Origin of the sequence: Flavobacterium seoulense (assembly GCF_000695795.1) — a bacterium.
Classification (GTDB): Bacteria; Bacteroidota; Bacteroidia; order Flavobacteriales; family Flavobacteriaceae; genus Flavobacterium; species Flavobacterium seoulense.
In genome coordinates this window covers 1-115343 of sequence record NZ_JNCA01000001.1, presented here as the reverse complement: position 1 = coordinate 115343, position 115343 = coordinate 1, and the positions used below count along the sequence as shown (strand labels likewise).

76 protein-coding genes (1 of these 76 running past the window's edge) are annotated in these 115343 nt (G+C 34.9%); 31 read left to right on the top strand and 45 right to left on the bottom strand.

The annotated features are described in order from the left end of the window. Positions 1-162 carry the 3' portion of a hypothetical protein gene (locus tag FEM21_RS16570; RefSeq protein WP_201448260.1) on the top strand. Its footprint begins 9 nt before the window's first position, so 162 of the gene's 171 nt are visible here — the last part of the coding sequence; its start codon lies off the left edge, out of view; its stop codon occupies positions 160-162. Between the two features lie 25 nt (positions 163-187). On the opposite strand, the gene FEM21_RS16640 is transcribed toward FEM21_RS16570, so the two are convergent. From FEM21_RS16640 to FEM21_RS00370, 3 genes are all read right to left on the bottom strand, one after another. Further along, entirely contained in the window at positions 188-268 is an 81-nt protein-coding gene (locus tag FEM21_RS16640; protein WP_236353491.1) for a hypothetical protein, read from the bottom strand. Between the two features lie 67 nt (positions 269-335). Continuing rightward, the gene (locus FEM21_RS16635) at positions 336-521 is read right to left on the bottom strand and encodes a HepT-like ribonuclease domain-containing protein (protein ID WP_236353471.1); all 186 of its coding nucleotides are present in this window, start codon (positions 519-521) and stop codon (positions 336-338) included. Beyond that, complete coding sequence (locus FEM21_RS00370) at positions 490-819, bottom strand: nucleotidyltransferase family protein (RefSeq protein WP_035657065.1); 330 nt, start codon at positions 817-819, stop codon at positions 490-492. The genes FEM21_RS16635 and FEM21_RS00370 overlap by 32 nt, the downstream gene beginning before the upstream one ends. 95 nt (positions 820-914) lie before the next feature. On the opposite strand from FEM21_RS00370, the gene FEM21_RS00365 reads away from it, so the two are divergent. The 8 genes from FEM21_RS00365 (at position 915) to proC (ending at position 9727) form a co-directional block, all read left to right on the top strand. Next, positions 915-1454: a DMP19 family protein gene (locus FEM21_RS00365; protein ID WP_035656632.1), complete on the top strand. Its 540-nt coding sequence runs from the start codon at positions 915-917 to the stop codon at positions 1452-1454. Positions 1455-1571: 117 nt separating this feature from the next. Then, entirely contained in the window at positions 1572-2963 is a 1392-nt protein-coding gene (locus FEM21_RS16070; protein ID WP_081824612.1) for a sensor histidine kinase, read from the top strand. Between the two features lie 123 nt (positions 2964-3086). Further along, positions 3087-4358 (top strand): serine--tRNA ligase, encoded by a 1272-nt coding sequence (gene serS / locus FEM21_RS00355; RefSeq protein WP_035656631.1) that lies wholly within the window; start codon positions 3087-3089, stop codon positions 4356-4358. 133 nt (positions 4359-4491) lie between these two features. Next, the gene (locus tag FEM21_RS00350) at positions 4492-6270 is read left to right on the top strand and encodes a tetratricopeptide repeat protein (RefSeq protein ID WP_035656628.1); all 1779 of its coding nucleotides are present in this window, start codon (positions 4492-4494) and stop codon (positions 6268-6270) included. A gap of 114 nt (positions 6271-6384) precedes the next feature. Next, entirely contained in the window at positions 6385-6708 is a 324-nt protein-coding gene (locus tag FEM21_RS00345) for a DUF4286 family protein (protein ID WP_035656626.1), read from the top strand. A gap of 86 nt (positions 6709-6794) precedes the next feature. Further along, a complete protein-coding gene (gene rsmA, locus FEM21_RS00340) occupies positions 6795-7574 on the top strand; it encodes a 16S rRNA (adenine(1518)-N(6)/adenine(1519)-N(6))-dimethyltransferase RsmA (RefSeq protein WP_035656625.1) in 780 nt (259 codons plus the stop codon). Further along, positions 7564-8919, top strand: a complete 1356-nt coding sequence (gene mgtE / locus FEM21_RS00335) for a magnesium transporter (protein ID WP_035656622.1) — start codon at positions 7564-7566, stop codon at positions 8917-8919. The genes rsmA and mgtE overlap by 11 nt, the downstream gene beginning before the upstream one ends. A 28-nt stretch (positions 8920-8947) precedes the next feature. Further along, complete coding sequence (gene proC / locus FEM21_RS00330) at positions 8948-9727, top strand: pyrroline-5-carboxylate reductase (RefSeq protein WP_035656621.1); 780 nt, start codon at positions 8948-8950, stop codon at positions 9725-9727. Between the two features lie 76 nt (positions 9728-9803). Here the strand turns inward: proC and FEM21_RS00325 are convergent, their stop codons facing one another. Next, the gene (locus FEM21_RS00325) at positions 9804-10844 is read right to left on the bottom strand and encodes a glycoside hydrolase family 43 protein (protein WP_035657063.1); all 1041 of its coding nucleotides are present in this window, start codon (positions 10842-10844) and stop codon (positions 9804-9806) included. Positions 10845-11393: 549 nt separating this feature from the next. On the opposite strand from FEM21_RS00325, the gene FEM21_RS00320 reads away from it, so the two are divergent. The 3 genes from FEM21_RS00320 (at position 11394) to FEM21_RS00310 (ending at position 13321) form a co-directional block, all read left to right on the top strand. Next, on the top strand, positions 11394-12338 hold the full coding sequence (locus FEM21_RS00320; RefSeq protein WP_035656620.1) for a 2-hydroxyacid dehydrogenase: 945 nt from the start codon (positions 11394-11396) through the stop codon (positions 12336-12338). Between the two features lie 89 nt (positions 12339-12427). Continuing rightward, positions 12428-12943 (top strand): DUF805 domain-containing protein, encoded by a 516-nt coding sequence (locus FEM21_RS16350; RefSeq protein ID WP_035656619.1) that lies wholly within the window; start codon positions 12428-12430, stop codon positions 12941-12943. Between the two features lie 96 nt (positions 12944-13039). Further along, a complete protein-coding gene (locus FEM21_RS00310; RefSeq protein WP_035656618.1) occupies positions 13040-13321 on the top strand; it encodes a TM2 domain-containing protein in 282 nt (93 codons plus the stop codon). A 64-nt stretch (positions 13322-13385) separates the two neighbouring features. On the opposite strand, the gene FEM21_RS00305 is transcribed toward FEM21_RS00310, so the two are convergent. Further along, positions 13386-15188 carry a GNAT family N-acyltransferase gene (locus FEM21_RS00305; protein WP_035656615.1) on the bottom strand — a complete coding sequence of 601 codons (1803 nt, stop codon included), beginning with the start codon at positions 15186-15188 and terminating at the stop codon, positions 13386-13388. A 141-nt stretch (positions 15189-15329) separates the two neighbouring features. Between FEM21_RS00305 and FEM21_RS00300 the strand changes: the two genes are divergently transcribed. From FEM21_RS00300 to FEM21_RS00290, 3 genes are all read left to right on the top strand, one after another. Further along, on the top strand, positions 15330-16094 hold the full coding sequence (locus tag FEM21_RS00300; RefSeq protein ID WP_035656614.1) for an exodeoxyribonuclease III: 765 nt from the start codon (positions 15330-15332) through the stop codon (positions 16092-16094). Positions 16095-16162: 68 nt separating this feature from the next. After that, complete coding sequence (locus FEM21_RS00295; RefSeq protein WP_035656613.1) at positions 16163-17104, top strand: OmpA/MotB family protein; 942 nt, start codon at positions 16163-16165, stop codon at positions 17102-17104. Positions 17105-17202: 98 nt separating this feature from the next. Then, entirely contained in the window at positions 17203-18237 is a 1035-nt protein-coding gene (locus tag FEM21_RS00290; RefSeq protein ID WP_035656612.1) for an NADP(H)-dependent aldo-keto reductase, read from the top strand. Between the two features lie 140 nt (positions 18238-18377). Here FEM21_RS00290 and FEM21_RS00285 read toward each other — a convergent pair whose 3' ends face one another. After that, positions 18378-20339: a transglycosylase domain-containing protein gene (locus FEM21_RS00285; protein WP_035656610.1), complete on the bottom strand. Its 1962-nt coding sequence runs from the start codon at positions 20337-20339 to the stop codon at positions 18378-18380. 248 nt (positions 20340-20587) lie between these two features. Here FEM21_RS00285 and FEM21_RS00280 point away from each other — a divergent pair, with 248 nt between their 5' ends. Further along, a complete protein-coding gene (locus FEM21_RS00280) occupies positions 20588-21163 on the top strand; it encodes a porin family protein (RefSeq protein ID WP_051627415.1) in 576 nt (191 codons plus the stop codon). Between the two features lie 78 nt (positions 21164-21241). On the opposite strand, the gene FEM21_RS00275 is transcribed toward FEM21_RS00280, so the two are convergent. Beyond that, complete coding sequence (locus FEM21_RS00275; protein ID WP_081824611.1) at positions 21242-22042, bottom strand: ThuA domain-containing protein; 801 nt, start codon at positions 22040-22042, stop codon at positions 21242-21244. A 250-nt stretch (positions 22043-22292) separates the two neighbouring features. On the opposite strand from FEM21_RS00275, the gene FEM21_RS00270 reads away from it, so the two are divergent. The 5 genes from FEM21_RS00270 (at position 22293) to feoB (ending at position 26821) form a co-directional block, all read left to right on the top strand. Beyond that, positions 22293-22661, top strand: a complete 369-nt coding sequence (locus FEM21_RS00270; RefSeq protein ID WP_051627414.1) for a hypothetical protein — start codon at positions 22293-22295, stop codon at positions 22659-22661. A gap of 133 nt (positions 22662-22794) precedes the next feature. Continuing rightward, complete coding sequence (locus FEM21_RS00265; protein WP_035656608.1) at positions 22795-23619, top strand: NAD-dependent epimerase/dehydratase family protein; 825 nt, start codon at positions 22795-22797, stop codon at positions 23617-23619. Between the two features lie 59 nt (positions 23620-23678). Further along, on the top strand, positions 23679-24356 hold the full coding sequence (locus tag FEM21_RS00260; protein ID WP_035656607.1) for an SCO family protein: 678 nt from the start codon (positions 23679-23681) through the stop codon (positions 24354-24356). Between the two features lie 126 nt (positions 24357-24482). Beyond that, positions 24483-24722 (top strand): FeoA family protein, encoded by a 240-nt coding sequence (locus tag FEM21_RS00255; RefSeq protein ID WP_035656606.1) that lies wholly within the window; start codon positions 24483-24485, stop codon positions 24720-24722. Then, entirely contained in the window at positions 24722-26821 is a 2100-nt protein-coding gene (gene feoB, locus FEM21_RS00250; RefSeq protein WP_035656605.1) for a ferrous iron transport protein B, read from the top strand. The genes FEM21_RS00255 and feoB overlap by 1 nt, the downstream gene beginning before the upstream one ends. A 231-nt stretch (positions 26822-27052) precedes the next feature. On the opposite strand, the gene FEM21_RS00245 is transcribed toward feoB, so the two are convergent. The 3 genes from FEM21_RS00245 to FEM21_RS00235 form a co-directional block, all read right to left on the bottom strand. Then, positions 27053-27706, bottom strand: coding sequence for a metal-dependent transcriptional regulator (locus tag FEM21_RS00245; protein WP_035656604.1), 654 nt, complete (start codon positions 27704-27706; stop codon positions 27053-27055). Between the two features lie 88 nt (positions 27707-27794). Continuing rightward, complete coding sequence (locus FEM21_RS00240) at positions 27795-29663, bottom strand: Nramp family divalent metal transporter (protein WP_035656603.1); 1869 nt, start codon at positions 29661-29663, stop codon at positions 27795-27797. Between the two features lie 77 nt (positions 29664-29740). After that, positions 29741-30121 carry a Fur family transcriptional regulator gene (locus FEM21_RS00235; protein ID WP_035656601.1) on the bottom strand — a complete coding sequence of 127 codons (381 nt, stop codon included), beginning with the start codon at positions 30119-30121 and terminating at the stop codon, positions 29741-29743. Positions 30122-30241: 120 nt separating this feature from the next. Here FEM21_RS00235 and FEM21_RS00230 point away from each other — a divergent pair, with 120 nt between their 5' ends. From FEM21_RS00230 to FEM21_RS00185, 9 genes are all read left to right on the top strand, one after another. Beyond that, positions 30242-30592 carry a hypothetical protein gene (locus tag FEM21_RS00230; RefSeq protein WP_035656599.1) on the top strand — a complete coding sequence of 117 codons (351 nt, stop codon included), beginning with the start codon at positions 30242-30244 and terminating at the stop codon, positions 30590-30592. Between the two features lie 420 nt (positions 30593-31012). Next, positions 31013-31486, top strand: a complete 474-nt coding sequence (locus FEM21_RS00225; protein ID WP_035656598.1) for a DUF4625 domain-containing protein — start codon at positions 31013-31015, stop codon at positions 31484-31486. Between the two features lie 27 nt (positions 31487-31513). Next, positions 31514-32512: a DUF4625 domain-containing protein gene (locus tag FEM21_RS16060; RefSeq protein WP_051627413.1), complete on the top strand. Its 999-nt coding sequence runs from the start codon at positions 31514-31516 to the stop codon at positions 32510-32512. Positions 32513-32626: 114 nt separating this feature from the next. Continuing rightward, positions 32627-35044, top strand: coding sequence for a TonB-dependent receptor (locus FEM21_RS00210; RefSeq protein ID WP_035656595.1), 2418 nt, complete (start codon positions 32627-32629; stop codon positions 35042-35044). Between the two features lie 15 nt (positions 35045-35059). Continuing rightward, positions 35060-36016, top strand: coding sequence for a DUF4625 domain-containing protein (locus FEM21_RS16055; RefSeq protein ID WP_051627412.1), 957 nt, complete (start codon positions 35060-35062; stop codon positions 36014-36016). 346 nt (positions 36017-36362) lie between these two features. Beyond that, positions 36363-38666 carry a TonB-dependent receptor gene (locus tag FEM21_RS00200; RefSeq protein WP_035656592.1) on the top strand — a complete coding sequence of 768 codons (2304 nt, stop codon included), beginning with the start codon at positions 36363-36365 and terminating at the stop codon, positions 38664-38666. Positions 38667-38720: 54 nt separating this feature from the next. Continuing rightward, on the top strand, positions 38721-39866 hold the full coding sequence (locus FEM21_RS00195) for a lycopene cyclase family protein (protein ID WP_035656590.1): 1146 nt from the start codon (positions 38721-38723) through the stop codon (positions 39864-39866). 112 nt (positions 39867-39978) lie between these two features. Then, positions 39979-40389, top strand: a complete 411-nt coding sequence (locus FEM21_RS00190) for a BrxA/BrxB family bacilliredoxin (protein ID WP_035656588.1) — start codon at positions 39979-39981, stop codon at positions 40387-40389. 238 nt (positions 40390-40627) lie between these two features. Continuing rightward, positions 40628-40960 (top strand): 2Fe-2S iron-sulfur cluster-binding family protein, encoded by a 333-nt coding sequence (locus FEM21_RS00185; RefSeq protein ID WP_035656587.1) that lies wholly within the window; start codon positions 40628-40630, stop codon positions 40958-40960. Positions 40961-41163: 203 nt separating this feature from the next. Here FEM21_RS00185 and FEM21_RS00180 read toward each other — a convergent pair whose 3' ends face one another. From FEM21_RS00180 to FEM21_RS00010, 35 genes are all read right to left on the bottom strand, one after another. After that, on the bottom strand, positions 41164-43053 hold the full coding sequence (locus tag FEM21_RS00180; RefSeq protein ID WP_035657052.1) for a peptidase U32 family protein: 1890 nt from the start codon (positions 43051-43053) through the stop codon (positions 41164-41166). Between the two features lie 125 nt (positions 43054-43178). Then, the gene (locus tag FEM21_RS00175; protein WP_035656583.1) at positions 43179-45530 is read right to left on the bottom strand and encodes a hypothetical protein; all 2352 of its coding nucleotides are present in this window, start codon (positions 45528-45530) and stop codon (positions 43179-43181) included. Between the two features lie 146 nt (positions 45531-45676). Next, entirely contained in the window at positions 45677-48112 is a 2436-nt protein-coding gene (locus FEM21_RS00170) for a sugar-binding domain-containing protein (RefSeq protein ID WP_035656582.1), read from the bottom strand. Positions 48113-48150: 38 nt separating this feature from the next. Further along, a complete protein-coding gene (locus FEM21_RS00165) occupies positions 48151-51669 on the bottom strand; it encodes a malectin domain-containing carbohydrate-binding protein (RefSeq protein WP_035656581.1) in 3519 nt (1172 codons plus the stop codon). A gap of 62 nt (positions 51670-51731) precedes the next feature. Then, on the bottom strand, positions 51732-54455 hold the full coding sequence (locus tag FEM21_RS00160) for an alpha-d-galacturonidase (RefSeq protein WP_035656579.1): 2724 nt from the start codon (positions 54453-54455) through the stop codon (positions 51732-51734). 43 nt (positions 54456-54498) lie between these two features. Next, complete coding sequence (locus FEM21_RS00155; RefSeq protein ID WP_035657051.1) at positions 54499-55392, bottom strand: sugar phosphate isomerase/epimerase family protein; 894 nt, start codon at positions 55390-55392, stop codon at positions 54499-54501. Between the two features lie 78 nt (positions 55393-55470). Then, positions 55471-56616, bottom strand: a complete 1146-nt coding sequence (locus FEM21_RS00150) for a sialidase family protein (RefSeq protein WP_035656577.1) — start codon at positions 56614-56616, stop codon at positions 55471-55473. 94 nt (positions 56617-56710) lie between these two features. After that, positions 56711-59461, bottom strand: coding sequence for a glycoside hydrolase family 78 protein (locus FEM21_RS00145; RefSeq protein WP_035657049.1), 2751 nt, complete (start codon positions 59459-59461; stop codon positions 56711-56713). A 225-nt stretch (positions 59462-59686) separates the two neighbouring features. Next, the gene (locus tag FEM21_RS00140; protein ID WP_035656575.1) at positions 59687-61255 is read right to left on the bottom strand and encodes an MGH1-like glycoside hydrolase domain-containing protein; all 1569 of its coding nucleotides are present in this window, start codon (positions 61253-61255) and stop codon (positions 59687-59689) included. Between the two features lie 187 nt (positions 61256-61442). Continuing rightward, a complete protein-coding gene (locus FEM21_RS00135) occupies positions 61443-63920 on the bottom strand; it encodes a glycoside hydrolase family 95 protein (RefSeq protein ID WP_035657048.1) in 2478 nt (825 codons plus the stop codon). Further along, the gene (locus FEM21_RS00130; RefSeq protein WP_035657046.1) at positions 63904-65331 is read right to left on the bottom strand and encodes a prolyl oligopeptidase family serine peptidase; all 1428 of its coding nucleotides are present in this window, start codon (positions 65329-65331) and stop codon (positions 63904-63906) included. Before FEM21_RS00130 ends, FEM21_RS00135 begins: the two co-directional genes overlap by 17 nt. A gap of 10 nt (positions 65332-65341) precedes the next feature. Then, entirely contained in the window at positions 65342-68113 is a 2772-nt protein-coding gene (locus FEM21_RS00125; RefSeq protein ID WP_035656572.1) for a glycoside hydrolase family 78 protein, read from the bottom strand. A gap of 76 nt (positions 68114-68189) precedes the next feature. After that, positions 68190-70055 carry an exo-alpha-sialidase gene (locus tag FEM21_RS00120; RefSeq protein WP_035656571.1) on the bottom strand — a complete coding sequence of 622 codons (1866 nt, stop codon included), beginning with the start codon at positions 70053-70055 and terminating at the stop codon, positions 68190-68192. Beyond that, positions 70055-70972 (bottom strand): glycoside hydrolase family 43 protein, encoded by a 918-nt coding sequence (locus tag FEM21_RS00115; protein ID WP_035656570.1) that lies wholly within the window; start codon positions 70970-70972, stop codon positions 70055-70057. The genes FEM21_RS00120 and FEM21_RS00115 overlap by 1 nt, the downstream gene beginning before the upstream one ends. Positions 70973-71071: 99 nt before the next feature. Next, positions 71072-72643, bottom strand: coding sequence for a glycoside hydrolase family 28 protein (locus FEM21_RS00110; RefSeq protein ID WP_035656569.1), 1572 nt, complete (start codon positions 72641-72643; stop codon positions 71072-71074). A 181-nt stretch (positions 72644-72824) separates the two neighbouring features. Next, positions 72825-74237, bottom strand: a complete 1413-nt coding sequence (locus FEM21_RS00105) for a glycoside hydrolase family 140 protein (protein ID WP_236353468.1) — start codon at positions 74235-74237, stop codon at positions 72825-72827. Positions 74238-74239: 2 nt separating this feature from the next. Then, the gene (locus FEM21_RS00100) at positions 74240-77374 is read right to left on the bottom strand and encodes a DUF6298 domain-containing protein (RefSeq protein ID WP_035656564.1); all 3135 of its coding nucleotides are present in this window, start codon (positions 77372-77374) and stop codon (positions 74240-74242) included. 93 nt (positions 77375-77467) lie between these two features. Next, a complete protein-coding gene (locus FEM21_RS00095; RefSeq protein ID WP_035656563.1) occupies positions 77468-78124 on the bottom strand; it encodes a DUF3826 domain-containing protein in 657 nt (218 codons plus the stop codon). Between the two features lie 11 nt (positions 78125-78135). Then, positions 78136-79830 (bottom strand): polysaccharide lyase, encoded by a 1695-nt coding sequence (locus FEM21_RS00090; protein WP_035656562.1) that lies wholly within the window; start codon positions 79828-79830, stop codon positions 78136-78138. Positions 79831-79870: 40 nt separating this feature from the next. Further along, a complete protein-coding gene (locus FEM21_RS00085) occupies positions 79871-80536 on the bottom strand; it encodes a DUF3826 domain-containing protein (RefSeq protein WP_051627410.1) in 666 nt (221 codons plus the stop codon). 88 nt (positions 80537-80624) lie between these two features. Then, complete coding sequence (locus FEM21_RS00080) at positions 80625-82343, bottom strand: polysaccharide lyase (protein WP_035656560.1); 1719 nt, start codon at positions 82341-82343, stop codon at positions 80625-80627. 124 nt (positions 82344-82467) lie between these two features. Then, positions 82468-84489 carry a RagB/SusD family nutrient uptake outer membrane protein gene (locus tag FEM21_RS00075; protein ID WP_035656559.1) on the bottom strand — a complete coding sequence of 674 codons (2022 nt, stop codon included), beginning with the start codon at positions 84487-84489 and terminating at the stop codon, positions 82468-82470. A 24-nt stretch (positions 84490-84513) separates the two neighbouring features. Then, on the bottom strand, positions 84514-87765 hold the full coding sequence (locus FEM21_RS00070) for a SusC/RagA family TonB-linked outer membrane protein (RefSeq protein WP_035656558.1): 3252 nt from the start codon (positions 87763-87765) through the stop codon (positions 84514-84516). A gap of 338 nt (positions 87766-88103) precedes the next feature. Beyond that, positions 88104-90119, bottom strand: a complete 2016-nt coding sequence (locus FEM21_RS00065) for an aceric acid hydrolase (protein ID WP_035656556.1) — start codon at positions 90117-90119, stop codon at positions 88104-88106. A 93-nt stretch (positions 90120-90212) separates the two neighbouring features. Then, on the bottom strand, positions 90213-92681 hold the full coding sequence (locus FEM21_RS00060) for a pectate lyase family protein (RefSeq protein ID WP_035656555.1): 2469 nt from the start codon (positions 92679-92681) through the stop codon (positions 90213-90215). Positions 92682-92811: 130 nt separating this feature from the next. Continuing rightward, complete coding sequence (locus tag FEM21_RS00055; RefSeq protein ID WP_035657041.1) at positions 92812-95130, bottom strand: DUF5703 domain-containing protein; 2319 nt, start codon at positions 95128-95130, stop codon at positions 92812-92814. A gap of 103 nt (positions 95131-95233) precedes the next feature. Further along, positions 95234-96661, bottom strand: coding sequence for a sialate O-acetylesterase (locus FEM21_RS00050; protein ID WP_236353466.1), 1428 nt, complete (start codon positions 96659-96661; stop codon positions 95234-95236). A gap of 92 nt (positions 96662-96753) precedes the next feature. Then, positions 96754-100164 carry a glycosyl hydrolase gene (locus tag FEM21_RS00045; protein ID WP_035656551.1) on the bottom strand — a complete coding sequence of 1137 codons (3411 nt, stop codon included), beginning with the start codon at positions 100162-100164 and terminating at the stop codon, positions 96754-96756. Between the two features lie 104 nt (positions 100165-100268). Next, positions 100269-103646 (bottom strand): glycoside hydrolase family 2 TIM barrel-domain containing protein, encoded by a 3378-nt coding sequence (locus FEM21_RS00040; protein ID WP_035656550.1) that lies wholly within the window; start codon positions 103644-103646, stop codon positions 100269-100271. Positions 103647-103684: 38 nt separating this feature from the next. Continuing rightward, complete coding sequence (locus FEM21_RS00035; protein WP_035656548.1) at positions 103685-104815, bottom strand: glycoside hydrolase family protein; 1131 nt, start codon at positions 104813-104815, stop codon at positions 103685-103687. A 78-nt stretch (positions 104816-104893) separates the two neighbouring features. Then, positions 104894-106555, bottom strand: coding sequence for a glycoside hydrolase family protein (locus FEM21_RS00030; RefSeq protein WP_236353464.1), 1662 nt, complete (start codon positions 106553-106555; stop codon positions 104894-104896). Between the two features lie 62 nt (positions 106556-106617). Beyond that, the gene (locus tag FEM21_RS00025) at positions 106618-108798 is read right to left on the bottom strand and encodes an alpha-L-rhamnosidase-related protein (protein ID WP_035656544.1); all 2181 of its coding nucleotides are present in this window, start codon (positions 108796-108798) and stop codon (positions 106618-106620) included. A gap of 1 nt (position 108799) precedes the next feature. Continuing rightward, complete coding sequence (locus FEM21_RS00020; RefSeq protein WP_035656542.1) at positions 108800-110383, bottom strand: sodium:solute symporter; 1584 nt, start codon at positions 110381-110383, stop codon at positions 108800-108802. Then, complete coding sequence (locus FEM21_RS00015) at positions 110380-111444, bottom strand: Gfo/Idh/MocA family protein (protein WP_035656541.1); 1065 nt, start codon at positions 111442-111444, stop codon at positions 110380-110382. The genes FEM21_RS00020 and FEM21_RS00015 overlap by 4 nt, the downstream gene beginning before the upstream one ends. Positions 111445-111500: 56 nt before the next feature. Beyond that, positions 111501-114014 (bottom strand): L-rhamnose mutarotase, encoded by a 2514-nt coding sequence (locus FEM21_RS00010; RefSeq protein WP_035656540.1) that lies wholly within the window; start codon positions 114012-114014, stop codon positions 111501-111503. 281 nt (positions 114015-114295) lie between these two features. Between FEM21_RS00010 and FEM21_RS00005 the strand changes: the two genes are divergently transcribed. After that, positions 114296-115246 (top strand): helix-turn-helix domain-containing protein, encoded by a 951-nt coding sequence (locus tag FEM21_RS00005; RefSeq protein WP_035656539.1) that lies wholly within the window; start codon positions 114296-114298, stop codon positions 115244-115246. Positions 115247-115343 lie beyond the last annotated feature (97 nt).

Below are 115343 nucleotides of genomic sequence, written 5' to 3'. Positions count from 1 at the left end.
GGTCCTGAAAAAAATACCAAAAACAAGGCTTTACATACCAAATTATTGAATCGAAAAAAGGCGAAACTGCAAGAAGAGAAAGCAGCAAAAGCCTTGCGTTTGAAAGCTTTGGTTGCCAAAATCAATCAGCAAAAAAACAGCAGTGAAACTAATGCTGAATAAATCTTCTTTTATTAAATCTAAAAATTTATTCTTGTAAATTTTCGATTTCTTCTTTCAACTTTTCTAGATGACGATGGATAATTGCCCAAACAATCGAATTATCTATACTATCATAAGCATGGACTAAACGATTACGAAAACCGATGATTTGTTTGTCGTTTTCAATTGTAAAATCAGATTGAGTTTTGTCTTAGTTTATTTAGAGCTTCCCCGATAATAACTAATTGTCTTTCGACAGCACTTTGAGTTTTTAGATCTTTTTCGTAGCTGTTAAAATCGGCAATATCAACAGTGAATTGACGTACTAAGTCTATTGCTATCAAAACATCAGAAAGATACTTTTTGCTCTTTTCCGTCATAAAGTAAAATTTTGGTAGTATCTATGCTTTTTCTAAGAATTGGATTTTTAATAGAGGAATGAGTTAGTAAGTCTACTTTTCGTTGAAAAAAATCTTCGAATTTATCCCAAATATCCATTAGGTTTTCACCACGTTCCACTGGATCTTCGCTATCAATTTCAATAAGCAAGTCAATATCACTAGATTCTTCGTTGAAATTTCCATTAACCGCAGAACCAAAAGCATAAATATTCTTAACCTTATGACTTTTACACAAGTTTAAAAATTCAGCTAATTTTAATTGTATGGTCTCTTTCATTCTCATACTGCTAAGATAATTTATTTTTTTGAAAAACTTGATTAGTTACAGGATTTTACCCGAAATTTGCCGTCCACACTTTAAAAAGTAATCCAATGGAATTCGGCAGAATCATAATCTCAGAAAACGCAGCCAATAGCGAAAATCCTCAAGACATTGTCAATTCGAATATTTCGGTAATTAACCTGATGCGTGAGGAAAAAATCGACGACGATTTGATTCACGAAGATGCTTTAACAAGTTATTATCTGGATTATTATTACTCTCAATACACTCAGGGAAATTTTGCCCAATTTGTTTACAATTCGGGTTGGAACAAAGAATTGAATGAATTAATTGAAGAAGGTTTACAGTTAATTGGCGCCAATAATCATTTGGAATTATTTCAGGAACAGGCTAAAAAAGTTCGTTTAATGAGTAGCGTAAAATTGGCTAAATTTTTAAAAGGAAAACTGGAAGGCGTAAATCCTGTTAGAGATGCATTAAATAACGATACATTTTTTGAACTGGAAGAAAATCTTGTTGCATTGAACGCTGCTTTTTTAAAATCACATCCTGATACTGAAGTTCTTTCTGTTGAAGAAATGTTTACAGTTTTAGAAGAATTCACAGGACACGAGATTAAAAGAGAATAATTATATCATTCAATAATCACAAATTGAAATAGTTTTAATTTTATTAGGATACAATCAAAATAAGTCTATTTTTGTTAGCACTTAATTTACGGGCAATCCTAAAGATTACAATTAGTTATGGAGACTCTAAATCAATTTTCAAAATTATTTTTGCTGGACATTCGCAATATAATGGGATTGTTGTTTTGGGGAAATTTTGCTTTAGCAGTACTCATTTTTACTTTTCGTTTTACTAATTTCAGTAAGGATAATAAAACACATTTATTAGTATTTGGCTGTTCTAAGATTTTTCAGTCTTTTGCCTGGCTCGCATTTTTTCTTAGAACCGATACAGTCAGTTTTAACCCCGTAAATATTATTATTCCAAACACTTTAATTTTTGGAAGCTATTACCTTGAATCTATCGCCATGTTGATGATGGTGAAAGATAGTTCTAAAAAAGCATATCAAACACAATCAGTCTTTTTTGCTGTTGTACTTTTAAGCTTTTATTATTCGGTATGGATTGAATCTCCGGCTTATGTTAGAGTAGCATTGGCATCGCTTTCTATTTTTTTATTGCTAATCTTACCTACACTTCGATTTTTAACAGCAACGCGAAGCAGTTTATTCAAGAAAATATTAGGTTTTAATTATATCATATTATTAGTCGCATTAATTTTTAGAATTATATATCCGCTTTTTAAAACTTCAACAACGCTATACTCTGTAGATCCTGCACAAAAAATCATCTTTTTGATTGTTTTTATTATGATGATTATCAGCGGTGTGGGCTATTTACTTTTGTTACAGGAAGAAAAAGAAATCCAAATAAAAAAATTATTAAACGACAAAAACACTTTTTTTTCGATTATTGCTCATGATTTAAAAGGACCGTTTAATGGTATTATCGGGCTTTCAGAACTGTTATTAGAAGACAACAATCATTTAGATAATAAGGAAACGAACGAGTTTATCCAACTCATTCATCAATCGTCAAAAGACACTTATTCATTACTTGAAAATCTTTTAACCTGGGCACAATCTCAAACAGGAAATATTGAATTCAGTCCCAAAGAATTAGAAATAACCGCAATTACTAATAAAACGATTAATTTGTTAGCCAATGTTGCTAAAAATAAAAACATAACTGTACAATCTGAAATTGAGAAAGAACATTCTGTTTATGCCGACAAGAATATGCTCGAAACCATTTTTAGAAATTTAGTTTCGAATGCGATAAAATTCACTCCAGTTAATGGCGAAGTGGTACTTTCGATGACAAAAGAAAGCAAACAAACGGTATTTTCGATTAAAGACAACGGCATTGGGATTTCAGCCGAAAAAGTAGCCGAATTATTTATAATTAATCACAGACATAGCACATTAGGTACTGATGACGAAACCGGAACAGGCTTAGGACTGATGTTATGCAAAGAATTTATCGAAAAACATGGCGGCGTACTTTCGGTAGAAAGTGAAATAGGCAAAGGAAGTACTTTTAAATTCACTATTCCTAATCGTTTTTAAATTCCACAGCGATTCTTAAATAAAACTTTGTGAATCTTAGTGAAAACTTTGTCTCATAAGTCGCAAACATTTCCTTAAATTTGCTACCATTATTAGAAATTTTATAGTTATAAAAATCCAACTATGTTACAAATTGCATTTATTAGAGAGAATCAGGAGAAAGTGATCCAGGCTTTAGCAAAAAGAAATTTGGATGCTAAAACCGTGGTAGAAGAAGTGGTAGAACTTGATGAGCGTCGTCGTGCTACGCAAGTAGAATTAGACAACATCTTAGCTGAATCTAATAAATTGTCCAAAGACATAGGTGAAATGATGAAAGCTGGTGAAAAAGCCAAAGCTGCCATTTTAAAAGAAAAAACCGTTAGTAACAAGGAAAAAAGTAAAGCTTTAGCAGAAACTGCCGAAGCAATTGCTGCCGAACTTACTGAAAAACTATACACTTTACCTAATCTTCCTGCTGATATTGTTCCGGAAGGAAAAACGCCTGAGGAAAACCTAAACGTTTTTGAAGCTGGCGAAATTCCGGTTTTACATGAAGGAGCACAACCGCACTGGGAATTGGTAAAAAAATATGACATCATCGATTTCGAATTAGGAAATAAAATAACAGGAGCTGGTTTCCCTGTTTACAAAGGAAAAGGAGCGCGTTTGCAACGTGCCTTAATCAATTATTTTTTAGATAAGAATACAGCTGCAGGTTATAATGAAGTACAGGTTCCGCATCTAGTAAACGAAGCTTCAGGGTATGGAACAGGACAATTGCCGGACAAAGAAGGACAAATGTACCACGCTACTGTTGACAATTTATACCTAATCCCAACGGCTGAAGTTCCTGTAACCAACTTATTCAGAGATGTGTTGTTGAGCGAAAATGAATTACCAATTCTAAAAACAGCTTACACGCCATGTTTCCGTCGTGAAGCAGGTTCTTATGGAGCGCACGTGCGTGGATTAAACCGTTTACACCAGTTTGACAAGGTGGAAATCGTACGTATCGAACATCCTGAAAAGTCTTATGAGGCTTTAGACGGAATGGTAGAACACGTAAAAGAAATTTTGGACGAATTGAAATTGCCATATAGAATTTTACGCCTTTGCGGTGGCGATATGGGTTTCACTTCGGCTTTGACTTATGATTTTGAGGTATTTTCTACAGCACAGGACCGTTGGTTAGAAATTTCTTCTGTGTCTAACTTTGAAACTTTTCAGGCTAACCGTTTAAAATTACGTTTTAAAGACAAAGATGGAAAAAACCAATTGGCACACACCCTAAACGGAAGTTCACTAGCTCTACCTAGAGTTTTAGCAGGAATTCTTGAAAATTACCAAACTCCGGAAGGAATTGTAATCCCAGAGGTGTTACGTTCTTATTGCGGATTTGATATTATCAATTAATTCTGTTTAAAACAGAATTAATTATTTTCACCATTAAGAGATTAAGAAACATTAAGCTTAATAACCTTAATTTCTTCATGGTTCAAAGAAAAAAGGAAATTTTTAAAATTTAATTTCAAACCCTTATCCGGTTATGAAAAAGCTCTTTTTTTATATCACTTTGTTATTCTCACTGTTTGCGATTGGTCAAAACGAACAATTAGCACAGTATTACTACGACAAAGGCGATTTTGAAAAAGCAAAAATCAGTTATGAGGAATTATTAGAAAACGTTCCTCAAAACATGCAATATTTTCTTCGAACTGTAGATTGCTACCAGCAATTAAAGCAATATGATGTTGCTGAAAAAGCCATTCAAAATAGATTAACCAAATACAATCAGGGGAATCTTTTAGTCGAATTGGGTTATAATTTCCAGTTGCAAAAAAACGATCCAAAAGCCAAAAACTATTACGATCAGGCTTTGGAACGCATTCGAAAAAATCCTAATGAAGTATACGGAATTGCTAATGCTTTCGACAAAAAAGTCCAATTAGAATATGCCTTAAAAGCTTATAAAATTGCCACCGAAATCCAGCCGAATTTTAATTTTAATTACCAGCAAGGATTATTGTACGGACAATTAGGTAATTATGAAATGATGATTACTACTTTTCTGGACGAAGCCTTTGCTAATCCTCAAAATTCTATTTTAATCCAAAATCAATTGTCGCGTTTTATGACTGATGAAGCTGATGCGAGTTTTAGTAATGCGCTACGAAAAGCTTTGGTTTTAAAGGTTCAAAAAAGTCAGGATATATTTTGGAGTCGTTATTTGAGTTGGTTCTATATTCAGCAAAAAGAATTTTCGAAAGCTTTTATTCAGGAAAAAGCCATTTATAAACGTAATCCTGAATCGCTTTCTACGATTTTAAATTTGGCCAACCTGGCTATTGAAGAAGACGAAAAAGAAACTGCCAAAGAAATTCTTGATTTCATCATCGAAAACACTAAGGATTTAGGCTTATTGGTTCAAACCCACTCGTATTTAATAGAACTAAAAATCAGTAAAGCCACCGAAAAAGATTTTGCTGCCATCAATTTAGAAATCGAGGCTTTATTGAAACAATTTGAAATAAGTCCTTTTAGTTTATCTTTGCAGCTTATTCAGGCGCATTTTGTGGCTTTCAATCTCAAAAAACCGGAACAGGGAAAAGCGATTATCAAAAAAGCACTGGAATTGCAATTAAATAATTACGAAATGGCTCAGGCCAAAATGGAACTGGCAGATATTTTACTTTTCGAAGAAAAATTCAATCAGGCATTATTGTATTATTCGCAAATTGAAATGGATTTGAAGAATGATGCTGTAGCTCATGAAGCCAGTTTAAAAGCAGCAAAAACGAGTTATTTTAAAGGTGATTTTCCCTGGGCTTTAAAACAGTTTAAAGAATTAAAATCGGCAAATACACAGTTGATTGCTAATGATGCTTTGGAATATTTTTTATTGATTAATGACAATACGGTTGCTGATTCGACACAAACCGCTTTGAAGGCTTTTGCCAAAGGAGATTATTTATTGTATCAAAATAGAGATCAGGAAGCAATTGCCCAATTTCAATCGATTTTAAAAACATTTAAAGGACAAGAAATTGAAGCGGTGACACAATTACGATTAGGAAAAACATTTGAAAAAATAGGTGAATATAATTTGGCTTTAAGCCAATACCAATCGATAATAGAACAACATAGCGATGGAATTTACATTGATGAAGCATTGTTTTTTTCGGCAGAAATTTATGCTAAGAAATTAAACGAACCCGAAAAAGCAAAACCGCTTTATGAGAAATTAATTTTCAATCATCAGGACAGCATCTATTTTGTAGAAGCCAGAAAAAAATTCCGGGAATTAAGAGGAGATAAAAACCTTTAGAAATAACAATATCAATTGCAAAAAGCAATATCAATTAGAAAATAAAATCAGAACAAACAAAGATAATTCGGTTAAGGTCTTACTACTTAATACTCCAATCTTAATACTTTTAAAATGATAATATACAACGTTACCACTAATATACACGAAAGTGTTCACGATCAATGGATGATTTGGATGCAACACAAACACATGCCGGAAATGATTGCTACAGGCAAATTTACTTCGGCTAGATTAGTTCGTGTTTTAGTGGAAGAAGAAATGGGCGGAGTTACTTATTCAAGTCAATATACCACTGACAGTAAAGCTACTTTAGAAAAGTATTATCAGGAAGACCAAGCACGTTTTCAGGCTGAAGCCATGAAATTATTTGCAGATAAAATGCTTTCTTTTAGAACCGAATTAGAATTAGTTTCAGAGTTTTTTCAGAATAATTAATTAGCTTCTGCTAGAATATCAGAGAATTTCATTGTCTTTGATACATAAAAAAAACAAAAAAATACCTGAATAAATTCAGCCCAAAAATGGATAAAGTAAAAGCTAAAAAACACCTCGGACAACATTTCTTAAAAGACGAAAGCATTGCTCAGGCCATTGCTGACACCTTGAGTTTACAAGGATATGAGGATGTATTAGAGATAGGACCAGGAATGGGAGTTTTAACTAAATATATGTTAGAAAAACCCATAAATACGTATGTAATTGAGATTGATACTGAATCAGTAACTTATTTAGATGCACATTATCCAAAATTACGCGGATGTATTATTTCTCAGGATTTTTTGAAATACAATATCAATGAAGTTTTCAAAGACAAGCAATTTGCTATCATTGGGAATTTTCCATATAACATTTCTTCGCAAATTGTTTTCAGGGTTTTAGAATTGAAACATCAAATTCCTGAATTTTCGGGTATGTTTCAAAAAGAAGTTGCCGAACGCATTTGCGAAAAAAAAGGAAGCAAAACTTACGGAATTTTATCAGTTCTGGCTCAGGCATTTTATGATACCGAATATTTATTTACGGTTGATGAAAATGTTTTTAATCCGCCGCCAAAGGTGAAATCAGGCGTGATGCGTATGCGTCGAAAAGAAGATTATAGTTTGCCATGTGGCGAAAAATTATTCTTTACAGTAGTAAAAACAGCTTTTCAACAACGCCGCAAAACCTTACGTAACAGTTTAAAAACACTCAATCTATCTGATAATTTAAGAGAAGATACTATCTTTGACCTCCGTCCGGAGCAATTGGACGTAGCACAATTTATCGAACTGACTCAAAAAATAGAAGCCGATGGAGTTTAAAATCAGCAAGGAATTAATAAGTGAAGTAAAAGAACTCATTCAGGAAAAAAACGACCACAAACTGGAACTTGTCCTGAATGATATTCACCATGCTGATATTGCCGAAATTCTGGACGAATTAGATTTTGATGATGCCACTTATATTTTTAAAGTTTTAGACAGTGATAAAACTGCCGAAATTCTTCTGGAATTAGAAGATGATTTACGCGAAAATATATTAAGCAGGCTTTCGCCAAAAGAAATTGCAGAAGAATTAGACGAACTTGAAACTAATGATGCTGCCGATATTATTGCTGAACTTTCGCAGGAAATTAAAGCCGAAGTAATATCAGAACTACAAGACGTTGAACACGCAAAGGACATTGTTGACCTGCTTCGCTATAAAGAAGACACGGCTGGTGGAATCATGCACAAAGAGTTAGTAAAAGTTAATGAAAACTGGAACGTACTTACTTGTGTTAAAGAAATGCGTATTCAGGCAGAAAATATTTCCAGAGTACATTCTATCTATGTAGTTGATGACGAAGACAGACTAAAAGGCCGTTTGTCATTAAAAGATTTATTAACAACTACTTCTACTAAAACGGCTATCAGCGATGTTTATATCAGGAAACTCAATTATGTAAACGTAGATGCCGAAGACGTTGAAGTGGCCCGTATCATGCAAAAATATGATCTTGAAGCCATACCTGTAGTAGATGAATTAGGGCGCTTAGTAGGACGAATTACCATTGACGACATTGTAGACGTTATCAAGGAAGAAGCTGATCAGGATTACCAGTTAGCAGCGGGTATCTCTCAGGACGTTGAAGCCGATGACAGCATCATGGAATTAACTAAAGCACGTTTGCCTTGGTTAGTTTTAGCCTTATTAGGCGGATTTATAACCGTAAGAGTCTTAGGATTATTTGAAGGCGCCATGCTGGAACACGGCAATCTTTTCTTTTTCACACCGTTAATTGCTGCGATGGCAGGAAATGTTGGTGTACAATCTTCGGCTATTATTGTACAAGGTTTAGCTAATGATACTTTGAGTGGTTCCTTATTCAACCGATTAATAAAAGAAGTTTCATTAAGTTTACTAAATGGAGTTATCCTGGCAAGTATTTTATTCATAGGAAGTCATTTTTTACTTAATGTCGAAATTATGATTGGTCTTATTGTTACCATTGCTCTTATTTCGGTAATTGTAATTGCCTCTTTAATTGGCACATTTATTCCGTTATTATTAGATAAATTTGGAATTGACCCCGCTTTGGCAACTGGGCCATTTATTACAACAAGCAACGATATTTGCGGAATCTTAATTTATTTTTCGATTGCCAAACTCATCTTAGGTTTTTAATAATTTAGAAGATATTAATATAAAAAATATGAAAGTACATATAATAGGAGGCGGTAACTTAGGCGCTGCTATTGCATTAGGAATGGCAAAATGTGCCACTAAAAATGAAATTACAGTAACCAGAAGAAATACTACAAGTATTCTATATTTAGAAAAATTAGGCGTAACCGTTTCTTCAGATAACAAACATAATATTCAGGAAGCTGACATTATTATTTTAACCATTAAACCGTATCAGGTAGATACTGTTTTGGCTGAAATTCTTCCTTTTATTTCGAATAAAATCATTGCTTCAGGAGTAAGCGGATTATCTATTGAAGCACTTCAAAGTAAAATTGGAGAAAATCATCAGGCTATTCGTATCATGCCTAATATTGCAGCTCAATATGCAGCGTCAGCAACTTGTATTTCTTTTAACGAAAAACATGCTGAACAAGGGCAAAAAGTAGTAACTATCTTTAAAGATTTAGGTACAGCTCCGGTTATTGACGAAAAATTAATGGATGCCGCAACGGTTTTAGCAGCGAGCGGAACTGCTTTTGCCTTACGTTACATCAGAGCTTCTATGCAGGCGGGAATCGAAATAGGATTTGACTGGAAAACAGCTTTGGCAATTTCAGCGCAAACGGTAAAAGGAGCTGCCGAAATGGTAATGGAAGAACAAATCCACCCGGAACAATTAATTGACAGAGTAACTACACCACAAGGCTGTACCATTACTGGTTTAAGCGAAATGGAATCTCATGGTTTCAGTTCGTCATTAATCCGCGGAATTAAAGCAGCTGTGAAGAAAATTAAAGGAGTTTAATTTCCCGTTTACAATACAAAAAGGGCTTCTCGATAAATTTGAGAAGCCCTTTTTCATATATATAAAAGGCAAAGTATTATTTCTTTTTAGTTTTCAAAGCCATATCGTTATCATCAATATCCTGTCCAAAATCAGGCATACCGTCTTTAGTCCATTTTAAAACTCTGGCGTGCGTGTGACGATTGGGATCAGACAAAGCATCTCCTTTAATTTTTTCGTAATCACGGGCGTGATAAATCATGATATCTGTTTTACCATCTTCCGAAACAGTGAAACTATTATGTCCCGGACCATAACGTTTGAATTTTTCGTTAGTGAAGAAAACCGGTTTGTCGAGTTTGTTCCATGACTTTGGATCCAATAAGTCAGCTCCTTCTTTTGCCCAAAGCAAACCCAAACAATAAGTAGCATCAGTAGCACTAGCCGAAAAAGTCAGGAATACTTTTCCGTTTTTAATTAATACTGCCGGTCCTTCGTTTACTTTATAAGTATGCATTTCCCAGTCGTAATCCGGCTGGCTAATTACCACTTGCTTTTCGTCAACTGTTGTTGGACTTGTCATCTTGGCTATATACAAACTTGTATTAACCACATTTCCCGGTCCTCTGTCAACCCAAATAAGATAACGTTGTCCTTTATGTTCGAAAGTTGTTGCATCCAGCGCAAAAACGTCTTTCTTAGTTACAATTTGTCCTTCTTCTTTCCACTCCCCTTTTGTTGGATCTTCGGATGGATTTGACAAAGCATACATACGTATTTTCCATTTTTCTTCAGCTGAACCTGCTGCAAAATAAATATACCATTTACCATCAATTCGATGCAATTCTGGAGCCCAGATATGATTTCCCATAATACCTTTAGTATGTTTACGCCATACCACTACTGGTTTTGCCTCTTTTATTCCGTTGATAGTTTTTGAACTGCGAATTTCGATTCGGTCATATTCCGGAGCCGTGGCAATAAAGTAATACGTTCCATCAGCTGTTTTTGTAACAAATGGATCAGCTCGCTGCAATGCCAACGGATTATGAAATTGATTCTTTTTTAATTTTTGCGAATAAACCATTGTTGTACTAACAATGAAACTTAATAAAATACTAAGACGTAAAAAATTCATGCTTATCTTCATTTTTTTGTTTGGAATAGAATTGGTTTTATTTAAATGTAAAATACACATTTGTAAACAGTTTGTAAATATAGTTTATTTTTTTAAATAGAATTACTTCCAAATTAGTTCAATTCAGATATAATTATTTGTAAATAAAATAATTCAAAATATTGATTATCATGTATTTAATCTTCAATATTTGCATTATATCGAATATTTAATAACTTATTTTATATAAATAAAAAATAGCTGTAATTTTATTAAAGAACAATCCCCGAGACTACACCTAGCTTTTCTTGTTAATGATTTAATTTATTTACTAACTTAAATACCATTATTATGAAAAAGTTATTCAACATGATTTACGACAAAATTTCGCGCTTTTTGTTCGGGAATGAAAAGGCGATACATTATTAACGGAAAATGAATCGGTAAAAGATTGCTTATGTAAAAAATTACTTTAGGTTTGATTAATTCAACAAGAAAAACCATTTCTAAGTTTATCTAAATTTAGAAATGGTTTTTTGTTATTTTTGATGCCTCAACATACAAATTATTATGCGCATCAAAATTCTTCACATCGACAGTAATAATCCCGTTTTAATGCAGCAACTGAAAGACTCAGGTTTTGAAAACCATGAAGATTTTACTTCTTCAAAAGAAGCAATTGAAGCAAAAATTGAGGATTATCACGGAATTGTAATTCGCAGCCGGTTCAAAATAGACAAAACGTTTTTAGATAAGGCAACTAATTTGCAATTCATAGCCCGTGTTGGTGCGGGATTAGAAAGTATCGATTGTGACTATGCTTCGTCTAAAAACATTCAATTAATTGCTGCTCCGGAAGGAAACAGAAATGCCGTTGCCGAACATACGCTGGGAATGATTTTATCTCTTTTTAATAATTTGAATCGCGCCGACAGGGAAATTCGTTCCGGACATTGGAACAGAGAGAGTAATCGCGGACATGAACTTGACGGAAAAACTGTTGGAATCATTGGTTATGGTAACATGGGAAAATGGTTTGCTAAAAAACTAAGAGGTTTTGATGTTGAGGTGCTTTGTTATGACATCAAAGAAAATGTGGGCGATGCCAATGCAAAACAAGTTTCTTTAGCCGAATTACAGGAAAAAACAGATGTATTAAGCTTACATCTTCCGTGGACTCCTGAAACGGATAAGATGGTCAATACAGATTATATTAATGCTTTTGCAAAACCATTCTGGATTTTTAATACTTCCAGAGGCAAAAACATTGTAACTGCCGATTTAGTTACAGCCTTACAATCAGGAAAAATTTTAGGTGCGGGACTAGATGTTTTAGAATATGAGAAATTATCTTTCGAAACTTTATTTCAGGATAAAACTACGCCAGAAGCTTTTCAGTATTTATTAGAAACCGATAATGTATTATTATCGCCCCATGTAGCTGGCTGGACATTTGAAAGTCACGAGCGATTAGCGCAAGTAATTGTAGATAAGATTAAGAAATTATATTCTTAAAAAAATACCAGTACTACTTTTCTGTAAAATTCATATATTAGTAACCGAAATCCTAAAGCAGGATTAACCAACTAAAAATATAATTAATTATGATTGAATGGTACAAAAAAGTAGTTTTTCAAAACTACGCAAATTTTAACGGTAGAGCCAGAAGAAGTGAATATTGGTATTTCACATTGGCTAATATAATTGTTAGTATTATATTAACTCTACTCGATAATGCCCTAGGAACTAAGTTTGGAAATTCGGGAATTCTGAATACTATTTATAGTTTAGGTATCTTTATTCCTAGTTTGGCTGTCTCGGTAAGAAGACTTCATGATATTGGTAAAAGCGGCAAACTATTATTACTTACTTATGGAATTATGATAGTCTTAGTTATTGTAATGGTAGTTTCCGGATTATCTTTATTTATGTCAGGAAGTGCTCCTTCTATGAGTTCATTGGGTGTAGCCTTTTTTGGTCCGCTTTTAGCATTATTAGCAATATCAATATGGATGTTAGTATTATTTTGCACTGAAGGAGAAAAAGGCTCAAATAAATATGGACCAGATCCTAAAAATGATATTTCCGAAATTAATGAAATAGGAACTTCTGAGCTATAGTCATTTTTTTATTTAAAAATATACCGACTCAATTTCATACTCATTACAATATAATTTCATAATTTTAAGTATTAATAATCAATTAAATAAGTGATTATGGAAACTTCAAAACATGAACATTGGAACAATCCGCAACCTTATCAAGAAGATAATAAAAAATTAGCCGCTGGTTTATTAGCTATACTTCTTGGTCCTTTTGGAATCCATAAATTCCTTTTAGGATACACCAAAACAGGTATTTTTTGGCTTTTTCTAAGTCTGATAAGTTTTGCAACAATAACAAGTTTACTAGGACTTATAGAAGGAATTATTTATCTGACTAAGTCTGATGAAGAATTCTATAGAACATATCAATTAGGCCGAAAACCTTGGTTTTAAATAAAAAGTCGCTTACTATATTAATTAATAAGCGACTTTTTTATTGGTCAAAAGTAAAGATTTATTACTCTCCCTTTTCATTAAATTTCTTTTCAAGTTCTGCCTGAAATTCTTCCATCACAGGTTTCATGGTACTTTCAGGAATATCTGCAATTCTAATGTACATTAAGCCGTCAATCGCATTATTGAATAAAGGATCGACATTAAAAGCAACCACTTTTGCATTTTGTTTAATGTATTTCTTAATCAATACTGGCAAACGTAAAATACCTGGCTCCAATTCGTCAATAATCTTGTCAAATTTATTCAAATCAGCTTCAGTTTCATTGAAAATAAAATCCTTGTCGGCATCTTTTAGTTTTACCTTATAAGCTTTCTTTGGATGAATGTATTGTGCCACATAAGGATCGTAATAGTTTGATTTCATAAACTCAATCATCAATGATTTTGAGAAATCAGAAAACTGATTACTAATACTCACACCACCAATAAGGTATTTGTGTTCAGGAAAACGCAAAGTAGTATGAATAATTCCTTTCCACAACAAGAATAACGGCATTGGTTTTTGCTGGTATTCTTTTGTAATGAAAGCACGTCCCATTTCTATCGATTGGTGCATCATTTCGTTTAATTCAGGCTCAAAACGAAACAGTTCGTTAAGATAAAAACCTTCCATTCCGTATTTTGGATATATTTCAGATCCCAATCCCATTCTATAGGCTCCAGCAATTTTTTTAGCATCCTCATCCCATAAAAAAAGATGGTGATAATATTGGTCAAATTTATCTAAATCGATAGATTCATTAGTTCCCTCTCCTACTTCTCTAAAAGTAATCTCGCGTAAACGCCCTATTTCGTGTAAAACACTCGGAATTTTATTTGCTTCGGCAAAAAAGACTTCGTAATTTTTACTTTGTAAAAGGCGACAATCAGTATCTCTTAAAGCATTTACTTCTGCAATGATTTTTTCTTCATTAGCAGGAGTCGCTATTTCTTTTGGATTTCTTGTAATCTTTAAATTCGAAGGCGTTAGCAATTTACTTTCTTTTTCGAAAGGATTGGCGAGCATATAGGTTTTTTTTCTCAAGAATTCTGAGTAAGCTTCGATACTTTCGTATTCATTTTGCTCCGCTACCGAAATAGGCTTACCAATTCGAACCTTAATTACACGATTTTTTTGACTAAAAAGTTCCGATGGCAACTTTGCTGTTCGTAAAGTACTACTGATTTTAGAAAGCAAGTAAAACAAACGACTGTTCTTAGCATGAAAATAAATAGGAACAACAGGAACCTGAGCTTTTCTAATTACTTTAATTGCGCCTTCTTCCCACTGTTTATCAACAATAAGCTGTCCGTCTTTATAACTTGAAACTTCTCCGGCAGGAAACATTCCCAGCGGTTTTCCGTCACTTAAATGGCGTAAAGTTTCTTTAATTCCTACCACGCTGGATTTTACATCCTTATGATTTTCAAAAGGATTCACAGGCATAATATATTGTTTCAGCGGCTCAATTCGGTGTAATAAAAAATTGGCAATAATCTTGAAATTAGGTTCTTTTTCTAACATTAATTTCAACAATAAAATACCATCAATTCCTCCTAACGGATGATTTGAAATAGTAATATAAGCACCATCTTTGGGTAATCTTTTAAAGTCTTCTTCGGGAATTTCAAATTTGATTTGTAAGTCGTCTACAATTCCATTTAAGAAATCAATTTCCTGCAAATGTTTGTTGCGATTGTAAACTTTATTTAGTGTAGAAATCTTTAAAACCTTCATTAATAACCATCCGGAAAAAGTCCCTAAGACCCCGTATTTATCAACATTGATTGTTTTTGCAACTTCTTTGGAGGTGACTAAACCCATTTATTTTTTATTTTTTTGAGCGAAAAACAAAGATAGAAAAAAACTCCATTATCCGACCATTTTGCTTCATTGGTTTTTAAAGTTTTTGTACACAAGCCGATTTATTTTTTAGTATTTTTGGAAATCAAAAAAACAAGTTAAATGAGAATCGTATCGTATAATGTTAATGGAATTCGCTCCGCAATTTCAAAAGGTTTTATTAATTGGTTAGAACAGGCAAAGCCTGATGTAGTTTGTCTTCAGGAGATTAAAGCTACACCTGAACAGCTTCCGTTAATCGATTTTGAATTAGCCGGATATCCTTATCATTATTGGTTTCCAGCAACTAAAAAGGGTTATAGTGGTGTTGCCATTTTATCAAAGATTAAACCTAACAATGTAGTTTATGGCACGGGAATTGAGCACATGGACTTCGAAGGACGAAATGTTCGCGTTGATTTTGACGAATTTTCGGTAATGAGTCTGTATTTGCCCTCGGGAACGAATATTGAAAGACTGAACCATAAATTCATGTTCATGGACGATTTCCAAAATTACATTACTGATTTGAAAAAGGAAATTCCGAATCTTATCATTTGTGGCGATTATAATATTTGCCATGAAGCGATTGATATTCACGATCCTATTAGGAATGCTAAAGTATCAGGATTTCTTCCGGCAGAACGTTCCTGGCTAGATATCTTTCTAAAAAACGGATTTATTGACAGTTTCCGTCATTTAAACAAAGAACCTGGTCATTATTCCTGGTGGACCGTACGTGTAAAAACAGCAAGAGCTGACAATAAAGGATGGCGAATTGACTATTGCCTGGTGAGTGAACCTTTAAAAGACCGAATCAAACGAGCGCTTATTTTGCCCGAAGCAAAACATTCTGATCATTGCCCCGTTCTTGTAGATATAGAATAGATTTACAACAATGACAATAGCAATAGCAATGGTAAAAACAATTAGATTCAAATAAAATTAAATAAAAAATGATAAAAAAAATTTCCTTAGGATTATTAGTTTTAGCACTTTCGACCTCATGTGTTTCTAAAAAAATATATACTGATTTAGAAAATAAACTTACTGATTTAAAGAAAGAGAACCGAAATTTATCTGATGAAAATGCCGATTTATTAAAAGCTAAAAATCAATTAGAATTAGATCGAGACGCTTTAAAAAATGAGCTAAGCAAAATAAAATCAGAACGAGATAAATTAACAGCTGATCAAAAAGCACTGAATGAGAAAATTGCTCGTTTGCAGGATTCTTATAATGCTTTAGAAAAAAACAGCAACGAAGCTTTGCAAACTAATTTAAAGAAAAACCGTGATTTATTAGCTGAATTAGAAGCAAAACAAAAAGCTTTATCTATTGAACAGGAGCGTTTAAGTAAAAACGCACAACGTTTACAGGAATTAGAAGACATGATTGCTGCTAAAGAAGCTACTATGCGAAAACTGAAAGAAACCTTATCGAAAGCCTTAAACGGATTTGAAGGAAAAGGTTTGACGGTCGAACAAAAAAACGGAAAAGTATATGTTTCTATGGAAAACAAATTGCTTTTTAGTTCAGGAAGCTGGGCAGTAAGTTCTGAAGGAAAAAAAGCAGTAGTCGAACTGGGAAAAGTTCTTGCGGATAATCCGGATATTTCAGTACTTATCGAAGGCCATACTGATAATGTTCCTTACGGTGGTTCAGGTCCAATTGCCGACAACTGGGACTTATCGACTAAAAGAGCAACAGCAATCGTGAACATTTTGAGCGAAAACCGAGCCATCAACAAAAAGAGTTTAACGGCTGCCGGAAGAGGAGAATTTTCACCTTTAGCAACTAATGATACTGCCGAAGGAAAAGCAAAAAATCGTAGAATTGAAATTATCTTAACACCAAGATTAGACGAAATTGCCGAAATGTTGAACGAAATCAACTAGCATGCATTAAATAAAAGTTAAAAAGGTTCGAAGTACTGTTTCGAACCTTTTTTGATTTACAAACCTTTGTAACTTTGCTTTTTTTTTAAAATTTGACAATGAAATACACTACTTTGCCCGATACGGATATAAAAGTGAGCAAAATATGTCTTGGCACCATGACTTTTGGGCAACAAAACACCGAAGCTGACGGACATGCCCAAATGGATTATGCTGTAGCCAACGGAATTAATTTTTTTGACACTGCCGAAATGTATTCGGTTCCGGCACGCGAAGCAACTTATGGAAGTACCGAAAAAATTATAGGAACCTGGTTTAAAAAATCAGGCAAAAGAGAAGAAATTGTTTTGGCTTCAAAAATTGCCGGACCCAATCCTAATTTTGGGTACATGCGTGACAAAGTCGATTTTTCGCCTGCCAGTTTACAATACGCCTTAGACAAAAGTTTACAACGCTTACAAACGGATTATATCGATTTGTACCAATTACACTGGCCAGAACGAAAAACAAATTTCTTTGGGCAACGCGGTTTTAAAGTTCAGGAAGACGCCTGGGAAGATAATATTCAACTAATATTAGAAACCTTAAACGGTTTTATAAAGGAAGGAAAAATCAAACACATCGGACTTTCGAATGAAACTCCTTGGGGAATTATGCGTTTTCTGGAAGAAAGCAAATACAATAATTTACCAAAAATTAAGACGGTTCAAAATCCATATTCTTTATTAAATCGTCAATTTGAAGTAGGTTCAGCCGAAATTTGTGCAAGAGAAAATGTTGGTTTGTTTGCTTATTCTCCAATGGCTTTTGGCGTTTTATCAGGTAAATTTTTAACTGGCGAAAATCCGAATGCGAGGATTAAATTGTTCCCTCAATTTTCAAGATACAATAGCGCTAAATGTACTGAAGCAACAAAACAATACGTTGAAATTGCCAAAAAGCACAATTTGTCACCAGCCCAAATGGCTTTGGCTTTTGTAACACAACAAGCTTTTGTCACCAGTAATATTATTGGAGCTACCACTTTGGAACAATTAAAAGAGAATATTTCATCTATTGATTTAATCCTTTCTGACGAAATTATTAACGAAATCAATGCCGTTCATGCTGTAATTCCTGATCCTGCAACGTAGTAAAATTTAGAAAACTATTTTTTGAACCATTAAGAAGTTAAGAACATTTAGAAAATTATCTTTAACTAAAACTTAATTTCTTAATGGTTTATTTTTTGAAAACTTCGTATGGCTTTGCGCCTTCTTTGTGAACTTCGTGGTTAAAACTCAAATTCATCACTTATTTTCAAAGAATCAACCACTGTGGTATCTTTTACTTTTATACGAAGTAAGGATCTTGCGGGTCCGGTTAAAATGGTAGGCTGACTTTTAAAAATGGTATCCTCTATCGTCAGCAAACCTCTTTTTATCATTAAATTAGTTAAAAACGAAACTTGTTGTTCTGCTGACGCTCTTAGATTTCCTTCATCATTAAACTGATACATAAATTTCTTCGGACTTGGAATAATTCGAGCCAAAAACAAGCATTCGTTAAATGTCAAATCGGCTGGTGATTTTTGAAAATAAAACTGACTTGCTTCGCCAATTCCGTATATATTTGGCCCCCATTCGATAATATTAAAATAGACTTCCAGCATCCGTTCTTTGCTTACAATTCGGTTGTTTTCTAAAATGTAAACCAAAAGAATTTCCTCAAGTTTTCTGGACAAAGTCTTCTCTCTTGTCAGGAAAACATTTTTAATCAATTGCATACTAATGGTACTGGCACCACGGGAAAACTTCTTCGTTTTTATATTCTTAACTATCGATTGTTTGAAAGCTTCATTGATAAAGCCTCGATGCGAAAAGAACGAAGGATCTTCGGTTGTTAAAACACACATTTTCAAGTAAGGCGAAATTTGGTCTAAAGGCGTATAATAAACATTAGAATTCCCCACCAAAACCGGACGCTGCAACACATTATTGATAATCGCACGATAAATGAATTCGCCATTGAGTTTATTTAAATTGGCTTCGCCGTATTTTGTAATTTTTAAGTTCTCTTTCTTTAGATTACTATCGAAAATTAAGTCTTTTGGCTTGTTTTTATTGTATTCAAAATTCAAATTATAATCAAAAGTGCCTTCAGCTTCCATACCTTCAAAATGAGTAAACAATCCATCCGGAAGCGAAGTGATAAAATCCTGCGCTTTCATTTTTGGAATATTCACTTTGAGCTTATAAATAGTATCTTCTTCCGTTTCGTAAGCTAAATACGGATGGAATTTCACTTTATTAAATTGCACCGTCGAACTGCTGTCAACCGAAACAAAATCAGAACCCAAAAGCAAGCGATAATCAAAACGGGCATTTTTAATGAGTACATCTTTTCGGGCAATTTTAGCATGATTAATTTTCAAATTGGCAATCGAAGTAAAACCATCAATATGTAATTCGCCACCGCTTTTATTAATGTTTTCAATATTCAATCGAATTGAATCAAAACTTGAAATGAGATTGTAACGTTCGTCAAAATAAGGTACTTTAATGGCACCAGTATCAATATTAAAAAACCGGATATCGGCTTTTTTATTTCTTGGATCAGCAAAACCTTTTATTTTCCATCGTTGGGCAAAAGTATTCGTTTTAACATTAATCGAAGTTTCGAGTTCTTTATTAGCCAATACTAATTTCTTAATATCAATCGTTGCTTTTTTCCCATTGTCGTCGAGTTTGAACTTCAAATTTTCGACATCCATATCAGTCGGAATTAAGTTGAGTACTTTGGATATAATCCGGTACGCAAAAGCAGCATAATCTCTTTTGTCACTGGTATTTTCTTCGCTTTTATTTCTTTTTAAAAAAGCGTCAAAGTTTTTTACTTTTCCTTTTTTAGTCAGTTGAACAAAACCATTTTTAATTTCTAATGTTCCTAATTGTACGTCACCAACTAACAAACGCCAGATATTGACACTGGTTCTTATTTTTTGGATTTTAAAAAGTGTGTCGGCATCTTTTGGAACCAAAACAACATCAGCAAGATGAACTCCCGAAAGTCCTTCGAAAGAAGCTTTTTTCACAACAAAATGACTGTTGTAATCTGACTCCATTTTGGTAGCTGTCTTTGCTATAATCTGCTGTAAAAGCTTTTCCCGAAAACTAAAAATTCCAATAACAGCAATTACGATAAAAGCAACTGCAATTTTTATAATTAAGAGTATTTTTTGTTTTCTGGTTTTCATGAATAGTTACAATATTATAGGTAGCGGGCTAAAATAATAACTTTTTTTTCTTCGACTACGCATCTTAACTTAAAGTTTAGTAAATAGTTGTTTTTTAGAATAGCTTTAAACATAAAAACAACAATTATTTATTACTTTTCTCATAAAACACTGTCCCATAGAAAACTAGACAAATAGTTAAACTACCTGAAAACACTGGGCTTTACGAATGATATACTTAAATTTGCCATTCAAAAAAAAATCAAGTTATGAAAAAATTAATTTTATCAGCAGTAGCTATTTTTGCATTTGGATTTGCAAATGCTCAGGAAACAAAACAAAGTATTCAGCTAGGAATTAAAGCAGGTGCTAATTATGATTGGTTAGCGACAGGTTCAAGTTCAGTACATGATTTACGTCCGGAAGTAGGATACCACGCTGGTTTAGTTGCGGAATTTAAAATGTGTAATGAATTTTCATTTCAAGCAGAAGCATTGTATTCATTCTCTAGCTTTAAATTTGACGGAAACGGAAACACAAGTGGCAGTAAATTAGAAATTAGCGAAATCGCTGTACCAGTTCTAGCTAAATTTTATCTTGTAAAAGGTTTATCAATTGAGGTTGGTCCTCAAGCAAGCGTCATTGTAGATTCTAAAGCAGCAGGTACATTTGCTAACACTAATTTGAGGAAATATAATGTTGCTTCAGTTTCAGGTTTAGCTTATAATTTCAGCTCTGGAGCTTTTATTCAGGCAAGATATACTTATAATTTCTTAGACTTAGCTTATGGTCCTGAAGGAAACAATCGTTTCGGAATTCAGGCTTCTGTAGGATATAAATTCTAATATTCTTCCAGAAATACTAATAGAAAACCACGCCAATTGCGTGGTTTTTTTTATACTTAAAATAATAGATTGTCTTTACTATTTTTTTGCTGCCCATAAAATACCTCTAACCAACAAATCAGTAAATACAACATCTCTAAACGTATCGTCCGAATGTCCGAAAGTTGTACCGAATACACGGGCTTTTCCATATTGATTCGTCCAGATTACAGGATATGTTTTTCCGTTTTTCTCACTAACCGAAGTAGCCAAAACTTTCGTATTAGGCCCTGTTTTTTCTATAACATATAATTCATCCTTAGGACTAGTCCAATTATCCGGAAATTTATTCATGATAGGATGTTTGCCCTCTACTTTTGTTACCGGATACAAACTTTGATGATCATGTTTATAACTAGTTACACCCAAAAAATCTCGCCAATCATCTGTTTTTGCTGAACGATAGGTGTGCATAGCGCAATGAATAACCACTGCCGGAGCTCCGGCAAAATGCGCTTGGGTAATCTTTTTTATATACTCTGAATCGTCAGTATCAGCAAAACATTCGTTATGTATTACCACATCATAGCCTTTTGCCCAATTTTTATCATTAAACAACGGAAGCATAGCTTTAGTGCCGTTTCCTCCTTCATTTATAACAGTCCAATCGGCTTTTTTATATTTTGCTAAAGCCTCTTTTAATACCTGAGTTTGAAATGCATAATTATGACAACAGCCACCAGTAATTAACAAGACACGGAAAGGTTTTTCCTTGGTTAATCCACTAGCAAAAAGGTTATTAAACACAAATAACAGTAGTAACAAACTATAAAAGAAGTGTCCTGATTTTAAATTATTTCTAATAAATGCAGTCTGATTAAAGCCATTGTGTACTTCCATAATCTTTTGGTTTTTTGGTTAATAAGGTTGATTAAAATTATTTAAACTTACACTTTTTTTTGTAAAAAATAATTGCTCCTAACTGCAAACTTCTTTCGGAAAGATTTATTTTAAAAGTAACAGAATTCATTGCTGTTGAACAAATTCTTTTCTAACACTCTATTTTTCAATACAAATAATTCATTTTTAATATTTTTCGTATACTTTTTTTTGTAACTTGTACATATATAACCTATTAATCTAAATAATTATGAAAACAGTTAAACTTTTTATTTTTGGGATTGTATTGTGCACAATAGTATTCGTTTCGTGTAGTCAAAAACGAAATGATTTGGTAAACTCCTGGAAAGTTACCGAAATAGAAGCAAAAACGCCTCATTTAGATTCTGTAAAAAATGACATTTTAGCTAATGGAAATCTAACTTTTACTAAAGACGGACACGTTTCCGGAACTTTAGAAATGGATATCAATGACGGTACTTATGCTTTAACAAAAAAAGGCAAAAATCTGGTAATTAAAGACGAAAACGGAACTCCATATCCTTTTGAAAGCACTATTACCGATGACAAAGTAATTCTAGACAGTAAGGAAATGAAACTTACACTTACAAAAAAATAAAACATACATTCAAATCTTGAAAACCACTCTTAATATTCTTAGAGTGGTTTTTTTTATGTCGAAAAAACCACAAATTATCGCCTGATAATCCGAATAATTATGGGAAATTTGCAATTCATATCAATGGAGCAAAATGACACAAATTAGCATTTTAGGTTGCGGATGGCTGGGATTTCCTTTGGCGAAAGCCTTATTGAAAGAAGGTTTCAAAATCAAAGGTTCTACAACATCTACAGGAAAATTAAAAACATTAGAGAACGCAGGAATTCAAAGCTTGCTATTAACTTTAGATTCCAATACAGTTCCTAATGAATTTGCTGATTTTTTGATCGAAAGCCGAACACTCATCATTGCCATTCCTCCTAAATTAAGAGGAAAAAACAAAGATTACTCTGATGCACAGCAAAATTCTTTTGTAAAAAAGATAGAAAATCTGATTCCTTTTATTGAAAAATCTACAATAGAAAATATACTATTCATTAGTTCGACCGCTGTTTATGGCGAAGCCAACGATATAATTGACGAAAACAGCATTCCCGCTCCTGTTACTGAAAGCGGTAAACAATTACTGGAAATTGAACAATTATTATTATCTAATGCCAATTTCAAAACAACAATCCTGCGATTTGGCGGATTAATTGGCGAAGACCGAAATCCGGCGCGATTCCTTGCCGGAAAAGAAAACGTTGCTAATCCTGATGCGCCGATCAACTTGATTCATTTACAAGATTGTATTGGAATTATTTTAAAGATCATTGAAACAAATACCTGGAACACTGCTTTTAATGCCGTAACTCCCGTTCATCCAACCAGAGAAGTATATTATACTGAAAAAGCATTAGCCGAAAAACTAATTCCACCTACGTTTAATCACGAGATTCTATCAGTTGGAAAAACGATTTTGTCTGACAAATTAGTACAGCAATTGAATTACACTTTTAGCCGGCTTGACTTATAATAATTACTTAAAGCGTTCTCATTTCCAATACAGTTTTTGTATTTTTGCAAAAAAAATTCATGAAATCTGTTCTCTATAAATACCGCATTTTCATTGGTATCTTTCTTGTTTTTTCGGTAATTACACTTAGTCTTTTTTACAATGCTTTAAAGCCTCAAAAAACACTTCCTATTTATAATCCTGCCGATGTAAATCCGGAATTAGTAGACAGCACCATTCAATACGTTAGTAAATACCATACCATTGCTGATTTTTCGTTTACCAATCAAAACGGAAAAACCATTACTCAAAAAGATTATGAAGGAAAGATTTATGTAGCTGATTTTTTCTTCACCACATGTGGTACTATTTGCCCAAAAATGACCACTAATTTAGTCGATGTACAAAAAGCTATTATTAATAATCCGAAAGTAATGTTGCTTTCTCACACTGTATTTCCGGAAGTTGACAGCGTTGCGACCTTAAAAGCATATGCTATAAAACATGGTGTTGACGATAGCAAATGGAACTTGGTAACAGGAGACAAAAAAGAAATTTATGCTATGGCAAGAAAATCTTATTTGGCAGTAAAAATGGGAAAACCAAGCGAATTATACGATATGGTTCACACCGAAAACTTTGTATTAGTTGACTCCAAAAGAAGAGTTCGCGGCTTTTATGACGGTACTAAAAAAGAAGATATTCAGAAATTAATTGAAGACATTAATTTCCTTAGCGAAGGAAAAGAAGCGAATTAAAAAACCTGAAAAACAGTTATTTTAAGCTTTAATTAACGCTATCTAAAGCATAAAACGCATGGATTAGCATTCGATTTTACAATTTAATATGTATTTTTGCAATCTAAATTCAATCTAAATAAGACCTTGCGCACCACTATTCATTCCTTAAAAAAAAGCGAAAAAGCAATTATCAAAGATTTTGATATCGACATCATTCCTTTAAAGTTACTTGAAATGGGTTGCTTGCCTGGAAATACTGTCGAATTACTTCAAATAGCCCCTTTTGGAGACCCTTTGTATTTAGACGTTAATGGTTCACATGTAGCCATTCGTGTAGAAACAGCCAAAGAAATTGAAGTAGAACTTATCAAAATTACGCTTTAATGATGCATCAAAATATTAATGTAGCTTTAATTGGAAATCCCAATGTAGGGAAAACATCGGTTTTTAACCAGTTGACAGGTTTGAATCAGCAGGTGGGAAACTATCCAGGAATTACCGTGGAGAAAAAAATAGGTTTTTGCAAATTACCTAATAATATCAAAGCCAATATTCTTGATTTACCAGGAACCTATAGCCTGAATGCAAGTTCGATGGATGAAAGCGTGGTAATCGAATTATTGCTTAATAAAAATGACAAATTATATCCCGATGTAGCCGTTGTAGTTACTGATGTGGAGAATTTGAAACGAAATTTATTACTTTATACTCAAATCAAAGACCTTGAAATTCCAACAATTTTAGTCATCAATATGGCTGATCGAATGGAAAGCAAAGGAATTACACTTGATATTCCGTATCTGGAAGAAAAATTAAAAACTAAAATTGCCTTAGTCAGTTCAAGAAAAGGACACGGAATTGAAGCTTTAAAAGATTTAATTGTTTCTTATAAAACCATCACACACGAACCATGTTTGAATTCTTCGGTAATTGATCCTGAATATTTTAAAAATTTACAGGAAGCATTTCCGCAGCAATTAGTATACAAATTATGGTTAGTAATTACACAGGATGTCAACTTTTCGAATTTAGATCGAAATGAAATCAGAAGTGCTTTTACCAAATCACATTCAGAACTAAAGCGTTTACAACAAAAAGAAACCATAAAAAGGTATCAATTTATCAATGATGTTTTAAAAGCAGGTTTAAAAATTGACGTTTCAACAGCAACCGATTTTAGAGCCAAACTAGATAATGTTTTGACGCACAAATTTTGGGGTTATTTCATTTTCCTGGCTATTTTATTTGTTATTTTCCAATCGATATTTAGTTGGTCCACCATTCCGATGGATTTCATTGATGGCACTTTTGCGGCTTTAAGCAGCTGGGCTGCCGAAGAATTACCAAGCGGAATTTTGACCGATTTACTTTCGCAAGGAATTATTCCGGGAATTGGCGGAGTTATTATTTTTATCCCGCAAATTGCCTTTTTATTTCTGTTTATTTCCATTCTGGAAGAAAGCGGTTATATGAGCCGTGTGGTTTTTTTGATGGATAAAATCATGCGCCGTTTTGGACTTTCAGGAAAAAGTGTAGTGCCTTTAATTTCAGGAACGGCTTGTGCTATTCCGGCAATTATGGCCACAAGAAACATCGAAAACTGGAAAGAACGTTTAATCACAATTTTAGTAACTCCTTTTACTACTTGTTCGGCAAGATTACCTGTTTATGCTATTATTATTGCTTTGGTAATTCCAAATGAACGCGTTTTTGGTGTTTTGAATATGCAGGGATTATCGTTAATGCTATTGTATCTTTTAGGATTTGGAACAGCGATTTTATCGGCTTATATTTTGAATAAAATATTAAAGCTAGAAAACAAAACGTATTTTGTGGTCGAAATGCCAAGCTATAAATTACCGCTTTTCAAAAACGTTGGAATCAATGTGGTCGAAAAAACAAAGGCATTCGTTGTGGGTGCCGGTAAAATTATCTTAGCTATTTCTATTATTTTATGGTTTTTAGCTTCTTACGGCCCTGGAAAAGATTTCAATGAAGCCGAAACTATTGTGAAAGAAAGATTTGCTAATACCACTTTAGACGAAACACAGTTTGAAAACGAAATTGCTTCTCAAAAACTAGAAAATTCATATATAGGATTGATGGGAAGAGCCATCGAGCCAGCCATAAAGCCTTTAGGTTACGACTGGAAAATTGGAATTGCTATTATCAGTTCCTTTGCGGCGAGAGAAGTTTTCGTAGGTACTTTAGCCACCATTTACAGTGTGGGAAACAGCGATAATGAAGACACCATAAAGAATAAAATGGCTGCCGAAGTGCATCCTGAAACAGGCGAAAAAGTATTTAATTTTGCTTCGGGAATATCCTTAATGCTTTTTTATGCTTTTGCTATGCAATGTGCCAGTACTTTAGCCATCACTAAAAAAGAAACCAACAGCTGGAAATGGCCTGTTATGCAACTCGTATTTATGAGTATTTTTGCTTATTTAACTGCGTTAATAGCTTATCAAATTTTAAAATAGTCAGAAATGTTTCAAGAAATAATCGCCTTTTTAATACTGGGTCTTGCCATTGTTTTTCTTTTTAAAAAGTTCATTTTAAAGAACAAAAAAAAGGATAAAAATTGCGGAGGCGGTGATTGTGGTTGTCATTAAATAAGTTAGAAACAAAAAAGATAAACCGCAAATTCGCAAATTATTTCATCTCTTAAGATGTTTTAATTTGCGAATTTGCGGTAATTTTTTGAAAATAACTTAGCCTAATTTCACGAAAAGATTTGTTGCTATTTTATTCGAAATATTCAATGGTTTTTCATCTACTTTTATTCGAAGCGAAAGATCAAAACTTTCTTTTCCTAAAATTTCAATTGGAGATCCTAAAGCAATACCTTGCTTGTCAAGGTATTTTAAAAACTCCGAAGAAGTATCTTTTACTCCTACACAAATTCCTTTTTGTCCTTCAATCAAATCTGAAAGCAATTGTTTCTCAATTTTAGGAAGATGTCCCTGCGCATTCGGGATAGGATCTCCGTGCGGATCTTCGGTAGGATTTCCAAGAAAATCATCTAATTTATTAATCAGTTTTTCTGATTTTATGTGTTCTAATTGTTCGGCAATATCGTGTACCTCATCCCAGGAAAAAGCTAATTTTTCAACTAAAAAAACTTCCCACAAACGGTGTTTTCTCACAATCATTTTAGCTGCCAGTTTTCCGTTTTCTGTCAGTGAAACACCTTGATACTTTTTATAGTTAACCAAATCTTTTTCTGCCAGTTTTTTTAGCATATCAGTAACTGAAGACGCCTTGGTTTCCATCACTTCAGCAATGGCATTAGTACTAACTCCAGCTTCTGAGGAAGCCGTTAAATGATATATTGCTTTAAGGTAATTCTCTTCTGAAAAAGTCATTTTTTTTGAAGTTTCTAAGATTCTGAGTTCCTAAGATTCTAAGTTAAAGTTCAAAGAAAGAACTCAGGAACTTAGTAACTCAGCGACTTTATTTAACAATCAACAAAGGTATCGAAATTTTATGACGTAATTTATCGACTGTTGTACCTAAAATTAAATCTTTAAATCCAGTGTGACCGTGAGTTCCCATCACCAAAATATCAAAATTACCTTTATTGACTATTGAAGGAATCACTTTATCAGGTTTACCAAAACCAAGTTCTGTTTCTATTTTGAATCCTTTTTCCCAAAGCATTTGTTTGTACTCTTTGAGTAATTTTGCATCAATTATAGTTTCATGATCATCTGTATGTTCTCCGTAAACCATTGCTCCTACAGTTTCTACCACATGAATCAGCGTATATTTTGCGTCCATTCCTCCCAGCTCAAAAGCATTATTCAGAGCTGCTTCGTCAGCTGAAGAAAAATCTACCGAAATGGCAATGTTCTTTTTATCATAACTTCCGGTTTTAGAAAACTGCAACTTCAAATTGTGCGGAGAATGATTTTGGATATCTTGTTTTGCCTTAGTAACAAATGGTTTAAACACAATATAAAGCAGCAATCCTAAGAAAAAGAAGGCCAACGGAACTACTGTAAACCACAATACGATTGGATTTTCTGAAATTTCGAGCCAGCCTACAATTTCGTTATAAACTAATTTTGCATTCAGCAAAACAATGATCGAAGCAATAATCCAGGCAGCAATTTGAGTCGTTCTTGAAACATGAAATCCTTTCATTTTTGATTTATCACTCACAAAATGAATCAAAGGAATAATAGCAAAACCAAGCTGTAAACTCAAAATCACCTGACTTAAAATCAGTAATTTTCCGGTAACACTTTCACCATAAATTAAAATAACCACAACTGCCGGCACAATGGCAATTAGTCGCGTGATGATTCTTCGTACCCAAGGCTGGATTCGTAAATTCAAATAACCTTCCATTACAATTTGTCCTGCCAAAGTTCCTGTTATGGTCGAACTTTGCCCTGCTGCAATCAATGCAACTGCAAATAAAATAGGCGCCCATTTTGTTCCTAAAAGCGGTTCTAAAAATCGGTGTGCATCCTGAATTTCGGCTACTTCGTGCATTCCGTTTTTATAAAATGTGGCTGCTGCCAATATTAAAATAGCTGCATTTACTAAAAAAGCTAAATTTAAAGCAATAGTCGAATCGATAAAATTGTATTTCAAAGCCTGCTTGATTCCTGCTGGCGAACGGTCGAATTTTCGGGTTTGTACCAAGGAAGAATGCAGGTATAAATTGTGCGGCATTACCGTTGCACCAATAATTCCGATGGCAATGTACAAACCAGCTTCTGTAGGAATTGAAGGAATCAGACCATAAATTACTTTATCCAGTTCAGGTTCAGCAAAAATCATTTCGAAAACAAAAGAAAATCCAATAATGGCGACCAAAACAATAATAAAAGCTTCCATTTTTCGGATGCCTTTATTGATTAAAAACAGCAATAAAAAAGTATCTAAAACGGTGATTAAAACACCCTCGATAAGCGGAATATCAAACAACAAATTAATACCAATTGCCATTCCCAGAACCTCAGCCAAATCACAGGCTGCAATAGCAATTTCGGCTAAAAAATAAAGAATATAATTAACTGGTTTCGAATAGGTTTCTCTTGAAGCCTGAGCCAAATCCCGCTGAGTAACAATTCCGAGTCTTGCGCTTAAACTTTGCAACAGCAACGCCATTAAATTACTCATCAATAAAACCCAAAGTAAGGAATATCCAAACTGGCTTCCTCCCGCAATATCAGTTGCCCAGTTTCCCGGATCCATGTAACCCACACTTACCAAATAAGCAGGACCAAAAAAAGCTAATATTTTTCTAAAAATGGAGGTTTTATTCTGTGTCGAAACCGACTGATGAACTTCTTCAAGTGATTTTCCCATTGTAAATGCTGAACTAATTGTCGCAAATATATACAAAAATTACATTAATCAAATATTATTTTTAGTCAAGACTAAATTTAGATACAATCCGGACATAAACCAGATAGCGTAAAATTGACTTGCTTAACCAAATAATTTTTGGGAACGTTAAAAGAAGGTTCGACCGAATCCAGACAAGTAACCGAATGACATTTTTCACAACTAAAATGTACATGATTGTGCGTGTGATGATGATTGTCATGATGATGACAGGCTGCATATTTAATTGTTCCATCGGGCGTAGCAATTTTATGAATCACATCTTCAGCAACCAGGCGATCTAAAACTCTGTAAATAGTGACTCTGTCACACAATTCCTGATTCATTTTTTGAATTTCGGCATGTGACAAGGCTACTTCCGAATTTTTTATCAATTCTAAAATAGCCGATTTAGCGATGGTATTTCGGGTGTTTTTCATTTTTTACAAAATAAAACGCAACTTTGTTGCATTTAAAAATAAGATCTTTATATTTGCAACACAATTGCACTAAGCAAAGATACAAGAAAAGACAACAATAGAAAGTTACCAACTTTAGGAATGAAAAAAAAATATACCATAATCAATGTGTTTCTGGCATTGGCAGTATTGTTTTCAATATTGTTCCAGTCGATACATGCTTATGAACATCATTCTGAACAAATAGCTGCAAAATATTCGCAGCAGCATTCTAAAAACAAAACTGACATAAATAACGACCATAGTGTTTCTGAAAAATGTTTCAGTTGTGATTTTAGTTTTAGCTCGTTTACTACCCATGATTTTTATGTATTTAGCTTCCATAAAAACAATGTAGTAAAAACTTCAGTTTCATTATTTTTCGAAAAATCTACTTCATTTTTTACAGGAAGTCTTTTTGCTCTTAGAGCTCCCCCTATTTTTTTATCATAAATCTGCAGTACTTATAAAACTACTTTGAGATAGGTGTTTATTTAACAAATTGTAAATAAATCATTTATCTGTAAAAGACTGTAGTTGCATTCAAAGGGCATTAATTTTAACTGGAGTTTCTCTCGTTTCACAGCTGTTATGATTTGCGATTATTCGTAAACCATAGCAGAACATTTATGGCAACTTGCTGTAAAACTTTTTACTGCTCTCCCACAAAGTTTTAATCAAAAGAGATTAAAACTCATACTGCAATTTGGGTACTGATTTGCTACTAGATCCGGATTAGAATTAAACCTTAAAAAAAGGTTTAGCCGATTCTTTTTTTACTAAAAAATTCTGCAGAAATCAAAATTTCAACTTACTGATCAATCCCATTTTAGCGGAAGATCAAATTTTATATTCACTAAAATCAAATAAATCATGAGAAAAAAATTGTTGCTTTCAACAGCTTTTGCCTTAACGCTTTTCACTTTTTCCTGCAGTAGCGACAATGAAAACATCGATACCGAATATCCTGTAATTGATATTTCCGGAGCTGATGCTTTTCCTATTCAGTGCAGTGAAATAACGCGCGGTCAGAAACTCATTTTCAAAGCCCGTTTCACAGACAATGCCGCATTAGGGTCTTATAGTCTTGACATCCATCACAATTTTGATCATCACACACACAGTACCGAAGTAAGCAACTGTTCTACTGATGCTAATAAACAAGCGGTAAAACCTCTTTTATATCTAAAATCGGTTAATATACCAGAGGGTCTAAAATCCTATGATGCGGTACAGGAAATTGATATCCCAGTTCATATTGATCCGGGAGATTATCACTTCTTGATCAAATTAACGGACAAAGAAGGATGGCAAAGTCTTAAAGGTTTAAGCATCAAAATCAAATAAAAATTAATAATTAAATACCAATAACCTATGAATGCAAATTTTTTCAAAAAAGCACTTTTTATTCTTGGAACTGCTTTATTTTTCACTGCCTGTTCAAATGATGATGATAATGCAATAAGCGGACCATCTATCCAACTTTTAGAAGTAGGCACAAACAATAGTTTACAAGCTTTTGCGGGTGCCGATTTACACTTAGAAGCTGAGATTGAAGCTGCCGCAAATATTGATAAAATAGAAGTAGAAATTCACTCAGAAACTACTGGTGGATGGGAATTAAATAAAATTTTTACCGAAGGATATTCGGGTGCAAAAAACGCAACTTTTCACGAACACATTGATATTCCTGCTGATGTAGCTCCAGGCGATTATCATTTGCATATTAAAGTAACCGATAAAAACGGAAACAGCAAAGAAGCCGAATCAAAATTAGCAATCGTATTAAAAAATCCAGCCGCTGCTTTAGTTTTCACACCCGTAACCGGAACAGGAGTTGAAGGTCATGGCGATCACTTTCATGGCTTAGCAGCAGAAGTTCTTGGAACACCAATAACAGTTACGTTTGATGAAAATGGTAATGCTATTTCTGGCGGACATTTACATTTGAATCCTACAGCGATTTACAAAATTGCTCTAAAAACCTATGACAATAAAGGAGCTGAAACTCAGAATAAATATATTGCTGATGCTGCAACTGCTACAAATTACAAAGCGTTTTTAGTAGGTGGAAGTTTTGTTTTAAATGCTGCTACAGCCAATGGAACCGGTGCTATTTTTCAACCTCGTGAAGCTACTTATGCTGACGGAACTACAGGATCTACAACCGCAACTACTTCAACAGGAGTTACAACTTACCTTACTATTGGTACAGATAACAAAGGTGAAAAAGATGTAACTTTTGTAATGCGTAAAGTAAATACAGGTGTTAAAACAACTATTACCAGAGCCGATTGGAACCGTGCTGATTATGCAACTGCTTTTGCGGGTTCAAATGAATTAGAATTAAAATTTGAAATTCACGCAGAGTAATTCACAACAACAATTCATACAAAAACAGATTCTTATACTGCAACTATAAGGATCTGTTTTTCCTATTTAAACTGATTTTTCAGTCTCAATTTTTGATTAAAACATAGTACAGGAATGCAACTTACTTATAAATTTCAACTTTTATTGTTCTTTTTATTTGGTTTTGTAACGTTAACAAATGCGCAAAACAACACCATTTCAGGAAAAGTAACTACTTATGATGGCACTCCTTTAGCAGCTGCGATAGTGACCATCACCAATTCAGGAAAAAGTGTACTCACCAACAGCAATGGTCTGTATTTTTTTGAAAATGTTACTGAAATTAAAAGTATCAAAGTGACTTTTAGTGGTTATGAATCAACAAAAATTACGGTTTCAAAAGCGCAAATTGGAACAGTTTTACCGGATATCAAATTGGTTCCTGAAATGAAAGAATTAGAAGAAGTTGTAATTTCTGGATCGTATGCTGATAAGCGAAAAAAAGAAGAATCATTAAATCTTGAAATTGTAAGCCAGAGTTATATTCAACGTAATTTGGGCGGTAGTTTGATGCAATCACTTCAAAGAATTCCTGGCGTAAAAACCATTTCTATAGGTTCTGGCAGTTCTAAACCTTTAATTCGCGGTTTGAGTTTTAATCAAGTAGTTGTAGTTGAAAATGGTCTGAAACACGAAGGGCAACAATGGGGTGCCGATCACGGACTCGAAATCGATCAATACAATGTGAGCCGGGTTGAAATTATAAAAGGACCTTCTTCCTTTATGTTTGGTTCGGATGCTATTGGCGGGGCTGTAAATATTCTGCCGGCACCGTTACCGAAACTGCATGCTTTTGGAGGAAATATCGATTTTACCGGAAAAAGCAATAATGCTCAAATTGGCGGTTCTTTTAATCTCTATGGTCGAAATCATAATTGGTTCTTTGATTCCCGCATTACTGCTATGGATTATGCCGATTATCGTGTACCAACCGATAAAGTTCAAGTGTACAATTTTACAGTTCCTTTATACAAAAATCATTTGCGTAACACCGCCGGACAGGAATTGGATTTTCATACCAGTACGGGCTATGTTTCTGATAAATTCAAATCTATTTTTCACATCAGTAATGTCAATTCAAAAAGTGGTTTTTTTGCCAATGCCCACGGTCTTGAACCCCGAAATGTAGATAACGAATTGCATGATAGTTCTAATCGGGATATTTTAATGCCGTATCAGCAAGTGAATCATTTTAAAATAAGTAATACAACCAGTTTTAAAATTCACAATCATAAATTGGAAACAAAATTGGGATTTCAAAATAATTTCCGTCGTGAATGGAGCCAATATGTCAACCACGGCTACATGCCACCCATTTATCCTGAAGACATGTACGCCCCTGAAAATTTAGAAAGACAATATGATAAAAATACTTTTTTATTTAGCGTTAAAGATGAATTTGAGTTAGGTCGACACCAAATTACAATAGGAGCTAACGCTGAAACCCAAGAAAATAAAATTGGAGGTTGGGGATTTTTAATTCCGGCTTTTAATCAATTCAATACCGGTTTATTCGTTCATGACAAAGTACAGTTAAAAGACGATTGGATGATAAATGGCGCTTTGCGTTTTGATTACGGAAAAATCAATGTAAAACAATATACCGATTGGTTTCCAAGTGAGGTAGAAATCGATGATCAGATTACAGAACAATATTTGGATAGAGCCGAAAATTTCAGTCGTGCATTTTCAAGTTTCAACTGGTCTATAGGAACTAATTATAATCCTGGAAAATTAGCCCTGAAGACGAATGTTGGAACAGGGTTCAGAATGCCAATTGCAAAAGAATTAGCATCAAATGGTGTAAACTATCATTATTACCGTTATGAAAGAGGAAATCCTGACTTAGATCCCGAACGTTCCTATCAATTTGATTTTGGAATAGAGTGGAAAGAGCAAAAGTGGTCGGTTGAATTGACTCCTTTTTACAATTATTTCCCAAATTACATTTACTTAAATCCAACAGCGGAGCATGATTTATATTACGGTGCCGGAAATCAGGTTTTTAAATACGAGCAAAGTGAAGTCAATCGTTATGGTACAGAATTACAGTTGCGATATCAGTTTGCGTATAATTTGACAGCCGAAGTTTTAGCTGAATATCTTTATACCGTACAACTATCCGGAGCCAAAGAAGGTTATACGTTGCCGTTTTCACCTCCTGCTTCCGTGCTTACGGGAATTACTTATAATCCAGAAATTAAAAACTTAAAAGATACTTATTTAACACTCGATTACCGTTACACAGCCGAGCAAAACCGTATTGTTCCTCCCGAAAAAATGACACCGGCTAGTCATGTTTTTAACCTGGTCGCAGGCACAAAGTTTAAAGTAGGGAAAGAAGACATTAACCTGAGTTTACAGGTGCAAAATCTTTTTAACACACGCTATTTAAACCACACGAGTTTTTATCGATTGATTGAATTACCAGAAACAGGGCGAAATTTTATAGTGTCTGTAAAAATTCCGTTTTCAATATCTAAATCTAATTAACAAATCCCATTCCTTATGAAAAACAATTTTTTCAAACTTATTTGCTTATTTACCTTATCATTATTTGTGCTCTCCTGCAGCAATGATGATGAGCAGCAAGCTCAAAAACCAACAATAGATAAAATAGAACTTGGACTAGGAAATAATGAGATAGGCATTATAGGTCAGGACTTTCATTTTAATGCAGAAATTAAAGCTGGAGATAAGATAAAAAATGTAGAGATTAAAATTAATCAGATCATTACAGAAACATATTCTAAAGCATGGTCACATCAAATCATCTGGGAGCAGTATGCCGGAGTAAAAAATGCTGTTGTACATAAGCATTTTGATATTCCAGCAGATGCCGCAGAAGGAAAATACAGCTTTTTAATTGTTGTAACTGACCAGAATGGGACTAAAATTGAAGAAAAGAGAACCTTGAATATATATGCTCCAGAAAATCTTCCGCTTGATCTTAAATTTGATTTTGGAATAGACGCTGTTGATTCAAATTTTAATAACATCAGAATAATGTATTCACTAGGTAATATTTACCATAATGGATTTTATAAATCAGACGAAGCTATTAACGAAAATGAATTTCTTGCACCTATAGTAAGCGTTGCCGCAATAAAGGGAGATGGTAGAATGTATTGTCTTATTATTAATAAAAAACATAATCACAAACCTGAAACAATAGCATCCATAGATTTCTCAAAAGCTATTGTAGCTGATTTTTGGGAGCATAAAAATCTGGCAGAGTCACGGGCTGGTTCAAACATGTATAATTTTGCTACAAATCCATTAACAATAATTTATCCTTCAATTAGAATTGGTGCTGCTTCTGACAAAAACTTTCCTTCGCCAAGTCCCATTATAAATTTAAAAAAATGGGAATCAGGTCAATACTATGTCGGCTTCATTTATCATAACACCACCTACAACATGACGGTATTCCATTACGGAGAAATTACAGTGAAGATGAACTAGACTATTATTTTATCATTTAATAAATCATGCTTTATCATAATTCATTCTCCAGTGATTAGAGTCGAAAATTCAAAAATTATTAACTCTGTTTCATTTTTAGCTATTAAAAAGATAAAAACGTCTGCAACACCTTACCGAATCTCCATTTTTGGTCATAAAAACAGTGCTGGACACTAACTTATAAATTCTAAACATTTAAAAGGCATACAGTAACTTTTGTATGCCTTTTTTTGATTACAAAATCTCTATTTCCAACTTAATTAATTAGTATTCTGAATTATTTCGATTTTTTATTTTGTTAATCAAATATTATTTTTAGTTTTGTCTAAAAATTAATTTATTCAAAATGAAAAATATAATTACACTAATCTTATTAATTAGTATATCAACTCTTCAGGCACAGGAAAATGGGAAAATTTCAGGAACAGTACGATCTAAAACTACTACAGTTCCTTATGTGAATATTGTGATTAGTTCTTTGAAAAAAGCGACGGTTACAAATACTGAAGGAAATTACAAGCTGGAAAAAATTCCGTTTGGCACTTATGAAATTCAGGTGAATGGTTTGGGTTTTCAAACCGTAAAAAAGACAATAACCATCAACAATAACGAAATTCAAGAAGTCAATTTTGATGTAACTGATTTTCAAAACGACCTCAACGAAGTAGTGGTAACAGGAACAAAAACTTTCAAACGAAAAACTGAAAGTCCTGTAATTGTAAATGTGCTTAACAGCAAAATGCTCGATAATTTACAGGTTTGTAATTTATCTGAAGGATTAAAATTCCAACCTGGTTTACGTGTAGAAACGGATTGTCAAACCTGTAATTATACGCAATTACGCATGAACGGATTGGCTGGTGGCTATTCTCAAATTCTAATCAACGGAAGACCTATTTTTAGTCCGTTAATGGGTTTGTACGGTATGGAACAATTGCCTGTAAACATGATTGAACGTATCGAAGTGGTTCGCGGCGGAGGTTCATCTTTATACGGTTCCAGCGCCATTGGCGGAACAGTAAACGTAATTACAAAAGTCCCTAAAAAAAACGCTTTCGAAATCAATTCGACCTATTACAACATTGGCGGAAAAAGCAATGATTACAATGTAAACGGAAACGCAACCATAGTCAATGAAAACAAAAACGCAGGAGTTTCTTTGTTTATGAGCCATCGCGAACGTGAACATTATGATGCCAATGGTGATAATTTTTCGGAAATTCCTTTAATCGAAAACAACTCTTTTGGAGCTAATTTCTTTTTACTTCCAACAGAAAATCAAAAGATAGAATTAAGTATCAGTAACCTCAACGAATATCGTTTTGGTGGTGAAATCACAGATAAAGCTGCTTATCTAACCCAACAATCGGAGGAACGAAATCATAAAATATGGTTAGGAAGTTTAGATTACCAAATCAATTTTAACAATGATAAAAGTTCTTTAATTACGTATGCTGCCTGGCAAAACACCGACAGAAAACATTACACAGGAATTTTTCCGGATGAACCAGCCGAAATTGAAAATCATTTAGCCAATCCGCCTTATGGAATTTCGACAACGCAAACTGTACAAGGTGGTTTTCAGTTCAACCATAAACTGGATAATTTTTTAAACGGAACCAATGTATTTACTATTGGATCAGAATACATTTCGGATAAAGTTTTTGATCAGATTACTTCTTATAATTACTTAATTGACCAACACACTAAGGATTTAGGAACATTTGTACAAAGTGACTGGGCAATTCTACCAAGTCTGGATTTACTTTCAGGGATTCGTTTTGACAAACACAATTTAGTTGATAAAATCATTGCTAGTCCACGTTTGGCATTACTTTACAAATACAAAACCAACACTCAATTTAGACTAAGCTACGGAACAGGTTTTAGAGCTCCTCAGGCTTTTGATACAGATTTGCATATTGCCTTTGCCGGCGGCGGTGTTTCCAGAGTAATTTATGATCCAAATTTGCAAAAAGAGCGTTCTCAAAGTTGGAGCGGTTCTATCAATTATGACAAAGCAACCGAAAATTTCATTACAGGATTTACACTTGAAGGTTTTTATACGCGCTTAAAAGATGCTTTTGTTTTGGAGAACATTGGCGAAGACGAATTTGGAGAAGTTTTCGAAAAACAAAATGGATCAGATGCTATTGTAAAAGGAATTACATTGGAATTACGTGCAAATTTTAATAAAAAATTACAATTGGAAGCAGGATATACTGTTCAAACCAGTAAATATAACGAAGCCGTAACTTATATTGACGGCGTTGCTCCTACCAAGGATTTTTTAAGAACACCCAACCAATACGGATTTGCCATGGCGACTTTTACACCAAACAAAAAATGGAATATCAACCTAAATTATGTCTATACAGGAAAAATGAAAATTGCTCATTTTGCTGGTGCTCCAAATCAAACGATAGACGAAATGATTACTACAAAATCTTTTTCGGAACTAAATTCAAAAATTGGTTATACCGTTGAAAGCAAAAAATTAGGTTTTGATTTCGAAATTTACAGCGGCTTAAAAAACATGTTCAACGCCTATCAATCGGACTTTGATTTAGGCAAAAATCGTGATAGCAACTTTGTATATGGTCCTGCGTTACCAAGAACAGCTTTTATAGGATTAAAAATCTGTAATTAATCTCAAAACGGCTTCATAATTCCTTATTTTTGAGAAGAATTCGCTTCTAATCTTATGAAACACTTCCATTATATTTTTACTGGTTCGGGTCTGGCTGCATTAATGACGGCGTATAAAATGGTTCAATCTGGAAAATATACCGATAAAAGCATTTTATTATTGGATGAAAATCCAAAAAAAACTAATGACAGAACCTGGTGTTTTTGGGAAAAAGAAAATTCGATTTGGGAATCCATCGTTTCAAAAAAATGGGATTCGGCTTTGTTTGCCAATACTGATTTTAAGCGAAATTTAGAAATCCAGCCTTACCAATACAAAATGATTCAGGGACTGGATTTTTATAATTTTGTCTTCGAATTACTTTCGAAAGAAAAAAACATCACTTTTCTAAACGAAAAAGTAACCGATATTAATGAACTTGAAAATCACGTCTATGTCGCTTCCGAAAACAATTCATTTACCTGCGACCGTGTTTTTAATAGTATTTACAACAAAGCTGTTGTTGGTAACCAAAATAAATATCCTGTTTTACAACAGCATTTTATTGGTTGGAAAATAAAAACTTTCGAAGCCGTTTTTAATCCGGAACAAGCTACTTTTATGGATTTTTCGGTTGCCCAAAAAGGCAATACAAGATTCATGTATGTCTTGCCCGTTTCGAAAAATGAAGCTTTGATAGAATACACACTTTTCTCGGCTGACCTTTTAGAGAAAGAAGAATATGAATCGGAAATTGAAAATTACATTCAGAAACTAGGCATTCAAAATTTTGAAATAACCGAAAAAGAACAAGGCAGCATCCCGATGACTTGCTATCCTTTTTGGAAAAAAAACACTAAAAGAGTTCTGAATATAGGAACTGCCGGCGGATGGACTAAAGCCAGTACAGGTTACACTTTTAAAAATGCTGATAAATATTCGACCCTATTAGTTCACTTTCTTCAACAGCAAACCGACTTTAGAAAATTTCATCGAAAAAGTAAATTCTGGTTTTATGACTTGTTACTATTAGACATTTTAGACCGAAAAAACGAGTTGGGTGCTTCTATTTTTTCTTCGATGTTCAAAAATGGAAATCCTGCTTTGATTTTTAAATTTCTGGATGAAGAAACTTCTTTGCCGGAAGATATTCAGGTAATTTTAAAATGTCCTAAAATGGTTTTCATCAAAGCCTTATTCAAATCAAGGCGCTATTTATAACCTCATAAATGGCTATCAAACTATAACAAAACTTTATAATCGAAGTCAAAAATTTCAGTAGATTCTTCGTAACTTTGCCTATTCAAAAATTACAAATTAAAACACAAACGATATGTATCCACAAGAAATGGTAACTCCAATGCAAGCAGAACTAACTGCTGCTGGATTTCAAGATTTACATAGTGCACAAGAAGTTGACAACGCTATTAAAGCCGAAGGAACAACATTAGTAGTTGTAAACTCTGTATGTGGTTGTGCTGCAAGAAATGCACGTCCGGGAGCAAAAATGAGTTTACAAGGTGCTAAAAAACCTGATCATTTAATCACTGTTTTTGCAGGAGTTGATAAAGATGCTGTTGATGCAGCAAGACAACATATGTTTCCTTTCCCTCCATCATCGCCATCTATGGCGTTGTTCAAAAACGGAGAATTGGTTCACATGTTAGAGCGTCACCACATTGAGGGTCGTCCGGCTGAAATGATTGCTGAGAACTTACAAGATGCTTACAATGAATTTTGCTAATACAATTTAACCGCAAAGAATACTAAGTTTTACGCTAAGTTCGCAAAGATTTCAACCGCAGATTCACAGATTTTTAATGTGAGTTTGCGGTTTTTATTTAACCACAAAGGACACCAAGTTTTTCGCAAAGATCACAAAGCATACTTCACTAAACTTAATTGCCTTAACGGTTTATTAAAAAACTTCCTGACTTTGCGTAAAACTTTGCGAACTTTGCGGTATAACATTCGCCTAAACCTTGGAAAAACAACTCAAAACCATCAGCTTCACTATTATCGAAAACGGAACTAGGATTCCCGTTGTAACACGTCATGGAAGATACCCTAACTTGATGTTCTTGCTTAAAGACGAATTACAACTGGAAAGTTTTGGTGAATGTGGCGGTGTAGGTCGTTGTGCTACCTGTGTGATAAAAACCAAAGGTATCACTGGAAATTCAGCTATAAAAGACCGTAATGAACCTAATACTTTGGCGCAATTAGGGTTTGATGAAGACAACATCCGCCTGAGTTGCCAAATCTACATTACAGCCGATTTAAATGCTGCTGAAATTAGTCTTATGGAAGTCTAATCCGTAATGTTTTTTAACCACAAAGAGCACTAAGTTTTTTACGCTAAGTTCACAAAGCATTCTTAACTAATCTTAATCTTTGCGGGCTTTGTGCATTCTTTGTGACCTTAGCGGTTAAGTATAAAAAAAGCCACAACATCAGTTGCAGCTTTCTTTAATATCTTTTAGGCTTCGACAAGCTCAGCCTGACAATTTGGATGTTTTTATCTTCTTTTTACATAATCCAATTGCTCGTCCTGATCGATGATTTCAAATTCGGCATCTTTTTCCCAAATTTCCATCTCACAAGGTTTACAGTTGAATTTCAGTTTGTATTCGGTTTCACCGTGTTTTAAAGTTAGCGGTTCTTTCACTTTCTCCCCCATGGTTTCACGCTGAAAACGGGCACATTTACCGAGCTCATATTTCACGCAATATTTGGTTGTCATCACACGTGCTTTTCCGGGATCCCATTGCAATTCGAATGCTTTTTCAATCTCGGTTACACCATGTCTTTTGTAAAAAGCTCTCGCTAATTTATTCGAAACATTAAAAGTAAAATCCAATTTCTCCGTTGGATAAGGAATATCCGATTTTGTAATTTGGAATTCTTCCCTGTGGTATTCGTTGATTCGAATATCAATCAATTGTTCCAAAGCAATTCTTCGCACTTCATTCACTTTCGAAATTGGCAAAAACCAGTTTTTAGTAAATTCCACTTCAATACCATCAACTATAAAAGGCGTATTCCCGGTTTTAGCCAAGTTTTTAGAAATATTCGGGATTACCGATTCTTCACTTTTTGCCAGTTCTTTTTCAGTAACTAAAGTCGATACACTTTGATGTCCGTCTTCGTCAGTAACCGTCAATTGGAAACCTCCAGCAATTTCAGAAAATCGCATTTCGATGCCAATTTTTCTAACCGCAGCATTTTCTTTCTCAACAATTCGGTTGAACTCGGCATCCGAATTACGGTAAATCATCGTGCCAACGGGAATATTCTTGAACGTATTTGGCACCACAATATCATTCACGATAATATTAATTTGCATCCCATCGGCAATACCTTCGGCATTAATAAAATACAAACCGTCACCGTTGTTCAGTTTTTCGAAATTTTCAATCACATAACCATTAGCTTTTACTTCGGTTACTTTACCAATGTGTTGTCCCTGCGATTTTGGACTTTCCCAGTTCCCGATTTTCTCCTTACGGTGATTTACAAAATAATCTGTGTAACCTCTATTGAAACTTCTGTCCATTTCCGGTTCGAAATTATAGAAAGTTCTCCCTGAAGAAGCTTTTTGGAAATTCTCATTATTTTCTAAAAAAGCATCTAATTTCTTTCTTAAAAACGAAGTATTATTTTTTACATAAACAATGTCTTTTAAACGACCTTCGATTTTGAATGAAGTAACTCCTGCCTCAATAAGATTTGGCAATTGATCACTTAAATCCAAATCTTTTATCGAAAGCAAATGACTTTCGGTCAACAATGTCGTTCCGTCACCATCAATCAGGTTATACGGCAAACGACAGTTTTGCGCACAGGAACCACGATTAGCGCTTCGTTCTCCGCCTGCAATACTCATATAGCAATTCCCACTAAAAGATACGCAAAGCGCCCCGGAAACGAAGAATTCTAATTCCACATCGGTAGCAGCGGCAATATCCCTAACCTGATCTAAATTCAACTCACGTGCTAAAACCACACGTTGCATTCCCACATCTTTCAGGAATTTTACGTGTTTTGGTTCACGGTTATTCGCTTGTGTACTGGCGTGAATGACAATTGGCGGCAAATCCATTTCCATAATGGCCATGTCCTGCACAATCAATGCGTCAACCCCAATATCGTATAATTGATAGATTAGTTTTTTACAGTCTTCTAATTCGTTATCGTACAAAATGGTATTAATCACCACAAAAACCTGTGCTTTAAACAGATGAGCATACTTTACCATTTCGGCAATATCCTCAACAGAATTGGTTGCATTAGTACGCGCTCCATAATGCGGTGCTCCAATATATACAGCATCTGCACCCGCATTAATAGCGGCAATTCCCTGAACCAGGTTCTTAGCCGGAGCAAGAATTTCTACTTTCTTTTTCATCATTTCCACAATAGGATTCCTTGTTTTTTGGAATCAGAGTGCAAAAGTATAAAATACTTCTCAAAAAAGCAGGGTTTTGGAAAGATTAAGATTTAAATCATCTGAAAAAGAACACCTTATATAATTTAACTGATTTTATCTATTACTGACTTTCCCTTTTTTAGAGGATAGTCTTTCCAATATTCTAAATACTCTGAAGGTTCGTTATATTTAAATCTTAAAACTTCTAATGAATTACCAATATGCACATTTGGCAATATTATTTGAGGATCACTAATTCCAATTAATTTACTTCCTAAGAATTCTGAAGTTGGTGTTAAATTTATTGCTCTTCCTTTATAATCTTCAAAAGCATAATTATATCGTCTATATTTATCCGAATTTAAAGTTTTAAACAAATAAACATTAGGCCACAAACTATTTATTTCAAGTTTATTTACAACTTCTTCAATTGTATAACAAGCTTTTAGTATTTCTGCAGTACTTGGAAAATCATCCCTTTTGTGCTGCAATTTATTTCTAATTGATAAAACAGAATTTTTATTAAATTCTGATGATATCTCAGAAATATTTTCTTTAATACTTTGATAATTACTACTTTTTAGATCGAGTAATAATATTTTATGCATAAATGGGAATGATGTATACTGAGCTTTATCATAAAAACTAGGAAGCTCTTCTTTCGAACGTAAATATTCATCTCTTGAAGATGACATAATTTCATCACAAATCTGAACTAATGCAGAAAAGCCCTCTGTCAAAGGGAAAAGTGTATTTTTTCCATTTTTATCAAAACGTAAAGGCTCATTAGACCCAATAACTTGTCCCTCTAATTTTTTACTCATAAAATGCCTAGCTGTTTCGTAATCATATTTGAATTTTGTTTCTAAAAAATGATCCGAAAGTAGAAACCAAGTTATAAATGAAAGTGATTGCTCAAGAATATCCTCTAAAGCAACAAACAAGTTAACAGATGAACTTCTAATTTTATCTTTTTCAAAAGTATTTAAACTTTTCACACTCCTGACAGTATCCTTAAAATCTTCAAGTTTATTCCAAAAATCATTTATTGTATTAGGATAAATATTTATATCAAATCCTAATTTCCATAATACTTTATTTATTAAATTATTTTCACTCTCTTCATTATTAGGCAATTCAAAATTTCCGTAAATTTTCTCAAACACTTTAGTAATTTGAAGTGGTCCTGAAAGAATAGTTTCTTTTACAACTTTAGCTGGATCTGTTACTCTAGTATATGCCTCAATTTTTTCTTTTAAAGTTTCAAATTCATAAAATCTAAGTTTCCATTCTAAAATTTGTTTTGTAGAATCATCACTATTAACATCTAATATTAATTTATTTAATCTGTTAATTGCTAAATTATTATTACTAACTGAACGAAATCCTAATTTATTACATTGATGCGATATATTGTAAAACCCTGAAGTATTTAAAAACTTAACTTCACGAATTTCAGTTGCAGGAATTACAACTTCGTTTAATGAAATCATTTTCTCTAAATATTCAACAATAACATCATCTTTTTCAAGTAGTAAAAGTTGATACAATTCAGCTTTATCAAGCTTTTCTACTATTGAATTTGCAGAACCAACAAAATTTTCATTCTTTGGTAATTTTTCTCTAAAAGATTTTGAAGAATTGATAATATTTGACATTAAAAGCATTAACTCTTTCTTACCAAAAGCATTAACAATCAACAAATTTATTTCATTTAACGAATCAAAATCATAATATTCATTTTTTATTTCTATAGTTTCACTGTATACCATATTCCATTCTGAAGATTCTTCTTTTGGAATTAATTTATCAACTTCATTTTGTATCAATTCAAAAAGATTCGCAGTTTTTAAAAGTGTTTTATGAAATGCTGTACATGAAGAATCAGAGCAATGGTAAAGTTTAACATTTCTTTGAGGTGAATTAAATCTTAAATTTTCTGATTTCAATAGCCCTATTGGTCCAACAATATACTTACCCACTTGAAATACACCTTGTGGTGTATCTTTAAGAAGTTTAGTTGTTTCATCTGCACTTAATATTTTAGATTGGTTTGAAAAAATTTTAAAATATTTATCATAAAGCGTTCTTCCATATATCCAGGGATATCTAATTTTTTTAGATTTAATTTCTTTGTCTAAAATGATTTCGATTGAATTTATATTTATCTTCTCTATGTCAATAAATAAATCATGATGATAAAACTCTAAGAAGATAACTAATTTTATATTTTGGGGTTTGTCAACAGAAATCTTTTTTTTAATGATTGTATCAAATATTTTTTGTCCTGATTTAGTTAAAATAATTAAGTCATTAAATTCTGGATTTAACTCATATTTTTCGTCGATTATACATCTTCCTAAAAGCAATTTAATTGAGAAAAGCGAACTAAATTTATTAATGAATTCAGTATTAGCTTTATACTTGTATAGGATTTCCTCTTTTGATAGTTTCATTAATTTTTTTATTTACTTTGACTTATTTATAAATATTTACACCCTCAAATATAAGCATTCTTTTTATTTGTCTAAGTTTTTTCTTATTTAAATAAAAAAGCACGAATAAAATCCGTGCTTTTTAAAATCTGTATGTCTGAGAAAAACTATTCTACTTTAATACTCACAGTAGCAGCATTTATATTCCCTACTGTAGTAGCTTCTAATGTTATGTCTTCTGCTTTTTTATTCGATTGTAGAATTACAATGCATTTTCCGTTGTACAATTTGCGGTAATCGGCCTTGAAAGGCTCTAAACTGGCTTGGTAACCATTGTCAACTCCAACAATTTTAGCACCACCTGAAACTTTAAAGTTAATTAGGTTATCGGCTTTTGGAAGTAGATTTCCGTCTTTGTCTTGTAGAGAAACCGTTACGTAAACCAAATCATAACTATCATTTTTAATGCTTGTTTTATCGGCTTGCAAATTGATTTTAGCAGCTTCACCGGCAGTACGAATTTCCGTTTCCTTAACTATCTTTCCATCTTTTCTAGAAACTGCTTTCAAAGTTCCTGCTTCAAAAGGCACTTTCCAGGCAATGTGCAATTCGTCTCCTTTTTTAGCTTTCGAACCTAGAGATTTTCCGTTCAGAAATAATTCTACGGCATCAGCATTATTGTAATATGCCCAAACATCAATCATTTGACCCTGTTTCCAGTTCCAATGCGGTAATAAATGTAAAACGTTTTTATCGCTCCATTCGCTTTGGTACATATAATACACATCTTTTGGTAATCCCGCTAAATCTACGATTCCAAAATACGAACTACGCGCCGGATAAGGATAAGGATCAGGTTCACCAAGATAATCAAAACCTGTCCAGACAAAAGTTCCTGCTATAAAATCATATTTTTTAGCTGCTTTCCAGTTTTCCTCGTGGGTAGTTCCCCAGTAAGAAGCGATATTATCGTAAGCAGTTACAGTCCAATCGGCATTTCCATCAAAAGGTTCTGCGTGTTTTTTAGGCCAGAATCGGATAGAATCTGTTGGCATATCATAGCGGCCACGGGTTTGCTGTGCCGAAACACTCTCAGAAGCTACAATTTTTTGCCCTTTAAAACGCTCCGGAAACGTTCCGTAATCTTCGTGCTTATAATTAAATCCTAAAAGATCTAAAACACCCGACTGATAAATAAAATTCTTCTCCGGAACATTCTCCGTCAAAGCCGAAGTTACCGGTCTTGTTTTGTCTAAAGATTTTACAATTTGAGTTAGCTCTTTTGTAATCGCAACCCCTGTACTGTCAAATTGCTCACGGATTTCGTTCCCAATACTCCACATCATAACTGATGGATGATTACGGTCTCTTTTGATAAAATCTATCAAATCCTGTTTGTGCCATTCGTCCCAATATTTATTGTAATCATTAGACACTTTTTTCTTTTTCCAAACATCAAAAACCTCATCCTGCACAATAAAACCCATTTCGTCACACAGCTGTAATAACTCAACAGAAGGCGGATTGTGAGCCGTTCTAATAGCATTCACACCCATTTCTTTCATAAGGGTTAATTTTCGTTTGATAGCATGAAAATTTGCCACAGCTCCCAAAGCTCCGTTATCGTGGTGCAAACAAACTCCATAAAGTTTTGTTGGAACACCATTTAAAGAAAAACCTTTTTCGGCATCAAAAGCAAAATATCTAAATCCAAGCGGAGTTTCATATTCATCTATCAAAGTGTTTTTATCATAGATTTTGGTCACTACTTTGTATAAATTCGGGTTTTTAGTATCCCATAATTTTGGATTTTTAACTTCCAATTTTTGTCCTTTTTCTAAAATAGCATTTGCAGCTATTTTCTCAGCAGATTCTAATCTTGCTACCGAACTGTTTTTGGCATCCAAAATAGTGGTTACTACTTTAAATTCTTTTGGTAAATCAGCATCATTTTGAATACTAACGTTGAAATCCACAGTAGCTTTTTCCTTTGAAACTTCAGGCGTAGTTACATAAGTTCCCCAATGTGCCACATGCAACTTATCAGTAGTTACTAAACGTACATTTCTATAAATTCCAGAACCTGTGTACCATCTTGAACTTGGCTGCGCATCATTATCCACTTTTACAGCGATGTCATTTTTTTGGTTTCCAAAGTTCAGATACTTCGTTAAATCATAAGAAAACGAGATGTATCCAAACGGACGTTTTCCTAAATAATGTCCGTTAATCCAAACCTCGCTATTACAAAAAACACCATCAAATTCAATAGCAATACTTTTGTTTTTAGCTGATTCCGGAAGTGTAAAAGTCTTGCGGTACCAACCTTTACCTGCCGGCAAAGCACCTTGTCTTGCTGTAGTAGAATGTTCTTTACTAAAAGTTCCTTCGATACTCCAATCGTGCGGCAGGTCTAAAGTGCGCCAATCATTAGCATTAAAATTAGCCTGAATAGCATTAGGATGATCACCTAATTTAAAACTCCAGTCCGGGTTAAAATCGGCTACTATTCTACTCTCTTTCTTTGTAGTTGCACAGGCAACTAACAACGACAACACAATTGCTGTTCCTGTCTTTTTAAAAACACTTTTATGTAAATTCATAAATCTATTTTCTTTATTCTTTTTTTCTATTCTCTATTTTATTGAAACTCCATAGATTCCAATCGCAATCCTTTCATATTATCCGATTCGATTCGGATTTTGTACTTTCCGGCATTAATATAACCGCCTGAGGTGGTATTTAAAACTTTCCATTTCTCTGTTGGCGCCGGAAATTCAATTTCATCATTTCGCATCAAAATTCCGTAAGCATCTTCGATAATCAGTTTTACTTTTATAGGCTCCTGATTCAAATTCATGTATCTAAAACGCATCAGGTATATATTAGCAACACCTGGATTCACTTCAAATTCGATACTATTTGGTGTGTTTTTTGCAAATTCAACATAATCGCTCGACTTGAAATTTCCTACTACAGTTCCGCCTCCTTTTATTTTAGCCGTTTCTGCTTCGAGTTTTAACGAAGGTCGGTCGTCTTTCACTTTCCCTAAATCGGAAGTTGGGACAACCACAATAGTAAACGCCAGAGTAGCATCACCTTTGTCACCAAAAAACACTGTTTCTCCTTTTTTTACTTCTTTTTCGAAAATAGTAAAAACAACTCCGTTACTGTTTTTTGCCGTTGCTTCCGATTTTTTATAATCAGCAAGCCAAGGTAAAATTGTTTCTTCTTTCGAATATATTAATACTGAAACTGTAGCTGCTTCTTTCGAAATAAAAGAACCAGTGGTATTTTTAGCATCCGAAAAACGGATATAATCGGCAGTGTACAAATTAGGCGGTAATTCCGTAAATACCGTTTCTCTATCCAAATATTGCCTTTGATTAGTGTTTAGCCACGAACCAATTTCAAATGCTGTATTTGCAGTAACATTTAAAATATTTTTTGGCGAAGGCGCAGCTGCTGTCACCGATTGCTCTTTGGAAGCAATTGCAATTGCCGAGATAATTCCTTCACCCGAAGTTACCTTAGGGAAAGAAATCACTAACTGACCGTTTTTACTTTTAGCCATCACGGTTTTTTTGATTGCTTTAGAAAAACCAACTTCTTTCCAAATATCGAAATCTTTGATAACCACACTGTTATTAATAGCTACATCAAAAACACGCCAATCTTTGCAATCGAGTCCGCCGCCACTTCCATACCAAGGCTCCGAAAAATACAAATCGACTAAATATTCGCCATCAGGCACAGGAAATTCATATTTTAATTTATCCATTCCGTAACGGAAAGTTTGAAATAAAGCATCATTTTGAGTCCCATCAACTAAATCAGAAGTAGATCGCTGACTGGCAAAATAAGCAGGCACATTTTTAAAATCATCTGCCCAGGAAACCGAACCCCAGGTATTCGGTTTGGTTTTATGCACATCTGCTAACCATTGATTTCCGTCAGCATCTATGAAATCCGGCCCACCACAATTGACACGGTAGATATAATTATAATCTTTTTTTGCAACTACAATTTCTTCTTTTGTACTTAAGGTTTTAAAAGATGGTGCTTCAGGCAAATTGTTTAAAACAATATAATCCTGAGCTACTTTTTTACCATTAACATAACCCACAGCATACAGCACATTGTATTTTATGTTAACCTTATTCCATTGAAAATGTTGTCCAACACCCGGATTTTTCAATTTCCCTAAAGACTCATTGTTGACATCATTGAATAATTCGACTTCATCACAATTTGAATACACATCGATTCCGTTTTTGATTCCGGGAGCTTCCCAGCGATTAGGCCAGGTATGCGAAACGATATACACCATAGGATTCGTTTTCTTAGATGCATAATTCGCTCGATATAAATAATAAGCATCCAGAGGCTCGCCCCAAATACTAAAAAGTCCTTTGTAATTAACAGGTCCTACCTGATCGATGGCTCTGAATCCTTCTCCGTTTTGCTCACGTCCCGGATTTTCATGAGAAGAAAACAGCCAGTTAAATTGCCCCGTCATCTTATCTTTTACAGATTCAGCCTGACTGATTTTAATTTCCATTAATTGCGAAAAACGGTTTTCGCTCAAAATACCTTTTTGGTCAAATTCTCCCTCAGTATGCAAATCGTGCGAACGCCAGGCGCCATATTCACCATTCAATAATTGCGTTGTCATTTCGACCGCATAATTAAACGGATCGCCACCATAAGTTCCTGACCAGTTTTGCACCACATTCCAGTCGGTTCCTTCACCACCGTTGCAAGTCGTCACTTTACGCTGGGCTGAAGCAGTTGGATCCATTTCGCGGATGATTTTTGTACATTCTTCAGCAAATTCTTTTGGAATGGTACTTTCGTTTTGCAATCCCCACAATACTACTGACGGATTGTTGCGGCGTTCTTTGATCCATTCGCGTAATAAGGTTTTGAAATTATCTTTAAACTCCGGAGTATCGTACCAAATATGAGCCGAAAACTGAGACCAAAACAAAATACCACTTTCGTCCAGCAATTCCTGATATTTCAAATTATGTGGTTGGTGTGCTTCTCTAAAAGAATTAAAACCTGCCGCTTTTATCTGTTCGATTCTGGCTTTTATTTGAGTATTCGAAAAAGCGTGACTTTGCCCTAATTGGTGTTCGTATTCGCAAGTTCCATTAATGAAAACGGGCTTGTCATTGATAAAAAACCGCTTATCATCGCCTTCTCTGCCCACAGGCCAGGAAACCCAACGAATTCCATAAGGGGTAATAATCTTATCTACCACCTTGTTCTTTTCTAAAATTGTGGTCGAAAGCGTGTACAAATACGGATTTTCCGGCGACCATAAATTAGGGTTTTTAATTGTTGGTAAGGTTTGGCCAATCTCTTTGGTTTCTTTCGAAAGCGCAACAGTATTCTTTACCGAAGCGACTTCTTTTCCGTTTTTATCCAAAAGAGAACTGATTACCGTAACATTTCTATCTGACAGACTGTAATTTTGAATCTCAGTAGTAGTATGCAAAATCGCCTGTTCCTTAGAAACTGTCTCATCATTCCAGATATGAATTCCAAAAGGAGCAATTCGGACATCATTAGTCGTAATTAAAGTCACTGGTCTAAAAATCCCCATAGGCTGTGAACCTTCTGAAAATCCCCATTCGCCAGAACAACCACCACAAACCCAAGGTAAGTCGGCAATAAAAGCAGGATGAGCCGCTTTAACTACAATTCGGTTATTAGCATCATATTTTACAGCATTACTAATATCTAAAGTAAAAGTCGTTCTACCTCCTTTGTGCTGACCCACTTCTTTTCCGTTAACCCAAACCGTAGCATAACTATTTACGCCTTCAAAAAACAAAAAGAGTTTTTTTCCTTTTTCTTGTTTTCCAATTTTCAGATTTCTCGAATACCAGGCCGTTCCGTGCAAATTACCATGTTTCATTTGGCGAAAGCCTTCGTACTGATCCCAATTATGAGGAATACTTACAGTTTTCCAATTGGCATCTGAACCCGAATTTGTCGCAAAATCCTCTTTTACTTCCGCATGCGAATCCACCATGGTGGTTTTCCAATTGGTATCCAGAACAACTTCTTCACGAAATGAAGTTTCCTTCTTTTGCGCCTGCAAAGACGAAAAAGTAGTTATAAAAGATAATATGTATATTATTTTCTTCATTTTTTATGTATTTAACCCTTTCAAAGTAACGACTTTAAAAGGGTTTAAAGTTTACATTTTTTTTAGTAAAATAACCAGTCTACGGCTTCTTTTTCACCAGCATCTATGAATCCTACATCACGAGGTTCAATTTTTTGGTTGGCATCAATAAAGCCTAAAATAAGTACTTTTCCTTTACCTAAATTCAATTGGTTTTCACCAGCTTTAAACGTGTAAGTGTGAATATTTACCCTTGGTAATTCTTTTAAATTTATCGCATTTGCCAGGATTACTTCGGCTTCACCCATTTCGTTTCCTGCTGCATTTGTCTCTAAACTTGGCGGAAATAAAAATCTTTTTTGATCAGAATTAAAATAACCTACTACCAATTTTACCGGAGCAGCATTCTTAAATTTAAGTGTCGTTCCTTCGGCATTTTGCTCATCTTCAACAAATGAAATTCCTTTTAAATTTTGAAGTTCCGGAGCTACTTTTACCAATTCAGAAATAGCAGTTCCATATACTTTAACTCCTGCTTTTACATTATAAGAACTTGATTTTGGACTTAACAAAGTAACGTTAGCTGTTTTCCAAGGCGCAACTGTTTTTTGTTTTACTTTTCCGTTTTTAGCATCTTTTAAAAGACTAATATTTCTTTTTAAATTAGCCAACTCACGCTCGTAATGAGGTAATAATTCCGCCCATGTTTTGTTATTCCCGTCATCGCCACCAATAGGAATTCTACGTTGTGCCGTTTGCATACTATTAGCATACAAATAAGTATCTTTTGTTAGTTTCACCAACTCTTCAAAGTATTCCAACGATTTTTCTAAATGCGGAACGGCTTTATCTAAATCGACAATATCATTAGAATAACTGTATCTTAAAACTAACAAAGCAGCTTCGACTTTTTCAGAAAAACAATTTGCAAATGCATTGTAGCAATACACATCATTTTTCAAACGATTAAATTCGTCTTTTTCTTTAGTAACTGAAGGAGCCGCTTTATCAATCGCTTCAACAGCTATTTTTCCGTGCTGTACAATTTCTTTAATAATCTGTGTTGGCGTTTCACCAATATGCGCCTCTTTATTCCATTCTTTTTTAGCATATTCCTGAAGCAATTCACCTACAGGTCCGCAAGATTCGTGGAATCCAGGATACACACGCCATTTAGCCGGATTGACTAATTGACTTTCAAACATTCCTAACAATAAAGTCTGACGATTTCCCTCGGTAATTCCGAAACGTCTTAATGTTTTAGGAGCTATTTCGCCTATTTGCTCATAAGCTTCCAGAATATTTTTTCCGGCTTCAGAGTCTGTACCATATTTCTTTTCGAATTGCTTATCCCAATAACCAATTTCAAGATTACGTTCTCTTTTACTGTCCCAGGCATATCGTGCCCATGCTTTGTACCAAATCCAGTCACGCTCCATTTCCAGCAAACGTTTGTCAGTTTTATCAGCCGTATAAGGCCAATCCCAATACGAAGCTTGTGGGTACAAATGCAACGCATTCGCTCCATGAATGTTGTGCATTGCCTGAACTGTTTTCTGGATAAAATCAGGTGAACCATAACGGAAAGGTTCCAAATTTGCCAAAATATGCACATTTTCGATATGAATTGAACCCAAAGAACTCAATTGCTTGTGTGTTTCACCCCAAGGTCCGCCAGGAGTATATGTTGTCAACGATTCTCCAGTATATTTACTCATTGTATATAGATTTTTATACAATGGCAAAGCTTGCGCCATTACCGCCGGAGCATCCGTATCGTGCGAACGCAAAATAATTGGTGGTTCCTGAGTTTTTCCTAAAGCTTTCATTCCATCTTTCACACCCGGAATAATGGTTTTAGTAAACCAGTTAATATCGTCTTCAACTGTATTCATCGCTTCGCCCAAACATACTAACAAACCAACATTAGGATATTTTTCGATAAAAGCCGTGATTGACTTTTGAGTATAATCGGAAATTAATGGCGTAATAATACGTTCTCTTTCCTGAGTTTTCAGGTTGTAATGATCTGCAAAAGGCTTAGGAAGAATGATGTTGTAAAACATTTGAATTACCCAGATTCCTCTTTTATTCGCTTCTTCTGTCAGGAATTTAAATACTTCTTCGTTTTTCTTAAAAGTTTCATCACTTACCTCAACAGCAAATGGATAATCTTTTAATCTTACTAAGGAAGCAAATGGATGTCCGTTCCATAAATACAAGGAATTCATGCGGTTTTCAACCATCATATCCAGGTATTTTGTCCAAAGTGCTTTATCATAAAACCATGGGAAAGATTCCGGAGTATATGGATATTCATAAACACCGCGACCTTCAAGATAGGTTGTTTTTTGCATCCCGATACAAGTTCCTCGCAACACCATTTCCGGACTGTCATCGACACTAATTTCTGATGGAATTCCGGAAGCTTTAATTCGGTCAGCCAATTCTAAAGCGCCGTATAAAGTTCCCGAAGCATCAAAACCTTCAATAAAAATAATGTTGTTTTGAGAACGAATTTGAAAACCTTCTTTCTTAGTTAATTTACTATCCTCAATTTTTGCATTCTTAGTATTTTGGTTCCAGAAATCAGTTCCTTTTTCACCAATTACGATTACTTTGCCTTTTGATTTTTTAGGTGCTTTGTCAGCAAAAACTACTTTAAGTCCTTTTGCTGTTACAACTTCTGATAATTTTTCGGCACCAAATTGTGCTCTTGGTGCATTGGCATCACGAACAATAGTAACATTTTGCGCAGATGCAAAACTGACATAAAGTACTAAAAAAAGTAAGCTTAAATATTTCATTTTTTATAAGTATTAAGTATCTAGAATTAAGTATTATGAAATACTAATTCTGAAAAATTTTCTTCAAATAAGCGACATTCGCTCCGTAATTGCGTTTTACGTTATATACATCTGTGGTATCACGGGAACGTTCCACAATCAGCCAGCCTTTCCAGTTCATCTTGTCTAAAGTGGCTTTGATTTTAGGCATGTTAATAGCCGGATCTTTTTCTAACCAAAAACCATCAGTATTTGATGCATGAATTTGAGCCAAGTGTTTTTTGCCTAAAATGGCAAGTTCTTCTGAAATATCTTTTTTATTCTCGATAGCATTCGAAAAATTAAACGAAATCTTGATTTGTTTGCAACCAATATCTTTCAGCAATTTTTTTTCGTCAGCGGCATCCAAGGTTGTTTCGATAGCGATAACTCCGCCTACTTTTTTCACTTGTTTAGCAGCCCATTGCAAACGTTCGATAATTACCGGACGTAATTCAGGATTTTTTCTCAAATCGCATTGATTTCCTAATGGTAAATAAGCCACTTTTACATTCATGGTTTTCATAGCATCTACACAATCCTGAATCATCAATTTTACGGTTTCACGTTTGGCAAATGACTGTCCGTAAAAACCGGACATTGCAATTGATGAAATGCCTACATTGAATTCTTTGGACTTATCCTTGAACTTTTTTACCTCAACAGGATCGGCTAATTTGCTGTCAAACGTTTCGCGGTTTCCTAAACCACCCATATCCAGCTCGATTCCGTCAGCTTTAATCTGGCTTGCTAATTCAAACGAACCCAGCTTTTGTCTTTTTAAAATCATCCAGTCACATACCGCAACTTTATAACGTTGATTTTTTACTGATTGTGCAACAGCTTCGTTGTTAAAAGTACTGCACAAAACAGCAAGAAATAAAACAATGATATTTCTTTTAAAATAGGTTAATTTCATATTAGTATTTTTTACCATTAAGAAAATTAAGTTCCTTTTTAATGAAACTTAACTTTCTTACTAGTTAAATTTAAAATCTTATTCTTCTTCGGCTTTTACTGCTTTCACTACTTTTCCTTCTTCACCTGGCCAAATACCGTTTTTAATTGGTAACGCTTTCAATTTTTTAGGATCTACCTTTACGTATTTCAATTTCTGACGTCTCCAGGTGTACACAATATGTACCATTCCGTCTTTACTTTGAATCATTGACGGATACGAATATTGACTGATATTAGAATCTTCCAAAACTAAAGCCGCATTCCAGTTAATTCCATCATCAGAAATAGAAACATTTAATGGTGTTCTTGGACCTTTAGCCTCATTTCCCGGAGGTAAAACGTGGTTGTACACTAATAAGTGTTTACCGTTTTTCAAAGTCACAGCATCAGTTCCTGAATTATTTTGTGGCAATCCTATTAATTCTAGTTCAGACCAGGTTTTTCCGTTATCTTTAGAAAATGTACTAAAAACAGCTCTGTTTCTGGTTCTACCAATAGCCTGAATGCTTCCGTCTTTATGGAAAAGGATACTTGGCTGAATAGCATTAATTTGTTTTTTACCTCTTGAAATGGTATCCCCCATTACCCAGGTTTTTCCAAAATCAGGAGTTGACTCCATACGTAAATGCCAACCATTACCTTCAGTACTTGATGGCAATAATAAATTTCCGTTACTCAATAAAACTGGTTTATTTTTGATTGGTCCTAAGAATCCGTCAGGCATTTTTTCAGCTTCTGACCAGGTTTTTCCTCCATCAGAAGATCTTTTTAACACACCCCACCATTCTGACGGTTTTGGTCCGATTTTGTAAAACAACATCAAATCGCCATTCGGAATTTGGTACAACACGGGATTCCAGGTTGGAAATCTTTTCCCATCGGGCATTACACCATCGGCAACTTTTGCAGCCTCATTCCACTTATCACTTCCTTTTGGTTTTATAGCTACATAAATACAAACATCAGGATGTCTTTCGTGTGTACCACCAAACCAAGACGAAACTAAATCCCCATTAGTTGCTTCTACAATTGTTACTGAATGACAAGAAGGATAAGGTGCTTTATCGAATATAAACTGATCTACTAAAATTCCCTCTTTCCATGTCTTTTTCTCCAAAGCCGGTTTACAACTTGCAAAAAGTATTAGAGTTAAAATGAGAAGGCTTGTCTTTAAGGTTTTCATATGTTACTATTTATTGTTTTTTAAGGTCAAATGTAATTTGCATATCATTATTGGCCTATACGACCAATTTTTGAATATGCTCATTTCATCATTATTATTTTATATTATTTACATTAATTTGGTAAGTTCCCGAAGGCAATTCAAGAACCGTTTTATTATTCTCTATTTTAGAATTTTTATCCACTTTTTGTTTATTCACTTTTACATCCGAAACATTCACGGTTGGCAAATACACTAATGCCGAAGAATTCGCCGGAATAGTAATTTTCCATTCTAAAGTGTTTTTATTTTTCTTCCAATCACTTTTGATTAAACCATAAATCGATTCATAAGAAGCATTTACAAAAGTCAGTCCTGCATTAAAATCTGGTTTCATAATGATTTGTTTGAAACCCGGAGTTTCAGGATTGCTCTTGATTCCTGCCATATTTTCGTAATACCAAATCAGTAAATCGCCTAAAAGCATCACGTGATTTTGAGAATTCATCGATGGATCAGCTGTATTTCCGTTCCATAATTCCCAAATAGTGGTGGCACCATTTTCGACCATAAAGCCCCAGCTTGGATAAGTTTTGTTAGATGCTAATTTGAAAGCCAAATCTCCTCTTCCAAAGTTCGTAAGTGTTCGCATCAAAAATTGTGTTCCAATAACTCCCGTGCTGATGTGTCCTTGCTTAGTCACCTCCACTTCGTGAGCCATATTTTGAAAAACCTTGTCTTTTACATTTTCCGGAACAATCCCGAAAGCCAAAGGCAACAGATTAGCCGTAACTGTATTATTAGCATAAGTGTTTTTGTCAACATTAAAAAACTTAGCGTTGAATGCTTTTTTAATTCTTGTTTCTAAATCACCATAATGGGCAATATCGGCATCAGCATTTGCTATTTTGGCAAACTTTTTCATTATGCCCAAAAGCTGATAATAAAACGCACTCGAAATCAATTCGCCATCAGTTAAACGGGCAGGATCTTTAGAACGAATTAATTCCAATGATTCCGGCGGAACGCACCAATCGCCATATTTATCCTTGTTCATTAAATCATTTTCCAGATAATTTTCTTCCATATACAACATCCATTTTTTCATATTTGGATATTGCTTCTTAATCAATTCCTGATCTCCAAATTGGTGATACAACATATCCGCAACTGTGATGTAAGTTCCCGGCCAGGTTACATTATCACCGTAATAACGCCAGAAAGCAGGCGCAACATCTGGCAATCCGCCATCCTGTGTTTGCGAATATTTGATATCGTCCAGCCACTTAGCATACAAAGTCTGATTGTTGAATAAAAAACTTTCACCATAAGCACCTGTGGTTCTGTCTCCCAACCAAGGCTGACGCTCATTTCGTTGCGGACAATCAATCGGCATTCCTTTGTAATTTCCGCTGATTCCCCACCAGGCATTTTTGAAAATCTGGTTCATCGTCGCATCCGAAGATTCGAATGTTCCGGTAGTTTTCATATCATCATACACCACTTTTCCAATGAAATTATCCAATGTTGGTTTAGTTGGAAAACCTGAAACTTCTACAAATCTAAATCCGTGAAATATAAAACGTGGTTCCCAAATTTCTTCTGCTCCACCTTTCAGTGTATAAACATCAGTAGTTTTGGCATCACGTAAATTGGCAATGTACAACGAACCGTCTGCTTGTAAAGACTCTGCAAATTTCATCGTGATTTTGTCGCCACTTTTTCCTTTAACTTTCAGTTGCAGCCAGCCCACCATATTCTGACCCATGTCCAGAATATAAGTTCCTTTGGCGGTAGCTTTAATCGAAATTGGCTTTACCTCACCCATGATTTTCATATTCGGCGTCATTTGCGCTTCATAAAAACCGCCCGGTTCCTGAACGTATCTGGCATTTACCCAGTTTTTATCGTCAAAATTAGTCGTCGCCCAGCCTTTCATTTCCTTGCGGGCATCATATTCTTCACCGTCGTATTCATTGTTGGATAAAATAGGTCCTTCAGTAGTTAATTTCCAAGTATCGTCGGTTCTGATTACTTCTTTACTTCCATCGATATATTCTACAAATAGCTGCAAAGCCATTTTTGGCAAACCAAAAGATTTGATTTTATAAGGTTTGTAATCCTGACGCATGGCAAAAAAACGTCCGTTTCCTAAAATCGTTCCCAGCATATTTTTGCCTTCTTTCAATTGCGAAGTCACATCAAAAACATTGTATTTTACGTTTTTGGTATAATCCGTTGGAACGGGAGCCAAAACCTGATCGCCTATTTTATTTCCGTTAATGTACAGCTCATACAAGCCCATTCCCATAATGTAAACTTTAGCGCTTTTGACTTGTTTTTTCAAATCAATTTCTTTTCGCAAATAACGCGCTGACAATTTAGAATACTGCGAAATACTATCATCTTTCGATAATTTTTCATAACCAATCCAACGCGTCGATTTCCAGTCGGCATAGGTTAAAACACCAATGCTGAAATGTGCTTTTTCTGTAGATTTTATTTCGCCTTTATTCGTAAAAACCGTTACTTTCCAAAAAGCATTTTGTCGGTCACTCAGCTTTTTTCCGTTATAAACAACATTAACCGATTCATTGCTGGTTACTTTTCCGCTATCCCATAAATCAGCTTTGTTTGCATTCAGGTTTTCTAAAGTCGAAGCCACAAGAATTTGATAGGCCGTTTGCTTTACATCGTTTACATCCGACTTTATTTTCCAGCTCAAACGAGGTTTTAAAACGTCAATTCCTTCCGGATTGTTCAGCATTTCGCATTGTAAATTCGTAACGCTGATTTTATTTTGGGCTTGCGCCGAAAATGTAAAAAGTGTAACGATTAATGTAAGATGTAAAAAAAACTTTTTCATTTTATTTTTATTTTTTTGCTCTCGCAGATTTTGCAGATTAAACAGATTTTTTAACACTATAATCAACGGATTAAAATCCGTTGCTACAAAATAAATCGTTCCTACGGAACTCTACTTTTATCTCAACGTTCTAGAGCCATCGGCTCGATTTATTTTGTAAGGCTGGACTTTAGTCCAGTTCATAAAGCAAAACAAAAGAATAAGAGCCATAGGCTCGCTGCATTTTTATTCCCCAACTAATTTCTCTAATCTTTCAGAAGCGGCAATTTCCTTTCCATTTTTATAAATTCTGAAACCTTTTCCTTTATGGTATTTCTCTCCTGTTTTGTCCCAAAGAATCGTAATGATATTTCCGTGATACAACACATTATCCAAACAAAACCAATCCCATTTTTCCTGTGGAATCAACGGATTTACCTCAATTTTCTCATCTGCCCTTGGGCGTAAACCAACTAATCCCGTAATCATCAAATCGTTAAAAGTCGAGTGATTATAATAACGGCTTCTTTCTTTGTCGCCCATTAACCAATAACCAGTCGTTTCGTCCAGATATTCACCTATGTATGGTCTTCCACGATAATATTGCGACTGTACATACAATTCCATTTGTTTGAAATAATCCGTTTTGGCAACGAAACTTTGATTGTAATTATTCAGAACATTGGCTAAAGCTGTCAAAGTCTGTGAACTCGCAAAAGGCCAAATCGCACCATCCCATTCACAGGTTCCGGTTCCGTGAGTTCTAAAACGCGGACTTCTTCTTTCTGCCGTTGTTAAACCAAATGGAGCAGAGAATCCTTTTTCGTCCTTAATTTGTTCCCATGCTTTTTCAAAACCTTTATTTTGCTCTGGCAAATTAAAATACCAAGGAATAAATCCAATAGCTTCTCTTACCTGCGCCAAAGTATCTTTTTCAGTAAAGGTTTCGAAAAATTCACTTTTCTTATTCCACAATTTGGTTTCTATCAATTGTTTCAAAACATCAGCTTTGGCTTTAAATGTAGCTTCTACTTCTTTGTCTCCTTTCATAGACGCCATTTTAGCAATCGCCATGGCATTTCCAAACATATAACTATTAATTGTTGGGCGTGCATTTTGTACTTTTCGGCCACCACTCAAAGATTCTTCCATGCCGTCTTTTACATCGTGTTGCCAAAACAAACCGTCTTTACGCTGACGATCCTTTTCCCAAACAGCATAATCGGTTACCATATCCGGGTACAAATCCAACAGGAATTTTTCGTCTTTGTTTACCAAATAACGATTGTACAGCGCATCGGCAGTCCAACTACTGAATTTATACAATTTGTTCATTGGTTTTCCTTCATTTCCTCGGTACCAAATCTTCACGTCCTGCTCAATGTATTTTGGATCGTGCACCCAGCGGAATTCGTTGATATGATGTCCTACTGCACAAGCAATCAGATTGTATTTATCAGCATACGAACGATCGACCAAAAATTCGGTAATTCCATATCCCAGTGGTGTTTTCTTGATGTGTTTTCGAGCCGTCCACCAACGGTAATAGTAGATTTCTTCAAAATTTTGCTGCGGACATTCAAACAACGGAATGTTCTTTTCCATCCACGTCCACGAACTGTCATTAGGAATAGCAAATTTCAAATTCTCATCTTCCATCGTATTGAAATAATCAACATAATGTTTGAAATTTTGACTTTGCAAAACCACTCCTTTCGTTTTTTTAGACGAAACGGAAGTCGATTTACAGGCACTGCTCAAAGCAGCGATTGCTAGTCCAAAAACAAGGAGTTTGTATTTAAATTTTTGTAACATGTTTTATTTTTTTAAGTTTTGTCATTCCCCTCTTTTTAAGAGGGGTGCCCGCCGTGGCGCGCTAGGTGTTTTTTCAAGACATTTGTTCCCACCCCGCCCTGCGGGCACCTCTCCAATGGAGGGGAAAAACAAAGATTATGTAAAATCTCTCGTTATACGATTGCTTCGTTCCTCCCAATGACCATCATTAATTCCCGTAAAAAGTATAGGTCTGTCCTGCTTTCATCGTAACATCATACACATTGTATTTTGGTAATTTTACCTTTGGCAGCTTCGCTTCTTTCGAAACAATCGGTTTTTTTACTTCTACCTCATAAAATAATGGGTTTGCATTTTTACCTTTTGCTTTTACCAAAGTTACACCTTTGTCTGCTTTCAATGAATTTTCCAATTTCAATCGGCAGTTTCCGTCTAATTTTGAATATATTTTTAAAGTCGAAACCTTATTGTTTTTCCACTCCATATCGATTACAAATCCGCCGCGAGCAACCAAACCTTTAATGCTTCCGTCTTTCCAAACTGTTGGTAAAGCTGGTAATAAATAAATAGCATCTTCCTGAGACTGCATCAACATTTCGGCAATTCCGGCAGTACATCCAAAGTTTCCGTCAATTTGAAATGGCTGATGTGCATCAAGCATATTCGGATAAGTTCCTCCTCCTTTTCTTTGATCGGCAGTAACCAAATGCAATTGATCCTGAATTAATTTATAAGCATGATTTCCATCTAATAAACGAGCCCATAAATTCACTTTCCAACCCATTGACCATCCTGTAGATTCATCGGTTCTGTAAATCAATGATTGTTTAGCAGCCTCGAATAATTCCGGTGTTTTGATTGGCGAAATCTGATTAGATGGAAACAAACCATACAAATGCGAAACGTGTCGGTGATTGTCTTTTGGATTATCCCAATCTTCCTGCCATTCCTGTAACTGATTGTGTTTACCCACTTTCATTGGAGGCATTTTTGCCAAAGCTTCCTTCAATTCTTTAGTAAAAGCTGCATCTGGCGAAACCAAAGCTGAAGCTTTCATCACATTGGTAAACAAATCAAAAACCAATTGGTTATCCATCGTTGTTCCCGAAGCAATAGTCGATTTTCCATCTTCTCCCGCATGAACATTTTCAGGCGAACTTGAAGGCACTACCACCAAATAACCTGTATTTGGGTCTTGAATCATAAAATCTAAAAAGAACTGAGCAGCTCCTTTCATCACTGGATAAATTTCGGCCAGATATTTTTTGTCACCTGAATACAAATAACGTTCCCATAAATCCTGACAAACCCAGGCACCACCTGTAGGCCACATTCCCGAAGCTGCCTGATCTACCGGTCCTGTTATACGCCAAATATCAGTATTGTGATGCAAAACCCATCCACGGGCATTGTACATTGTTTTAGCCGTTTCAGCACCTGTTACACTTAACTCTTTTGCCATTTGGATAAACGGCTCGTGTAATTCAGACAAATTAGTCAACTCAGCCGGCCAATAATTCATTTCAGCATTAATGTTCATCGTGTATTTACTGTCCCAAGGCGGTGACACCATATCGTTCCAAATTCCTTGTAAATTGGCTGGCTGACCTCCAGGTTGTGAAGACGAAATCAATAAATAACGTCCAAACTGAAAATACATCGCTGCCAGTTGCGGATCAAATTGATTCTTAAAATCACGGATACGTTCGTCAGTAGGTTTCTTTGCATTAGCATTTGAACCTAAATCTAAACTCACACGATCAAAATATTTTTGATAAAAAGCTATGTGATTCTTTTTAATGGTTTCAAAATCTTTAGGTAAAGCCGCTGCTAAATATTTTTTACATTTTGGAGTTTGATCTTCATCCAAAGTTTTATAATCAACAAAATTGGTTGCAATCGAAATATATAAAGTCGCTTCATCAGCTCCGTTGATGCTTAAAACGCCATTTTTAGAAGTTACTTTCCCGCCTTTATTTTGAACTGTCAAGCGACCTTCAAATTTCACTTTTCCTTTTACTCCTTCAAAATTAGTTCCCGTTCCGGTCATTACAATTTCGTTGTTATCAGAGAAAGAAACCGTTTTATCAATCGGACTGTTCATCATTACATTACAAGTAATTTTTCCGGCTTTACTTGCCGATAATTTCACTGCAATAACCTGATCAGAAAAAGCAGTCAGGACTTCTCTTTTGTAAGTCACACCATCTACCTCATATTGCACCGAAGCAGTTGCATTAGAAATATCTAAATCTCTGTAGTAATTTTTATAATCGTTGTGTCCGTTGAATGAAATATAAACGCTTCCAAAAGTCTGGTACGGCATTCCGTCATTGGTTTGCGACATAATATCGCGGGTTGCCATATCCTGAGCTTCTTTGAATTTGCCTTCGAAAACTAATTTTCGAACTATCGGCAAAGCTTCCAGTGATTTTGAATGCGCATTGGTATTTGGCGAACCAGCCCAAATAGTTTCTTCGTTCAACTGCAAACGTTCGATAGACGGATCTCCAAAAACCATCGCTCCTAAACGACCGTTACCCAAAGGCAGGGCTTCGTTCCAGATAGCTGCGGGTTTATTGTACCAAAGTTTTAAATCAGATTTTGATTGCGCTTGGAATGTAAACGTTACCACAAAAGCCGATAATACAAATATTATTCTCGCTATATTATTTCTTAACTTCATAAACTTTTTCATTTTTTTCGCCAAAAAGGGCATACAATTGATTAATATCTTTTAAAGCATTTTTAGGCAAATTTTCTGCTTTATTACCAAAAACATATAATTTTTCATAAGGTTCAATAACACAAGTCGATTCGTCAATTTCGCCTTTATCGTTTTGTACTTTTTTCAAATCCAAATTTAAATATTTTGCCATAAACGGATACATCGCCATTCTTTTTGACAAGCCATAATCGTGCCCTTCATTTGGAAAATGAGCATTTTCAATCAAATTCTTTTTACCAAAAAGCGAATAAGTTTTTTGAATAAAAGGCAATTCTAATTCAGGCACTGTTACTGTCCAGTCTTTCCCATCAGAAACAATCAACTGTGCTTTTGGAGCTGCCATAGCCGCAATTTCTGCATTATTAGTTCCGTTGCCACAAAGGTGCAATCCACGACCGCTTTCGCAAGGACAACCGCCCACAAAATGAGAAGAAGTCATTACCACCGGAACCGAAACTTTGATCCTGTCATCAATTGCCGCCAAAAACATGGTCATCGATCCACCTCCAGAACCTCCGGTAACTCCCACTCGATTCTTATCAATGTATTTTTGTGTTAACATGTAATCCAATAATCGCTCTGCACTTAAAACCTGAATGGTTTGAGCAATACTATTTCTATGTAAAGTAGCATCAAATTGTAAAGTCGATTCGCCCCAGGCAAACAAGTCAAAATTAACCACCACAGCACCCATTTGAGCTAAAACTGCACAACGATATTGCTCGTCTTTTCGATATCTTCCGTCACCGAAATGCCCATTAGGCGTAATAACCACCGGCACTTTTCCTTTTAACGGATAAGGTTTATAAATAGAACCTGTTGCATAAACGCCCGGAATGATTTCTAAACCAATATTCTCAACGGTATAATTTTTATATTTCCTTACAGGAGTCAATATTGGTTTTTTCTTAGGTATTGCCGGCGCTTTGTCTAAACCAATGGCCGTACGAATGCATTCCTTCAAATCGGTTTTTCTGGTTTCCCAGGTTTTTAAATTGGGATATAAATTAGCCAAATAAGTTAAACGTTCCTGACCAATATCAGCCGATCTACGGGCATATTCAAATTTTCTGATTCTATAAGTCGAATCGTTTTCTTTAAAATATGTAAGATCAAAAGGTGACAAAACAGCGGTTAATGAAACATCTAAATTTCCCTGACGAATTCTCCAATCGGCATAATCCAGTTCTTTCCCTTTAAGCAAGCCGTCTTTATCATTAATAGTCACCTTAAAAATAGTAGCAATTTTTTGAACCGTTTCGGTAATTAGTCCACGGTAATTATTATCCGAGTTTGATGTTTGCGCATTCGACAATGGCATCAGCAAAACTGAAAATAATAAGGCTACTATGTATTTCTTATTCATCATTTGCATTGATTTATTTACATTCAATTGTATATTTTCCTGAACCTAATTCTAAAGTTGGTTTCTTTCCGTCAAAACCTACTTTTACGTCCTTTTTATTTACTTTAACAACTGCAGTTTTAGCAACTGGTAATTTTACTGTTGCAGTTGTATTAACCGGAATTTCAACTTCTAAAATCAAAACATTGTCTTTCTTTTCCCAGTTAGAAACAATTTTTCCGTACACCGATTCATAACTTGATTTTACAAAAGTCATTTCGCCTACAACCTCTGGCTGAATAAAGAAATGTTTGAATCCCGGATTTTTCTCATCAGGAACAATTCCGCCTAAACTTTGATAAAACCATTCTTCAATTTGCCCCATCATAAAGTGATTCCATGAATTTCCTTTTCTTGGATCCCATTGCTCGGTTAAAGTGGTCAAGCCAAATTTGATTTGGAAACCATAACCCGGCGCATCATAATGATTGTTCATTTTGTACATCACCTCGTTTTGACCGTTTTGTGCCAATGCCTGAAATAAATAACGATTTCCTACATCACCCGTAGTCAATCGGTCTCCTTTTGCTTTGATATCAGCCAATAAATTTTGCATTACCGCATCTTTGTATTGCGGTTCAACGATATCCATAAAAACCGGAACGGCATTACTAAACTGACTGCTGGTTCCATATTGCTTGGTTTCAGGATTAAAGAATTCCTTGTTGAAAGCCGTTTTAATTTCTGAAGCCAAAGTTCCATACTTTGCCGCATCATCTGACTTGTTTAGCATTTTTGCTGCTTTAGCTGTCAAATAAGCACCATAGTAATAATGCGAAGTTGCCGAAAGTGCAATCGGACTATTTTTAGCATAACCAGCAGCGTGATCACCATAATCGTACCAATCTCCCAAACCGTGCGATACAATATGATTAGTTGATTTGCTGGTTAAATAATCCACGTACTTTTTCATTATCGGATAATACTTTTCTAATAAAGAGGCGTCTCCGTAGAATTCATACTGCATCCAAGGCAAAATAATTCCTGTAATTCCCCATTCTGGCGAATCGGTGAAGTCACCACCAAAAACCACATATTCCGGAACAATCGACGGAATTAAACCATTATCTCTTTGCGAATCAGATATATTATGCATCACCGCAGGAAAATAATTCTCCATATTGTAATTGAACATCAATCCTGGTCCATTCAAATGAATTTCTTCTAACCAGCCTAATTTTTCACGGTGCGGACAATCCGTCAATACCGATTGAAAATTACTTTTTATTGCATTGTTGATTAACCAATGTGCTTTATTGAAAAGATCATTTGACGATTCAAAAGTTCCGGATTCACCAGCTGAATTGTAAATGAAATTCGATTCTAAATCAACTATCGTTGGCAAATTAGCGTCTTTTTCATTTTTGTAATTAACATTTTCAACCTGAATGTATTGGTAACCATAAAAACTAAATTTAGGTCTCCAGGTTTCAACACCATCACCTTTTAAAGTATATTCAAAATAATATGGTTTTCCGGATCTTCCCTGACTTACAGTACCGTCATCATTTAAACCTTCACCTACCCAAAGCTGGATTTTTTGTCCTTTCTTCCCTTTCACTTTCACATTTGGGAACCCCGAAAGATTTTGTCCCATATTGAAAATAAAGAAATTCGGTTTTAACTCCTTGCTTTCTTTTACCGCATAGGTTTTATTTATAGTAATTGGTGTTGCTGTTTGTGCTGTTAAAATTCCTTTTGGCGCTTCCTGAACCACTACATCCTTCCAATTTTTATCATTAAAATTAGGTGTATCCCAGCCTTTTTGCTCTAAATTAGCGTTATAATCTTCACCTCCAAAAATGCTGTTATAAGTAATCGGGCTTTTACTGTATTTCCAGCTGGCATCGGATTTTATGACTTTTTCTGAACCATCTTCATACTTAATTTTCATTTGAAAAAACAACGTTGGCGGTCCAAAACTCACAAAAAACTTCGTATATCTAGCTTCAAGCGTATTGTACATTCCGTTACCCAAAAGTACACCGATGGCGTTTTCACCTTTTATCAAATCCGAATTCGATAAAAGATAAGTATTGAAATTAACCGTTTTGTCATAATCTGTCCACAATGGTGCAAACTCACTATTTCCAATTTTTTTCCCGTTAATTGTCAATTCATAATGACCTAGACCTGAAACATAAACTACCGCTTCTTTGATTTTTTTATCCAAAGAAAACGACTTGCGCAACATGATACTTCTTCTCGACAACGAATCGGAAGCATTGATGTACGAATCTTTTTTAGCTCGATTGAAAGTGGCAGTATGCATATTTCTGCCTTCCGGCAAATGACTATTCGCTTTAGTAATAGCCCCAATCCAGGTTGGGTTTAAATCAGCAAGTGTTGGAATAGTTCTAAAAAAAGCTGTCGGACTCCATTTAGATTCTTTGTTGTTTTTGTCCCAAACTTTTACTTTCCAAAAATACTGGCTTCCGTTTTTTAAAGCTTTCCCTTTATAAACAACAAGCTGACTCTGATTAGAATTTACTTTTCCGCTAGCCCAAATATCTCCCTGATTTTTATTCAGTTTTTCTGCCGAAGAAGCGACTAAAACTTCATAACTTTTTTGAGAATTATTTTCTTTTTGAGAAACTAATTTCCAACTGAACCGAACCTGATTTGGATTAATCGTCAATGAATTTTCAGCACGCTCACAAGTCAGCTTTTGAACAGCAATTTGTCCACTTGAAATGAAAGTCAAAAAAAGGAAAATGAAGGATAATATGGATTTTGTAATATTCACTTTGTAATTTTTTAATTACCATTAAGGTATTAAGCATATTGCTAAATTCTCTTAATCCCTTAATGGTAAAAATTATCTATAATTTCTTTGTAACCAATGATTTTATATTGAACACCGCTTCTGGAATTTCCATTCCGGTGTTTTTTAAATCGTCATAATCTTCGGTATCCGGAGCGGTATCCGGATTTGGCGTGTAACGTTGTTCACCTGTACGGAACATGATGCGCTCAAAACCATCAACCGGAGCATAAAAAATACGTGTTGATTCTTTGCCATCATTTACTTTTACAGTGTAAGAACGTGTTTTTACATCCAGTTTAACCGTAACGGTATATTCTTTTCCAGCTTCATATTTAGCAACTCCGCCAGAACGGGCACCATTTTTTGCTGTTATTTCACCATTAGCATCAAATACTAATCGTACTGCTGGAAGTCCTTGACGATTTTGAAATTCAACCTGTAATAGGCCATGATTATTTTGCTCAGGCTTAACAGTAAAAGTAGCTTCCATTTTTTGTGCAAAAGGAACCACACGCTCTACACGAGAATAATCAAACAAATCATGGTCACGTAAAGTCAGCCATTTTACGCCGTCTTCTTTCTTTTCGATTTTGGCTGAAGCCCAAGACAAACTGTACGTATTCCACATTTTCAATTCATCTCCGTTTGGAAGATTATTAAAAACGTCATTTACATTAGCTGCCACTGTACTTACTACCGGAACGGGAACCGAAGCCACCCAGATATCTTCCTTATTCACACTATAACTTACCCAAAGTTTTCCATCAGGAGGAGTTCCGTTATCTTCAGTAATTCCTCGAGGATATTGTGGTCCTGCTGATTTATAATTTCCTCCGTAACGCATAGGACTGATTTCTCCGTGAACCAATAATAAATCTTTATAATTCAAACCATCATCAGAAGTTGAAATAGCTAATGGCCAACGGTATTCTGAAGGATTATAGATTGTTGCATAACGATTATCTGAAGTTTTTTGTCCCCAAATTTTAGCATTACTATTAACAAAACCAGGCGCTCTTAACGGCATGTATTCCCATGATTTCCCACCATCTTTACTAACAGAAGTTAAAGCGTGTTTCCAAAGTCCAACTACGTTTCCGTTTGGCAAATGGTAATAACTAAAGGCTTTGTATGGTTTTTGTAACGGAATTAATTCGTCATCGCGATCAGCTTCTTCAACCCATTGTTGTAAAACCAAAGGCTTTGAAAGAATTTCAGCACAGGCTTTCTTCAAAAATTTGTCTTTTGATTGCGTATAAAACGGAAATGCCGATTTTGATTTATCCCAGGATTTATTGTATCGAATGAAATAAATTTCGCCAAAACTACCGTCTTTTTTAATCTCACGAATCACACGACCGATACCTTTTCCGTCGTTTGGATCGTCTTTTTCATCCATGGCAATTCCGTAATAACCTAACGCATACAATTTTTTATCCGAAGAGGTATAAAATCCCATACGCTGGTGCATGATGGCATCCAGATTTTTAGCAACTCCTTCAACACCTTCTTTTTTCCATCCGTCAGGAATACGGTAAATAGGAAAAATAACCTTAGGTTTTGTCCAGTTATTTCCGTCCTTAGAAGTCATAATCAAAGTCTGACTCGGCGGAATATGTTCTCCTGAAGGATCACTCAAATAATGTAAATAAAAAGTATTGTTCCAATAAGCCATCATCGGCTGGTGATTGTAAGTCCATCCAAAACCATCTGCTTTTTCAGGATGCTCACGGCTGGCACGCATAATTTGCGTAGCATGAACTCCCACAGCAGGACTCAATTGACCATGATGGTAATCAACATTAGAAAGTGTTTTACCTACATAACGTACGGTATCATTTTGTGCAACTACTGTAGTACAACTTGCGATTGTAACGGCTGCTATTAAAATGCTGTTCTTTATGTTTAGAATTGTATTCATTATTTTTTATTTTCAATTAAAGATTTCAACGTTTTCTTTGAAATAGTCGTAATCGTACCGTGTTTATGTCCCTCCGGAAGTTGAATTTTTGAACTTATGTTTTCAAATTTTTTAAAATCAGAAGTTCGAAGTGCCTGGTAATTTTTAGCTCCGTAATTATCGTAATAAATCAACCAATCATTATCTTTCTTTAAAACTGTAGGTCCTTCTGAAAGATAATCGGTATAAGGATCAGAAATATTTTCGAATGGTCCTATAGGTGTTTTTCCAAAAGCAACTTTTAAGTTTCTCATTGGTCTGGTATTGTCTTTTAAAACCAAAACATAATCGTTTTTAGCTCTTTTTACAATCACACAATCAATCACGCTAAAACCAGGTTCGAAAAACAATTTGGTATCCGAAAAAGTTTTGAAATCCTTAGTCGTTACATAATACATACGGTGATTGTTTCTTTCTTCTTCTACTCCTTTTTCAAATCTAAATGGAATAGTCGAAGCCCAAATGATAATGTATCGATCCTGTTCATCATCATAGAAAATTTCGGGAGCCCAAACATTAACTACCTCTGGTTCGTTTTTCATCACATGGATGTATTGCTGCTCTGACCAATGGATTAAATCCTTAGAACTGGCATAACCAAAACCGTCGCCACCTTTCCAATCAGTTGTCCAAACCATGTGATAAACATTGTCTTTTCCTTTAACAATTGAAGGATCACGCATGATTTTGCTTTTTCCTGCTTCAGGTTTTAAATAAGGCCCTCCTAAATCTTTCCAATGGTAGCCGTCTTCGCTCGAAGCCAGATACAATCCATCAGTTGCCGGCTCTCTAAAAGAGGTAAACAAATACGCTTGTTTTGAATTAGAACAACTCAAAACCGAAAAGCCAACTATTAGTATAATTATGATTTTTTTCATGTTTAACTTTTTTCTAACTGCAAGACCTTCTTTGAAATTACAGATAGGATTTTATCAAATATTTACAAGGCTTTAAAAACCTTGCAGGATTATATACCTCTATTCTACAATTGCTTTTTTATCTAAGTTTGCTCCAGCTTTAACAGCAGTTGAAACATTATTAAGCACATTATTTTTCAAGTAAATTCCTTTTGTTTTTGCACCATCAGCTTCTAAGAAAACATCGGTAGCAAACATTGGAAAATTATTAGTAATCATTGTATTTGAAACATCTGTTAACTTAATTAAAGGAACATTTTTCAATGGTTTCATAGTAGCTACATTATCTAAAATCAGGTTAGATGAGCTTTCGATTTTAAATGCTGCACCCATTGATGTTGTAATTTTTGCATCGTGGAATTCTACATTATCAGCTGTGTTCAATGTAAATCCGTCTTCAGACTGAATGTTTATATTTGAAAACGAAATATTTTGAATTGGCATTTCGGTAATTCCATTGATAGTTCCAGCTTTTTTAACTTTAGTTCCTGTTAAATTACTGATATGAATATTTCTAAAAACAGGTGTTCTTTCAGAAACCGGTTCTTCCTTACTTGATTTATCATAGAACAAGTCCATAATAATTGCGTTTTCTTTAATATTGTTCATTACAATATTATCTACACGAATGTCTTCTACAACACCACCACGACCGCGAGCTGATTTCAAACGGATTCCTCTGTCGGTTCCGTCAAAAACACAGTTTGAAATAGTAATTTTTTTAATTCCGCCCGACATTTCACTTCCAATAACTACACCACCATGACCACTTAGCATAGTACAATTGGTAATCGTTACGTTTTCAGTAGCTATACCGTACTTTCTACCATCGGCATCTCTACCTGATTTAATAGTAATACAATCGTCTCCCACGCTGATATGACAATTAGAAATATGTACGTTTTTACAAGAAGAAGGATTGATTCCGTCTGTATTAGGAGAATGCGGATTGAAAATTGTAATTCCGGTAATAGTTATATTATCACAAAACTCAGGATTTATGGTCCAGAAAGGAGAGTTTTGAAAAGTAACTCCTTCGATTAAAATATTCTTGCAGTTTAATACCTGGAAAAAAGAAGGTCTGAAAAAGTGCTTATCAATCGTTCTTTTGTAATAAGCTTCATACTCAATTCCTTTGTTTTGCTCAGTCCACATTTTTTGGTATTTGGTTTCTGGAATTGGACCTTTGGCAGTTTCAATTCTGTATACTTCATTCCACCATGCTTTACCCTGACCGTCAATAATACCTCTTCCTTTGATGCTGATATTTTCGGCATCTTTAGCGTAAAATAACGGTGAAAACGTTTTCATCATTATTCCCTCGTAACGCATTTCTACATAAGGCAGATAATGATCAAAATTATCTGAGAACTTCAATACAGCTCCTGCATCAACATAAATACAGATGTTGCTTCTTAATTTTAAAGGACCCGTTAAATAATTTCCTGCCGGAAAGAAAATTGTTCCTCCGCCATTTGCAGCAGCTTTATCAATTGCTTTTTGAATTGCCTCAGTACAAAGAATTCCTTTATTGTTTCCTCCTGCATTTACAATATTAATCCATCCTTCATTTTTAGCGAAAGCGGTTTGAAATCCTATAATGAAGCAGAGTATAAATAGTATTTTTTTCATAGTTTTTATTTATTTTTTGGCACGCAGTCCCGATAACTATCGGGAGGATATTTATTTCAATTAAACCATTAAGGAGCATTAAGTTAAATTAAGTATTGTATCTTAATCCTCTAAATAAATTTAAGTTTCATTAAGCATCCAGCTTAATTTTCTTAATCTCTTAATGGTAAATTATTTTTAGTTACTTTGATTTTAAAATCAAAACCCAGTCATTTCCATCTTCTTTTTTCCCGGAAGGCTGGAATTCTTTTTTCCCTTTGTTATCAAAAACTCCAATTTCTGTTTTTTCTCCGTTTCTTGGGTTGTACCAGCTTGCAGTCACTTTATTTCCTTCTATTTTACCAAGATTTACAGCTAATTTTCTTCCGTTATAAGTATAAATCAAAGCATATTTTTTACCTTTTATCGCTGGTAAATAATCGTATTTTTTACCCTGATTAGCAATTATCGAAGCATCGGCAACACCTTCAGTAAAAGGGAATTCCTCTATCAATTTCTTGATATAAATCATTTGTCCTGCTCCAGTATCATTTATTGCATCATTCCAAAGTACTTTATTCCCGTAAGCCGGATTATCTCCTTTTCTGAAAAACTGCATTACAGCACTGTGTCCGTATGTATATCCTGCCGCTCCAGAAAGTACCGACCAATATCCGTAACGACGTACATCATTAGCATTCCATTTTGGCTGTAAAGTGTCATGTAAACCATGAGGAATTCCTTCATAAGATGGTTCTCCGTCAAGCGTTGGTTTTTTAGGTTTTAATTCTAAATCTCTTAAAACAAATTTGTAATTGTCTTCTTTAAAAGCAGTAGGATCTGTTTCCTGAGCATAAGTTTTATGTCCTGATTGAAACATATTGAAATCTAACCAGCTTGCGTTATGGAAATTCTCAGATGAATCTGTTCTTCCAAATGGGTGAAAAGTTACTAATTGATTTGGATTAGATGTTTTTAAAGTAGTTCCAATGGCATTCCAAATGTCCTGAAATTCATTTCCTTTAGTATCACCACCGTTTAACCAAATTACGTTAGTACGTTTTTTATATCTGTCTGCTAAAAATTTAGCGTATTTTTCAGCCTGAGCTTTTGTTACCTTACTGTCTTTTTTACTCACATTTGTACCCCAAACAGGAACCATTGCAACATAAATTCCGTTTTCTTGCGCTACATCCAGAGTATAATCTACATGATCCCAATAATCGTATTCAGAAGCATTATTTGGATCGTTACCAGGCGAAGTAATCTGATGTGTTAAATTATCATTCATTAATGCCGGAGCACCATACACATTTACAGCATTCAAATTATGTAAAACCATAACCTGAACAACATTGAAACCTTTGGCTTTTCGATCTTCAAAATATTTTTTTACTCCTTCTCTATCCAGTTTACTAAAAGCAAGCCAGCCTGTATCTCCTAACCAGAAAAATGGTTTTCCATCCTCTGTTTGAAAATACTGCTTGTTGGCACTGATTTGAAGTTTTTGTAAAGGTTTTGCCGTGTTCTGTGCCTTAGCCGAAACAGTAACTAAACTCAATCCTACAAGAGTAATTATTCTTCCTATCTTCTTTTTAGAAATCATGATTTTCATTTTTATTTCTTTTTAATATATGCTACAATTTTAGTTTCTTTTCCTCCCGGAACTTTCAATATGTGATTTTGTTTTCCTGAAATAGTTTCTTTCGCAATTTGATTTCCGTTTTCAGGATTGATCCAATAAACTTCAAAAGTTCCTTTATAATTTGATAAATCAACACTAAGCTGATTTCCTTTTTGCAGATAAAAAAGATAGGCTTCACCATTATCTTTTAAAGACCAAACAGCACTGTTGTAATCCTCTTCCTGTGCAGTTTTCATGTTTGCCAATGACTCATAAAAACCTGCAATACTAATTTTAGGAAGTGCAGGCAATGAACCTCCGGCCATTAAAACCGGCCAACCAAATCTATTCGCTCCCGGAGTATTATAAATAACCGCTTTATCAGCATATTTATCTCTGTATTCACGAACCGCTCTATAGGTTTGTTCGTTGGTTTCTTTACCCACTTTCATTTGGCGGGCGTGTTGTCTTGGTGCTAAGTTTTTTCCACCTTCAGGAGCATACAAACTTCCGTCTTCTTTGTAATACCAATATCTAATATCAATTACATCTACAATTTTAGTTCTTGCAGCATCATTTAAAACAGCATCCTGAACATCTTTAGTAGCGCTCAAAGCAATTTTAGATTCGCTTTGATTTGATTTTTTATAACTAGCTGTAACGTCTAACCAAAATTGCATAAAACTTAAAGGTCCTGTATATTCGGCACTTGTAAACTGCAATACATTAGGATTATCTTTAAAATTATCTAAACTTTTTTCGATAAAACCCTGGTGTAATTTTTTGATATTTTCGTTTTTAACATCATAAAATTGCTCCGCAATAAAAATTCGTTTATCGCCCATATAAGGCGGCGGTTCAGGAAGTCCTGTGTTATTGATATTATTAGCCGGACGCCAAGGTGAACTGGACCAGTGCGCTCCTGCTTCTAAGATATTATGCTGAAAATATTGTTCGTTCATCAATATCTTATTTTCATTCAAAGCCAAATCAGCAAAAGTCTTTAATCGGTCCCAATACCAGGTATTAAATCTTGTCAAATCGTATTTACTCAAATGATCCCAAGCTGTTCCCTGACCAGTTCTATCGAAAGGCTGTTCGTAAAAAGGAGCCCAAACATCAGCATCCATTCTACGAATGCGCTCATGATCGGCCATACGTTGTTCGTACCATAAACCATAATTATGATCTAAAGCCACTTTGTTATTATCAACTAAAAACTGAACTGTTTCCGACAGATGATCCGTATAACCCACACCATAATGTCCTGGTGCAAAACGAGTGATATGTGGTCTTGATTTAGCAATTTCCGATTCGCGTAAACTACCTCTCCACCACGGAATATCAATAGTTTCACCGGCCAATAATCCTTTATCCGAAATTAAAAGTCCGTTTTTGATGGCTATTTTTTCGGAATTATTTTCAATTGCTTTGGTCTCAGATTTAACTTCAGCAATTCGTTTAGCTTTCGAAAAATCAACAGTAATTGGATTTCTTGTTGCTGCCTGTTCAATCCATTCTTTTAGCGTAGTTTGTTTTTTATACGACTCTGCAGTAAGAATTCTGGCTTGTTCAATGGTAGGACTTGAAGAAGGTTCTGTACCTAAATCTAAAATTTGAGCAGTCATAGGTAACTTGCCCAAACGTTGTTCTAACAAAGCATAGTACAAACTTCTAGGCGAAATATGATTATTGACATCAGCCCAATGTCCGTTTCCTGCCCATTGCGCCCAAACACCAAAAGCCCAGTTTTGAGCCGTAGGCGGACTATAGTTTTCAATTTTAGAAGCCGAAGATTCCCAGATTACACTATTAGCAACATTCCATCCTAATCCGCGTGCATCCTGTTCTTTATTTTTAAAACTAATGGCATTTCCGTCAATTAAAACTACGTCAAAAAGAATTCCTGTTGCCCAGCTTCCAATTGAACCACTAAAGCTATACGGCAAATACGATTGACATTGTAAAAAGACATTTGGTCCTGCTGTAGCATATCCGCCAACTGCGAAATCATTATATCCATATTCTGAATAACAACGCTGAAATAAAGTTTGCTGACCTTCGGTATAAAAAGTGTTTCTTCTAAAAGCAGCAATTTCTGAAATTGGATTTAACGAAATACAGTCTTCAACAGTAATTCTTTTAGAAGATTTTAATATCGAAACTGCACCACCGGCAAATTGTTCAAAATTAACTTGTCTTACCCAGGCATCTTCGGTATTTTGAATCGAAATTCCGTGCCAACGGTGTTGTTCGTCTTTAGGATTTGTAGTATCAAAATCTGATTTTAACTTTAGATTTTCAACACCAACATTATTAATTCGACCTGTCCAATTATAAACAACCACTTCTGATGGAGATAATTTTTCATCCAAAGCATTCGTCAATGGAGCATCAATAGTTATTTTGTTTCCCTGAATCTGAGTTACTTCTCTATCGGCACGAATAACAAAATCATCTTTTTTCCAGCCTATCCATCCGGTTTCGGCTCCAAAATCAACCATTCCTAATTTATCAATCCAAGGCTGATTAATCGGAGTATTAATTATAATATGATCACCGTTTTTAATTGTAGCTACGTTTTTTAAAGTCAATGTTGTAGCTCCAAGAGGAGTAAACTCATTTGCCAGTTGAAATTTATCTTTTAGAACACGATTGTTAATTCCTGAAATAGTAACAATTGCTTCTCTATTAGTTCCTGTTCCGAGGATAATAGTACCGTTATTTCCGGCTCCGCTTCCTCTTAAAACAACACCCGTTGTTTTAATATTAATAACTCCTGAAACCTTAAAAATTCCTTTGTCTAAAAGTACAGTCCCTCTAAAACCATTTGCATCTGCTTTAAGCGAAGAAACATAATCTATTGCTGACTGAATTGTAGCAGTAGCATCATTTGAAACTACTGGTACAAATGCTTTTACAGTAACAGCAGGAATTGCTTTTTCTCCAGCTCGATAACCCGCAAATGAAAAATCCGGAATTTGGTTTCCTAAATTATCCTCAGTTCTAATTACTTTTCCTGACTTGTCTTTAGTTATAGTAGGAAAGTTATTTTGAGCAAAACTATCTGCGAAACTAAATAACAAAACAAAACAGGAGATAAAAATTAAATCCTGTTTTGCTATCATTCTATTTTTAAGTTTTATAAAATTCACGTTAAAGTGGTTTTTAATATTGTTCTAAAAGAATCCTTTTTATGATATCCTAGATTATTCTGTCATCTAATTGTTCTTTTTTGCTAATTGCTTTTTTTCCCAGGCTTTGCTGGTATTGTGCAACTCAATTCCTTGTGAAGCCAGAATGTTATTTATTTTTCCTCGGTATTTTGCAAACCATTGAAATTGCCATTTATGAGTTCCTGCATTCATCGCATTTTCTCTTGCTTCGACCAAGTGATCATAAATCATCTTTTTTTGACTTTCGTTTAGGTTTTGAAACATGTCCAGAAAATTGTGGTATGTTTTAGGCATAACATCATAAGTCATCGCATCTTTAACCTTAACTATCTGATAATCATTTAATTTTTTAGACAATTTATTTAAATAAGAATCATGCAATTTACTAATAGCAACTTTATATTCCGTCCAGACTTCTTCTGATTTCAGCTTCTTTTCATCTTCGCTAAATGCTGATTTCTTGATTTTTTCCAATTGCAAATCTCTATTGGATTCAATCTTTTCAATAGCTGTATATTGCTTAATGATTATCTTTCCAAGCTCCTTTTTATCAGCATCTTTTACATCTAATTTAGCTACGATATTTAATGCTCTCGCATTAATATCAGCTATATAATCTGTAACTTCATGTTGTTGTGCATTTGCTACAAAACAAATGCACATTAAAAACAACAGACTTAATTTATTGATTACTTTAAACATCAAAAATGATTTTATTGTAATAATCCATTAGATAAACTCAACAAAGTATCCGTGTTATTATCTGAATTTGTCCAGTCTACTTTTTTAGTTGGATCAATTCCGTTAAAATATTTTTCAATATTAGTATAACCGTCTCCGTTTAAATCTTTATTAGCATCTGAAGCATCTTTAGGATTCAAACCGTATTTTTTCTCCCAGGCATCCGGAATTCCGTCATTATCAGAATCTTTGTATGCTTTTCCTTTGTATTCAGGATAACCACCTACCTGATCAGGATGCGTGATAATTCCTTTTTTATACGAATCAGGATCTAATCTTCTTTTTACAAATTCTTTTCCAATACTATTTTCCAAACCATCTTTATATTCGATAATTCCTGTTCTTACTTGTTTGATAACTCTTTCGTCAACTGCATCTCTTTTTGGTAAAGTCGCTCCTACATTTTTCAATACAAATGCATAAGCTTCCTCAGCACTCATAACAGTAATTTTTGGCATTGGAAAAGCCTTTTCCTGCTTGATATAGGCCAATTTCTCCTTAGCCTCTTCAAATTTAAGATTTTCTAATTGAATACCTCCATTCCAGTTATCTTTAGTAACTTCCGGAACACCGTCAATATAATTTCCATTAGCATAAACTCTACCAAAGGTTTTTGGAACCATATAACCAGATTCTGGTTTTAAGATTCGGTAACTAATAGGTTCTCCTTTAGGTGTAATAGGTCCTGGTTTATAATAATTATTGATGATGTTAAACATCGAACGATAATCTCCTCCATCAAGTGAACGATTCCACCAGTTAAAAATAACATTGTTAACAAAATTGAAATCACCGTACATTCCGATTGAGCAGTTTCTCGAAATATTATTAGCCCAAAGATTACGCATAAACGTACTGTTTAAACCTCCAATAGTACTACCAAAAGCGTGATTGTAAGTATCTAAACCTTCTGAAGAAATCGTGTTTTGAATTGTAATATTAGACGCAGGTAATTTTTCTAATTTCGAAGTTTCATTCGCCTGAAATTGGTGACGATACAACGAAATATTTTCGTCTAATCCCCAACTTACCGAACAGTGATCTATAATTACATTTCCAATTACGTTTCCACCTAATGAATCGTCTCTTCGGGCTACGTTTGTAGCTCCACGTCTAAAACGCATGTGCCTGATAATAATATCATGAGTATCTAATAAAATAGATTCTCCTGCTACGCAAATACCATCTCCCGGAGCAGTTTGACCTGCAATAGTGATATAAGGTGCACGCACACTAATTGGCTTCTGTAATTTAATAATTCCAGAAACGTTAAAAACAATAGTTCTTGCACCAACAGCTTCTAATGCTTCACGTAATGTTCCTTTTCCGCTGTCTTCTAAACTTGTTACTACAAATATTTTTCCGCCACGGCCACCTTGTGTGTAAGCACCACCACCTTCGGCTCCCGGAAATGCAGGAATGGCTGCCTGAACAAAATCTTTCGGATAATATGCCCAAGGTAAATAAGGGCGACCTTGCAGAGTCTCCTTTTTTATCACATCCTGATTATCAGCCCAAATTTTGGCTAATCTAATTTCTTCCTGTGCTAAAACCGCATCGGTTTTATCCTGAACTTCTTTTGGAATTGTTGGATACTGAGCATGCATTACTGAACAGCTAAATAAAATTGCAGTTAAGCCGTAAAGTGTCTTTAATCTTTGCTTCATTTTGAGGGATTTTAAGATAAATTATTAATTGATTTTAAAACTATTTCTTGTTTTTTTCACGTTCTTCAACACGCTTGTGCCAATCAGCACTTTCTTTGTTCAAGTCATAACCAGCTTTAGAAAGGTAATTATTGATTCTTCCTTTGTATTTACCAAACCAGCCGTGTTTTTCTTTAGAAGAACCACCATCCATAGCATGTTCTCTGGCTTCAACTAAGGCATCGTAAATGTATTTTTTTTGAGCATCAGTTAAATTAGGTAACATATCATTGTAAGCCACTACAGTAATAGGCAATACACCGTAAGTCATTCCGTCTTTTACCTGAACAATCTGACTATTATTAAGCTTTTTGCTTAATTTTTTTAAGTAAGATTTATGAAGTGATAAGATCTTTTTATCTGTATCCGTTTTTAGTTTTTCAACTGATTTTTCCTGCTTTTCTTTATCAGTAATATTCTTTTTTACTTCGGCAATTTTTGCGTCACGAGTCTCATGAAGTGTATTCAAAGATCTGTATTGTTCAGCAATAATATCTCTAACAGCAAGCTGGTCTTCTTTTGAAGTTAATTTTAAATCATTAACTATTTTCTGTGCTCTTTCATTGGTAACTTTTACATATTCAGGGTCAACTCCAGATTGTGCTACAACGTTTGAACATAACGATAGTAATAAAGCAACAGCAACTAATTTTTTATACATTTTCATCTTTTCTATTTTTTTGTATCAGTTATAAAGCAAAATTCTTGCTCGGTCGTTCACAGACTGAGCAAGAATTGTACCAAACACACTTAAATTACTTTTTAAATTCAGCTAAACCACCTTTTAATTTAGCTAAAGTATCTTCGTTGTTTTTTAAATCTTTCCAATCTGTTTTTTTCTTCGGATTGGTTCCATTGATATATTCCTCGATATTAGTATATCCATCACCATCTGAATCAATAGTAGCATCAGAAGGATCGTTAGGATTTAGTTTGTATTTTTTCTCCCAGGCATCTGGCAAACCATCTTTATCTGTATCGATATATGGAGTTCCTTTGTATTCAGGATATCCGCCTACCTGAGAAATATCAGTAATAATTCCTAATTTATAAGAATCCTGACCTAAACGTCTGTGTTCAAACTGATAGAAAGATTTTGGATCTAAACCTTCTGCATATTCAGGTTTTCCTGTTTTTACTACTCTTACAATTCGAGTATCAACAGGATCTCTTTGAGGTAAGGTAGCTCCTACATTTTCAAGTACGAAATCATAGGATTGTTCTGCCGTCATCAGTTTGTGTAACCAAGGCATTGGCATAGGTTCGTTAACTTTCATTTTAGGAAAATAAGCTGAAGCTTCTTCAAAAGTCATTGCTTCACCTTTTTTATTTTCCATTTGTACACCACCATTCCAGTTGTCTTTAGTCACTTTTTCGTTTCCTTCAACTACGTTACCGTTTACATAAGCTCTACCAAAAACCACATAAGGTAATTTACTTCGGCCTGATTCCGGTTTTAAAATTCTGTAACTAATAGGTTCGTTAAGATTAGTTACCGGACCCGGCTTAAAATAATTATTGATAATATTATACTGAGCAGTATAATCTCCTCCGTCTATAGAACGGTTATACCAATTAAAAATCACATTATTAGCAAAATTAAAAATTCCATTCCAGCCAATAGATGGATTTCTACCTGTGTTACTGGACCATAAATTTCTAACAAAAGAACAGTTTTCACCTCCTAAAGTACTACCAAAAGCATGATTGTAAGTATCTAATCCTTCAGCAAATAAACTGTTTTGAATAGTAACATTTACAGTAGGAAATTTTTTCTCAGGAATTCCCGTTCCGTCATCATACATGTGACGGTAAAAAGACATATTTTCGTCTAATCCCCAAGTAGCTGAAACGTGATCAATAATGATGTTTCCAACAGGATTTCCTCCAATTGCATCATCACGACGACCTACAAAAGTTTCTCCTCTACGGAAACGCATGTGACGGATAACTACATCATGAGTATCTACCCAGATTGTTTCTCCAGCTACGCAAATTCCGTCTCCGGGAGCAGTTTGACCTGCAATAGTAACATAAGGAGCTCTGACAATTAACGGACTTTCTAATTTAATAATTCCCGAAACATTAAAAACAATGATTCTGGCTCCTCCTTGTTCCAATGCCGCACGTAAAGTACCAGGACCTCTGTCTTCCAGACTTGTAACAGTAATAACTTTACCACCACGTCCACCAAAACTGTACATCCCTCCACCTTCAGCACCTGGAAAAGCAGGAATAGAAGCTTGTGGCAAATCAGTAGGTCTTGAAGCCCAAGGAACAAAAGGTTTTCCTTGTCTTTCTTCCTGCTCAACAATTACTTTTGCTTTTTCCCAAGCATCATTTGAACGTTTTTCTGCTTCAGCCTTAATTGCTTTTTCTTTCGCCTGAACCTCAGGAGATATTTTAGGATACTGCGCAAAACAATTAGCAATTCCTAAAACTAAAAAAGTCAATAAAAAATTTAATTTTTTCATTTTAAAATTCTTCTTAATTAATAAAAAACATTGGGTTAGAACTGCTATTTATTAGATTAAAATTTTGGTAGTTATAAAAGAAGAAATGCCTGAAATTAATCAGGCATTTCTTTTGTTTTATGATTTATTGTAATGGATCGAAAGTACTTGTTCCTCCAGACCATCCTGTAGTTTGCCCTAAATACATCGAAGTATTTAATGCACTAGCAGGAATACCAAAGAAATAATATTGATTATACCATTTAAATTTCCAATCTGCAGTAGTTGGATCTGCATTATCTTTTACAACCACTCTTAAAAAGTTTGCATAAAAATAATCTAAGTACTGATCATAAGTAGTTATTCCAGCTGGAAAAGTGGTAGGATTTCTATCCGCAACCGGAGCCACGCCATTAACTGGCACAAACGGATCAGGATTACCTACATAATCAGTACCATTTTGTCTTTTAGCTATAAAAAACAATCCCTGTCTTCTGATTCCTTCAATAGGGGTTTGATTTAAACGTGTACAAGTACCAAAATCATTATTAAACAACAACCAACGTCTTAAATCCCAGAAACGTTTACTTTCGTATGCGAATTCTACTTTTCTCTCATTAATAACAGCAGCAAAATGTTGATCTCTGCTATTTACATTGTCTAAACCAAATGTTCCTCCATTACTTTCAATACCAGCTCTCTCTCTAATTTTTGCAATTAAAGCTTTACCTTCTGCCAATTGATTAATTCCAATAGCAGATTCCGCTAAATTTAATAATACTTCAGCAAAACGCATTTCCATATAATCTGTACCACTAAACTGGAAATTGTTAGCTTTACTTGCACTTGGATTTGTTGCTTTTCCGATATATATATTTGTATTAACGGTACCTAATGTCTCAGTTACACCAGTTGGTAATACAGTTGAATTAGCAGGAGCCGTTCTAAACCAATGATAAGAAAACTGCTTGAAAGTTGGTTCTTCAGCATGTGGCCATGGAGCTCCACTATAAATAAAAGTTTTATAGAATCTTGGATCTCTATTTTTATAAAATGTTTGCAATGAATACGGATATGTGGTTGAAACACCTGGTGCTTTACCATCTTTCATAGGGAAAGCATTCATCATCTGTAAAGTAGCACCTACTGAACCATTAGCTCCCTGAGTTTTAGAACGAACTGCTCTTTCCCAACCATTATTTCTTTGAACATTTGATGCAGTTGTATTATTAAAACCATACACAATTACAGCCTCAGGATTATTAACTTCAGTAAACCACATATTTCCCCAAGCAGTACCATTAGCAAACCCACCTGTATTAAAAAGTCTTTTAGACCCTCCCTCTGCTGATTCTAATAAAGTAACTGCTGCTTTATTGGCATCATATGCACGTTGCCAACGACTCACATCATCAGTACGATTAAACAAAGGACTTGCCCAGGTTAACAACACACGGCCTTTGAAAGCAGCTACGGCTCCTTTTGTTATTCTTCCCCAGTTTACATTAGGATCATCCCACACACCAGGTAACAAACTTTGTGCCATATCAAGGTCAGCAATGATTTGTTCAATACAAGCAGACGTAGAACTTCTAAGCACTTTATTAGCTTCAGGATTATCAGTAATAGAACTTTGAGCTGTCAAAACTAAAGGAACTCCACCATACAAGCGCACCAAATCAAAATATTGCCAGGCTCTCCAAAAATACATTTGTCCTTTCAATGGGTTTTTATCAGCATCAGCCATCCCATATTTATCAATATTATCTAAGAATAAATTAATCTGTCTCAATCGAGTGTATGAATTATTACCGATACTAGCATTCATAGCCACACCAATATAATTCAAACAATTCGCATCTGTATTTCTTCCTGGTTCAGCCCAAACTTTATTCCAGTTTACCTCGCCTGTTAATTCCTCTGTAGTTTGAGAAAAATCATCGTTAGAACCAGATGCCAAATCCCAAGTGTAAGATTGTGCATTGTTTGCTGGCAAGAATAATCTATAGATATAATCTACATAAGCCTTTGCTTGAAGAGGTTCTTGATAAACTTGTTCATTAACTCCTGATAAATCTCTTTTTTCTTCAAGAAAATCATCACTACAGCTTCCTAAAAATAATGCCGTTGCAACACAAGCTACTATATTTATTTTTATATTTTTCATTTTCACTAATTTAAATATTCTTAATTAAAAAGACAAATTAACTCCTAAAGAATAGGTTTTTAATTCAGGATAAACATCATAGGCACCGTTTGGAGCTTTATGCTCAAATGGGTTGTACAAAATAAATGGATTAATTGCAGTTAAATTTAATCTACAAGAGCTAATCCCTAAAGCTTCCGTAATTTTTTTAGGCATAGTGTAACCTAAATTAATATTACGCATTTGAATACTGGTTGCTGAACGTTGCCAGAAAGAAGATGTTGGTGCTAGGTTCAAAGCTTCACTATAAGGGTTAGGCATAGTTCCATTAGGATTTAACACAGGATCATAGATATTATTCCAAATCGAAGGTCTGTTATCAATACCATCATTAATCGCAGCATTCATCGTTTTTCTAGTTTGACTATCAATCTCATTCCATCCTCCTCCAAAAGAAGCTGTAACTACTGCATTTAAAGTAAAGTTTTTATACCCAAACTTTAATGTAGTTCCCATTCCGTATCTAGTACTTTGTCTTTTTGCTAATCGAATTTGATCCCACTCGTCTATGATTCCATCTGCTGGAGCAAACTCACCTGTAGCAGGATTAAAAGGACCTCGAACATCAGCATAAGAAAGAGAACCTGGTCTAAGATTAGCTGCTAAAACACCAAAAACAGATTTAATATTGTATTTTTCTATATAAGCCTGAACATCCTCTGTTGTTTTTAACATACCTACATAATCATATCCCCACACACCGTTGTCTCTTCTTCCTCCTGGTTGTGGATTCCATGGATATTGACTTGTGATTGGATTAAAGTCACCACGAACCATTTTATCATCACCCCATCCGAAGTTGACATTTACACCATATTTAAAATCTCCACCGATTGTATCATCCCAACCTAAAGCAAATTCATAACCCCAATTATCTCTTCTACCATAATTTTCTGAAGCTACAGAACCACCTATAGTGAAAGGAACGTCAGCTGTTTTAGACAACAATATATCATCTTCAATATTATAATAAGCTTCAGCAGTTAATGACAATCTGTTGTCAAATAATTTGGCATCAATACCAAAATTGGTTTTCGTATGCTCTGTCCAAGTTGCATCTCTATTTGGAGTTACCTCCATCTTCATTCCTGTCGTAGCTAACTGATTGTTTCCTCCAACAAATCCTTGTCCATTTTGATAGGTAAAACGTTGTCTCCACCCCCAAGGTCTTGTATCATCTGTACCTAGTAAACCTACTGAAAATCTAACTTTTAAAAAATCAATAAACTTTGATTTAAAGAAATCTTCTTTAGAAATTACCCATCCTGTAGATACGCTATAAAATCTTCCCCAATAATTCTCTGGTGCAAATCGGGTAGAAGCATCACTTCTAAACAATACCTCAGCCAGATACTTGTCTGCATAAGCATAATTAGCTCGACCAATATAACCTAAAGTACCTGATTCATTTCCTGTAGCCGTACCATCAATAGTTCCGAAGGCAGAATTAGAAAAACCATCAGTTGTCTGTAATGGTTCATCTCTATAAAACTGATCACGGGTATCATTAGCTTCCCCTTTTTCTACTGAGAACAATGCAGAAACCGAATGTTTCCCAAAGTCACGACTATAAGACATATTAAAGTTATACTGCTCTGACAATGAATTTGTATTATCCCATCCTAATCTATTACCATTACTGTTATTTCTAGCAGTAACTGCTGTATATTGATCTAAAGGTCTATTCGGATCATAGATATGTCCATTAGCTCCCGCTCCATTAACCCCTGGTGTAGTTGTAAACTGATATAATGTAAATCTAGTTCCAATATAATTAGATCGATTAGTAACCATATTACGCGCATAAGACGCTCTGGCCTTTAAACCTTTAATAAAAGGCACTTGGTACTCCGCATAAAAATTAGAGGTTAAATTGAATCCTTTATTTATTGCTACGTTACCTAATCTGTTAATCTCACCATAATGATATTGCGCCTCATTACGAGTATTTAAACGCTGTACTGGCAAACCTTGTATGTACTGAGGTAAAATAGGAGAAGAATTCAATAATCTTCTGTAATCATTCTCATCGTTTGTACCACCAACCCTACTATTTACTTTAGAGTTATCATTATAAAATCCTGAAATCTGGATACCTGCTTTAAAATCATCAGAAACCTTAAAGTCAGTACCTGCTCTGTAAGTCCATCTTCTGTAATCTATATTATCTAGATTACCATTTTGAGTATAATAAGAAGTTCCTGCAAAATAAGTAGCTCTATCCGAGCCTCCTGTCACATTCATAGTATGTTTTTGATTATATGACGGTTTCCATACTTCATCTAGAGGATTATAGTTTAGAGTTTTATAATACTCTATTTCGTCTGGAGAAAAAACATATTGTGGATTAGTATCCCTTCCTGTAACTGTAGATGCATAACCATTAGGACCATTCATGATATTATAATAATTGGCATATTCTACTGCATTCATCATTTTAGTACGATATACCTCATCCTGAATCCCATACAAGCCTGTATAAGTGAATTTTGCAGGTCCACTTTTACCTCTTTTCGTAGTCACTAAAACTACTCCATTTGCACCTCTCGAACCATATACAGCAGCAGCAGCATCTTTAAGAAACGAAATGCTTTCAACTTCCGAAGCATCCAAATTATCAAATAATGTAGAATCTGGCGCTCCATTACCTGATATTTGCAATATCCCATCGATTACATATAATGGTTGATCTGTTCCTCCATCTTTAGAAAGACTTGCTGAATTCCTGAAATTTAATCCTGCTGCTTGTCCTGGTCTTCTATTCCCTCCTGAAACACCAACACCTAATACTCTACCAACTAAAGATGCAGCTAAATTATTCGTAGGTAAATCTTCCACCTCACTAGCTTTAATAGTCTGTGTAGCACCAGTTAAATGTATCTTTTTCTGAGTACCGTATCCAACCACAACAACTTCATCTAAACTCGATGCATCCTCTTGCATTGTGATGTTAATTGAAGTAGCAGTCCCTACTGTTCTTTCCTGAGTTTTCATTCCAATATAAGAAAACTGTAACACAGCTCCTTTAGGAACCTGAATTTTGTAATTACCATCGATATCGGTCAAAACCCCATGTTTTGTCCCTTTCTCAAGCACATTAAGGCCTATAACTCCCAGCCCATCTTTATCAACCACCTTTCCAGTAATAGCTGTTCTTTCTGCATTCTGAGCTAAACCGCTCCAACAGATCATGCTGAACAATACTACACTAAATACCATTTTAAATGTTTGTTTCATAAGTGTGTTTCTTTGGTTAAAAAAATTAATTGTTTAGTTTGGTTTATTTATTTCTGTAAATGTGAAATCAAAATATTTTTCATGCTCTCTTTTGTAAATCTTTCTTTTTACAATTAATACATGTATGTAAACGTTTACAATTTTCTAACAACAGACTACATTTGATTTTGCAACACGCTAAGTAAGTCAAATGTAAACGTTTACATTTTTCAAAAGTAATAAAATTTTATTATTCAATTACTTTTTATCGATTTTTTTTTAAGTTTTTTTTAAGTTTTCGCGTTTATTTAGTGTTAAAATTTTATTATCCACACATTAATTAGTTTTTAACAAGTTTATTAGTGTGAAAACCACACGCTCATTTCTTTACTCGTTCCATTACCCCATGCGAAATACGGTACTAATTGCAAAGAAACTTGCTCCTTTGTATCTTTCAATGGCTGATATAATTTTTTATCCCACGAATTGGTATTCAAAAATCCCTGAGCTGTAATCTCTACAAGATTTCTATTGTTTTTTTGGATCGTTTTGATTTGGAAATCAGAATTAGCATTTAAAATTACTTCATTAATGGAAGCTTTTTTTGAAATTCCTTCTGATTCTAAACAATAAACTATAGGTCCTCTCTTTACTGCAACCTGATTTTTAGTTTCCTCAACAAGCGGATTTGCCTGCATTACTTCAACAGGCATCGGAATATTTAAACTAATCACATCTCCTTTTTTCCATTTGCGGTCTAATTTTAAATAACTTCCTGAAACAATAGTTCCTTCAACCACTTTATCATTAATCTTAACAATAGTTCCATTACTCCATCCTGGAATTCTTAAAAACAAAGCATAATTTTCTTTAGGAACAGCTTCAAGTTCAATCGAAATAGCTCCGTCCCAAGGATAATTAGTTTCTTGATGTAAATGAATTTTCTTCCCTTCCTCTGTAGTAGTGTCTAAATGATTACTTCCATATAGGTTAACATACAATCCTTCTTTTGTCAAACTATAAGCATAATTACCAATTTCGGCAACAGTTCTGGTAACATTTGGCGCACAACAATTTGACAATGCGATATAACCTTCACGAACATTTCCCCAACGTTGTTGAAAAGGCAAATCAGCAGAGACATTCAACGGATTGTTATAGAAAAATTTATTTCCTTCTAAGTTCATTCCAGACAATACACTATTATACAAAGCCAATTCTACAATATCAGCATATTTAGCATCACCCGTAATTTGTAACATTCTCCAATTCCATAATACATTCCCAATGTTAGCACAGGTTTCAGTATGCGCCGTAGCATTTGGTAATTGGAATGGTCTTCCGTAAGCCTGGTGAATTTTTTGAACCACGGTTGGATCATAAGAAGTCCCATCAGGTGAAACTCCATCATACAAAGCACCACAAGCTCCTGTGATGTACATTTTTCTAAAAGTCACATCGTCCCAAATAGACTCTAAATTATCTAATAATTTTTTCTCACCTGTCTCTGCATACAAATCGGCAACACCGGCATATAAGTAATTTGCTCTTACGGCATGACCCATTGCAGTGGTTTGCTTTCTAAACGGAATTCGATCCTGATTATCATCGGTTCCATCATCGGTAGTTCCTCTAATATCTATTAGATTATTCGCTAATTCCAGATATTTTGGATTTTTAGTAGTACGGTACATTTCGACAATTCCCATATAATGTGACGGACAAATCGCATTTCGGGCTAATTCCGGCGAAGCTTTTTTGTAGAAATCATATAAAAAGTCGGCAACTCCTTTGGCAATATTTAAAAAACTGGTTTTTCCAGTCGCCCGGTAATGTACACAGGCAGCCGTCATTAAATGCCCCATATTGTATTTTTCGAAACCCAATTGTTTTTTTACTTCTTCAGGTCCTAAGGTTCCCCAACGCTCATCTATTAAAACCGGTGTATGTAAGTAACCATCTTTACGCTGCACTTTAGCAAATAAAGCAATGGCTTCGTCCATTTGTTTATCTAGCTTTTTATCTTTTGTAATGGCATAAGTAGCTGCCATTCCTTCAAAAATTTTATAAAAATCACCATCATGAAAAGAAGGTCCTTTGAAAGTTCCCTTAGTCAAACCAGCTGCAATTTCGAAATTCTTATAAGCATGCGAAACTTCATCATTATGATACAAATCCCACATATAAGGCAAAGTACTTTTGGTCTCTACATCAAATTGTTCTTTCCAGAAACCGTTTGTCCATTTTACATCCTGTAAACCGATACTTTGTAATTTAGAATAAGGGCTGTTCGAATTAGCTACTAAACCTTTGTTTTGAGCTACGGCAACAGTCGAAACAAGTACAGCTGATAATAGAATGATGTTCTTTTTCATTTTAATTTTGATTAAATTTTAGAATCTGCTCAATCTGCAAAATCTGCGTGAAAAATAATTAGCACGCAGATTTTGCAGATGTTTGATTCACTTTTACTTTACAAATACATTTATAATTCGGCTCATTGAATCTCCATCAGCATCTACAACTTTTACTTCAACCGAAGCAAAACCTTTAACTTTTGATGTAAATTGTATTTCATTTTTAATAATTGAAGCCGAACCATTTACAACCTGATTCACAGTATATTTTGGTTTATTAGTAAAACCTTTAAATAAATCTTCAACATTTACTTTTAAAGTTTTAGAAGTTTCAACAAAATAATGAGGCGTAGCCATCCAGTTTAAATAATCTTCTAACTGAGTAAATCCGTTTCCACTTGCAGCATTCGCATCAGAGAAATCTCCTTTAGCTGAATTTATGTTGAATCCCTTAGCCTCTTCCCACCAGTTTGGCAATCCGTCCTGATCAGTATCCCAATTAGCATCGCGGGTTTCATTAGGATAATTTTCCCACCCACCAGCATCTTCTTCATTATCAATCATTCCGCCTATACCACTTTTGCTTCCTTTATATGTATAGGTTCCTTTTAAAGTTTCTTTGATAATTCTTTGATCATGCGTATCAAATACTGGTAAGGTTGCACCAACATCAGACAATACATCTTTATAAGCAGCAGTTGCTGATTGTGTATTTACATGAGATTCGAAAAATGGTTTTGGCAAAAACACATCATAATCTACTATTGCGTTATTAGAAATGGTGTACTTTCTTCCTTTATCCTGATTGTTCTCATTAAAATAACCCGGCATTACATTTCCATCAAAATAATATTGTTGTTTTCCTTTACCAACACCTTCAATTTGTGCATTTAGAGCGACAAATATTTTAGTAGCAACTCCAGGTTTATAATAATTATTGACAAAATTCACCTGATTAGCTCCACCATCAGTAGCGCGGCCTCCCCAATTGTACACTACATTATTACGAATATCTATTTTTCCCCCATAAAAACCGTCACCATTTAATCCGCCACCAATACTCCAGTTACGACCGTAATTATGCGCTAACAAATTGTGATGAAAACTACCTACATCTCCACCAATTGTTGCTGCGTAACCATGCATTTTTCCTTCTGCATATTTACTATGGCCTGCTACATTTAAAGCCTCAGCAATTAAAGTGCGTTGTAAACTAATATTGTGTGCACCTCTTGAACTAAAAGATTCATCAATAGTCCAGCTAATGGAACAGTGATCAATAATACTATTATTTGCTCCTGTTAATCCCATTCCGTCATAAGTTCTTCCGCCACCAATTCTAACTCGTAAAAATCGTATAATTCCATCGTTTCCAGTTAAACCAATAGGAGCTCTGCTAATCATGATTCCTTTCCCTGGTGCCGTTTGTCCCGCAATAGTAACATAAGGCTGACTTACTACTAAACGAGATTCTAATTTGATATTTCCGGAAACATTAAAAACAATTGTTTTTGGTCCTACTTCCTGATCAACAGCATCACGCAAACTTCCTGGTCCGCTATCATTCAAATTGGTAACAGCAATTACTTTTCCGCCTCGTCCACCAATGGCAAAACGACCGTAACCTTCGGCTCCCGGGAAAGCAATTTGTGCTGGTTTAAAGTACCAAACCTTACCTTTTGTCACTTCGTTATCAGCATCAATTTCATCTACTCTCCAATAATATGTTTTTAAATTATCCAGCGTTTTAACATCAACAACGGCTTCTTTAACTTTTAAATTTCCTTTAAACTCTTGCGAACTTGGAGTTGCACGTGCCAATTCTTCCTGGCTTTCGCCAAAATAAAAATCATGAGAAACAGTTCCTTCCGGCGAGTTCCATTCTAATTTAAAATCATTTGCTAAAACCACATGTTCATCATTATTAGCCGGTTTTGGCGAATTAGCTTGTTTTTTTAAGTTCGGTAAATCCAATTCGAAACCATTCAATACTACTTTTTGAGTTTTCCCCGCAGCTTTTGCATCCGATTCAAATCGAACAACAACATCTTTTGCTCCATCAGCATCAAACTTAATATAAGAAATAGCCGATTCTATGGTAGAAGTTACTCTATTTGTTGGCTGAAGTGTTTGCGAAAAAACACCATTCACAAAAATCTTAACCGGAGCATAATTAGCTAATTCCGGACTATCAAAAGTATTACTGAAAACTAACAAACTATGTTTTCCTTTTGACAAACCACTAATGATTATTTCTACATTTTTATTAGCAATAAGACCATCACTTACTAAACGGGCATAAAATGGCGCCTGAATTCCTGTTTTGTGCCAACCGGAATTAATATCACCTTTTAAAGCTACTTTTATATCTCCAAAATTTTTCTCAAATTGTTTTCCTTCGCTTATGGGCCAGGAAATATAATTAGGATCATTTACTTCTAAGGTTCTGCGTGATGCAAAATCAAAATCAACTTTTAATGACTTTGTAGCCGGAATTACATTTTGGTTTTGTGCACTCAAATTCAATGTAAACGTTATCATTGTTCCGGCACAAAAAGCAAGTTGCTTTACTAAATTCATAATACTTATCTATTTTAGGGTTATATAAATCGCCACCTTAAAAAGCAACGAAAGCATATTCTATTTTAAATTTTCCCCACCCCAGCCCTCCCCAAAGGGAAGGGAGCCAAAACAGGATTAGTGATACTTTTTAATTCATTTTTAATTTTTCTACTTCAGATTTTCCAAGCAAATTAACAATATCTTTTTCTCTCTCTTTTGGAAAAACCTTTAACAAAGTTACTTTTCCTTTTTCCATTTTCACCTCTACAGTAGTGTTTTTTGGCACATGTAATTTAAAATGTACATCCCAGGCTGATGGCCAGGCAGGAAAAATATAAATAGTATCTCCGCTAGTTTGCAACAACATTTCCTGCATTCCTATCATTCCTGCTCCTCCCCAGTTGTGATCCGGAACCCAGTCATAACCTGGTCCCCAAAAAGCAGGGAATCTTCGGTCAGAATTTGCCATTTTTAGCAAATTGTATTTGGCTGCTTCCTCAGTCAAACCTAATCTTGCTGCAAAAATATTATCTTGTTTCCAGCCCACATGGCTTCTAAATTTCAACGCATCGGTATCGTATTTCCAGGTATTTACAGCTGTTTGTAAATCTGGTTTTCCAATACCGTAAATTCCCCAGGGATACACCGGATACAATTGTGGCACTTCGGTATTATTGATTCGTTCCCATGTTTTGGCTGGAGCCAAAGTTTTATGTCCGTCAAATTCTTTAAAATTCAAAGGCGGAATTCGGGTTTGAAGTCCTTGCAAATAGGTTACATCCTCTTTTGATAATTCATTTTCGGATAGTAACAATAATTGTTCCGTAATTACTTTTAATGCCGAAATAGTACTATTAGCATTATTAGTCATTTTATAAGTTTCAGTCGCCGAGCCCGGAAAAAGAACCAAATGACCATTTCCGTCCAATGCTTTTCGACCTCTTTGTTTTGCTAAATATTGATAATGTTCATCAAAAAAACGAAGACAACTAATGATAAACTGATTGTATTTTTGAATGTCTTTTCCGGCAAATTCTTTCTGCTGTAACATCATTTTGCAAAACTCAAAAACCGTATCCCATTCATATTCCAGCCAGGCATTGTATTCCATTCCGGGATCGTAATCTGCAGGGCGTTTCCAGTCATATTCTGCAGGATTTGGTAATGCAAAATTTTCTAATTGTTCTGTAAAAGAAGCGCCACCATGTTTCCAATAAACTTGTGAACGCAATTCGGCATTTTTTTGCAAATTCAAATAATAATCTAATTGCGATTGCATCATATCAAAATCGCCACTTTTTAACATCGGAAAATAAACCAATCGCTGGTTTTGTGCCGTCATGGTTCCTCCACCCCAATTTCTAAAATCAGGTGTGAAATTCAATTCCTTATTTGTATGTACCGGATCAACCGTGAACAATCCGCCATTAAATTTTGTTGGATATTTTCCGTAAGCATTCGCACCCAGCATATATCGGAACAATTGATAATTCTGTCCTATTTGGTAAACCGAATCGGTTACAGATTTATCTTTTTGGGTATAAATAAAAGAACGATTCCAGAAATTATTCCACCAAACAACCGTCTTTTTTTCATCTCTCTTATAAGTCGAAATTTGTTTTTGCAGCTCTTTTTCCCATAAACCAGCATCTGCTGATTGATTCGTATGCAACTGAATCTGGAACTGATGCTTTTTAGCTGTTTTTATACTCGAAAGTTGGAAACCTTTAAAATCAGTATCCTGATAAATTCCGTTATACGTTCCGCTTGCTTTCAAATTGTTTCCAAAAAGCTGTCCTCCAAAAGTAAGATTCGCAATAGGATTTAGCATTTGACCCTTAACCGATTCCATTTTTTGCTGTTTAACCGTCACATCAAAAACAGTATTGGCTCTGTTTCTATGATAAAATTTCACACCGTTATTTTCAAACGAAATTGAATCTTTATAAGTTATAATATCGCCTTGCGGAGCCCATTTATAAGAATTGGCATTATTAGCCTTGCCTTTAGAATCTCTGTTTTTATAACGCCAGCTTTCGTAAGCGACTTTCATTTCTGTTGGTACTTTACTAGTCACATCAACATGAATCACCGGATTAAAAACATCAACCCATAGTTTTACCGAAGTTCCGTTTTGTGAAACAGTTATGTATCCATCTTTTAGCTTCAGTTCCTGTTTAAAACCTTGATCATCTTTGAATGGATTAGGACTCAAATTTACTTTTACTCTTCCTAATTTCAATAAAGTATTGTGCTCATCAAAAGTTCCCGAACGGGAAAAATAGAAATACAAGTCGCCTTTTTCAACCCATACATTCGCACCAATATCCCCTCCGCCCAATGGCATCGATTCACCTGAATTAACACTTTGCGTAGTCCATATCTGATTGTAATTATCAAGTACAGGAATTTGAGCCTTGATACAAAGCGTCACTAAAAGAGAAAATAAAAATATTGTATTTTTCATTTTTATATTTTCCTGCAAGGTCTTTTTCTGACCTTGTAGGTATTAAAAGTTCATTTCAATTTTATACCTACAAGGTTTTGTAAACCTTGCAGGATAATATTAACTACCAACTATCCGTTCTAAAAGAAGAAAGCGGCAATCCTCCTGTACTGAAAATTTGAGCTTCCGCATAATCTTTAAATAAATAACGAACTGCAACAGGCTTTTCTACCTGCGGGGAAGAAAGTAAAACCGACTTTCTTCTTAACTCGGCTTTAGCGGGATAAAACACCTTATTCTCACCAGCAATTTCAAATCCTGTTACTTCTTTTCCGTAAGAGGTAACTCCGTTAGGAGCTTTATCAAAAGCTACTGTTACCACACTTCCTTTAATTTCCATAGCGCTAAACTCAGGACTTTCGAACTCAAAACCTGTCATTCCATACGTTTTGGTCAAAGCCAAATAACCTAATCTATTTCCTCCCGCTTTTTTATTATCAGGATGAATATTATTTTCTTCGCCAACATCCATTAAAACTGCCATGGCTGAATTTGAAATCTCTTTTGAAGCTTTCAATTGCGCTTCACGCAAATAAGCCGAATTGTATTCTTCTTTATAATCTTTTGGATGAAATTGAGCGTAATTAAAAGGAGCAATTTGACAATTATAAAACGGAAAATCTCCTTGTCCCCAAAGTGTTCTCCAACTGCTCACCATTTTTTTAGTTAATGCTGCATATTGAGCAGCACGTTCATAATTAGATTCTCCCTGGTACCAGATACAGCCTTTGATTCCGTAACCAATTACCGGTGAAAGCATTCCGTTAAATAAAGTCGTTGCAACACGATTTGGATCTTTAGCTAAATCTTCTTTCTTTGTTGGGATTTTAGCTGCTGCAAAATCCTTCAACATTTCCTGATTCATCCAAGCTTCCATACTCGAACCACCATAAGAAACCACAATCAATCCTACCGGAACATCTAAAACTTCTTGTAATAAAGAACCAAAATACCAGGCTGTAGCACTTAAATTAGCCGTATTTTGTGGAGCTGCCTCAAACCATTGTCCTTGAAAATCTTCGTTTGGAGTCAGTACCGTAGCTCTTGGAACGGTGATAAAACGAATGTTTTTATTTCTCGAATGCACCACCGCTTCATTACCATCTCTTACTAGCTGTCCCGGAAAACCTTTCAAAGGCATTTCCATATTGGACTGTCCTGAACACAACCAAACTTCTCCAATTAAGATATTTTTAATTGATTTTGTTTCCGCAGCATCCGAAACTGAAATCTCATAAGGACCTCCGGCAACTGGTGTTTGTAAAGCAAGTTTCCATTTTCCATTCTTATCTGCTTTTACATCATAGGTTTTAGCATCCCAGGAAGTAGTAATTTTTACATTTTGGTTCTTATCAGCCCATCCCCAAATTGGCGCATTACTTTGCTGTTGCAACATCATATTATCCGAAAACAAAGCCGGTAACTTGATTTTTGCCTTCACCTGAAAACTTGTTAAAATCACTAAAAATGCAATAATTAAATTTTTCATCATTAAAATTTCATTTTAATTCTATTAAACTTTCACCATTAAGAAGTTAAGTTTCATTTAGCTTAATACTCTAAATATCTTAATGGTAAAAAAACTTATTTTTCTTTTTCTAAAGTAACCGGCCCCAGCAATCCTGCTTTCAATAAATTCTCTGATTCTACTAATCGATAAGGAGCAGTAGTCCAGGTTAATCGTTCTTTTTCAGGTAATTTTTGGTCACCAATTAATCGGTTTGCCCAGGTATTAGTTACTTTAATTATTATTTTGTTTTTACCTTTTTTTAATGCTTTCGAAATATCAGCTCGGTATGGAAAAGTCCAGATTGTTCCACAATCGATATCGTTAACTGTAACTTCGGCAAGATTAGCAATTGATCCCAAATTCAAATAAGTTGGTGTTTTTGTATCCTGCTTCCAATTGAATTCCTTAGTATAAACTGCTGTTCCCGAATAATATTTAATATTCTCATCAGCCGATGTACTCCAATCGAAAAGCTTATTAATTTTCAAGGCTTTTTCAGGACCTTTAAAACTTGCATCAAATTGTAAATTCCAATTTTCATCCAATGTTTGAACGGATTTCAATTCAGCCCAATTCGTTCCTTTTTTATCATTAGTTTCTTTGCTTTGATTCTTAAAAATCACAAAACAAGATTCGTTTTTATCCAGTTGCAACGGAATGATTGTTCTTCCATTTTCTACTTTCCATTGATTCAAAACCGTAGTTTTATCGGTCACTGGATTATACAATTCCGGAATTTTACCGCTTTCGCGAAAAGAAACCGTAAGTTCTCTTTTCTCTTCTAACTGATTCGAAATAAAATAAATTTCTTCATCAGCAGTTTTTCGGTGTGTCCAGGCAATGGAACCTCTGTCATTATTCTTCGAATCAGAAAATAATAAATCCGCTGGAATTCCTATTTTCGAAAAATCAGATTCGACATATGGAGTAACAATAACTGTGCCTTTACCCAGTTTCCATGAAGATTGAGTCTTATTATTTTCAGACCAAATTTCATCAACTACCATCTTCCATTTTGTAGTCTCGGCCTCAGTTTGAAAACTCGGACTATCAACTGGTTTTTCGCCAATGAAAACAGTTGCTCCTTCTTTTACTAACTGCAATATTTTTTCGGCTGTAGCCAAAGAAATAATTTTGTTAGGCGCCATATTTCTGCTTCCAGGAAACAATAAAGCTCCGTATTCAATTCCGCCTCCAAAATCTACTTTTCCATTAACGACTTTAGCTCTGTTTAACAAAACATCGACATTGAAAGAATCATAATGATAACCATTCATCGGGTTTATCCATTGTGACAAATCGGTATTGTTTTTTGAATACGTTACTTCCTTAGGCATTTTAGTCGCAGGCTGACCTTCATTTTCCAATCGGATTTTTTCGCTGGTTATTCTGGCTTCGCCAAAAACATTCGGAATAAACGGGAATAATCTGTCCGGAACTAATGAACGTGATGGTAAATCTTCGCCGATAAAAACGGCTAGATCCACCACAGGTTTTCCTTTTTGCAATTGCAATTGTACTCTTTGACAATAATCAAACCAGGCTTTTCCCGGTTTCCACCAGGTTTGGTCTCTTTGAAAAAAAGTTCCAATATCGTCTAATGTCATTCCGGGTTTTCGATCAGTCCACGGATTGTGTACAAAAACATGATAGAAAAAACGGTTGATTCCAATAGCATAATTTCTATCAGCCAGTGTTTTTAAATTTCCCGGATGTTCATCCCAATCCATTCTCAAAGCAGTAAAAGCTTCCGCCTGAATAATGTCTTTTCCATAAATATGTCCGCCTGAAATAGCATCCAGCATATCAAAAGGTTTATCGTGCGTAGGGCTTTTTAACCAAAATTCCCCACTTGGATAATCTACATATTTAAAATGCAACAATCCATCACTCATCATTGTGGGAGCCACATTTTCTGAACTGAATTTTACATTTGCTTTTTTAGCAATATCAGCCAGAGTCACATAAAAATTATCGGCCACTAATTCGGATATGGTTTTTCGAACATCGTATAAAACTTTCTCCGAAGTTGCGACACTTTCGATAGGAATTCCCGCCATTACCGGCAAATAATCTACAATATCATAACCACGGCGTTTTAAAAATTCAGCCTGAAAAACAGAAGACCAGTTCTGGCTACCGCACTCCCAGCTATCCAAATGTAAAATTTTCAAAACTTTAGAAGTTAATTCAGGCCCGGCAGTACGAATAGCTTCGCCAAACCAATGATCCAGTTGAAAACGAATCAAATCCGGATTGAATTTATCTACTTCTAAACCTTTTCCTGCTCCGCCAGTTGCATTTTCGTGCCCGGTAGAAGTATGCCCCATTCGGATAATTTTCCATTTTCCTTTTGGCGCTTTCCAGTTCAGATTACCATCGGCATCAACAAATTTGGAAATATTTACAATACTTTCTTTTTGAAACGAATCTGAATTTGAAATTTGCTCGCTAGTTGTTGTTGGACTTAAACGCCACACTGCAGCTGATTTTCCTTCGAAATTATCTATTAATGATTCGTTTGAAAGCGTGATTTTACTCACTTTCAAATTATTCTGTTTCCATTTGGCAAAATCCAAATCTTCGGCTCCCGGTTCGGTTCCGGTAACATCATAAACAAATCTAAAATACTTAGCCGTTACGGGCTTTATAGTATGTGTATGATGTACATCCATATCCTGCCAGCCGTGACGCGGGGCAATCATTCGCTCATGAAATTTAAAATGGACACCGTCATTACTCACTTCGACAATTAATCGCTGTGCCTGAAAATCTCTGCCTTTGGTTTCGACTACAATAGATTTACAAGTAAATGGTTTTTCAAACTCATATTGAATCCAGCCATTTTCGCCTAATCTGAAATTCTCGTCTTTTTTAGCATGAGCCAAAAAGGAAGCATCGCTATTGTTTGAAGTAGTAACCTTTGGTGATAACTCCTGCGAATTGATTATGTTTTCTTTTACTGGGATAGCAAAAGTAGCAATGTCTTTATAGTAATCTTTATAATGCTCAGGAACGGCTAATTTAGTGTTCCATTTTTTTCCTCCCAATAATTCAGTTGTTGACCAAACTACTTTTTGCATTGACATTTCGGGCGTAATCCACGGTCCTCCGGCTACAGCAAAACCATCGGCAGCGTGAAAAGCTAATTTTAAGTCCAAACGATCGGCTTCAATAAAAGCCCATTTTACCATATCCCAAAATTCCGGAGAAAGTTGCAATACTGGCGGTTCAATCAATGGCGGACTTGCTGGTCCTTTGATGGTCATTAAGTAAGCTCCTGCTAATCCCGCTTGTTTCATTGCTTCTAAATCGGCTGTGATTCCGGCTTTAGAATATGCAGCTTTCATCCAATACCAGTACACCCAAGGTTTTGAGGATTCTAGTGTTGGCTGAAAATTTAAATTTTCTTTTTTATGAATCTCCTGTGCGGAAACAAATCCCGCAAGAAGTAAAACAAGAAAGAGGTACTGTTTTTTAAACATCGCTAATTAAACTTTATAAAATCCACAGAATCTGCTAAATCTGTGTGCTGTAATTTTTTCACGCAGATTTAGCAGATTTGACAGATTGTTTTTTTGATATTTTACTAATATTTAAATTTCTTCAAACTGTTTTCCAATTGATTTTTTGAACCACTAAAAGGCATCAAATAAAAACTATATTGATAATCTCCAGATTTAATTTGGTATTGTTCTAAGGGTTGAGCTACTATAGTCCAGCTATCATTTCCTCCTACTCCCATTTGGACCAAATCAATATTTACCGTTAAAAATCCCGGATCTTTTAAATCAAAAGTATGTTTAGCAGCGCTTAAATTTTCCTGCGTATATGGCCATGCACTCATGCTTAAAGCCTTTGTATCATTAACAACTAAAAATCCTTTATTTTTTTGAGGTGTTGTTAATCCCATCCATCTTACTTCAGTTCTATTAGCGTTTTCCTGAGGTTTTGGATAATGCTCCAGAAAATCATTAATTGGTAATGAATATTTCCCAACAAATGAACCAAAGCTTCTATCATTATAATTTTCTAATTCTCCTTTTCCGTACCATGAAATCTGGTCGAATTGTCGTTGAACGCCCATTTGCATTCCTATTTTTGGAATATTTGGCAATTTATTAGTCGCTTTCAAACTATAATCTACTTTAATCAATCCATCAGGTTTAATGTTGTAAACTACACTTACGCTCGCGCTGTCTTTTATCACTTCGTAATCACTAATGATTTTAATTTCAGCAGCTGATTTATCAATTTTAATGTTAACCAATTTTGGTTTTGCATTGTACCAAGGTTTCAACAATTTATGCGATTTCCATCCTCTTTTGTCATTATCCGTAAGCGGTCTGACGAAATTTGGCAACAAAGGAGCAAAAATCTGTTCTTCACCATTGAAAACATACGAACTCAAAGCTCCGTTTGTTTTACTAATTGTAATGTCGAATGTTTTTCCTTTGATATTGAAACCAGCATCAGATTCAGCAACATTTACATTTTCTTTTTTAGATTCAGAAACGGCAACCTCTTTCTTTTTTAACAAAAATTGATCTTCGGCAACTACATAACCTTTAGATTCCCAAAGTTCATCTTTCGAAAGTTGAAATTCGATATTCAAAAAGTATTCTGCATCCGATTTCATTTTTGGCAAATACGAACTAACATTCAGAGTTGTTGATTGTCCTGCTTCCAAATTAAATGGTTTTAAAACCTGCGTTTTGATTACATTTCCGTTTTCTAAAATTTTCAAAACCGGAATATAAGCCGCTAAAGACTTTACTGCCGAACGATTTTTAACTTCTAATTGATTTCCATTTAAAGTCGAAGTCGCTGGCTGATATACCCATTTATTTTCGTAAATAGAACCTTTTGGTTTTCCGTAAGAATCTACAATTCCTTTAGTATTAAAGTTTCCGTCATGGTATTTTTCTCCAAAATCACCACCATGAGCAAAAAATTCCTGACCCGTAGCAGGATCTTTTTTAACTAATCCCTGATCTTTAAATTCCCAGATACAACCACCAATAACTCTTGGCAGCGAACGGAATTCATCCCATAATTCTTTTAGATTTCCAACCGAATTCCCCATTGCATGCGAATATTCGACAAAAATAATTGGACGAGTATCTTTCTTTTGATCTACCAAAAATTTAGGCGTGAAAACTCCAGGATAAAAACGGCTCACCATATCTACATAAGAATCATCCTGCGGATTTTCAAATCGGTAAGCGTGATCGATTGTTTTAGGATATCCCGGATCAAGCGGATCGATGTATCCATCTAATTTTGCATTTCCTTGTGCCGGCTCATAATGCACCGGACGCGTGATATCAAAATCGTGAACCCAGCCTGACATCGCAGCGTGATTAGGTCCTTTTCCTCCTTCGTTACCCAAACTCCACATCACAACTGATGGATGATTTTTATCTCTTTCAACCATTCGAATCATACGCTCCATATACGCATTCGTCCATTTTGGATCGTTGGTTAATTTACCACCTATTCCGTGAGTTTCCTGATTGGCTTCATCCATCACCATGATTCCGTATTGATCGCATAATTCATAGAAATAAGGATCATTTGGATAATGACTCGTACGTATAAAATTGAAATTAAACTTTTTAATCGTTGTAATATCTTGTTTAATATCTTCTCTGGTAACGGCTTTTCCGCGTATAGGATGTTGATCGTGACGATTCACACCGTACACATACGTTTCTTTCCCGTTGATAAGCATTTTTCCGTTTTCTTTCGAGAATTCAATAGAACGGAAACCTACTTTACAGCTTTTGGCTTCGGTAATAGCTCCATTTTTGTCTTTTATCGAAATGACCATTGTGTACAAATTCGGTTCTTCTGAACTCCATTTTTTTGGATTTTTAATCGTTTGCTGAAAAAATCCGAAACGTACATTATCCAGACGAGGATAACTTTCGTTGATTAAATCGATTACAGGTCTTTGAAGCGGTTCTTTGAAAACTGCCGTATTATTAGCATCATACAATTGCACATTCATGGTGTAATCCTGAATTTTTTCACCTGTAAGATTTTCTACTTTTGGACGCAGTTTAAAAACAGCATCTTCGTATTTCCTGTCTAATTTAGTTTGAACAAAGAAATCCTGAATGCGTAACTTTGGCTCAGCCATAATAAAAACTTCACGCTGGATGCCACTCATACGCCAGTGATCCTGATCTTCAAGATAAGAACCATCTGCCCAGCGAATAACCTGAACCGAAACCACATTTTCTCCTTCTTTTAAATAAGGTGTAATATCAAATTCTGACGGAAGAAAACTGTCTTCGCCATAACCTAAAAATTCTCCGTTCAACCAAACCTGAAAACCTGAACTTACTGCACCAAAATGCAAAGTCACTGTCATATCCTTCCAGTTAGCCGGAACGGTAAAACTGCGTTGGTACGAACCAATTCCGTTATAATCTTTAGGAATAAAAGGCGGATTAATTGGTCTAAAAGGATACACTGCACTTTTATAAATAGGGATATCGTACCCTTTCATTTCCCAGTTAGAAGGAACCTCAATTTTATCCCAGCCTGATACATTGCTTTTATAAAAATCTTTAGAAGCTTCTTTAAGATTTGGTGCGTATTTAAAATTCCAATCGCCGTTAAGCATTTGGATTCTACTCTTAGTTCTGTCACCTTTTAATGCATCTTCAACAGTCGCATACGAATAAGCTGTTGCTCTCGAAGGCTGTCTGTTAATGCTGGTAACCGTTGGGTCTTCCCAAGGAGCAAATTCATATTTTTTATTTAGTTCAGGAACTCCTGCAGGCTCACCAGTTACTGATTGTGCATTCCCTAAAAAGGGAAGTATTAAAACAAAAGTATTAAGTATTAAGACTGAGGTACGCAGACAATTTGAATTTAAAAATACTAATGGTTTTAAAGATTCTTTATCAAAAAAACGTTGAACAAAATGGATTATATTTCTTTTACTTAATTTCAAAACTTAAAATTTAAATCTTAATACTTGATTCTATATACTTAATTCTTTTTAACCTTTACCGGCGGTGCCACAAAATTAGTTTCACTTTTACCTAAATCTTTCGAAGTAGCCACTGCGATTCCGCGTTGTTCTGCTTTGTTAACGGCGCAATAAAAATGATATACCACTCCGTCGTGCTTTACTACAAATGATTTATGGGCAAACATATTATCATAGGGTTCTGAAGATTCAATCAAATTATCACCTTTCCATTCTTTCCAGTTTACTAAATCATTCGAAACCGCAAAACGATTGAATGCTCCTTGATTCCAATCTCTCCAAAAAGCTCCAAAATAAAACATCACCCAGATATCGTTAATACGCTGAATATAGGCATCACCTGTAATTCCTCTATGGTGATTTAACAAGGCTTTTTTACCATAACGTTTCCATGTTTTCATATCATTAGAAACTGCCATACCAATACGTTCAGCTCCTTTTGCCGGATTCAAACTATCGCCACGGGCATTGTAATACATGATAAATTTGTTTCCTGTAATGCGTTCTTTGTCTTCGATAACCGAATTTTTATACATCGTACTGTTGTCCCAAAAACTTGCATCTTTATCTTTTGGCGTTAAAACAGGTTTAGGCAAACGCTCAAATTCGTGTGCTTTTGTTGGAGATTGTTTTGTGTAAGCCATTCCGATTGATAAAACTCCAGCTTCATATCCGGTGGTATTTCCACCAAAATAACTCATCCAATATTTACCATCGTATTTATTCCATTTGTAACTTCCGCCCCAGGTTGGGTCTTGTAATGAAATATAACCCGCTTTTTGATTCACGTCCCATTCTGATTCATCTTTAGAAAATGACATTACTTTTCCTAAATGTTTCCAGTTTAACAAATCATCACTTTCAGCCAACCAGGTTTCATAACCACGACCATCATAAATTAAATAAGTCATGAACCATTTGTTATCTTTACGGAAAACCGAAGGACAATCCATTTTATAGGAGTTATCCGTTGGCACCATTACCAAGCCGTATTTATAAGGTGTTTTTACCTCGTTATAAATTTCGTTCATAACGCTGTCGGTAATTTCACGTTTTTTATAATGCGTAGCACAACTAGCGATTAGAATTGCCGTAATTCCTGTTAAGAAATATTTTACTGTCTTTTTCATTTTTTTATTTTCTCACGCAGATTTCGCAGATTCAGCAGATTTTCTTTTCTCTTGCTTCTTTTCTCTATTCTCTATTTTCTATTTCAATTCCTTCAATCGGGCTTCCATCACATCACGATTTAACTTCAGTTTCACCATTCCTGTAGGATGGAATCTTTTATTTAAATCAATGGTATTGTAAATAACGGTATACACATCATTTCCTTCAGGAATTAAACACAAAGGAGTACGCATGATATCCCACCATTTCCCAACCTTTGTTTCTATAGGCCAATAACGGGCTTCAGACCAGTTTACACCATCTTTAGATAGTGAATAACCCATCATATTAGGTAAATGATGTCCCCAACCGTCAGGACCTCCGTCAAAAATAGCAATGTACAAACCATTTGGAAGTTGGCTCACAATAGGATTTTCGACAAATACCGGGTGTATTGATTTTATTGGTTCCAAACCTTTATTCATTCTCGTCCAGGGACCTTCTAAACTATTCGATTCTGCCAAAGCAACAAACCAGCCTTTTCCTGAATTCTTAGGATAATCTGCCCAAGTTTCGAAAGGATAAGCTCCGCTGTAAAATCCAAACCATTTTTCGCCCACCTGATATGGAAAAAAAGAAGCCACTCCCTGACGTCCTTCCCAAGGTTGAGAGTCCAATCCTGGTTCCATAATAATTCCCATATCTTTATAAGGTCCGCCAATTCCGTTGATTCCTTCAACAGTCGATTCGCAACGCCAAATTCTTCCAAAAGAGTGATTCGGCTGAATTTCTTTGTGAACGGTATAGGCCAAATAATAGCCATACCATTTGTTCGCTTTTTTGTTGAAAACCGGCATGTAAGACCAAATTGCTCCACGACGATCATTCATAGGATTATCATCCTCAGTCAATGCATAGGTTCCGCTTGCCTGATAAATTGTTGATTCGCGTTTCCAGTTGATTGCATCTTTACTTGTCCAGTGTCCTATTTTAGTTTTTACACGGTCATAATAATAATCAACACCAATTTCTCCTGCTCTTTCTGTTGGAAACATATGATAGGTATCGCCTACTTTTACCACACGACCGCCTTCAAAACCACCCTGAATTCCTTCGGTTCCCGGAAAGCCTTCATCGATAACTGGCTTCGTTTCTCCGCCAACAATTTCGAATAAAGGTTTTTCATCTGAGAAACCTTCTACGATAAATGTTGGATTCCACAATTTCCCATCAGGAAATTCGGCATTTCGAGCAACTAAATTCTGACTGCTTTTTACTGCTCCTAAAACAACAAATAATCCTTTTGCATTAGGCAAAATTGTATGTGTTCCTTTAGAATACGAAATCGCATATACATTTACAGCTGGTAAACCTGTTACGGTCGCTCCATTTTCAAGCACTAATTTTGCATTATCAGCCGCCGAAAACTGAAAATAATCTTTATTCTCTTTTTCCTGAAAAGTACCAATAAGCAATTGTACATTTTCTTTAAAAGTTAATTTTAAAGCTGCATTTGTTCCTTTTTTATATTGTTCCAAAGGAAGTTGAACTCCGTTAAGCCCTTCTAATTCTGGTGCCAAACGGACAATATTGTTTTTACTCCCCGAAAAAACGTGCGCATACTGCGTTGTTTTGAAGGTTTTGTATTTTGCTTTTACAATTTGAAAAGAAGCTGGTTGCCAATTGCTTTTCTGATCTTGAGCCAAAACTGAAAGGCTCAAAAACAATAAGAATAAAAGTATCGATTTGTTTTTTTTCATCTTTTTTTCATTTAACGACCTCAGGATTATGAATCCTGCGCTAGTTTAGTTGAAATTATTATTTAAATTGCTTTGTAACTTACTTTGTATTCCACATTTGGCTTAACAATCAATTGGTATTTGTTTTTTGCCAATTCTGTAATTGTTCCTGAATTCGATTTTGGTTTCGATTTACTTTCAATAATCAATTTACCTTCACCTTCAGCGGCTTTTACTTTGATCTCTGATTTGCTTACATACAATGCTACTTCTCCATTTGGCGTAGGCACTTTTCCTTCCATCCATTGCAATCCACCTAAATTCGGTTTGATTTCATATTCGTTATAACCCGGAGCTGTTGGTTTTACACCTAAATAATACTTTCCTAATAAATAAATCGGACTTGCTCCCCAGGCGTGACAAAGGCTTTTTCCATAAGGACGTCCATACATCGTTAAATGTTCCGTCCCTTTTTTACTTGGATTGTATTCTTCCCAGAAAGATGTTGCGCCTTCTTTTAACATTCCGCCCCAATAGTCTTTCATTTCTTTCAACACGTAATTTTGTTCGCCCATTGCGCACAAAGCTTCCAACTCATAAAAACGCATGTATGGTGTTGTGATTTGAAGAACATCTTTATTCAGCAGCACCTTATTTTTTACGCTTTGTTTTTGTTCTTCATTAAAATAATTAAAGAAAATACCAAACATATTAGCGTATCTGGTTACAATATCCTGTATTTTACCATCTATACGCTGATGCTTCATGACGTTTTGTTTCTTGTCCCAAAACACATCAAATAATTTAGTTTTTAAATCATCTGCTAGTTTTTTATACTGTTTTTGGTCATCCTTTTGACCTGCAATTTCAGCACTAACTGCCATAGCTTCCAAACTTCTTGCTAAAAGCATTTGCTCAAAACTAACCTCGCCTGTTTTTGGTAATCCGTTTGCCCAATCAATAAAAACCCAATCGCCTTCTAATGGCTCCAGGAATCCGTTTTTGTTTCTTCTTTCTAAGCAGAATTCCATCAACGATTTCATTCTTGGATAAAAAGTTTGGATAAATTTTGTATCTCCTGTATGTAAATAGTAATCGTAAACACCCACAAACCAATACAGAGAATAATCCATTATGATATTTACATGAGCCGTTACAGGTTCTTTACCACGAAGGGCCAACAATGTTCTTTCTACAGAAGGCGAATCAAAGAACAAATAATAATTCATTAAATAACTTTGATACGCATCGCCTGACCAAACCCAACGGTCGCGTTTAATCCCGTCTATAAAAAATTCGCGAGATGTTAAATGCATCGTATAAGCCGAAACATCCCAAATTTGATTCAATTGTTTGTCCGAAGATTTGAATGCACCACGGTAATCCAATGGCAAATATTCATACAACATCGAAATCGAATCGTATTTTACACCTGCATCTGCCTGCACCTGAACATAACGGAAGGCTTTCGAACCATCGTGTGTATAAGTTTCTGATTGCTTTCCGTCAAAAGATAAGTGGTCTAAAGTTTCGCATTTGGCAGAATCCAAAGCTTCTTCACGAGATTCACCATAATACAATGCTAGTTTCCCTTTTCCTTTTAAACCGTGAATTTTGATATAACCAAAAGTTTCTTTTCCAAAATCGATTAACTGACCAGCTCCTATTTTCTCCGTTTTTTTGGCGCTCATAGGTTTTGTTGTTAGTTTGAATTCGGAAGGTTTACTCTCTGGTAAATCAAAATTCCAAGTACCCACAGGCACCCATGGTGTTCCTGATTGTTGTGCTTTTCCATTTTCATCAATCCAAAGTTTATCTTCATTAGTCACCTTCCAGGATGCATCTGATTTTACATACTTACCAGCAATATAAATAGCCGGCAACACTTCCTGATTGTATACTTTGAAGGAAATTTTATGTTTCCCGGCAGGAATTTTTATTGATTTTGGCTGTCCATAAATTTGAACTCCATCTAAAAGCAATTGAAAAGGTCCTTCAGAATAAATTTTTACTTCGTCTTGTACCGGAATATCTACCTCAGTTTGAAAAGTAACTAAAGCATACGGACTGTAATATTGCCAAAGTGGTGGAAATACTGCTTCACGTTCGGTACGTCTTACCTGCATTTTATTGCTTAACCAAACTTCGAAATCGCCCGGATACCAAATCCAGGTTTGAGCCGAAGCCATTTCGGATAAAAATAACAATGCAATAATGCAAAAGATTGCTCTAAAACGCTGACGTAAAGAAGTAAATGTGATCATATTAATTAAAATTAAAAATCATGTACAAAACAAAAATGCTAATCCCCAATAAACCAAATAACAGTTTCACCCGCTTACTGGTTTTTGGAATATCAGTTTCATCAGTTTCATTGATTTCAGGGTTTTTATCAACCAATGAAATGATAATTGCTGCTACTAATAATACGGCAAAAATGTAAAAAGAAATTAGTAAAAAGTGAGGCCATACGGGATAAGCATCGGCAGGGAAAATCCATAAATATAAGATTCCAACAAACAAACTGAAAGCCGAACCCCAAGATAGCGTAGCATTTACCGCTTTTTTAGTAGTACGTTTCCAGAAAACACTCAACAAGAAAACAACCGATAATGATGGCGCTAAGAATCCTAATACCGCCTGGAAAATATTGAATAAATTTTGCCCCTTAATATTATCAATCGCAACAGCTATTAAAATTGAAAGTACACAACCTGCCGCAATTGTCAATCGACCAATTTTAATTTGATCCTGAACTGATGCTTGCGGATTCATCTTTTTTACATAAATATCATTAGTAAAAACCGTACTCAAAGCATTTAATGAAGACCCAATAGTGGCCACTAAAACAGCAATCATCACACAAATAACCAAACCATTCATTCCGCTTGGGAATAAATTAGTCACCATTGTCATATAAGCTAAATCGGAATTATCTCCTAATTCAGGATATAATACATAACATAAAATACCCGGTAACATAAACAATGGTAAAGCCATTACTTTTAGCCAACCAATAAAATTTACTCCTAATTGTCCCTGCTCTAAATTCTTAGCTCCTAACACACTCTGCACCATCGATTGATCAGTACAAAAGAAAGCCACTGCTGCCACCGGATAACCCAGTAAAATAGCTGGCCATGGATAGTGAGCGTCATCTGCCGGACGAACTAAATTCCAGAAATTAGATGGTGTCTTAGCAATCAAAGCTTCGATTCCACCTACTTTTTGCAAACCTAAATACGATAGCGTAAGCGATACCACAATTAGTAAAATCATCTGAAAAACATTAACTTTTGCTATGGCTTTCAATCCACCGGCATACGTAAAAATTCCTGAAAAAATTACCAAAACAGTTACACTTTGCCACATTGGAATTCCAAGAATCTGACGTACTAAAACCCCACCACTGAATAAACCTAATGATAACCAGCTCACCAGAATTTTAACCATAGCATACCAGGCCAAAATTGTCTGTGTACTATCACCATAACGATTTCCCATATATTCAGGCATAGTATTTACCTTAGATGCGATATAACGCGGTGCAAAGACCATAGCTAAAAGCATTAAAAACACAAAGGCGTACCACTCAAAATTTCCTGCTACAATACCCGTTGCGTAACCAATACTGGCAAAAGCTAATAATGACGAAGGTCCTACATTAGTCCCCCACATGTTGAAACCAATATTGTACCAGTTAAGCGAATTTCCGGCAAGAAAAAGTGTTTCATTTTTCTTGCTTTGTTTTACACTCACGACATAACCTATTATTAATAAAGTAACTAAATAAACAGCTACAATGATAAAATCTAAAGCAGTTAGCTTTTCGTAGATACTATTATTCATAGTCCATATTCGTTAAGAACATCAGCAATTTTTACCGGCATTCCTGTTTGTAATGTTTTGTCCATTGCCTGTAATAAAGCTACAGTTCCAATTCCTTCTTTCATATCCGGATATGCTGTGAAACCTTGCTCAATACTATCAGCAAAATATTCCAAATAGTTTTGGTATTCTCCTCCGTGATGACTTTGTCCTTCAAAACGGAAATAATATTTTAATGTTGAATCTCCCCAAGTGATTACTTTCTCTTCGCCTGTTTTATCGGTAACTGCATAACGCAATTCGTGATAATCAGCCTGGCTGGCTCCTTCAGTTGCTCTTAAAATTGTACTCATTCCGCTGTCACGTTGAGCTGGCTGTGTTGGCGAAGTATAAACCCCACTAACTCTCGCAATACGTCCATCAGTAGCTTTGAAAATAAAATGCATCGTATCTTCATTTTTCAATCCCGCCGATTTTCCGTTGCTGCTAATCATTCCGTAACCCATCACTTCTTCGATATTTGGTAAATACCAACGAATGAAATCTACAGGATGACTCAAACCACCATACAACCATTTGAAAGATTGTAATAATGACCATTCTTTCTTTAAAAACCAACGGTGGTCAGCATGATATTGAGCTTCAATGGTAATCAAATCTCCAATTAATCCTGCTTCATAATCGGCTCTTTGTCTTTTAGCCGGTTCGAAAAAACGAGAACTTTGTCCTATAAAAACTTTCTTTCCTGTTTTCTCACTTAATTCTAATAATTCTTTAGCATCTGAAAGATCATCAATGAAAGGCTTAGTACAAACTACGTGTTTACCGTGCAATAAAGCTTGTTTTACGTGTTCAGCATGTAAATGATCCGGCGTATAAATAGCAATGATATCAATAGCTTCGTCTTTTAATAAATCATCATAATTAGTGGTATACGAATGAAAATCAAATTCCTTTGCTCTTTGCTTGCACAATTCTTCATTTCTGTCACATACTTTTACCAGTTCTACTTTGCTACTTTCGATAGCTGCTGACATGGTACTACGTCCTTCTCCAAGACCTAAAATGGCTATTTTTAACATTGATTTCTATTTAGTTTACTATTAGTTTTGTGTTAATTCTTTAATCTGTGGTTTAATTATTTTTTGTCTTCAAGCTTTTTCAATAAAATCCAGGTTTCTCCCGATTTTGCATCTTCAATACCTGTTTGGTATTTTTTCATCAAAGCATTCCATTCGTCTACACGCGGATTGTTTTGAGTAGTTTTTGGATTTAGTTTATCCAAATTTTCTCCTTTTGGAATACTTATAACCAGCACTAATTGTCTTCCGTTTTTGAAAACCTGTAATTGTTGAAAATCGGCATTACAGAAACCTTTAGCGATTTCCGGCCATTTTTCAAATTGAGTCGTGTGATAATCCAGATATTCTTTTTGCATTTTTTCGTCAGCAACTAAATTAGCTGTCAATACAATATTTTCCCATTCTGATGCCGGTTTTGAATCCTTACATCTTTCGAAATTTTGAAAATCATATACTGGATTTTCGTAGATTTTAATTTCTAATTCCGGAAATGCTAACGCCAATTTTCTTTTTGTTCTTTCCGGCTGATTCATCAATCCGTAAATTACCAGATGATTTTCCCATTGGTGCAATTCTTCACCTACAATTCGGAAACCTTTTATCGTCGATTTGATTTTTTCGATATCAAAATTCTTCCCGATTAATTCTATCGCTACCGATTTTGGCATTTCTTGTAATCCCCAGGCTTCGTCTATAACTACCTGCTTTTTCAACTCAGCAAATGGCGCACGAATTCCTGCATTTTCTTTGATTTTTGGATCAACAAAAGCATAATTGTCTTTCCAGATATTTCCGGCAGGACCATTATTATTTTTTAAGATTTTCTGAATTGGAATCCAGTTGTTTTGAATGGTAAAATGTTGCGAACCTTCATCGGTATACAAATACAACCATAAAAATGGATCGTGTGCATAGGGGCTGTTATATACTTTATCTATATAATTTTCTTCAATTCTGCTATTTGCTTGCGACGAAAGCGTATAAATTCCGGCTACATCATGTAAATGTTTGGCATAATGATGAATTTTATTGGCCAATATTTTATTGTTTTTCATCACATTTTCGGTGTGAGTCCAGCCCCAACCCATTGAGATTCCGCTGTAAGCCACATCTGAAATTTCGTTGTGCTCGATAGTTAAATTTCTAACAAAACCAGCAGCAATTCCTAAACATCCCCAATCTTCATTGGCAACATTAGTAATCATATTATCAGCCACCAGTTCATTCGAACACAATTCTCTTTCGTCTTTTACAACATAAGGTAAATGCGCCTCAAAAGCTTCTTCAGAGAAAACACCTAATGCAATTCCGTTTCCTCCAATGTCTTTAAAAAGATTTCCTTGTACTTTGTTGTTATTCGTTCCTTTATTTAAATCTAAACCTGTAGAAGACAAATGCTCAAAACTACAAGATTCAAAAACGGTATTGTTGGCAAAATTCACTTCCACAGCTGCTCTTGGTCTTCCTACCCAACCTTGATTTTCCAGATTAGCCTGATTAGGAGTTCCCGGAATTTTCAATTTGTAAGCATCCAGTAAGTACATTCCTGCCTGCAATGGAACGTGACCTTGCTGTGAAGGACGAAGCCAATTGCTGTACTGAAACGAAATTCCTTTGAATTTCACATCATGTACCGGCGAATCAATAGTTCCTTTTATTTCAACCAAATTTTCCAGAACAGGCACAGTTACTTTGGCTGTAGCCATATTTTCACCAGCTCTTGGGATATAATAAATTTTACGATTTCTTCTGTCAAGAAACCATTCGCCCGCTTCGTTTAATAATGACATGGCATTATTTAATTGAAAAACTGAGTTTCCGTTATTTTTTGAAATCCATGGTGCTGGCCAAGGGTGCTCGCTTTGGATACGGCTTTCTGGTTTTTCGAATGACAATCGGGCGCTGTCTTTTTTAACTTCGATGTTTTTGATACGTAAATTAGCAATTGCCCACCATTGTACGATAAACATTTCCATTCCCGGCTCAAACTTAACCGATTTGTCTTTGAAAGGAATCCAGCAGGTTTCAGTCTCTTTGTCCCAGGACAAAATTCTCTCCATTGTAGTTCCGGCTGTATTTTTAGCGCGAACTGCTTTTACATCGTTTACCCAAAGTTGACGGTAATTAATAGTTTCTCCGCCTATTTCCGGTGCATCAGCAACCCATACCGTTCCTTTTTTTAATCCGTTGATTGCAGTAGTAGTTTTTTTCCAGTTTTTAATTTCGATTCCTCCATTAAAAACAGGTTTTGCATTCACATCGGCTTCAATTGTTGTAGGACTATCAGCAGTTCCTGAATCTTCCGGTCTTACAAACAAAGGTTCGTCAAAATAATACGTTCCGTCTTTGATGATAATATGAATTCCGCCTTTTACAGATGCATCTTTTAATCGACGTAACTCTCTTGCTTTTCTTAATGCCATGTGTACTGTTGCCAGCGGACTCGCTTTAGTACCTTCATTAGTATCTTTTCCATTGGTGGCAACCCAAATATCAGCAGCCTGAAGTGAAAATGCGGTGAAAAATACCAGTAAAAAAGTCAATAAAGAATGTCGGTTTTTTAGAAACATAGAATATATTTTAAATTATAATTGGATTCTGATTCTCCGCAATTTTAATACCATACTGTCTTCTGAAAGAAACAAAATGTAAACGTTATCATTTTTTAAGTAAAAAAAAAGTCTGTCGACTCTAATATACTTGATAATAAATAAATTGGGCTGGGCAAGTTACCTATTTTAATATAAAAAAAATCATAGTTTTAAACAACGGTCGATTCTATAAAAACGAATAGAATTTCAATAAATAAATTTAATAATTATCTTTATACCAATTTAATATAAAATATTTTATGAATTCCTCGTTATTACCAAAATCCCTAAGAGAGAAAGATGAGCACGGTAATTATGGTGTTTGGTGGCACGAAAACAATCCAGGACCACTAAAAAAGCTCCCTTTTATAAGCCAGTTTGGTAGTATGAAATTCTCTAAAGTTCGTATTGATGATACCATGCGGCCACATCTTAACGACGGAATCGAAATTCATTATGTTAACAGCGGAAAATACGACTGGGTAATTGAAGGCAAAGAAATCGAATTGTTACCCGAAAATTTATCGGTAACTGCGCCCTGGCATGAAAACGGAAGTATTTCGGGAATTATGGATATTGGTCAAATCAACTGGATCATTATCAAACCTTTCGAATTTTCAAAAAATACCGCTTTAGAATTAGGAAACTGGAGTAAATTATCGAAAAACTTTCAGCAAAATCTTGGAGAAATGATTGGCGATTCTAATAATGCCGTACTCGAAAAAGCAAAGAATTTCAAAAAATATTTTGACGAATTAAGAAATGAACTAGCTTATCAGGAAGAAGGTTTTGAGATTAAGGTTCAAAATATTCTTGAGAATTTCTTTATTGATTTACACCGACAGCTTTCGAATAAAATTCAGCGTAACCAGGAAGGCGATAACTTTATTGAAAAACTCACCCAATTACTTCAAAGTGATTTGACAAAAAAATGGCATATTGAAGATTTAGCAACGGTATTCAATATGGGAAAAACCAAATTTACTTATGAAGTAAAAAAACTTACCGGTTTTCCGCCTAACAGTTTTATTATTAGTCTAAAACTAGAAAAAGCAATTCAGTTAATTCAAAACGAAAAAAACAGCAATATGGCAGAAATCGCTTTTATTTGCGGCTTCTCGTCATTACAGCATTTTACTTCTACTTTTTCACAACGCAACGGAATTAGCCCGAGGAAATTCCAGATTCAAAATCAGAAAAAAGGAAAATAGAAGATAACCACAAACTTGTCATCCTGACGAAGGAAGGATCTCATCAATTAACTCACATAAAGAAGATTCCTCGTTTCTCGCAATGAACTGTGCTAAA

Coding starts and splice junctions, on each gene's coding strand:
- FEM21_RS16635 (WP_236353471.1), bottom strand. CDS start 521: ATGACGGAAAAGAGCAAAAAGTATCTTTCTGATGTTTTGATAGCAATA.
- FEM21_RS00370 (WP_035657065.1), bottom strand. CDS start 819: ATGAAAGAGACCATACAATTAAAATTAGCTGAATTTTTAAACTTGTGT.
- FEM21_RS00365 (WP_035656632.1), top strand. CDS start 915: ATGGAATTCGGCAGAATCATAATCTCAGAAAACGCAGCCAATAGCGAA.
- FEM21_RS16070 (WP_081824612.1), top strand. CDS start 1,572: ATGGAGACTCTAAATCAATTTTCAAAATTATTTTTGCTGGACATTCGC.
- serS (WP_035656631.1), top strand. CDS start 3,087: ATGTTACAAATTGCATTTATTAGAGAGAATCAGGAGAAAGTGATCCAG.
- FEM21_RS00350 (WP_035656628.1), top strand. CDS start 4,492: ATGAAAAAGCTCTTTTTTTATATCACTTTGTTATTCTCACTGTTTGCG.
- FEM21_RS00345 (WP_035656626.1), top strand. CDS start 6,385: ATGATAATATACAACGTTACCACTAATATACACGAAAGTGTTCACGAT.
- rsmA (WP_035656625.1), top strand. CDS start 6,795: ATGGATAAAGTAAAAGCTAAAAAACACCTCGGACAACATTTCTTAAAA.
- mgtE (WP_035656622.1), top strand. CDS start 7,564: ATGGAGTTTAAAATCAGCAAGGAATTAATAAGTGAAGTAAAAGAACTC.
- proC (WP_035656621.1), top strand. CDS start 8,948: ATGAAAGTACATATAATAGGAGGCGGTAACTTAGGCGCTGCTATTGCA.
- FEM21_RS00325 (WP_035657063.1), bottom strand. CDS start 10,844: ATGAATTTTTTACGTCTTAGTATTTTATTAAGTTTCATTGTTAGTACA.
- FEM21_RS00320 (WP_035656620.1), top strand. CDS start 11,394: ATGCGCATCAAAATTCTTCACATCGACAGTAATAATCCCGTTTTAATG.
- FEM21_RS16350 (WP_035656619.1), top strand. CDS start 12,428: ATGATTGAATGGTACAAAAAAGTAGTTTTTCAAAACTACGCAAATTTT.
- FEM21_RS00310 (WP_035656618.1), top strand. CDS start 13,040: ATGGAAACTTCAAAACATGAACATTGGAACAATCCGCAACCTTATCAA.
- FEM21_RS00305 (WP_035656615.1), bottom strand. CDS start 15,188: ATGGGTTTAGTCACCTCCAAAGAAGTTGCAAAAACAATCAATGTTGAT.
- FEM21_RS00300 (WP_035656614.1), top strand. CDS start 15,330: ATGAGAATCGTATCGTATAATGTTAATGGAATTCGCTCCGCAATTTCA.
- FEM21_RS00295 (WP_035656613.1), top strand. CDS start 16,163: ATGATAAAAAAAATTTCCTTAGGATTATTAGTTTTAGCACTTTCGACC.
- FEM21_RS00290 (WP_035656612.1), top strand. CDS start 17,203: ATGAAATACACTACTTTGCCCGATACGGATATAAAAGTGAGCAAAATA.
- FEM21_RS00285 (WP_035656610.1), bottom strand. CDS start 20,339: ATGAAAACCAGAAAACAAAAAATACTCTTAATTATAAAAATTGCAGTT.
- FEM21_RS00280 (WP_051627415.1), top strand. CDS start 20,588: ATGAAAAAATTAATTTTATCAGCAGTAGCTATTTTTGCATTTGGATTT.
- FEM21_RS00275 (WP_081824611.1), bottom strand. CDS start 22,042: ATGGAAGTACACAATGGCTTTAATCAGACTGCATTTATTAGAAATAAT.
- FEM21_RS00270 (WP_051627414.1), top strand. CDS start 22,293: ATGAAAACAGTTAAACTTTTTATTTTTGGGATTGTATTGTGCACAATA.
- FEM21_RS00265 (WP_035656608.1), top strand. CDS start 22,795: ATGACACAAATTAGCATTTTAGGTTGCGGATGGCTGGGATTTCCTTTG.
- FEM21_RS00260 (WP_035656607.1), top strand. CDS start 23,679: ATGAAATCTGTTCTCTATAAATACCGCATTTTCATTGGTATCTTTCTT.
- feoB (WP_035656605.1), top strand. CDS start 24,722: ATGATGCATCAAAATATTAATGTAGCTTTAATTGGAAATCCCAATGTA.
- FEM21_RS00245 (WP_035656604.1), bottom strand. CDS start 27,706: ATGACTTTTTCAGAAGAGAATTACCTTAAAGCAATATATCATTTAACG.
- FEM21_RS00240 (WP_035656603.1), bottom strand. CDS start 29,663: ATGGGAAAATCACTTGAAGAAGTTCATCAGTCGGTTTCGACACAGAAT.
- FEM21_RS00235 (WP_035656601.1), bottom strand. CDS start 30,121: ATGAAAAACACCCGAAATACCATCGCTAAATCGGCTATTTTAGAATTG.
- FEM21_RS00230 (WP_035656599.1), top strand. CDS start 30,242: ATGAAAAAAAAATATACCATAATCAATGTGTTTCTGGCATTGGCAGTA.
- FEM21_RS00225 (WP_035656598.1), top strand. CDS start 31,013: ATGAGAAAAAAATTGTTGCTTTCAACAGCTTTTGCCTTAACGCTTTTC.
- FEM21_RS16060 (WP_051627413.1), top strand. CDS start 31,514: ATGAATGCAAATTTTTTCAAAAAAGCACTTTTTATTCTTGGAACTGCT.
- FEM21_RS00210 (WP_035656595.1), top strand. CDS start 32,627: ATGCAACTTACTTATAAATTTCAACTTTTATTGTTCTTTTTATTTGGT.
- FEM21_RS16055 (WP_051627412.1), top strand. CDS start 35,060: ATGAAAAACAATTTTTTCAAACTTATTTGCTTATTTACCTTATCATTA.
- FEM21_RS00200 (WP_035656592.1), top strand. CDS start 36,363: ATGAAAAATATAATTACACTAATCTTATTAATTAGTATATCAACTCTT.
- FEM21_RS00195 (WP_035656590.1), top strand. CDS start 38,721: ATGAAACACTTCCATTATATTTTTACTGGTTCGGGTCTGGCTGCATTA.
- FEM21_RS00190 (WP_035656588.1), top strand. CDS start 39,979: ATGTATCCACAAGAAATGGTAACTCCAATGCAAGCAGAACTAACTGCT.
- FEM21_RS00180 (WP_035657052.1), bottom strand. CDS start 43,053: ATGAAAAAGAAAGTAGAAATTCTTGCTCCGGCTAAGAACCTGGTTCAG.
- FEM21_RS00175 (WP_035656583.1), bottom strand. CDS start 45,530: ATGAAACTATCAAAAGAGGAAATCCTATACAAGTATAAAGCTAATACT.
- FEM21_RS00170 (WP_035656582.1), bottom strand. CDS start 48,112: ATGAATTTACATAAAAGTGTTTTTAAAAAGACAGGAACAGCAATTGTG.
- FEM21_RS00165 (WP_035656581.1), bottom strand. CDS start 51,669: ATGAAGAAAATAATATACATATTATCTTTTATAACTACTTTTTCGTCT.
- FEM21_RS00160 (WP_035656579.1), bottom strand. CDS start 54,455: ATGAAATATTTAAGCTTACTTTTTTTAGTACTTTATGTCAGTTTTGCA.
- FEM21_RS00155 (WP_035657051.1), bottom strand. CDS start 55,392: ATGAAATTAACCTATTTTAAAAGAAATATCATTGTTTTATTTCTTGCT.
- FEM21_RS00150 (WP_035656577.1), bottom strand. CDS start 56,616: ATGAAAACCTTAAAGACAAGCCTTCTCATTTTAACTCTAATACTTTTT.
- FEM21_RS00145 (WP_035657049.1), bottom strand. CDS start 59,461: ATGAAAAAGTTTTTTTTACATCTTACATTAATCGTTACACTTTTTACA.
- FEM21_RS00140 (WP_035656575.1), bottom strand. CDS start 61,255: ATGTTACAAAAATTTAAATACAAACTCCTTGTTTTTGGACTAGCAATC.
- FEM21_RS00135 (WP_035657048.1), bottom strand. CDS start 63,920: ATGAAGTTAAGAAATAATATAGCGAGAATAATATTTGTATTATCGGCT.
- FEM21_RS00130 (WP_035657046.1), bottom strand. CDS start 65,331: ATGATGAATAAGAAATACATAGTAGCCTTATTATTTTCAGTTTTGCTG.
- FEM21_RS00120 (WP_035656571.1), bottom strand. CDS start 70,055: ATGAATACAATTCTAAACATAAAGAACAGCATTTTAATAGCAGCCGTT.
- FEM21_RS00115 (WP_035656570.1), bottom strand. CDS start 70,972: ATGAAAAAAATCATAATTATACTAATAGTTGGCTTTTCGGTTTTGAGT.
- FEM21_RS00110 (WP_035656569.1), bottom strand. CDS start 72,643: ATGAAAAAAATACTATTTATACTCTGCTTCATTATAGGATTTCAAACC.
- FEM21_RS00105 (WP_236353468.1), bottom strand. CDS start 74,237: ATGAAAATCATGATTTCTAAAAAGAAGATAGGAAGAATAATTACTCTT.
- FEM21_RS00100 (WP_035656564.1), bottom strand. CDS start 77,374: ATGATAGCAAAACAGGATTTAATTTTTATCTCCTGTTTTGTTTTGTTA.
- FEM21_RS00095 (WP_035656563.1), bottom strand. CDS start 78,124: ATGTTTAAAGTAATCAATAAATTAAGTCTGTTGTTTTTAATGTGCATT.
- FEM21_RS00090 (WP_035656562.1), bottom strand. CDS start 79,830: ATGAAGCAAAGATTAAAGACACTTTACGGCTTAACTGCAATTTTATTT.
- FEM21_RS00085 (WP_051627410.1), bottom strand. CDS start 80,536: ATGAAAATGTATAAAAAATTAGTTGCTGTTGCTTTATTACTATCGTTA.
- FEM21_RS00080 (WP_035656560.1), bottom strand. CDS start 82,343: ATGAAAAAATTAAATTTTTTATTGACTTTTTTAGTTTTAGGAATTGCT.
- FEM21_RS00075 (WP_035656559.1), bottom strand. CDS start 84,489: ATGAAAAATATAAAAATAAATATAGTAGCTTGTGTTGCAACGGCATTA.
- FEM21_RS00070 (WP_035656558.1), bottom strand. CDS start 87,765: ATGAAACAAACATTTAAAATGGTATTTAGTGTAGTATTGTTCAGCATG.
- FEM21_RS00065 (WP_035656556.1), bottom strand. CDS start 90,119: ATGAAAAAGAACATCATTCTATTATCAGCTGTACTTGTTTCGACTGTT.
- FEM21_RS00060 (WP_035656555.1), bottom strand. CDS start 92,681: ATGAATTTAGTAAAGCAACTTGCTTTTTGTGCCGGAACAATGATAACG.
- FEM21_RS00055 (WP_035657041.1), bottom strand. CDS start 95,130: ATGAAAAATACAATATTTTTATTTTCTCTTTTAGTGACGCTTTGTATC.
- FEM21_RS00050 (WP_236353466.1), bottom strand. CDS start 96,661: ATGATGAAAAATTTAATTATTGCATTTTTAGTGATTTTAACAAGTTTT.
- FEM21_RS00045 (WP_035656551.1), bottom strand. CDS start 100,164: ATGTTTAAAAAACAGTACCTCTTTCTTGTTTTACTTCTTGCGGGATTT.
- FEM21_RS00035 (WP_035656548.1), bottom strand. CDS start 104,815: ATGAAAAAGACAGTAAAATATTTCTTAACAGGAATTACGGCAATTCTA.
- FEM21_RS00030 (WP_236353464.1), bottom strand. CDS start 106,555: ATGAAAAAAAACAAATCGATACTTTTATTCTTATTGTTTTTGAGCCTT.
- FEM21_RS00025 (WP_035656544.1), bottom strand. CDS start 108,798: ATGATCACATTTACTTCTTTACGTCAGCGTTTTAGAGCAATCTTTTGC.
- FEM21_RS00020 (WP_035656542.1), bottom strand. CDS start 110,383: ATGAATAATAGTATCTACGAAAAGCTAACTGCTTTAGATTTTATCATT.
- FEM21_RS00015 (WP_035656541.1), bottom strand. CDS start 111,444: ATGTTAAAAATAGCCATTTTAGGTCTTGGAGAAGGACGTAGTACCATG.
- FEM21_RS00010 (WP_035656540.1), bottom strand. CDS start 114,014: ATGTTTCTAAAAAACCGACATTCTTTATTGACTTTTTTACTGGTATTT.
- FEM21_RS00005 (WP_035656539.1), top strand. CDS start 114,296: ATGAATTCCTCGTTATTACCAAAATCCCTAAGAGAGAAAGATGAGCAC.